Origin of the sequence: Microcoleus sp. SVA1B4 (genome assembly GCF_036700545.1) — a bacterium.
Taxonomy (GTDB): Bacteria; Cyanobacteriota; Cyanobacteriia; order Cyanobacteriales; family Microcoleaceae; genus Microcoleus.
Window position 1 is genome coordinate 4,993 of record NZ_JAUBPB010000011.1, and the last position, 115,343, is coordinate 120,335.

General features: G+C 46.0%; 104 protein-coding genes and 2 pseudogenes (1 of these 106 running past the window's edge). 55 read left to right on the top strand and 51 right to left on the bottom strand.

The features are described 5' to 3' along the window. From QT987_RS07625 to QT987_RS07640, 4 genes are all read left to right on the top strand, one after another. Window positions 1-3,069 (top strand): S8 family serine peptidase (locus tag QT987_RS07625; RefSeq protein WP_333238700.1); only part of this gene is annotated, 3,069 nt, incomplete at its 5' end. 70 nt (window positions 3,070-3,139) lie between these two features. Continuing rightward, window positions 3,140-3,334 carry a hypothetical protein gene (locus tag QT987_RS07630; protein WP_333238702.1) on the top strand — a complete coding sequence of 65 codons (195 nt, stop codon included), beginning with the start codon at window positions 3,140-3,142 and terminating at the stop codon, window positions 3,332-3,334. A gap of 143 nt (window positions 3,335-3,477) precedes the next feature. Next, window positions 3,478-3,729, top strand: coding sequence for a DUF433 domain-containing protein (locus tag QT987_RS07635; RefSeq protein ID WP_333238704.1), 252 nt, complete (start codon window positions 3,478-3,480; stop codon window positions 3,727-3,729). After that, window positions 3,713-4,072, top strand: coding sequence for a DUF5615 family PIN-like protein (locus QT987_RS07640; protein ID WP_333238706.1), 360 nt, complete (start codon window positions 3,713-3,715; stop codon window positions 4,070-4,072). Before QT987_RS07635 ends, QT987_RS07640 begins: the two co-directional genes overlap by 17 nt. A 159-nt stretch (window positions 4,073-4,231) precedes the next feature. Here the strand turns inward: QT987_RS07640 and QT987_RS07645 are convergent, their stop codons facing one another. The 4 genes from QT987_RS07645 to QT987_RS07660 all read right to left on the bottom strand — a co-directional run bounded on the left by QT987_RS07645 (window position 4,232) and on the right by QT987_RS07660 (window position 5,519). Continuing rightward, a complete protein-coding gene (locus tag QT987_RS07645; RefSeq protein WP_333238708.1) occupies window positions 4,232-4,594 on the bottom strand; it encodes a type II toxin-antitoxin system PemK/MazF family toxin in 363 nt (120 codons plus the stop codon). Next, window positions 4,579-4,818 carry a hypothetical protein gene (locus QT987_RS07650; RefSeq protein WP_333238710.1) on the bottom strand — a complete coding sequence of 80 codons (240 nt, stop codon included), beginning with the start codon at window positions 4,816-4,818 and terminating at the stop codon, window positions 4,579-4,581. The genes QT987_RS07645 and QT987_RS07650 overlap by 16 nt, the downstream gene beginning before the upstream one ends. Window positions 4,819-4,932: 114 nt before the next feature. Next, window positions 4,933-5,199, bottom strand: a complete 267-nt coding sequence (locus tag QT987_RS07655) for a type II toxin-antitoxin system RelE/ParE family toxin (RefSeq protein ID WP_333238861.1) — start codon at window positions 5,197-5,199, stop codon at window positions 4,933-4,935. 56 nt (window positions 5,200-5,255) lie between these two features. Then, complete coding sequence (locus QT987_RS07660; RefSeq protein WP_333106311.1) at window positions 5,256-5,519, bottom strand: type II toxin-antitoxin system ParD family antitoxin; 264 nt, start codon at window positions 5,517-5,519, stop codon at window positions 5,256-5,258. Between the two features lie 233 nt (window positions 5,520-5,752). On the opposite strand from QT987_RS07660, the gene QT987_RS07665 reads away from it, so the two are divergent. The 5 genes from QT987_RS07665 to rodA all read left to right on the top strand — a co-directional run bounded on the left by QT987_RS07665 (window position 5,753) and on the right by rodA (window position 8,901). Continuing rightward, window positions 5,753-6,055 carry a PASTA domain-containing protein gene (locus tag QT987_RS07665; RefSeq protein ID WP_333238712.1) on the top strand — a complete coding sequence of 101 codons (303 nt, stop codon included), beginning with the start codon at window positions 5,753-5,755 and terminating at the stop codon, window positions 6,053-6,055. Then, a complete protein-coding gene (locus QT987_RS07670; RefSeq protein ID WP_333055264.1) occupies window positions 6,052-6,453 on the top strand; it encodes a hypothetical protein in 402 nt (133 codons plus the stop codon). Before QT987_RS07665 ends, QT987_RS07670 begins: the two co-directional genes overlap by 4 nt. Window positions 6,454-6,698: 245 nt before the next feature. After that, window positions 6,699-6,902, top strand: a complete 204-nt coding sequence (locus tag QT987_RS07675) for a tetratricopeptide repeat protein (RefSeq protein WP_333238863.1) — start codon at window positions 6,699-6,701, stop codon at window positions 6,900-6,902. A 61-nt stretch (window positions 6,903-6,963) separates the two neighbouring features. After that, window positions 6,964-7,311: a VOC family protein gene (locus QT987_RS07680; RefSeq protein WP_190661613.1), complete on the top strand. Its 348-nt coding sequence runs from the start codon at window positions 6,964-6,966 to the stop codon at window positions 7,309-7,311. A gap of 330 nt (window positions 7,312-7,641) precedes the next feature. Continuing rightward, window positions 7,642-8,901 carry a rod shape-determining protein RodA gene (gene rodA, locus QT987_RS07685; protein ID WP_333055266.1) on the top strand — a complete coding sequence of 420 codons (1,260 nt, stop codon included), beginning with the start codon at window positions 7,642-7,644 and terminating at the stop codon, window positions 8,899-8,901. Window positions 8,902-9,350: 449 nt separating this feature from the next. On the opposite strand, the gene QT987_RS07690 is transcribed toward rodA, so the two are convergent. Next, the gene (locus tag QT987_RS07690) at window positions 9,351-10,715 is read right to left on the bottom strand and encodes a proton extrusion protein PcxA (RefSeq protein ID WP_333238714.1); all 1,365 of its coding nucleotides are present in this window, start codon (window positions 10,713-10,715) and stop codon (window positions 9,351-9,353) included. A 52-nt stretch (window positions 10,716-10,767) separates the two neighbouring features. On the opposite strand from QT987_RS07690, the gene QT987_RS07695 reads away from it, so the two are divergent. The 3 genes from QT987_RS07695 to QT987_RS07705 all read left to right on the top strand — a co-directional run bounded on the left by QT987_RS07695 (window position 10,768) and on the right by QT987_RS07705 (window position 19,702). Further along, the gene (locus tag QT987_RS07695; protein ID WP_333238716.1) at window positions 10,768-12,978 is read left to right on the top strand and encodes a recombinase family protein; all 2,211 of its coding nucleotides are present in this window, start codon (window positions 10,768-10,770) and stop codon (window positions 12,976-12,978) included. Between the two features lie 379 nt (window positions 12,979-13,357). Beyond that, the gene (locus QT987_RS07700; protein WP_333238718.1) at window positions 13,358-16,645 is read left to right on the top strand and encodes an Ig-like domain-containing protein; all 3,288 of its coding nucleotides are present in this window, start codon (window positions 13,358-13,360) and stop codon (window positions 16,643-16,645) included. Between the two features lie 33 nt (window positions 16,646-16,678). Beyond that, complete coding sequence (locus tag QT987_RS07705) at window positions 16,679-19,702, top strand: Ig-like domain-containing protein (protein WP_333238720.1); 3,024 nt, start codon at window positions 16,679-16,681, stop codon at window positions 19,700-19,702. Window positions 19,703-19,798: 96 nt separating this feature from the next. Here QT987_RS07705 and QT987_RS07710 read toward each other — a convergent pair whose 3' ends face one another. The 4 genes from QT987_RS07710 to QT987_RS07725 all read right to left on the bottom strand — a co-directional run bounded on the left by QT987_RS07710 (window position 19,799) and on the right by QT987_RS07725 (window position 27,308). Beyond that, window positions 19,799-20,503, bottom strand: coding sequence for a rhomboid family intramembrane serine protease (locus QT987_RS07710; protein ID WP_333238721.1), 705 nt, complete (start codon window positions 20,501-20,503; stop codon window positions 19,799-19,801). A 693-nt stretch (window positions 20,504-21,196) separates the two neighbouring features. Beyond that, on the bottom strand, window positions 21,197-22,294 hold the full coding sequence (locus tag QT987_RS07715; RefSeq protein ID WP_333238724.1) for a DJ-1/PfpI/YhbO family deglycase/protease: 1,098 nt from the start codon (window positions 22,292-22,294) through the stop codon (window positions 21,197-21,199). A gap of 136 nt (window positions 22,295-22,430) precedes the next feature. Continuing rightward, window positions 22,431-23,189, bottom strand: coding sequence for an SDR family oxidoreductase (locus QT987_RS07720; protein WP_333238726.1), 759 nt, complete (start codon window positions 23,187-23,189; stop codon window positions 22,431-22,433). Window positions 23,190-23,447: 258 nt separating this feature from the next. Continuing rightward, a complete protein-coding gene (locus QT987_RS07725) occupies window positions 23,448-27,308 on the bottom strand; it encodes a PAS domain S-box protein (protein WP_333238728.1) in 3,861 nt (1,286 codons plus the stop codon). A 245-nt stretch (window positions 27,309-27,553) separates the two neighbouring features. Between QT987_RS07725 and QT987_RS07730 the strand changes: the two genes are divergently transcribed. The 3 genes from QT987_RS07730 to tatC all read left to right on the top strand — a co-directional run bounded on the left by QT987_RS07730 (window position 27,554) and on the right by tatC (window position 32,404). Then, window positions 27,554-29,728 carry an EAL domain-containing protein gene (locus tag QT987_RS07730; protein ID WP_333238730.1) on the top strand — a complete coding sequence of 725 codons (2,175 nt, stop codon included), beginning with the start codon at window positions 27,554-27,556 and terminating at the stop codon, window positions 29,726-29,728. A gap of 178 nt (window positions 29,729-29,906) precedes the next feature. After that, window positions 29,907-30,851, top strand: coding sequence for an NAD(P)-dependent alcohol dehydrogenase (locus tag QT987_RS07735; protein WP_333238732.1), 945 nt, complete (start codon window positions 29,907-29,909; stop codon window positions 30,849-30,851). Window positions 30,852-31,636: 785 nt separating this feature from the next. After that, a complete protein-coding gene (gene tatC / locus QT987_RS07740) occupies window positions 31,637-32,404 on the top strand; it encodes a twin-arginine translocase subunit TatC (protein WP_333238865.1) in 768 nt (255 codons plus the stop codon). A 249-nt stretch (window positions 32,405-32,653) separates the two neighbouring features. Here tatC and QT987_RS07745 read toward each other — a convergent pair whose 3' ends face one another. Continuing rightward, window positions 32,654-32,962, bottom strand: a complete 309-nt coding sequence (locus QT987_RS07745; RefSeq protein WP_333044070.1) for a carbon dioxide-concentrating mechanism protein CcmK — start codon at window positions 32,960-32,962, stop codon at window positions 32,654-32,656. 52 nt (window positions 32,963-33,014) lie between these two features. Here QT987_RS07745 and QT987_RS07750 point away from each other — a divergent pair, with 52 nt between their 5' ends. Next, entirely contained in the window at window positions 33,015-33,317 is a 303-nt protein-coding gene (locus tag QT987_RS07750) for a hypothetical protein (protein ID WP_333238734.1), read from the top strand. A gap of 66 nt (window positions 33,318-33,383) precedes the next feature. Here the strand turns inward: QT987_RS07750 and QT987_RS07755 are convergent, their stop codons facing one another. Then, a complete protein-coding gene (locus QT987_RS07755) occupies window positions 33,384-33,701 on the bottom strand; it encodes a DUF3067 family protein (protein ID WP_333036983.1) in 318 nt (105 codons plus the stop codon). Window positions 33,702-33,915: 214 nt separating this feature from the next. Between QT987_RS07755 and petC the strand changes: the two genes are divergently transcribed. The 6 genes from petC (at window position 33,916) to QT987_RS07785 (ending at window position 39,162) form a co-directional block, all read left to right on the top strand. Further along, complete coding sequence (gene petC, locus QT987_RS07760) at window positions 33,916-34,458, top strand: cytochrome b6-f complex iron-sulfur subunit (RefSeq protein WP_333238736.1); 543 nt, start codon at window positions 33,916-33,918, stop codon at window positions 34,456-34,458. Between the two features lie 158 nt (window positions 34,459-34,616). Beyond that, entirely contained in the window at window positions 34,617-35,606 is a 990-nt protein-coding gene (gene petA, locus QT987_RS07765; RefSeq protein WP_333238738.1) for a cytochrome f, read from the top strand. A 105-nt stretch (window positions 35,607-35,711) separates the two neighbouring features. Continuing rightward, window positions 35,712-36,563 carry an alpha/beta fold hydrolase gene (locus QT987_RS07770; RefSeq protein WP_333238740.1) on the top strand — a complete coding sequence of 284 codons (852 nt, stop codon included), beginning with the start codon at window positions 35,712-35,714 and terminating at the stop codon, window positions 36,561-36,563. A 159-nt stretch (window positions 36,564-36,722) separates the two neighbouring features. Then, window positions 36,723-37,166, top strand: a complete 444-nt coding sequence (psbQ, locus tag QT987_RS07775) for a photosystem II protein PsbQ (RefSeq protein ID WP_333238742.1) — start codon at window positions 36,723-36,725, stop codon at window positions 37,164-37,166. A 334-nt stretch (window positions 37,167-37,500) separates the two neighbouring features. Then, entirely contained in the window at window positions 37,501-38,628 is a 1,128-nt protein-coding gene (locus QT987_RS07780; RefSeq protein WP_333238744.1) for an FAD-dependent oxidoreductase, read from the top strand. A gap of 51 nt (window positions 38,629-38,679) precedes the next feature. Then, window positions 38,680-39,162 carry a hypothetical protein gene (locus QT987_RS07785; protein WP_333124045.1) on the top strand — a complete coding sequence of 161 codons (483 nt, stop codon included), beginning with the start codon at window positions 38,680-38,682 and terminating at the stop codon, window positions 39,160-39,162. Between the two features lie 75 nt (window positions 39,163-39,237). On the opposite strand, the gene QT987_RS07790 is transcribed toward QT987_RS07785, so the two are convergent. The 5 genes from QT987_RS07790 to QT987_RS07810 all read right to left on the bottom strand — a co-directional run bounded on the left by QT987_RS07790 (window position 39,238) and on the right by QT987_RS07810 (window position 43,989). Further along, entirely contained in the window at window positions 39,238-39,474 is a 237-nt protein-coding gene (locus QT987_RS07790) for a MafI family immunity protein (protein WP_333238746.1), read from the bottom strand. A gap of 252 nt (window positions 39,475-39,726) precedes the next feature. Then, complete coding sequence (locus tag QT987_RS07795; RefSeq protein WP_333144455.1) at window positions 39,727-39,927, bottom strand: hypothetical protein; 201 nt, start codon at window positions 39,925-39,927, stop codon at window positions 39,727-39,729. After that, the gene (locus QT987_RS07800) at window positions 39,924-40,178 is read right to left on the bottom strand and encodes a BrnT family toxin (RefSeq protein ID WP_333238868.1); all 255 of its coding nucleotides are present in this window, start codon (window positions 40,176-40,178) and stop codon (window positions 39,924-39,926) included. Before QT987_RS07800 ends, QT987_RS07795 begins: the two co-directional genes overlap by 4 nt. 373 nt (window positions 40,179-40,551) lie before the next feature. Further along, entirely contained in the window at window positions 40,552-40,968 is a 417-nt protein-coding gene (locus QT987_RS07805; RefSeq protein ID WP_333055295.1) for an NUDIX hydrolase, read from the bottom strand. A 390-nt stretch (window positions 40,969-41,358) separates the two neighbouring features. After that, window positions 41,359-43,989 (bottom strand): M1 family metallopeptidase, encoded by a 2,631-nt coding sequence (locus tag QT987_RS07810; protein ID WP_333238870.1) that lies wholly within the window; start codon window positions 43,987-43,989, stop codon window positions 41,359-41,361. A gap of 225 nt (window positions 43,990-44,214) precedes the next feature. Here QT987_RS07810 and QT987_RS07815 point away from each other — a divergent pair, with 225 nt between their 5' ends. Together QT987_RS07815 and cas6 are read left to right on the top strand one after the other, a co-directional pair. Further along, a complete protein-coding gene (locus QT987_RS07815; RefSeq protein WP_333238748.1) occupies window positions 44,215-45,297 on the top strand; it encodes a class I fructose-bisphosphate aldolase in 1,083 nt (360 codons plus the stop codon). 308 nt (window positions 45,298-45,605) lie between these two features. Next, window positions 45,606-46,487, top strand: a complete 882-nt coding sequence (cas6, locus tag QT987_RS07820) for a CRISPR-associated endoribonuclease Cas6 (protein ID WP_333238750.1) — start codon at window positions 45,606-45,608, stop codon at window positions 46,485-46,487. Here the strand turns inward: cas6 and QT987_RS07825 are convergent, their stop codons facing one another. After that, entirely contained in the window at window positions 46,488-46,814 is a 327-nt protein-coding gene (locus tag QT987_RS07825) for an antibiotic biosynthesis monooxygenase (RefSeq protein WP_333055299.1), read from the bottom strand. Window positions 46,815-46,937: 123 nt separating this feature from the next. Next, a complete protein-coding gene (locus tag QT987_RS07830) occupies window positions 46,938-47,945 on the bottom strand; it encodes an Rpn family recombination-promoting nuclease/putative transposase (protein ID WP_333238752.1) in 1,008 nt (335 codons plus the stop codon). A gap of 170 nt (window positions 47,946-48,115) precedes the next feature. On the opposite strand from QT987_RS07830, the gene QT987_RS07835 reads away from it, so the two are divergent. Both QT987_RS07835 and QT987_RS07840 read left to right on the top strand, forming a co-directional pair. Further along, a complete protein-coding gene (locus QT987_RS07835) occupies window positions 48,116-48,583 on the top strand; it encodes a response regulator (protein ID WP_333238755.1) in 468 nt (155 codons plus the stop codon). Between the two features lie 100 nt (window positions 48,584-48,683). Then, a complete protein-coding gene (locus QT987_RS07840; protein WP_333055302.1) occupies window positions 48,684-48,977 on the top strand; it encodes a DUF2103 domain-containing protein in 294 nt (97 codons plus the stop codon). Here QT987_RS07840 and QT987_RS07845 read toward each other — a convergent pair. The 8 genes from QT987_RS07845 to QT987_RS07880 form a co-directional block, all read right to left on the bottom strand. Next, window positions 48,966-49,592 (bottom strand): HEAT repeat domain-containing protein, encoded by a 627-nt coding sequence (locus QT987_RS07845; protein ID WP_333238757.1) that lies wholly within the window; start codon window positions 49,590-49,592, stop codon window positions 48,966-48,968. The genes QT987_RS07840 and QT987_RS07845 overlap by 12 nt on opposite strands. A gap of 198 nt (window positions 49,593-49,790) precedes the next feature. Next, window positions 49,791-51,728: a hypothetical protein gene (locus QT987_RS07850; RefSeq protein WP_333238759.1), complete on the bottom strand. Its 1,938-nt coding sequence runs from the start codon at window positions 51,726-51,728 to the stop codon at window positions 49,791-49,793. Between the two features lie 426 nt (window positions 51,729-52,154). After that, complete coding sequence (locus tag QT987_RS07855; protein WP_333238761.1) at window positions 52,155-52,994, bottom strand: HEAT repeat domain-containing protein; 840 nt, start codon at window positions 52,992-52,994, stop codon at window positions 52,155-52,157. A 332-nt stretch (window positions 52,995-53,326) separates the two neighbouring features. After that, window positions 53,327-53,611, bottom strand: a complete 285-nt coding sequence (locus QT987_RS07860) for a phycobilisome linker polypeptide (RefSeq protein WP_333206152.1) — start codon at window positions 53,609-53,611, stop codon at window positions 53,327-53,329. Between the two features lie 136 nt (window positions 53,612-53,747). Then, on the bottom strand, window positions 53,748-54,617 hold the full coding sequence (locus QT987_RS07865; RefSeq protein ID WP_333157465.1) for a phycobilisome linker polypeptide: 870 nt from the start codon (window positions 54,615-54,617) through the stop codon (window positions 53,748-53,750). A 193-nt stretch (window positions 54,618-54,810) separates the two neighbouring features. Then, complete coding sequence (locus QT987_RS07870; protein WP_333238766.1) at window positions 54,811-55,626, bottom strand: phycobilisome linker polypeptide; 816 nt, start codon at window positions 55,624-55,626, stop codon at window positions 54,811-54,813. Window positions 55,627-55,774: 148 nt separating this feature from the next. Beyond that, window positions 55,775-56,263, bottom strand: coding sequence for a phycocyanin subunit alpha (gene cpcA / locus QT987_RS07875; RefSeq protein WP_006631256.1), 489 nt, complete (start codon window positions 56,261-56,263; stop codon window positions 55,775-55,777). Between the two features lie 102 nt (window positions 56,264-56,365). Further along, window positions 56,366-56,884 carry a phycocyanin subunit beta gene (locus QT987_RS07880; RefSeq protein ID WP_333037001.1) on the bottom strand — a complete coding sequence of 173 codons (519 nt, stop codon included), beginning with the start codon at window positions 56,882-56,884 and terminating at the stop codon, window positions 56,366-56,368. Between the two features lie 1,248 nt (window positions 56,885-58,132). On the opposite strand from QT987_RS07880, the gene QT987_RS07885 reads away from it, so the two are divergent. The 7 genes and pseudogenes from QT987_RS07885 (at window position 58,133) to QT987_RS07915 (ending at window position 68,788) form a co-directional block, all read left to right on the top strand. Then, window positions 58,133-60,958, top strand: a complete 2,826-nt coding sequence (locus QT987_RS07885; RefSeq protein ID WP_333238768.1) for a cation-translocating P-type ATPase — start codon at window positions 58,133-58,135, stop codon at window positions 60,956-60,958. Between the two features lie 373 nt (window positions 60,959-61,331). After that, window positions 61,332-62,564: an AAA family ATPase gene (locus QT987_RS07890; RefSeq protein WP_333055313.1), complete on the top strand. Its 1,233-nt coding sequence runs from the start codon at window positions 61,332-61,334 to the stop codon at window positions 62,562-62,564. Between the two features lie 148 nt (window positions 62,565-62,712). Continuing rightward, the gene (gene psb27 / locus QT987_RS07895) at window positions 62,713-63,111 is read left to right on the top strand and encodes a photosystem II protein Psb27 (protein ID WP_333238771.1); all 399 of its coding nucleotides are present in this window, start codon (window positions 62,713-62,715) and stop codon (window positions 63,109-63,111) included. Between the two features lie 448 nt (window positions 63,112-63,559). Next, entirely contained in the window at window positions 63,560-65,203 is a 1,644-nt protein-coding gene (locus QT987_RS07900; RefSeq protein ID WP_333238773.1) for a family 10 glycosylhydrolase, read from the top strand. Window positions 65,204-65,702: 499 nt separating this feature from the next. Beyond that, window positions 65,703-66,722: pseudogene (locus QT987_RS07905) on the top strand (IS4 family transposase). 91 nt (window positions 66,723-66,813) lie between these two features. Further along, window positions 66,814-67,437, top strand: coding sequence for a restriction endonuclease subunit R (locus QT987_RS07910; protein ID WP_333238775.1), 624 nt, complete (start codon window positions 66,814-66,816; stop codon window positions 67,435-67,437). A gap of 73 nt (window positions 67,438-67,510) precedes the next feature. After that, window positions 67,511-68,788 carry a bifunctional sterol desaturase/short chain dehydrogenase gene (locus QT987_RS07915; protein WP_333238777.1) on the top strand — a complete coding sequence of 426 codons (1,278 nt, stop codon included), beginning with the start codon at window positions 67,511-67,513 and terminating at the stop codon, window positions 68,786-68,788. A gap of 148 nt (window positions 68,789-68,936) precedes the next feature. On the opposite strand, the gene QT987_RS07920 is transcribed toward QT987_RS07915, so the two are convergent. Then, entirely contained in the window at window positions 68,937-69,536 is a 600-nt protein-coding gene (locus tag QT987_RS07920; RefSeq protein WP_333238779.1) for a glyoxalase-like domain protein, read from the bottom strand. Between the two features lie 120 nt (window positions 69,537-69,656). On the opposite strand from QT987_RS07920, the gene QT987_RS07925 reads away from it, so the two are divergent. After that, window positions 69,657-70,061 carry a gamma-glutamylcyclotransferase gene (locus tag QT987_RS07925; protein WP_333238781.1) on the top strand — a complete coding sequence of 135 codons (405 nt, stop codon included), beginning with the start codon at window positions 69,657-69,659 and terminating at the stop codon, window positions 70,059-70,061. Between the two features lie 20 nt (window positions 70,062-70,081). Here the strand turns inward: QT987_RS07925 and QT987_RS07930 are convergent, their stop codons facing one another. From QT987_RS07930 to QT987_RS07940, 3 genes are read right to left on the bottom strand one after another with little or no spacing between them, the layout of a single operon-like run. After that, window positions 70,082-70,801: a response regulator transcription factor gene (locus tag QT987_RS07930; RefSeq protein ID WP_333238783.1), complete on the bottom strand. Its 720-nt coding sequence runs from the start codon at window positions 70,799-70,801 to the stop codon at window positions 70,082-70,084. A gap of 59 nt (window positions 70,802-70,860) precedes the next feature. Further along, window positions 70,861-71,133, bottom strand: coding sequence for an ATP-binding protein (locus tag QT987_RS07935; protein ID WP_333238785.1), 273 nt, complete (start codon window positions 71,131-71,133; stop codon window positions 70,861-70,863). Continuing rightward, the gene (locus QT987_RS07940) at window positions 71,109-71,453 is read right to left on the bottom strand and encodes a hypothetical protein (RefSeq protein WP_333238787.1); all 345 of its coding nucleotides are present in this window, start codon (window positions 71,451-71,453) and stop codon (window positions 71,109-71,111) included. The genes QT987_RS07935 and QT987_RS07940 overlap by 25 nt, the downstream gene beginning before the upstream one ends. Window positions 71,454-71,675: 222 nt before the next feature. Here QT987_RS07940 and QT987_RS07945 point away from each other — a divergent pair, with 222 nt between their 5' ends. The 4 genes from QT987_RS07945 to QT987_RS07960 all read left to right on the top strand — a co-directional run bounded on the left by QT987_RS07945 (window position 71,676) and on the right by QT987_RS07960 (window position 75,025). Then, a complete protein-coding gene (locus QT987_RS07945) occupies window positions 71,676-74,201 on the top strand; it encodes an NACHT domain-containing NTPase (RefSeq protein WP_333238789.1) in 2,526 nt (841 codons plus the stop codon). Between the two features lie 88 nt (window positions 74,202-74,289). After that, a complete protein-coding gene (locus QT987_RS07950) occupies window positions 74,290-74,571 on the top strand; it encodes a type II toxin-antitoxin system ParD family antitoxin (RefSeq protein WP_333055324.1) in 282 nt (93 codons plus the stop codon). Continuing rightward, window positions 74,568-74,870 (top strand): type II toxin-antitoxin system RelE/ParE family toxin, encoded by a 303-nt coding sequence (locus QT987_RS07955; protein WP_333238791.1) that lies wholly within the window; start codon window positions 74,568-74,570, stop codon window positions 74,868-74,870. The genes QT987_RS07950 and QT987_RS07955 overlap by 4 nt, the downstream gene beginning before the upstream one ends. Next, window positions 74,867-75,025: an NACHT C-terminal helical domain 2-containing protein gene (locus QT987_RS07960; protein WP_333238793.1), complete on the top strand. Its 159-nt coding sequence runs from the start codon at window positions 74,867-74,869 to the stop codon at window positions 75,023-75,025. Before QT987_RS07955 ends, QT987_RS07960 begins: the two co-directional genes overlap by 4 nt. 186 nt (window positions 75,026-75,211) lie before the next feature. On the opposite strand, the gene QT987_RS07965 is transcribed toward QT987_RS07960, so the two are convergent. The 3 genes from QT987_RS07965 to QT987_RS07975 all read right to left on the bottom strand — a co-directional run bounded on the left by QT987_RS07965 (window position 75,212) and on the right by QT987_RS07975 (window position 77,183). After that, window positions 75,212-75,799, bottom strand: a complete 588-nt coding sequence (locus tag QT987_RS07965; protein WP_333238795.1) for a zf-HC2 domain-containing protein — start codon at window positions 75,797-75,799, stop codon at window positions 75,212-75,214. 139 nt (window positions 75,800-75,938) lie between these two features. Then, entirely contained in the window at window positions 75,939-76,598 is a 660-nt protein-coding gene (locus QT987_RS07970) for a sigma-70 family RNA polymerase sigma factor (protein ID WP_041622468.1), read from the bottom strand. A 93-nt stretch (window positions 76,599-76,691) separates the two neighbouring features. Further along, window positions 76,692-77,183, bottom strand: a complete 492-nt coding sequence (locus tag QT987_RS07975) for a molybdenum cofactor biosynthesis protein MoaE (protein WP_333228440.1) — start codon at window positions 77,181-77,183, stop codon at window positions 76,692-76,694. 636 nt (window positions 77,184-77,819) lie between these two features. Here QT987_RS07975 and QT987_RS07980 point away from each other — a divergent pair. Beyond that, window positions 77,820-78,224: an SH3 domain-containing protein gene (locus QT987_RS07980; protein ID WP_333055329.1), complete on the top strand. Its 405-nt coding sequence runs from the start codon at window positions 77,820-77,822 to the stop codon at window positions 78,222-78,224. A 280-nt stretch (window positions 78,225-78,504) separates the two neighbouring features. Here QT987_RS07980 and QT987_RS07985 read toward each other — a convergent pair whose 3' ends face one another. Then, window positions 78,505-79,485: an aspartate carbamoyltransferase catalytic subunit gene (locus tag QT987_RS07985; RefSeq protein WP_333238798.1), complete on the bottom strand. Its 981-nt coding sequence runs from the start codon at window positions 79,483-79,485 to the stop codon at window positions 78,505-78,507. 639 nt (window positions 79,486-80,124) lie between these two features. On the opposite strand from QT987_RS07985, the gene QT987_RS07990 reads away from it, so the two are divergent. Beyond that, the gene (locus tag QT987_RS07990) at window positions 80,125-80,343 is read left to right on the top strand and encodes a DUF4327 family protein (protein ID WP_193973492.1); all 219 of its coding nucleotides are present in this window, start codon (window positions 80,125-80,127) and stop codon (window positions 80,341-80,343) included. A 193-nt stretch (window positions 80,344-80,536) separates the two neighbouring features. On the opposite strand, the gene QT987_RS07995 is transcribed toward QT987_RS07990, so the two are convergent. From QT987_RS07995 to QT987_RS08015, 5 genes are all read right to left on the bottom strand, one after another. Then, window positions 80,537-81,778 (bottom strand): protein kinase domain-containing protein, encoded by a 1,242-nt coding sequence (locus QT987_RS07995; protein WP_333238800.1) that lies wholly within the window; start codon window positions 81,776-81,778, stop codon window positions 80,537-80,539. Window positions 81,779-82,734: 956 nt separating this feature from the next. Then, window positions 82,735-85,038 (bottom strand): serine/threonine phosphatase, encoded by a 2,304-nt coding sequence (locus QT987_RS08000; protein ID WP_333238802.1) that lies wholly within the window; start codon window positions 85,036-85,038, stop codon window positions 82,735-82,737. A 351-nt stretch (window positions 85,039-85,389) separates the two neighbouring features. Continuing rightward, window positions 85,390-85,533 (bottom strand): hypothetical protein, encoded by a 144-nt coding sequence (locus QT987_RS08005; protein ID WP_333238804.1) that lies wholly within the window; start codon window positions 85,531-85,533, stop codon window positions 85,390-85,392. A gap of 34 nt (window positions 85,534-85,567) precedes the next feature. Then, window positions 85,568-88,123 (bottom strand): DHH family phosphoesterase, encoded by a 2,556-nt coding sequence (locus QT987_RS08010; protein ID WP_333238806.1) that lies wholly within the window; start codon window positions 88,121-88,123, stop codon window positions 85,568-85,570. A gap of 118 nt (window positions 88,124-88,241) precedes the next feature. Further along, window positions 88,242-89,057, bottom strand: coding sequence for a PD-(D/E)XK nuclease family protein (locus QT987_RS08015; RefSeq protein ID WP_333238808.1), 816 nt, complete (start codon window positions 89,055-89,057; stop codon window positions 88,242-88,244). A 186-nt stretch (window positions 89,058-89,243) separates the two neighbouring features. Between QT987_RS08015 and QT987_RS08020 the strand changes: the two genes are divergently transcribed. After that, window positions 89,244-92,321: a type ISP restriction/modification enzyme gene (locus QT987_RS08020; RefSeq protein ID WP_333238810.1), complete on the top strand. Its 3,078-nt coding sequence runs from the start codon at window positions 89,244-89,246 to the stop codon at window positions 92,319-92,321. A 100-nt stretch (window positions 92,322-92,421) separates the two neighbouring features. Here the strand turns inward: QT987_RS08020 and QT987_RS08025 are convergent, their stop codons facing one another. The 6 genes from QT987_RS08025 to QT987_RS08050 all read right to left on the bottom strand — a co-directional run bounded on the left by QT987_RS08025 (window position 92,422) and on the right by QT987_RS08050 (window position 97,165). Beyond that, window positions 92,422-92,766 (bottom strand): DUF5615 family PIN-like protein, encoded by a 345-nt coding sequence (locus QT987_RS08025; protein WP_333238812.1) that lies wholly within the window; start codon window positions 92,764-92,766, stop codon window positions 92,422-92,424. Further along, entirely contained in the window at window positions 92,763-93,056 is a 294-nt protein-coding gene (locus QT987_RS08030; RefSeq protein ID WP_333140545.1) for a DUF433 domain-containing protein, read from the bottom strand. Before QT987_RS08030 ends, QT987_RS08025 begins: the two co-directional genes overlap by 4 nt. A 122-nt stretch (window positions 93,057-93,178) precedes the next feature. Then, window positions 93,179-93,847, bottom strand: coding sequence for a Uma2 family endonuclease (locus QT987_RS08035; RefSeq protein WP_333238814.1), 669 nt, complete (start codon window positions 93,845-93,847; stop codon window positions 93,179-93,181). Between the two features lie 219 nt (window positions 93,848-94,066). Further along, window positions 94,067-94,327 carry a hypothetical protein gene (locus tag QT987_RS08040; protein WP_333238816.1) on the bottom strand — a complete coding sequence of 87 codons (261 nt, stop codon included), beginning with the start codon at window positions 94,325-94,327 and terminating at the stop codon, window positions 94,067-94,069. A 321-nt stretch (window positions 94,328-94,648) separates the two neighbouring features. Beyond that, window positions 94,649-95,233, bottom strand: coding sequence for a PAP/fibrillin family protein (locus QT987_RS08045; RefSeq protein WP_333238818.1), 585 nt, complete (start codon window positions 95,231-95,233; stop codon window positions 94,649-94,651). Window positions 95,234-95,488: 255 nt separating this feature from the next. After that, complete coding sequence (locus tag QT987_RS08050; RefSeq protein ID WP_333238820.1) at window positions 95,489-97,165, bottom strand: glycosyltransferase family 4 protein; 1,677 nt, start codon at window positions 97,163-97,165, stop codon at window positions 95,489-95,491. Between the two features lie 412 nt (window positions 97,166-97,577). On the opposite strand from QT987_RS08050, the gene QT987_RS08055 reads away from it, so the two are divergent. From QT987_RS08055 to QT987_RS08100, 10 genes are all read left to right on the top strand, one after another. Continuing rightward, the gene (locus QT987_RS08055; RefSeq protein ID WP_006631296.1) at window positions 97,578-97,817 is read left to right on the top strand and encodes a DUF3134 domain-containing protein; all 240 of its coding nucleotides are present in this window, start codon (window positions 97,578-97,580) and stop codon (window positions 97,815-97,817) included. A gap of 130 nt (window positions 97,818-97,947) precedes the next feature. After that, window positions 97,948-99,063 (top strand): phospho-N-acetylmuramoyl-pentapeptide-transferase, encoded by a 1,116-nt coding sequence (gene mraY / locus QT987_RS08060; protein ID WP_333238822.1) that lies wholly within the window; start codon window positions 97,948-97,950, stop codon window positions 99,061-99,063. A gap of 11 nt (window positions 99,064-99,074) precedes the next feature. Then, window positions 99,075-99,206, top strand: a complete 132-nt coding sequence (locus QT987_RS08065) for a hypothetical protein (protein ID WP_333238824.1) — start codon at window positions 99,075-99,077, stop codon at window positions 99,204-99,206. Window positions 99,207-99,403: 197 nt separating this feature from the next. After that, window positions 99,404-100,387 carry a glycosyltransferase gene (locus QT987_RS08070; protein WP_333238825.1) on the top strand — a complete coding sequence of 328 codons (984 nt, stop codon included), beginning with the start codon at window positions 99,404-99,406 and terminating at the stop codon, window positions 100,385-100,387. A 497-nt stretch (window positions 100,388-100,884) separates the two neighbouring features. Further along, the gene (locus QT987_RS08075) at window positions 100,885-102,744 is read left to right on the top strand and encodes an NAD(P)H-quinone oxidoreductase subunit F (protein ID WP_333238827.1); all 1,860 of its coding nucleotides are present in this window, start codon (window positions 100,885-100,887) and stop codon (window positions 102,742-102,744) included. A gap of 104 nt (window positions 102,745-102,848) precedes the next feature. Beyond that, a complete protein-coding gene (locus QT987_RS08080) occupies window positions 102,849-103,568 on the top strand; it encodes a carbonic anhydrase (RefSeq protein ID WP_333238829.1) in 720 nt (239 codons plus the stop codon). Between the two features lie 230 nt (window positions 103,569-103,798). Further along, on the top strand, window positions 103,799-105,352 hold the full coding sequence (locus tag QT987_RS08085; RefSeq protein WP_333238831.1) for an NADH-quinone oxidoreductase subunit M: 1,554 nt from the start codon (window positions 103,799-103,801) through the stop codon (window positions 105,350-105,352). A gap of 151 nt (window positions 105,353-105,503) precedes the next feature. Continuing rightward, window positions 105,504-105,890, top strand: a complete 387-nt coding sequence (locus tag QT987_RS08090) for a NirD/YgiW/YdeI family stress tolerance protein (protein WP_333238833.1) — start codon at window positions 105,504-105,506, stop codon at window positions 105,888-105,890. A 109-nt stretch (window positions 105,891-105,999) separates the two neighbouring features. After that, a complete protein-coding gene (locus tag QT987_RS08095; protein ID WP_333238836.1) occupies window positions 106,000-107,322 on the top strand; it encodes a CO2 hydration protein in 1,323 nt (440 codons plus the stop codon). 251 nt (window positions 107,323-107,573) lie between these two features. Continuing rightward, on the top strand, window positions 107,574-107,780 hold the full coding sequence (locus QT987_RS08100; protein ID WP_333140518.1) for a hypothetical protein: 207 nt from the start codon (window positions 107,574-107,576) through the stop codon (window positions 107,778-107,780). Here the strand turns inward: QT987_RS08100 and QT987_RS08105 are convergent. From QT987_RS08105 to QT987_RS08115, 3 genes and pseudogenes are all read right to left on the bottom strand, one after another. Then, window positions 107,777-107,995: a type II toxin-antitoxin system HicB family antitoxin gene (locus QT987_RS08105; RefSeq protein ID WP_333155302.1), complete on the bottom strand. Its 219-nt coding sequence runs from the start codon at window positions 107,993-107,995 to the stop codon at window positions 107,777-107,779. The genes QT987_RS08100 and QT987_RS08105 overlap by 4 nt on opposite strands. A gap of 120 nt (window positions 107,996-108,115) precedes the next feature. Continuing rightward, a pseudogene (locus tag QT987_RS08110) lies at window positions 108,116-108,214 on the bottom strand (type II toxin-antitoxin system HicA family toxin); the annotation flags it as partial. Window positions 108,215-108,312: 98 nt separating this feature from the next. Then, on the bottom strand, window positions 108,313-108,783 hold the full coding sequence (locus QT987_RS08115) for a hypothetical protein (protein ID WP_333238838.1): 471 nt from the start codon (window positions 108,781-108,783) through the stop codon (window positions 108,313-108,315). Window positions 108,784-108,964: 181 nt separating this feature from the next. Between QT987_RS08115 and QT987_RS08120 the strand changes: the two genes are divergently transcribed. The 4 genes from QT987_RS08120 to QT987_RS08135 all read left to right on the top strand — a co-directional run bounded on the left by QT987_RS08120 (window position 108,965) and on the right by QT987_RS08135 (window position 110,176). Beyond that, window positions 108,965-109,177: a helix-turn-helix domain-containing protein gene (locus QT987_RS08120; protein ID WP_006631307.1), complete on the top strand. Its 213-nt coding sequence runs from the start codon at window positions 108,965-108,967 to the stop codon at window positions 109,175-109,177. 87 nt (window positions 109,178-109,264) lie between these two features. Then, window positions 109,265-109,477 (top strand): helix-turn-helix domain-containing protein, encoded by a 213-nt coding sequence (locus QT987_RS08125; protein WP_006631308.1) that lies wholly within the window; start codon window positions 109,265-109,267, stop codon window positions 109,475-109,477. Window positions 109,478-109,635: 158 nt separating this feature from the next. After that, window positions 109,636-109,830, top strand: a complete 195-nt coding sequence (locus tag QT987_RS08130; protein WP_236506337.1) for a hypothetical protein — start codon at window positions 109,636-109,638, stop codon at window positions 109,828-109,830. Between the two features lie 151 nt (window positions 109,831-109,981). Continuing rightward, on the top strand, window positions 109,982-110,176 hold the full coding sequence (locus QT987_RS08135; protein WP_333027259.1) for a hypothetical protein: 195 nt from the start codon (window positions 109,982-109,984) through the stop codon (window positions 110,174-110,176). A gap of 163 nt (window positions 110,177-110,339) precedes the next feature. On the opposite strand, the gene QT987_RS08140 is transcribed toward QT987_RS08135, so the two are convergent. The 3 genes from QT987_RS08140 to psaA all read right to left on the bottom strand — a co-directional run. Continuing rightward, complete coding sequence (locus QT987_RS08140; protein WP_333238840.1) at window positions 110,340-111,125, bottom strand: hypothetical protein; 786 nt, start codon at window positions 111,123-111,125, stop codon at window positions 110,340-110,342. Window positions 111,126-111,376: 251 nt separating this feature from the next. Further along, entirely contained in the window at window positions 111,377-113,605 is a 2,229-nt protein-coding gene (psaB, locus tag QT987_RS08145) for a photosystem I core protein PsaB (RefSeq protein ID WP_333238841.1), read from the bottom strand. A 110-nt stretch (window positions 113,606-113,715) separates the two neighbouring features. Next, window positions 113,716-115,343 carry the 3' portion of a photosystem I core protein PsaA gene (psaA, locus tag QT987_RS08150; RefSeq protein WP_333057330.1) on the bottom strand. 667 nt of this gene lie beyond the right edge of the window, so only the last 1,628 of its 2,295 coding nucleotides appear in the window; its start codon lies beyond the right edge, outside the window; its stop codon occupies window positions 113,716-113,718.

Genomic DNA, 115,343 nt, shown 5'->3' on the forward strand with positions numbered 1-115,343 from the left:
CCTCCTGTGGAAACGCCACCGATTGATCCAAAACCGCCTGTGGCTGTCGCGCCACCTGTGGAAACGCCACCGATTGAGACAACGCCGCCGGTTGCTGTCGCGCCACCTGTGGAAACGCCACCGATTGATCCAAAACCACCTGTGGCTGTGGCGTCTCCTGTGGAAACGCCACCGATTGATCCAAAACCGCCGGTAGCTGTCACGCCTCCTGTGGAAACGCCACCGATTGATCCAAAACCGCCGGTTGCTGTAGCGCCTCCTGTGGAAACGCCACCTGTGGAGACAACGCCACCTGTGGAAACAAAACCACCTGTGGCTGTAGCGCCACCGATTGAGACAACGCCGCCTGTGGAAACGCTGCCTGTGGCAACGCCGCCTGTTGCGACAACGCCACCTGTAGCAACGCTGCCGACCCCTCCAACACCACCGGTGCAACCGCCTACGATCGCCCCGGAAGCGCCTCTGGTTGGACTTGAGCCGATCGATGATATGTCGCAGCCGATCGACCCCGAACCGCCTATTGAAACCGTATTACCGATTAGTTCGCCGCCAGAAAATCGCGCCTTTATCGGCATCATCGATACTGGATTTGCGACGAAAAATCCCGATTTGGATTACTCTAAAGTGACATTGGGGCGCGATCGCATTGACAAAGACAGCAATCCTTTGTTTACTGCTGGCAGTGGTAACGAACACGGCACATTTAGCTGGGGTTTAGTGAGTGCAATTCAAGGCAACGACAAAGGCATTGATGGTTACAACGATAAAGCGAATGTTTACCTAAGTCGGGCAATTGGTTCTGGGGAATGGGATTTAGGATTGACAGATTTTGTGGGTGAAGCGAAGGCACAAAAGAAAAAGAATGCGATCGCACTTTTGCCCCTCGATTTAACTCAAAAGAATGCTGACGGAACCATTACCACTCGTTACGAATTTACCAACCGAGAACGTGCTGCATTAGAAAATGCGCGTCAGAATGGAGTGCTGTTAGTTGTTGCTGCTGGGAATGACGGCGGTGTGATGTCAGTTTTGGGTCAATCTTCCCAGGAGTTTGAGAATATTCTCACGGTTGGTTCATCTGATGGATTTGGGCGATCGGATTATTCCAGCTACGGCTATGGTTTGGATATTTTAGTGCCCGGAGGTGCGATCGAAAATCCGACTTTATCGACTGTTGGCGATGATTTAGGCACGATGGCGGGAACTTCGGCATCCGCGGCTAAGGCGGCGGGGATGGCGTCTAAGGTTTGGGAGAGTAATCCTGATTTGAATCCTACCCAAGTGATTGACATTTTGACTGGAAGTGCGATCGATGTGAAGGAGCCCGGATGGGATAAGGAGACGGGTTTTGGGGTGGTGAATTTCAATAAGGCTGTGCAAGTGGCGAAGGATACAAAGCCGCAAAGTTACACACCTAGTCCTTTCTTGAGTCCGACAACTTGGGGTTTGGAAGGACAAGTTACCCCCTGGGAACGAGCGACTTATGACCTGAAAACAGGAGATTTTACCTCTATTATTTGGTCAACTAATGGTGTGAACCTCCGCCATAGCCCGAGTTTGAGCGATCGTAGCGATGTGAGTATTGGATACAAAGGTGAGACTTTCAATTTCGATGCTTGGACTTACGGCGAAGCAGTCCCGGATCTGACGACAGGTGAGCAGGATGCTTTGTGGTATCGGATAAATCAAAATGGCAAATCCTACTGGGTACCGAGCGCATACACGAAGGGCTACCCGCCTGGAAACCCCCCATTACTGCCACCCACAGACAATCCCGTTGTGCAGCCGCCCACCGACAATCCCGTTGTGCAGCCGCCCACAGACAATCCAGTCGTACAGCCACCTACAGACAATCCTGTTGTGCAGCAACCTACTTCAATTAATCTCAACGGATACAACGTTGGTGGCAATTTCTATCCTGTTTTCCAGAATTCTCAAAGTACGCTGGGAAATCCGATTTCAGGTGTCATCAACTATAATGGTGCCAGCTATCAGCTATTTGATAAAGGATCGATCGTCAGCAGCCAGTATGGAACTTTTCCACTTTACGGTGCTATCCGTCAGACATTCTTGAAAAACGGTGGATTGGAGGGCTGGTTAGGTGTTCCCAAGACTGGGGAAAAGGATCTGGGGAATGGGAATAAGGTTCAATACTTTGAAGGCGGTTACGTTTACTGGAATGGTGGTAAGGCGACGGCTTACAAAGAAGGTACTGCTTTGCCATCTGTATCTGTTCCGTCTAATCAGCCGATCTCTGGCAAAGGTAATACAATTCGGACAGGTGAAGGAGGAAATTTCTTTCCCGATATAGTTTCAAGCATTGACAAATACTACGATGATTCTTTCCAAGTATCAGGTAAAGGCAAGACATTTGGTGGATATCGTACCCGTGAGAATGATGATCGTTGGTGGGATTTGCAAACTGGAGATGCTTGGCTGTACTATAACCAATCCGATGTCACTAACATGAACGTGAATCCAATCTTAAAAAGCGTAAAAGCCGACAATAATGTTCATGCAGTTTACAAAAAATTATCAGAAGCTATTTTTGGAGCAGTTCATAAATCGGAAGCTGGATATGCTTATGACTTGGGTTATAAGCAGGGAGTTGGCATGGCTCATTCGGGAATTGATATTAGCACAACGCAAACAAAGAAAGCTGTGCATCCTGCAACTGATGGTAATATATTTTATGTTTCATCGTATAATGAGTTTGATACAATGAAACTAAAAGATGGCACGACTTTCAATTCAGGAGTTGCTGTAGCAGTTAAGGAGACAGTTAATAAAAAAGAAACTGGTCGAATATGGTGGTATTTACATTTGGATACACCTCAGACAACTGGTTTGTCAATCGGTTCTCAGGTAACAGCAAATACCACAAATTTTGGTAGCCCAATCATTAACAGTGGTAATAATCAACATTTGCATATAACTGTAACAACTGTTCAGTCTTTACCTGAAGCAAAAAAAGCACTTTTCAATGATGCCTCTGAAGGTACTATTTTAGGTCGAACAATGAGTCCTTTACAAGCTTACTGGGAATACAATAATGGGATTTCTCGTTAGGTAAGCGATCATTTTACCCAAGTATCACCGCTCTGGGAAATCTGTTTTTGGGGGAGAAAGAGTAGTGATCATGTTTGTGGAATTAGAGAGTACGATCGTCTTCTATAATCAAAGTGCAATCGCCCTTCCCCTCAAGAAGTGCGATCGCCCTCCGCTAACTCTCACCAACAATAAAAGCGATCGCCCTTTTGGAACTATCCGAAAGGGCGATCTTCTTTTGTTTGAGACGAAAGATCGATCGCCCTTCTTACAACATCCGCGTTAATCTGCGTCCATCTGCGGTAAAAAAGATCGATCGCCCTTTCTAATAATTCAGAAGGGCGATCGCTCCTGCTAAATTTATGATATAATTACTCATCAGTTACAGCTTGACTTGCCCACTTCTTTTGATATAAAGGAGTAAAGCCCGTGAAAATAGAAGAATTACTGCAAAGAAAAGGGATTATTCACCGCGATCCAGAAATTATGAGCGGTGTCCCCGTATTTGTTGGAACTCGCGTTCCCTTAAAGACTTTTTTCGACTACCTGGAAGGTGAAAGCGGTTTCGCAGAATTTATTAATGATTTTCCTTACCTAGAAAGTCAGGCAATTAAAGTGCTAGAAAATCTAACTAAGATGATGCTCTCGCTAGAAAGTGATTCAAATGCTTATATTGCTTGATGAAAATCTGTTGAGTCAAAAACTTAAGCAGCCTTTCTTAGACGAGGGTCATTCAATCAGCAATGTTTATGACATGGGGTGGAGAGGGCTAAAAGACCGGGAAATTCTGGATCGATCGGAGAATCATCCTTTTGATGTTTTTATCACCGCCGATAAAAATCTTCCCTATCAACAAAATCTAGCAAGTCGTGTTATTACAATTGTGGTGTTAGATTCTAGCAGTACGAGGCCAGACCATCTGGTACCTTTGATGAGACAAGTTAGCACTATGATATTGTCGCTACCAACGGGTTCCGCAGTTCGCATTAATGATACTGGGGATGTGGTTTCCATTAGTCCTTGATCGATCGCCCTTCTTACATCCGCGTTAATCTGCGTGCATCTGCGGTTAAAAAAAAGTGATCGCCCTTTCTAATAATTCAAAAAGGCGATCGCCCGTTTATAATCAAAATGGCGATCGCCTCGTAACCTATTGATTATTTCTTCTTTAAAAGCTTGAAAATTACAAAGCAAACACGATTCTGAGAGCTAGATCGATTTTTACGATCACCTCTGGTTCAAGTTCACCTCGGATATCTACCCCACGAGAACCATAATCAATAGGGCGCGTTTGCAAACAATCAGCAATAGATTTTTTTGTTAATCCATTTCTTTGAGACGGTTCAATCTCTACATTACTTTTAATCTTGGCTTTTTTTTCACTCCAAGCAGTAATTGGAACAACCTGGATTACAGGAACTCGCTCATTATAAGTATTGTTGGTCACAACAACACAAGGTCTAATTTTCCCCGTTTCAGAACCCTTTGTTGGATCGAGATTAACTTCAATAATTAAACCGCGTTTCAATTTTATAGCTTCAGCCATTCTTCTAAACCTAATTCCGTCAATTCTTGCAAGTCTGTATCTTCCTTATAGATTTCTGCATAGAGAGCAGCGGATTCTTCCAATCGCTCCGCTTCTAATGCTAATTCCAGGCGTTTAATTGCGATTCTTACTACTTCATTTGCGTCTTTAAATCCATACTTTTGACAACTTTGGAGAAATTTTATCTGAGATTCATCCAGTTCAAATGTTTGCTCTTTCATCATAGTAAAAATTCTGGAAAGCTTTGGTGTATTACTCTTGAAAACTAGGATAAAATAAACTGCCAATTTAATGATAACATACATTTCCCAAAATTCCTAAATACCAGTCGATCGCTCTTAATCTGTCTCATCAACATTATCCAAGATATCTTCGATGTCCCGTGCCCCGTGAATCACGCGCAAAATTTCTACCTCTGAGTCTATCAGACGGGAGAAAATCAGATATCTTCTAAAACCTTTAATAGCTTGTTGTCGCACATCGATTAAATTAGGATGAGAAAATTGACAGCGTTTTCCCATTTTTGGCGTTTGTGCTAATTGTTTAAATGTTTCTTCGGCCGCGACAAGAAAGGGATCGGAAGCATCCATGTTATCTTCGGCAATGTAAGTGGCTTATTCTATCAAGTCACGGATAACTTGCGGACGTTTTTGGATCGAGGTCATTTTTCTCCCTGCAACCCCTGATTTTGGGAAATACGCGATCGCACAGCTTGACGAATCTCCATCCAATCTTCCTCCGTCATCGCGGTAGGATTTCCCGATTCCAAACCCTCTAATAACATCGCTTCCAAACGTTCTGAAGCTTTGCGTTTTTGGTCTTGGCGAATTAATTCACGGAAATATTCGCTAGCTGTACTATAACCACCTTGAGCTACCTGTGCTTCTATATAAGTTCGCATTGAGTCAGGTAGAGAAATATTCATGCTTGTCACGGGTATTACTTACCTCATTTAACTCGTTATCTTATTATGGCAAATTTTGCCATTTTTTGTCAAGCCTCACACAACCTGTAATTTTGTAATAAGAAATTGGGAAGATAGATCGCCCTTTCTCATCCTGATTCAGAAAGGATCTCGCCCATCATTCATCAATCATGGCGATCGCCCGTTTTATAATCAAAATGGCGATCGCTCAAAATCTTTCCCATTCACAACCAATGAATCCAGCCGCACAAAAACTTCCAGATTTGACAGGACAAACCTTATCAGAAGCGATCGCCATACTGGAGAGTTACGGCTTCCAATTTCAAACCAGCACAAAAGGTGGCTATCAAACCTTTGAACATCCAGACGGCAGTATCATTCATATTAGACCAAATGGTGAAATAGTCCGTACAGGGCCTCATATACGCGGGACGGAGGGCAAAACTTACCGTCGTAGATACAATAGAGATGGAAATCAAATAAAATTTGAACCAGGGGCTAAGACACATAATACCGGAGAAAAAGTGATTCTATGACAACCGATCTCGCACTCAACCTCAAAACCTTTTTAGAAGACTTAAAAAGTGCCGATTTAGTAGGAGTTTCACTCCGCCCTCAAAATCTTGGCTTGCGTTTAGACTTCACCTTTGGGCCCGAAGTGGGAGATGTAGCGATCGAGTTCGATCGCATTCTTCACCTAGTGATTTCTCGTCCCCTCAATTCCGATGATGAAAATTACTGTTTTTGGGTAGGAGAAGTCGAACTCAGAAAGCTTGAAGAAAAGGCTGAAACTTTCTTATCTTCCCTGTCCTATCCTTTCACTTTTCCGGCTAATTTAGATTTATCTGCTTTGAGTCATTTTCGGTTGGAAGGGGATATTTTTATTGAAATAATTTGCGAACACTATAAGATTTTTCAGGAAGTTAAAAATTAACTCCTATTTTTTAAGCTTTATGAATCACAAGAGCGAGATCCCTTCTTGCATCCGCGTCAATCAGCGTCCATCTGCGGTTAAAAAAGAGCGAGATCCCTTTCTAATAATTCGGAAGGGCGATCGCCCAGGCCGACCAAAACCAGTACACTACCATCAAAGCCAAATCTCTCAGCGGTATAGCAGCGCTGTACCGAGAACCGGGAGAATTTGACCAAGCCCTGCAGCACCATGCAGAAGCAATCGAAATACTCGATCGAGCCAGCGCTAAATTAGACCGAGCCGAAGCTTGCTATCAACTAGCACTAACAGAACAAAAACTTGGTAACATCGAGAAAACTCAAGAAAATTTTGAGCGCGCCATTCAACTGTTCAGCGAAATGGACGCCAGCAAACAAGTAGAAAAAGTACAGTTAGCTGCGACCCAAAAAACTGAAAAAATACCTAATTAATTCAGAAATAAATCCGAAAATAGATACAATAAACGAAAGAACAACCATAAACTTTGTAGATATGAAACTAAAACGATTGGGACACGTAGCCGTCTGCGTGCAAGACATAGAGAAGTCTGCTGAATTCTACCGCAACTTGGGTATGGAGTTAGTCTGGAAAGATGCAGACTGGGCTTATTTGAAAGCAGGAGAGGACGGATTGGCGCTGTTGAGTCCGAGTTACGACCAAGCAGGGCCGCATTTTGGGTTTGTATTTGACGATCGCACCGAAATGGAATCCGCCTACGAACAACTCAAAGCCGATGGTGTTTCCGTCACCCACATCCACGAACACCGCGACGGTACTGCATCCTTTTACGGCAGAGATCCAGATGGGAACGGCTTCGAGTACCTTTACGAACCGGCCTGACGATTCTAGGGCTTACGAATCAACACCCAAGAAACCGGGTTTTTAGCGGTTTCTGCGAGTTGCAGTGCGTCTTCTCGACAAAAACCCGGTTTCTGACCACGTGCGCGAACTAAATTAAGTAAGCGCACAGAAAAAAATAGAATACCCAGATACCGGGCGCAGGCGTTCCTTCTTCCGTTCCCGGAACCTCCCTAAAACTCGCCGAATAAAGTTACATACTTACACCGAGGCTTCTCAAGTAAGGTGCAGGCTGTGAATCCAAAATATATCCACAACTTCCGAAAATCGGCTCGATAATCTAAAATCTAAAATCTAAAATCTAAAATCCTCATGTTGCAGAGAATACAAGTCAGAAACCGCTGGAAATCAATCTTCAAACCCTGGGAAGAAGCAGACCCTTGGCTGTTTGGCGCTTGCATCGCCCTCACCATCTTCGGGGGAGTCATGATCCGCAGCGTCGAAATCAACCAGGGGATGATCGACTGGTGGCGGCACTGGGTAACTGGGGCAGTGGGTTTGATCCTCGCCATCATCATTTCCCGCTGCCGTTACCAAACACTGATTGAGTGGAAATGGCCGATTTACATATTAATCAATTTGTCCCTGATCGCAGTGCGGTTTATCGGTACTACAGGGCTCGGTGCCCAGCGGTGGATCAACATCGGCGGCTTTTACCTGCAACCGTCAGAATTTGCCAAAGTAGGCATGATTATCACTTTAGCAGCTCTCCTGCACGACAAGACTGTCCCCACGGTGGGTCATATGTTGAGGATGCTGGCGATTATGGCTGTACCTTGGGGATTGATCTTTGCCGAACCAAATTTAGGTACTTCCTTAGTCTTCGGCGCGATCACAATGGGGATGTTTTACTGGGGAAATGTCAATCCCGGCTGGCTAATATTGCTATTCTCTCCTCTCATCTCAGTTCTCCTCAATAACCTGTATACACCGATTTGGGTAGCCTGGGTAGTTGTTGCAGGTATTATCGCTTGGCGAACCCTGCCTTGGCCCTGGTTGGGGACTTTCGGTGCTGTGTTGGTGAACGTTGTTTCTGGACAAGTCGGACAGCTTTTTTGGAATGTACTCAAGGATTATCAAAAAATGCGTCTGACAGGGTTTTTAAACCCGGAGAAAGACCCTTTAGGTAGCGGATATCACTTGATTCAATCTCGGATTGCTATTGGGGCCGGGGAACTGAAAGGCAGGGGTTTGTTTCAGGGAACGCAAACTCAGCTTAACTTTATTCCCGAACAGCATACAGACTTTATCTTTTCAGCCATTGGCGAAGAATTGGGGTTTATTGGCTGCATTTGCGTGCTGTTTGTCTTTTGGGTAATTTGTTTCAGGTTGGTGACGATCGCTCAAACTGCTAACGATAATTTTGGTTCTTTGCTGGCGATCGGCGTACTGTCAATGTTGATTTTTCAGGTATTCGTAAATATTGGGATGAACATTGGCTTGGCGCCGGTTACGGGCATTCCCCTGCCTTTCCTAAGTTACGGGAATGCGTCGCTGCTGAGTAATTTTCTCGGCCTGGGACTGGTGGAGGCTGTGGCCAGCCAGCGACAGCGCAAGAAGCGTTGGAATTAGGTCATTGGTAATGGGTAATGAGTTTTGGGAATGCGATCGCCCTTTTGATTTCTTTCGAGAGATTCTGCGGGCGATCGTATTTTTTGTCGATCGGCCAAGGCGCATCTAAATTTTACGCTTCCTGAGCCGAGCCTTTAGGACAGTTAAGTTTGATAAAATTCTTGGGGGCGCACGAGAACCCGCCCAAAAATAAAATTTAGAGGCCCAACACCTGAAGTACACCGACTTAATTAAACCACTATTGACGCAAACAATAAATGCTTTTGTGCGCTATGGGTAAGCCACTCTCTGTGCAGTGGAGACCCTACTGAGGAAGTTATTAATGCCTGAAACCCTTGCTAGTATTACATCTTTTTTTTCTTCCTTTCTTCTTTCTTTCTCCTTTTTCCTTCTTCCTTTTTCCTTCTTCCTTCTTCCTTCTTCCTTCTTCCTTCTTCCTTCGCCTCTGATTACTCGTTCATATTCTTGTACGTAGCAACAGCAGAAGGCGAACTCCGGTTTAAATAACGGAATATCCAATACTTAAATACCGTATCCAAGATAACTGGAAACGTCGCAATGAACAAAAATATGAACTGCCTATTTTCTGGTAGTCCCAAATGCCTCGATAAACCTTCGAGAATTACTTCCCAACCGTGAGGCGAGTGGAATCCCACAAACACATCTGTAAACAAAATAATTACGAAAGCTTTCGCACTGTCGCTGAGGCCGTAAATCACATCGTCCATAAAAGACTTTAAAATCTCAATCTCTTTCTTGTTAGTGACGATAATCGCGGCAAAAGCCATGCAGGAAATCAAATCAGCAAAAATATTTTTAATGGCTCCACCACTTTCAGCGCGGTATTCCTCCGCTAGTTCAACTGCTTTCGCGGCAATCATCTTTTCCGTTTCCTCTAAAGAAAGCGAGGGAGCAGTGCCTATTAACCTTTGAAAATTGAGGTGCTGCTCAAATCTCTCCAGTTCTTGAAATGCTTCTTCTTCCAGGTTAACATTTATGAAAACGGGAGCATTTTCTTGACCTCTAAAATGGTCAACTATCGGGCCGACTAGAAAGTTTTTGGAAATTTGATTCGTCAACAGCGGAACTAAAATCAAAAGCAAAATAAATCTGAGAGAAATAATTGTTTTTACTTTGGAATTGCGAAAATTCTTGACTACTTCTTTTTCAGCTCCAGGGTCTAAATCTTTAGTGATGCGATTCAAAGTCCCCAAAAGCGATCGCGGTAATAAATTTACTTCTTCATAGTTAGTGTCAACCTCACCATCGTGAATTTGAACAGAATTAGCTGAACCTTTATTTTTTGGATCGGGTGGAGAGCTGCTATTTGTAGATTTTGCCGACAAATTTACTGAACTGACAACCGGAACAATTGCCGTCGATCTACTATTATTAATATACTTGTCGATAACTCCATCAATAAACTCTAGCTTCTCAAATATAAGGGATTCTCTATCTTTCTTGTTGAGATGTAATCCGTGCTGGTGATAATCAGCGCTGTCCCCCGTTTTGGGTTTAGCCCCCACTCGCTCCGGCAGTTCCAAAAAAGAACGGCTAGCATTAAACTCAACCATTCGGGTTTGGATGACCTTGAGGTATTTTTGCAGTTCGGATTTAAAGTAAGACAGGGTGCTTTGTCCGTAATCTCCCGATCGCTCAGAGATTCCTTGGCCACCAAAATGCTCGTCTTCGATCGCCTTAATTGCTAAGGCAGCATCGTAGGCTTGTTCTAGAGCTCTCTCAGGCGTTTCTCGATACCATTGGTGAAGGCTGTAGAGATATTTTACAATCCTGTTCCAGGGAGAAGTATTCATAGCTAAAGCTGGTTAGTTGGCTGTAGACATTAGTGATTAAAGTATTCACGGTATGGTAACAAATTTACATAAATTGAGAACTGCCACGGAGGATTCAATTTGGATTATCGGATCTGCCCGCAGCGGCAAAACCACTCGTTTAGTCGAGCAGTTCTGCATTTGGAGCAAAACTGTCAAGCCTCTGCCTGCAACAGTTTCAGGGCGATCGAGTTCCGGGCGGAGGCGGGCGGGACAAACTGCCCCAGCAATTTTAGTCTTAGCAGCTAACGGAGACAACCGGCTAGAATTAGCCGATCGCATCGCCGTCGCTACCGAAGGAAAATATACCTTTCACTCCACAACACCCTTCGGTTTTTTTGAGCAGGAAGTATTGTTATTTTGGCCCCTGCTAGTTCAGTCGCTGGATTTGAGATCTCAATTTCCCCTACGGCTGCAACCTGAAACAGAACTGGAACTTGCCGCGAGACTCTGGCGTCGCGAACTAGACGAAGGCATTTTGCAAAAAACAGGGGTCAGCCCAAATCGAATGGTGCGTCGAACACTAGACTTATTACAACTTGCTGCTGTCAGCGGTACACCGAGAGAAGAGATTCCCAGCATTCTGGAACAGGGATTTGCTATCTCAGGCGGCTCGACCAACCTGTGGACTAGCATGGGAGAGTTGCTGGAAAGGTGGCGGGAATGGTGCTTGACGCGGGGGCTCCTGACTTACGGGATTGTTTGCGAACTCTACTGGCGCTATTTGTTGCCGGATGTCAGTTACCAGCAGCATTTGGCCTCTAGATACCAAGCTGTGATCGCAGACGATGTTGACGATTATCCGGCGATAAGTCGCCATTTGTTCGATCGAATGCTCGACCAAGGTGCGGCGGGGGCTTTCTCCTACAATCCAGATGGAGGAGTGCGTTTGGGCTTGGGGGCGGACACGGAATACCTAGCCCAACTCGAAAGCCGCTGTCAAAGTGTGGAAAATTTGGACGCAAAAGCGGGTTTAGCCGCAGAGATTGGAGAGTTAGCGGTAAGTTTAGCAGTTAATACGGAGGGTTTTTATCCTTTAGGCTTGAGTTTGCCCGGTAAAGTTCGATCGCTCCAAACCACTTCCCGGGCTCAACTGCTGCGAGAAACCGCCGAAATCATCGTCGATGCGGTGAAGTCACAAGCCGTGGAACCGCAGGAAATCGCCGTAATTGCCCCTGGGATGGATGCGATCGCCCGTTACAGTTTAACGGAAATTCTCGCGCGAGATGGTATCGCCGCCGTATCTCTCAACGATCAGCGGCCGCTCTCGACTACCCCAGAGATTCGAGCTTTACTCACTTTGTTAGCCTTAGTTTATCCGGGACTCGGCCGTTTAGTCGATCGAGACGGCACAGCCGAAATGCTGGTAGTGTTGGGCAGCCAGAAACACCGTTCATTGGAAACAGAAGATTCTAACTCGACTTTCAATCTAACATCTCAAATTCACCATCAAAAATCGATCGACCAAGTGAGAGCAGGTTTAATCGCCGATCACTGTTTTTGTCCAGATATCGATCGACCTCAATTGCTGCCAATTACAGCCTTTCCCCGGTGGGACAGAGTGGGACACCGAGCAGCCAGGGCCTACGAGCACATTGTCGAGTGGATCGAACAACAGCGATCGCAACAGCAGGAGCGCCTGTTGCCGAGCCCAATTGCCCTACTCGATCGAGCCATCCAGAAATTTCTCATGAACGACAGATACCTGCCCTACGATCGGCTAGCAGCCCTGCGCGAGTTAATGGAAACCGCCACCCACTACTGGGAAATCAACGGGCGAATGCAGCGCGTAGAACCAACAAATGGCGGCGACTCAGAAACGATCGCCCGGTTCATCCAGTTGTTGCGCCAAGGAACCGTCACCGCCAATCCCTTTCCAGTGCGTCCCGAAGGCCCAGCAGCCAGAGCCGTCACCCTCGCCAACATCTTCCAGTACCGTAGCAGCCGCCGCGCCCACAAATGGCACTTTTGGCTGGATGCCGGCTCGCCCCTGTGGCTGAGTGGCGGTGCGGCGACATTGTTTGGCGCTCCCTTATTTTTGCGATCGCAACTGGGGCATCCCTGGGAAACCGAAGAGGAAACGGCGGCCGACCAACAGCGACTGCGGCGAATTCTGCTAGATTTGTTAAGTCGCTGTTCCCTGCTTTACCTGTGCCACAGCGAACTATCCGTCAGTGGACAAGAACAAACCGGGCCGCTTCTGCCCCTAATTAACAGCTCTGTTTCTTGTCAGCAGTCAGCATGAGGCATTCACTTCTGCAGGCAAAAGGCAAATCTGTATTCAGCATTCAACATTCGGAAAGAAAAAATTATGACGGCGAAGATTTTTATTTTTTCTGATTCTGGATAAATAAACCGGGCTGACTCCAAGCCCGACTTCTAGGTTCTCTCGATCTGGCGCGATATTAAAGTATACCCAACATAGGCCTCAAAACGTGCAATCATTAATATTTTGAGATCAAAAGATGCCCCGCTTAAAAAATATCTATAGCCGTGGCAGTTTTGATTTAGTATGTTAGAAATGATGGGGTTATTAATCAATTTTAAGCCAGATTGGTGGCAACAAACTGATACTAATCAGTTCTTAAAGTAAATCGGGATAGTCGTTTAAAGGAGCCAAAATAATGCCAAGTGCAGTGCCATTAGTAATTATACCACCTCCAACACCAGAACCAGAGACGCCAGAACCAGAGACGCCAGAACCAGAGACGCCAGAACCAGAGACGCCAACACCTCCGACGCCGCCAACACCTCCGACGCCGCCAACACCTCCAACACCTCCATCCGGGGACGACACAATTGGCGACATAGACGACACAGGGGGCGGAGGCCAAGGTACCTCGCCCGGAATCATCGGCGGCGTAGTCCGCGGCACAGAAAGCAACGACTCCTTAGCTGGCAGTCCCGGCCCCGACGTGATTTCCGGGCTGCAAGGCAACGACACCTTGCAAGGAGTCGGAGGCGACGATTTACTATTTGGCAACGACGATGACGACGTGCTGTTCGGCAATGAGGGCAACGACGTTCTTGATGGCGGTTCAGGACTCGATACCCTGTACGGAGGCAAAGATAACGACTCCCTCGATGGGGGAAATAACCCTGACCTGCTTTATGGCAATGACGGCAACGACACGGTAATCGGAGGCGAAGGCAGAGACACGGCTTACGGCGGCAAAGGCAGCGACAGCTTGCGTGGCGGTTCTGGCGACGATAGCTTTTTGGGCGATCGAGGTGACGACATTCTGTGGGGCGACCAAGGCAACGACTCGCTCTTCGGTGGCGACGGCGAAGACTTGCTATTTGGCAACGAAGGAGGCGACTGGCTATACGGAAACGCCGGCGGGGACACAATTTTTGCCGGCGACGGCGACGACATCGTATTCGGCGGTGACGGCGACGACATCATAGACGCCGGTGCAGGCAACGACGTTATTTGGGGCGAAGCAGGCAAAGACGTAGTGGCAGGAGGCGAAGGCAGAGATGTCTTCGTCATCGGTGCATTCAGTTCCCCCAGCGGCAGCAGCGACGGCACTAACGCGGCATTTATCACCACAGGCGGCCCCGATCTCGCCGATGCCGACATTTTCACAGACTTTCGCCAAGGCGAAGATTTAATCGGGTTAAGTGGCGACCTCAAGTTTGAAGATTTGGTAATCTTCCAAAGCACTGAGACGAAAGCCGGCAGTACAATTATTCGCAACGGCGTCAGCGGCGACTTTTTAGCAGTATTGCCGGGAGTAGACAGCAGAACCCTAGGGCGAAGCTCATTTGTAATTGCGCCCACAGTTCCCGGCAGCGCAACTCCACTTCCCCTACCGACGCCGACAGACAGTCCGACACCGACAGGAAGTCCGACGCCGACAGGAAGTCCGACGCCGCCGACACCGCCGACGCCGCCGACACCGCCGACGCCGCCGACGCCGCCGACACCGCCGACACCGCCGACACCGGACGAGCCGCTGCCGACGTTCCCGACGCCGAATTTGCCGACGCCGACAGGAAGTCCGACGCCGACAGGAAGTCCGCCGCCCATCTTTAACCAACCTCCAAGAGCAGTTAACGATAACTTCACCACGGTTTCGGGTCAAGAGCTCAGTTTCAACGTTCTGTTGAACGACACTGACCAGGAACAAAGCGCTCTGACTGTCACGACTTTTGCTCCAGCAAGCAAAGGGAGCCTGGTTCCCGTGGGCGGCGGCGTATTCAAATACACCCCGAATCCGGGCTTCTCGGGAACTGACAGCTTCAGCTACTCGATCTCCGACGGCAGCGGTGGCACAAGTAAGGCGGTAGTAACCATCAACGTCAGTAGCCCGCCCCAGCTAATAATTAACGACGGTGTAGTTGTTGCCAAAAGTAATCCTATCCAGACAATCACTGCCGCCGATTTGTTAATCACAGATCCCGACAACAGCCCCTTGGAAATCGTTTACACGATTACTAAAGCCCCCGATGCTACCAGAGGTTTTGTCCAAAGGGGTAGCACGTTTCTCAACGTCGGCGGCAAATTCAGCCAAGACGATATCAACAACAACATCGTCAAATACAACTTGCTGGCAGAAGGTGGCAGCGACAGTTTCACGTTTACAGCCTCCGATGGGTCTGCAACTATCGGGCCGGCATCCTTCAGCATCACGGTGGTAGATAATATTGTCGATCGCAGCGCACTCCCGGCCAGCAGCTTTACAGGCAGCAACCTCAGCGACTTCATCGTCGGCGGGCCCGGCGACGATACCCTCGCTGGGGGCGAGGGCAACGACATCATGGACGGCAGTGGCGGCAACGACCTCCTATTCGGTGAAGCAGGCAACGACTCGCTGGTGGGTGCGATCGGCAACGACACCGTTGACGGCGGACTGGGCAACGACACCCTCGACGGCCAAGACGGCATAGACTCGCTGATCGGCGGACTGGGCAACGACCTGATGTTCGGCGGCAATGACAATGACAACCTAGCCGGCGGTGACAACAACGACACCATTGACGGCGGAACAGGCAATGACTCGATATTGGGAGAATCCGGCGAGGACTCGATACTTGGTGGCGCCGGGATTGACACCTTACTTGGTGGCATTGGCGACGACTCCCTCGACGGCGGTGCAGGCGACGACATCCTCGACGGTGGACTGGGCAGAGACTTGCTCGACGGCGGTATCAATAACGATTCCATCTTGGGCGGGGACAACGATGACACGATTTTGGGTGGAGAAGGCAACGACACGGGACTCGGAGGTTCGGGCAATGACTACCTGTTGGGCGAGGCCGGCAGCGACTCTCTGTTAGGCGAAGCAGGCGACGACACTCTCGACGGCGGTGCCGGCAGCGACTGTCTCAGCGGCGCCTTCGGCAATGACTTGATATTGGGTGGCGATGACAACGACTCGCTTTCGGGCGGTGAAGGCAATGACATTTTGGGCGGTGGCAACGGTTCTGACTTGCTCACGGGCGATGCTGGCAATGATTTCTTCTACTATGAAACTCCCAGCGAAGGCGTGGACGTGATTGCTGACTTTAACGCTAACGGCAGCGAGACCGACAGATTTTTGTTCAGGTCGTCAAATTTCGGAGGTTTAACCAACTCAGGAACTACTCTCGATTTCACCAGTTTTATCGTCAGGAATATCGGGTCTAGCGGCGACGACATTAGCAAGCAATCAGTCATTTTGTTTGAATCTAAATTTGACAACGCTCAAGCAATAAATGCAGTGTTGAAGAATCAAAACGGTTCGAGCAAAACGGGAGCTTTCTTCGTGTACCTGAACAATACTTTTAACAAGTACGTTCTCGGCTTCGACCCGAATGTGGCAGATGACAGTCTCCCAGCTTTCGATTTGGCAGTGTTGAATTCTATTCCTACAGTGCCCGGAGCGCTCAGCACCGTCATTACTGCATCTGACTTTAAGTTTATTTAGTAGTTTTGAGTAGCGTCGCAAGGAGTCGGAACAATGCCAAGTGCAGTACCACTAATTTTTCTCGAAGGGCGGCTACCCGATGAAAACGCGGATAGTTTGGATAGCGGCACGGTGCCGCAGCCTACGCCGTCGCCGGGAACGGAGCCGATGATGACGGGGACGGAGCCGCCGATGATGACGGGGACGGAGCCGCCGATGATGACGGGGACGGAGCCGCCGATGGTGACGGGGACGGGCCCGGACATTTCGGTCACGCCTGTGCCGCGGCCAACTCTGACAGTTCCCACGCCTCCCCCAGAGCCACTTTTTGTCGATGGCTTAGTTGTCGCAAATGACGGCAGTAACTATTTAATCGGCAGCTTGTTCAATGACACGATTGCCGGGGGTGCCGGCGACGACACACTTTTGAGTCGGGACGGAGACGATCTACTCAGGGGCGAAGACGGTAACGATTCTCTCAACGGTGGCGCTGGTAAAGATATTGTTGAGGGCGGGCGCGGTAATGACACGGCGCGGGGCGGCAAAGACGATGACTTGGTTTCTGGCGACGAGGGCGATGACTTAGCTTTTGGCGACCTGGGCAATGATATTGTCTTGGGTTCTGAAGGTAACGACACGCTGTACGGCGGTAAAGGCAATGACTGTCTGCGCGGTGGTGGGGAAGACGACCTGATTTTTGGCGACAGGGGCAGTGACACTGTTTTTGGCGACACGGGTAACGACTGCCTGATTGGCGGCGCTGGCAATGATATTTTGTTGGGACAGCAGGGCGGGGATGTTATCACCGGCGGTGTTGGTAACGATACTGGTGATGGCGGCGAGGGTGATGACCTGCTCTTCGGGGGCGATGGCAATGATTCTTTGTCTGGAGATGCTGGGGATGATATTCTTTCGGGCGATCGCGGGTCTGATACTCTGACAGGAGGCGACGGATCGGATATCTTTGTTCTCGGTAGGGTGGGCACGTCGCCCGGTGGCAACGGGTTTCTTACTACTGGCGGTCGCGAAATCGGCGATGCTGATGTAATTAGAGATTTTAATCCGGGAGATTCGATCGGTCTGGCTGGAGGTTTGAATTTTACAGAGTTAGAAATTTTCCAGGGCCAAGGCTCGAATTCTAGCAACACGATTATTAGGGACAGGCAAACTGGGGAATTTTTGGCGGTGTTGATTGATGTTCGATCGAACTCGCTAGATGAATCTAGGTTCACTACAGCTCAAATACCCCGCGTAGACGACAATCCCTTCACCATTGAGGGGACAACAACGAGTCCCACAACCGGGACAACAACGAGCCCCACAACCGGGACAACAACGAGCCCCACAACGGGGACAACAACGAATCCCACAACGGGGACAACAACGAATCCCACAACGGGGACAACAACGAATCCCACAACGGGGACAACAACGAACCCCACAACGGGGACAACAACGAACCCCACAACGGGGACAACAACTAACCCCACAACGGGGACAACAACTAACCCCACAACGGGGACAACAACTAACCCCACAACTCCAACACCAGCGACCACAACTCCAACACCAGCGACCACAACTCCAACACCAGCGACCACAACTCCAACACCAGCAGGCACAACAACGAACCCCACAACGGGTACAACAACTAACCCCATAACAGGCACAACAACGAACCCCACAACGGATCCATTGCCGGTACAGGTTCCGGGTACGAGTCCGAGTCCGAGTCCGAGTCCGACTCCGACTGCGGGCGGGACAAATCCAAGTCCGAGTCCTTCGATCGTCCCCACTCCCACTGCTGCGCCCCCAACTCCTCCGCCTTTGGGCGGCGGGCCGACTCCGCCGAGTTTTACATCTCCGACTCCTAACCAGCCGCCGATCGTGGAAGCGGGCAAGACGGTGACTGGTTTGCAGAATTTGCCTCTGTCTCTGAGCATTTCGGCGCCCAGCGACCCCGAGGGCGATCCACTGTCGATCGCGGTAGTCGGACTTCCCAATCCTACTTTTGGTCAGGTAATTACGGGTACGAACCCAGTCACCGTGAACCAAAAGTTAACCGTTCAGGATTTACTTGGGCTGACATTTCAACCGGGAACAAACGTGATCGGGCAAGCCGGTTCTTTCAGCTACAGCGTAGCTGACGACCAAGGTGGCACCGCAGCAGCGTCAGTGGCAATTAACATCAATTCTTTCGATACCTCCGTAACTGTTCCAACTATTCTGTCGCCGATTGCTGTCGATGACGGCATCGTCTTTACCAATACGAATAATTTGCTGCCCACTTTCATCGACGTGCTGGCGAACGATTCCAGCCCGCAAAAAGGGACACTCAGCATTATCAATGTCAGCACACCACAACTGGGCGTAGCTGTAAATCTTGTCTCTCAAGTGCAATTCATCCCCGGCAACGTAGCGGGTACAACTGCTTTCACCTACAGCGTCAGCGACGGATTCGGGACAATTCCGGGCGTAGGTACTGTCACCGTTCAAATCTTGCCGGCTGATAGCGGGCCTAACAATTTAGTTGGGGGTTCTTTGCCGGACAATTTGGACGGTTTGGCGGGCAGCGATACTATTGATGGTCAAGGTGGCAACGATACGATTAACGGCGGTTTAGATAACGATGTGCTCGTAGGGGGCCTCGGCGCAGATACCATGACAGGGGGTGGCGGCAACAATCAATACCGCTATACCAGCCCTGAACAAGGTGGGCCGGCTTTTGATGCGTCTTCTTCGGCGGCGATCGAGGCTGCGATCGCGGCGGGCGGATACGATGTGATTACTGATTTTAGCGGTCTCGGTGTGCCGATCGCCGATCAGTTTAATTTTGCCCCCGGATTTGCGAATCTTAGCGGTAACACCCAAGTTCTGCTGAATGTGCAGACAACTGTTTCTGCAAATATTCTGGGAGGAACTGCTTTCTTGTTTGCCTACGATTCCGGCGGCAATACTTACATCATTTATGACGGTAATGGCAATAACCTCACCGGCAGCGATTCTCGCATTTTGGCGAAGTTAAATGGTGTAACTGGGGTTTCTGCTCTTTCGGAATTTGACTTGACGTTTATCTAGGAAGATAAGAGGTTTTAAACCGCAGATTAACGCAGATTAACGCCGATTTCCTTGGCAGTTTATCTGCGTTAATTTGCGTTCATGTGCGGTGAAAAATTAAATCCGATTTTCCTCCGAAAACAATCCCAACAAAGGGCCGAGAATAGCACCGAAAACAAAGCCGCCAGCGTGGGCCCAATAGGCAACTCCCCCGGATTCCATGCCGACACTTGCCGGGGCATTCAAGGAAGCCAAGCCGCTCAATGCTTGCTGTGCAAACCAAAATCCTAGAAAGAAGAAAGCGGGGACTCTGACAGTGGTAATAAAAATTCCCAAGGGAAGCAGTGTCAGAACTTTGGCTTGGGGATATCTGAGAATGTAAGCTCCCATCACGCCTGCGATCGCGCCGCTAGCACCCAGGGACGGAATAGCCGATGCGGAGGAAAAAAACCACTGAGTTAGTGATGCTAAAACGCCGCAAGTAAGGTAAAATATTATAAATTTGACGTGTCCTAAACGCTCTTCTACGTTGTTGCCAAAAATCCACAAAAATAACATATTTCCGGCAATGTGCAGAAAGCCTGCGTGCAGGAATTGGGAGCTAATTAGTGTCGTCCATTCGGGAAATGGCGAAACTGGCAGAGCAACCCGACACATATTGCTTAACTGGCAAGGAATTACGGCCCAAGAGTAGAAAAATTCGGTTAATTGTCGATCGCCCAAACTGAGTTCGTACAAAAATACTAATATGTTTGCGGCAATCAGCCCGTAGGTGACGTAGGGAGTGATAGTAATGGGATTTTCATCGCGTAAGGGAACCACAGCCTTTTTTTCCTCATCAAAATATTGGCAACACAGTAGCGCATTTATAGCCCAAGTGTCTCCTGTCTAAAGGAAGAGGGGACAAGCCAATCGATTTTAGATTTTAGATTTTAGATTTTAGATTTAAAGAATTGAAGATTTAAAGAATTGAAGAAAGCGACCTCATATCATTTCCGGTCGAGGGATCGCGATTGTTGTAGGGGCGGGTTCACCAACAATACCTGCCAATAATTGACAATCTCAAAAACCCGCCCCGACCGGGATATTATGGTTAATCCATCGGACATGATATTACGGATATATCCGAGGGCTGGTTAATCGATTTGAGATTTGAGATTTGAGATTTGAGATTTGAGATTTGAAGCATTGAAGAAAGCGACTTTACGGATATATCTGGGGGCTGCTTATCGGATACCATATTTTTTATTTATGCAGGGATGAATCCGAGGGCTTGTACCGCCATCGGATGCCGCAAGCTTCCTTCAAACTCGCCGTGTCCAGCTAAAACAAAAATAAAACCCATTTAATAAAACCCTCCACCTTGCAGTTAGTTGAATATCTGCTTTTTAGTGTTGGGTTTTATTTTACCGCAAAGGCGTATATTGTAGGATTCCAGAGAAAGTTTGTAGTTGCAATATTGGTGGGGTTTTTAACAAGTCCACACAACTACAAACTTATTGATACTCTTGCTGATTACATTTTTACAGCAGGGCTAGTCGAAGGTTTAGGCGACTTAATTTCCTGGGAAACTGCACGGGCGCGGAAGAGTTTAGCAACCACTTGTTCACACTTAGACAAATCCGATTCTATCTCTGTAAAAATGGCCGTTGATACAGGATCTGTGAACTTCACCCGCAGGTTGTTAATATCGACAACACCGGTTTGCAAATCACCGAGAGTGCTCCGCATTAAGAACGTTTCATCGCTTCCTTGCATCGAAGCTTTTAATTTAGCGTACTTGTCAGCAATTTGGGCAGGAATTGAGGGTTTTTCACCAAAATCGTTGAGGCGACTTTCGAGAGCGATGATGTGGTGCTGTTTGTTTTTAATCATTTCTCTCAAGAGCGATCGCAAATCGCTATCTTGGGTTTTTTCCGCATAATGTTCAAAGGCTTCGCAAGCATAGCGTTCCCCTGCGAGGGCGGTATTCAAACCTTTAACAATGTCGCCTTGTGTAGAACCTCCCCAACCATTAGCTAATTTCCACCATTCTGCATTTGTATCAGTTTCTTCTGGCAAACCGACTGCTTTTCCGCCGTAACCGAGGCGAGCCATAATGGCGGTAGTAAATATTGCTAAATCTCCCGGTTGGCGGGAAGTGATCAAGTTGCCGTCAACTACTAAAGCTTCGTTAATGTAGTTAGCTCCGGCATTGATCATGTCTGTTTTAATTGCCAAGAAACCAGTCGCATTTTTGCCTTTCAGCAAGTCGGCTTCAATCAAAACTTGCGGGCCGTGGCAAACAGCAGCGACGATTTTTCCTTGCTCAAATGCTTCTCGTACAAACCTGACTGTGTTGGGATTAGTCCGCATTGTATCTGGAGCCATGCCGCCGGGAATTATCACTGCATCGAATTCTGCGGGCACTGCTTCAGTGGTAGTTCCGTCAGCTTGCTGAGCAACTTTTCCTTGTTTTCCTGCATACTTTTCGTTTGTCCGCGAACCGAGGACAACTACATCAAAATTTGCTTGTTTTAAGGCGTTGTAAGGAACTAGAAATTCGGAATCTTCAACTCCATTTTCAATGAGTATGGCAACTCGTTTTGTGTTGCTACCGTTATGGGTTGTCATAATCAAATTTCCTCAGACTATCTTTGTTCTAAGCATAAATGATTTATGATGTTGTTAGCGTCTTGCTAAAGTGATAAATTAGTTAGTTTTAAAAGATGTCAGCGTGAGCCTTGAGAGGTATTTTACAGGAATTGTCTCAATGCACATAAGAGGCTCCGTTAATATCGATCGTAGTCCCGGTAGCGTGCGTAGCCAAACCCGACGCTAAAAACGCGATAACATTGGCAACATCTTGAGGAGGTGCGATTTTGCCGATCGGGATATCGCGAATAATATCAGCTTCACCGAACTCCTGAATAAACTGATTAGACATTTCTGTACTAACAAATCCCGGTGCAACTGTAAAAGCCAAAATATTATCAGCCGCAAACCCTCTAGCAATGCTGCGAGTTAAAGCAACAATAGCACCTTTAGAAGCGGCGTAGTGCAGATAATTCGGGTCATCGCCGCGAAAAGCAGCGCGACTTGCTATATTAATAATTGTACCGACCCGGCGAGTTTGAAAATGCAGAATAGATTCCCGGCACAAATCGGCAACAGCAACTAAATTAACTTGTAGAGTTTGCTGCCAAGCTGAAGACCAAATATCGAACTCGTCCTCGATACCCGCTGACTGCATAATCCCGGCATTATTAACTAAAATATCAATATGGCCCCGCCATTTTAAAGCATCTCGCCACAAAGTCGAGGCCGCGTTTGCCACCATCAAATCGGCTGCCAATAAATAACAGCGATCGCGCGCAACACTCGCTGCTACCGCTTCAGCTTCTTTCTGACTGCGAAAGTAATGCAAAATCACCTCAGCCCCAGCATTAACCAGAGTCCGCACCGTCACTGCACCAATCCCTTTCGATCCACCAGTTACTAAAATTACCTTTCCGGTTAAATCAATCATTTATGTCTCTCTTTTCTCTTTCTCTGTGACCTCTGCGCCCTCTGCGGTTAATAAAAAAAATAAATCCCCTTCACACACGAAATAGAATTGCTATATGATACAGCACATTCCATCCAATGTGTATGCCATTTTCTCATGCTGATGGATATCTGCAATAGACATTTCCAAAAACTTCCAAATCCTTTCCCCGGTTTGTTTCTATTGGAAATATAGCCACTGCTGAAAGCACTCTAGCTTCTTTGTCCTTAAACTCGATAACTACAGTGGATTAGGCAGCAAAGGTCGAATGAGCTCCATAATTCGATCGGAATTAAAATTATTGATATAATCAGTTAGTGCTTGGGACAAACTTGCTTTTGATTCGGGAATTTGTACGATCAATTCGTTCATAACTTCGGTATCGAGATAGTAAGCTGCTTGATACATTTGTTCTAACCACTGAGGGGACATCACGGATATATCTTCTACAGACAGCGTTTCAACTAATTGTTTTTGTGGAGTTGGTTCTACCACTTCGTAGATATATTGCACTCCCAAATATTTAGCGATTTTGTCAAAAAGTTCTCTCTGCTGAAATGGCTTGCTTATAAAGTCGTTACAGCCAGCCATAATAACTTTCTCTCGATCTTCTTCCAAAACACTCGCAGTTAAAGCAATAATGACAGTTTCTTGGCTCTGAGGGCGTTCTCGAATATATTTAGTAGCTGTGTAGCCATCCACGATCGGCATTCGTAGATCCATCAGAATCAGGTGCGGCCGCCAACTCTCCCACAGTGAGAGTGCCTCCACTCCCTGTTTTGCTTCTCTCACCTCAAAACCAACCGAGGTAAGGATCTCGACTAACAACCGACGATTTTCTTCTAAATCTTCAACAATAAGAATGCGGTAACTCGGTTGTCCAGGAGCTAAACTAATTACTTTTTGATTAATTGATTCTGGGGGTAAGGATTCTGCTTGAGGTAACTGTACGCCAATCTCAAAGGAAAAAGTGCTACCTCGGTTCAAAGTGCTTTTAACCCGAATCTGACCGCCCATAAGTTTGACGAGTTTTTGACTAATGGCTAAACCTAGCCCCGTGCCTTGACTCAAATTATTTCCAGCTTGGGCTTGCACAAAAACCTTAAATAATTTCTCAATTTCTGTGGGCGCAATTCCGACGCCTGTATCCTCAACTTCAAAACATAGGTGACAGGAGGTTGGGTCTCTTTGTGTTGTTCTTACCCGTAGGGTGATGCTTCCTTGATTGGTAAACTTAATCGCATTACCAAGCAGATTGACCAAGACTTGATAGAGTTTTTTCTCGTCACTATGCACAAATTGAGGAATGTCGGGATCTCGATCGACAATTAGCTGCACTTCTTTAGATTGGACTTTAACTTGGAACATTTCTTCAATAGAAGTCAGCAAACTTGTCAAATCAAACTCAGAAAGATTGAGGGTCATCCGTCCGCTTTCTATTTTGGATAAATCTAAAATATCGTTAATCAAGTCCAATAAATGTCTACCGCTACGATTGACAATCTGTAAACGTTCTTGGAGAGAAGGAGTCAGATTTCTCTCATAGCTCATCAATTGCGTGAATCCCAAAATTGAGTTGAGGGGGGTGCGGAGTTCGTGGCTCATATTGGCAAGGAAGACAGTCTTGGCTTGGTTTGCTTCATTTGCCTGCTGAAATTCCAACTCAGCTTGTTTGCGATCGCCAATGTCAATTAAATATCCCAAGATTTCTACTGGTGTACCTGAATTATCTCGAATTAGCCTAAGCTGACCCAGCATCCAGCGATAAACCCCATCGGAGCGACGCAAACGGTATTCGTGGAAGTAAAAATCATTAACGAATAGATTTGCTAAACCATTAAGCACTGGTTCTAAATCATCTGGGTGTAAGTGATTCACCCAAAATTTAGAATCTTCTAAAAACTCGCGGCTTTCGTAGCCCAATATATCTTTGATATTTTCGCTGATGAACGTTGCGCTATAATCGCCAGCAGGTTTACTGCTAAAAATGACAACAGGGCTGTAGTTTAGAAGAAAGTTGAGGCGATTTGTGGTAGCTTGCAAGGCTTGCTCAGCCAGTTTTAGCTCTGTTGCGTCTTCCTGAACGGCAACATATACAGTTCCGTATTCAGGATGCTCAAACCTGGATGTATGAACTCTGCACCAAAAGAGAGTTCCATCTTTCTTTCTATTGTGGACTTCATATTTCGCTTCCCCGCTCTGTTCAATTTGAGTGACCATATCTAGAACGGTTACATCTGGTGTAAAATTTGTATCGACATAATTCAAGACACCAAGGGGTTGACCTGCTAGTTCGCCCTCTGGGTAGCCAAACATAGCGTCAAAGGTAGGATTGGTGTAGACGATCGTGAGGTCTGAGGCTTTGATTAAACAGACTCCTCCTGCCATGTTATTCAGGATAACGCTTTGAATTTCTAGCGTTTTTTGAGCTTCTTTTCGAGCGGTAATTTCTTGAATTTGAGAAATAAAATGCAGTGGCTTTTTTTGTCCATCTTGTACTAGCGAGCCATTAAGAATAATCCAAATAATATGTCCTTGTTTATGGAAATACCGTTTTTCTAGTTGGTAAGTTGAAATTATTCCAGCTAATAGTTGATGTGCATAACTAAGATCCCGGTCTAAATCGTCAGGATGAGTGATGTCTTGGAAAGTTAACGCTAACAACTCTTCTGAGGAGTAGCCAAGAATCTGACATAAGGCAGGATTGACTTTAATCCAGTGCCCATCAAGTGAAACGATCGCCATCCCGATAGAGGCATCTTCAAACGCATGGCGAAACTGCTCTTCACTGTTTCGTAAAGCCATCTCAATTTGTTTGCGATCGCTAATATCGCGTAGAATCACAGTAAATACCGTTTCGTCTCCCATTTCCAGCTTAGAAATAGAGGCTTCAGCCGCAAACTGCGTTCCATCTTGACGACGACCCAAAATCTCGCCTCGTTCTCCCATCCTTCGCGCTCTGCTAGAAGACTGTGCAAAGTGTTTGATATGCTGCGGGTGTGCATCTCTAAACTGTTCTGGTAGCAGTAAATTCAGTGGCTTCCCTAAAATCTCCTCAATTTTATAGCCAAACATCATTTCTGCCCCATGATTAAACAGGGTAATGCGTTGAGTGCGATCGACTGAAATAATTGCATCATTGGCGATTTCTAGAATTCCTGCAAAACGAGCCTGCGATTTTTGTAAAGCATCTGTTCGTTCAGCCACAAGAGTTTCTAAAGTTTCGTTAAGTTTTTTAATTTCTTTTTCGGCTTGTTGGCGCTGGTAATCTATCTGGTTCAAAAAGCGAGCCGTCCCCAAAATGAGAATTGAAAACGTGACAACCATAATAGTTGAACGCAATGTATAGCCAAAATTAGCGTTATACCAGCCTAAATTTTGTCCCTGAAGAGTGAACCAGTTCAGTGTCACTGGAAAGATCATCGCCCAAGGCAGCAACCACCGAACCATGACTCCGCCAACTAGGGGACTGGTTACTACTTGCATTAATCCTTCCTTGGGGCGGAGCCATAAAATTCCTCCATAGAGGATGAAAAAGGTGACGATCGTGTTTAGGGATTGAGTCGTCGTAATTGTGACCAACCGTTCAAGAATATCGACATTGAATAGGTGTGCAAATAAAGCTAGTAGAGAAATTAAAGCTGCAACACTACTAAAAATCTGAGCCAACCAAGTATCCCGTTGGGAATTTTGCCCTAACAGTAACAGTGCTAGTCCCATCAGCACAAAATTTAGGGCGGTATTTATTCCCATTCTTCCCGGATAAGGAGTCGCGGAAGACACAAAATCTCGGAAAAGCCACTGATCGATACCCAGCTTCCAACCAAAAATATACTCGCTCAGCGTCAGCATACCGACGATCATTATCAATCCTGCCATCCCTTGAGCGATGCGATCGTGCAGTCTGGTTTTTTGGTACTGCAACAATCTCAAAGAAACTCCAGCCAGCAAAAAGCAAATTGCCGTGTTTGCTTTCATTGTCGAAGTCATACCGGGAAAACCGGTTTTGAGTAGGGAGATGTCAAATTGCCAACCCAACAGCACGAGACACCCGATCGCAATGACGAGTAGACTTGCCATTTGAGAACTCCGCTTGTTCATAAATCGGCTGCTTGGCTTGAAACAATGTTCTTCTAATGTTACGCGAAGCGAAGAAGGGCTACCACGGGGGGACTGCCCCTAGCTGAATAATTCATATTTTTTATGGTTGCGCCCCCTTGCCAGCCCAATATCTCCGGGCTCGCAGGACTTCTTTGTGGGTAAAATGACTCTTTTAACCGAATAATTAAACTATACTATTTGTGCATATGTTTATATTCCTCTAGCAGGAAACTAGGGAAATCAGTATGATTGTCGATAGAACTAGCGATAGAATTAGCGATCGAGCTACCAACTACCGAGGCAATATTTTAATTGTTGACGATCTGCCTGATAACCTGCGTCTGCTCAGGGATACTTTGAGGGCAGAGGGTTATAAAGTTCGTAGTGCCACGACAGGTGCAATGGCGCTCAGAGCCGCCCAATCGCCATCGACGGAGTTAATCTTACTAGATATTAAGTTGCCCGATCAAGATGGCTATGAAGTTTGCAGACAATTAAAATCTGACGAGCGCACCGCAGAGATTCCAATAATTTTTTTGAGTGCGCTCAATGAAACTTTTAATAAGGTGCAAGGGCTGGCTGCAGGAGGGGTAGATTATATTGCTAAGCCATTTCAAGTCGAAGAAGTATTAGCTCGTGTCGAAACCCACCTAACTATCGGAAGGCTGCAACAAAAACTCCAAAAGCAGAATTTACGTCTCTTGATAGAAATTGAAGAACGGCAACGTCTCGAAGAGTCTCTCTTTGCCGAAAAGGAATTGGCTCAAGTGACACTGCAATCCATTGGCGATGGGGTTATTACTACTGATGCCCAAGGTAATGTGAGATATTTCAACCCTATAGCTGAGCGACTGACAGGCTGGAAAAATCATGAGGTTCAAGGAGTTCATTTCTCGACAGTCTTTCTAATTGTCGATCAAGTAACGCGAGAGCCAGTAGAGAATCCTATAAACAAGGCTCTATTAGAAGAGCGAATTGTGACCTTAGCTAACAATACTATTCTGATTGCCCATGATGGAACCGAGTATCCAATTGCTGACTCGGCAGCACCGATTCGAGACCGCCAAGGTCAAATTATCGGGGCAGTCATGGTCTTTCATGATGTTACGGAATCGCGCTATCTCACCCGTCAACTCTCTTGGGAAGAGAATCACGATGCCCTGACGGGGTTAATCAACCGTCGAAGATTTGAGCAGCACCTAGTTGATGCGATCGCCTCTGTTAAACATAGCAATCACCAGCACGCTCTCTGTTATTTAGATTTAGATCAATTCAAAGTCGTTAACGATACCGTAGGTCATATTGCTGGCGATGAGCTACTGCGCCAAATCACCGCGCTTATTCAACAGGGAGTCCGTGCTCATGATATGCTGGCTCGCTTGGGAGGTGATGAATTTGGTATTTTGCTCACTCAATGTTCGCTCTCTCAAGCAACTCAAATTGCGGAAAACCTCAAAAACCTAGTGCATCAGTTTCGGTTTATTTGGAATGGCCAAACCTTTATCATCGGAGTCAGCATTGGAGTTGTTGCTATTGACCAAACCAGCCAAAATTTGATGGAGCTTCTGGGAGCGGCTGATGCAGCTTGTTATGCCGCCAAAGCCAGAGGCCGCAACTGTGTTCATATTTATAGTCTAGATGATAGCGAGCTAATTAAACAACGTGGTGAGAGACAGTTGATTTCCAAAATTACCCAGGCGCTGGAAACAAATCGTTTTTGTCTCTACTACCAAAAGATTGTCTCTATTACTTCTAAACCATTAGTAGAGCATTATGAGATTTTGCTCAGAATGCTGGACGAAAATGGAAAAATAGTATCTCCTAATGAGTTTATTCCCGCCGCTGAGCGTTACGGCTTGATAACAGAGATCGATTGTTGGGTAATCGAAACTTTATTCTCTAATTATCACAAATTGCCGGAGAAAGATGTTCTTACTCAAGGCTTGTATACGATAAACCTCTCTGGGGCTAGCATTAGTAACAATCAGTTTATGAGGTTTTTAATAGAACAATTTTCTCGTTACAAAGTTCCCCCACAAACCATTGGTTTTGAAATCACGGAAACGGCAGCGATCGCAAACTTTGAGCAAGCCAGATATTTCATGGGCGAACTCAAAAAGATTGGCTGTTGCTTTGCTTTAGATGATTTTGGCAGTGGGTTGAGTTCCTTTGCTTATCTAATGAATTTACCAGTGGATTATCTAAAAATTGATGGTGCTTTTGTCAAAAATATTAGTCATAATTTGATTTCTCAAGCGCTCGTTGAAGGGTTTAATGGTATTGCCCATGCGATGAATCTCGAAACTATAGCTGAGTTTGTCGAAGATGAGACTATCTTAGAAAAATTGCGGGAGATTGGAGTAGATTATGCTCAAGGTTATGGGATCGCCCGCCCTGTCCCTATTAACTTTAATCTCTAGCGATCGCACGATCGCCAGCGGGCCCATTGCCTCACGCCTGCCCCTTGTCTGGAGACCTCCAAGAGTCGATCGCCCGCTGCTACAAGGCTAGCTCAATTTGCTGTGTCAGATTTAGATCGAATGTGCTGTAATTGTAAAGGATTGAATCTTCTATTGGAAATAAACCGGAAAATTTGCCATGAAAGCAGTTGCGTTCGATCGCTACGGTTCAGCCGAGGAATTGCAGTACCGAGAATTGTCCAAGCCGATCGCCAAATCCAACGAATTGTTAGTGCGAGTTCGCGCTAGCAGCGTCAATCCCGTAGACTGGAAAATCCGCAAAGGACACCTGCAACTATTAACAGGATTTAACTTTCCTCGAATAGTCGGTTCTGACATATCGGGAGTTGTCGTGGAAGTCGGCGGGGAAGTCACCAAATTTCAACCCGGAGATGAAGTTTATACTTTCTTAAATCCCATCAATGGGGGTGCTTGCGCCGAATACGCTGTCGTGCCAGAATCCGATGCAGCAATTAAACCGAAAAACATCACTCATGCAGAAGCAGCAGGAGTACCGATCGCAGGTTTAACTGCTTTGCAATCGCTCAGGGATTTGGGTGGAATTCAATCAGGAAACAAAGTATTGATTAACGGCGCTTCCGGCGGAGTTGGCACTTTTGCCGTGCAAGTTGCGAAAGCAATGAACGCGGAAGTAACGGGAGTTTGCAGTGCTAAAAATAGAGAATTTGTCAAGAGTTTGGGAGCGGATTTTGTTGTCGATTACGCGGAAGTTGACTTTACTCAACAGCCAGAAAAATATGATATAATTTTAGATGCGGTGGGGACAAGAACCTTTGCTGAATGCGAAAAAGTGCTGCAACCAGAGGGAGTTTATATCTCGACTTTGCCGATTTTAGACAATTTCGCACCGATGTTAACAAGCTGGTTTATATCGGGTAAAAAAGCTAAATTAATTGTCGCCAATGCCAACACCAGCGATTTAGGGGCTTTGCGGGAGTTAATAGAATCCGATAAAGTGGAGCCGATTGTCGATCGCACTTACAGCTTACAAGAAGTAGCAGCAGCCCACGCTTACAGCGAAACGGGCCGCGCGATCGGCAAAATTGCGATCGTGATTGAATAAAGAAGGCACGACACGGATTTTGACATGGATACACGGATTAATTATCGATCGTTCCTTCTACTGCTGATGTCAGAATAAAGAATGAAGAAGGAAGTCGGAGCAATTATGAAATAACTATTCTCAATTTCCAATTTCCAATTAATTACCACTTTCCAATTACCCCTTTCCTCTTCCCAATACCCCTTACCAATTACCAATTTCCTATGACTGTGCCCTCAGACTTGGAGACATCCGAACAAGGTTCCGACAACAACCTAGAACAAGTTAGCGAGGGAAATAGCATTGCACCCATCGCCGATGATTTAGAGGCTGTCAGTAACTTAGAAGACGAAGAAGTTAGCGAAGGAAATAGCATTGCACCCATCGCCGATGATTTAGAGGCTGTCAGTAACTTAGAAGACGAAGCAGTTAGCGAGGAAAATAGCATTGCACCCATCGCCGATGATTTAGAGGCTGTCAGTAACTTAGAAGACGAAGCAGTTAGCGAAGAAAATAGCATTGCACCCATCGCCGATGATTTAGTGGATGTCAGTAACTTAGAAGATAAAAAAGTTAGAGCTAAAAATAGCATTGCACCAATCGCCGATGATTTAGTGGATGTCAGTAACTTAGAAGACGAAGCAGTTAGCGAGGAAAATAGCATTGCCCCAATCGCCGATGATTTAGTGGATGTCAGTAACTTAGAAGATAAAAAAGTTAGAGCTAAAAATAGCATTGCACCAATCGCCGATGATTTCGAGGGTGTCAGTAACTTAGAAGACAAAGCAGTTATCCCGGAAAATAACATTGCACTAATCGCCGACAGTTTTCTGGGTTCCCGCAACCTAGAAAATGAATATCTCGATGAACTTCCCGACGAAGTTGAAATGTCTTTGTTCGACCATTTAGAAGAATTGCGACAGCGACTTTTTTACTCGCTAATTGCAGTAGTAATCGCTGTAATCGGTTGCTTTTTCACAGTTAAACCTATCGTACAATTGCTAGAAGTACCCGCCGGGCCCGTCAAGTTTCTGCAACTAGCTCCCGGCGAGTATTTCTTTGTTTCTATCGAAGTAGCCGGATACAGCGGTTTGCTCATCGCCAGTCCGTTTATTTTTTACCAGATAGCGCTGTTTGTTCTCCCCGGCTTGACTCGCAAAGAACGCAGGTTGCTGGGGCCTGTGTTTTTCGGTTCGAGTTTCCTATTTTTGGGCGGTTTAGTCTTTGCTTACATTGCTCTGATTCCGGCGGCGCTCAACTTCTTTGTTAGCTATGGGGCTGATGTTGTAGAGCAGTTGTGGTCGATCGACAAATACTTTAAATTTGTGCTGCTGTTAATGTTCAGCACCGGCTTAGCTTTTCAAATCCCGATTCTCCAAGTATTGCTCGGTGTTTTGGGCATAGTTTCTTCCAACCAAATGCTTTCCGGCTGGCGGTATGTAGTCTTGGGAGCGGCAGTTTTGGGAGCGGTTTTAACGCCTTCTACCGATCCTTTAACGCAAAGTCTTTTAGGAGGTGCGGTGCTGAGCTTGTATTTTGGCGGGGTTGGTTTGGTAAAGCTTTTAGGGCGGTAAAAACTCCACCGAAAGATCGATCGACTCTCAGCAAAAAAATATAGAGACGCGATCGCCCGCGCCTCTATAATTACTAAAAGTTAAAATTCCACACCAAAGTTTTGTCAAAACTTTGATCCCGCGTAAAAGCAGGTAAAATCCCGCGACTTAAGGAGTGGAACACCCAAAATTTTAGACTAAGTTTCAAGCTCTCAGATTCAATACAAAAGTAAATCTAAAATCTAAAATCTAAAATCTAAAATCGACTGACTACATTCGGAACTGTTCGACTTCAGGAGTGTAGCCGATCGGCAAAATGTAATCCAGATTCTCGTGGGGACGAGCAATTATGTGATACGATAGCAACTTTCCGCCATCGACCTTTTTAACTGATTCAATTCCAGCAGCAACGGCTGCTTGCACTTCAGAGACATCTCCTCGCACTATAATTGTCCAGTAGGCGCGGGTTATTTTCTCATAGCGAACTAAAGTAACACGGGCTGCTTTCACCATTGAGTCCGCAACTTCTACTGCAGCGGGAAATCCTAAGACTTCAACCATTCCCAGTGCAACACCCATTACAACATTCTCCTAAATTTCACAAGATATCTGACACTCATTGTAGGTGAAATTGTTGACAGAAATTGGTTCGGATGATTTTGGTAAGCATGAAGGACGATCGCCCAAAATTAAAAAAGCCCCTAAAAAGCCCCACAAGCTGTTGCGGCATTTAAATCCCACAGCCCATAGCGCGCGCCGGAAATCCCGCCACACAAGAGCTGGTGCGAGCACAGATCGCGATCGCTCTAGTTTCTCAAAGCGGGGGGGGACGCTCGCACTCCGGTATCAAAAGGATGTAGCGCTTTGGTTTCCCCCGGCGCAGCCAAGCGGGGAGGCTCGCACTCCGGTATCATTCGGATCTAACTGGATTTGATATGACTGAGGGCTAATGACTGAGGACTGATGACTGAGGACTAATGACTGAGGACTAATGACTGATTCAAAACTCGTCTAGCAACCACTCCGAGGCTCTTTCACCCAAATCTAGAGGAACGCTGACAGCTTTACCCAAGCGCGGGCGATCGCGAGTAGTTACGATATATTCTCTCACCTGTTCTGTACTCCCCCAGCCGTTGAGGTAATTGGCCACCGCATCCAAATGCTCAAAATAATCAGCCTCCGTCATCGGAAAAGATGCCTGTTCTAGATATTTCCACATAACTTGCACAAAAATCTTGCCCCGCGTTCGCCGCAATCTGATATCGTAAGACTTTCCCCATTTTTCTAGCAGTAGCTGGTGTAAATCCTGGCCCGTCATGGTTGCTCCTGAGTTAATCCATTAAACAATAAAAGACAAAGTTCAAAAAATGTAATAATACTCTAATAAAGGCTGGAAGGCGCATTCTTAAAAGGAATTTTCGCGGCCTAAAATTTGTGCGAGCAGATTAACGGCAATTATCCTCCTTCCTCTGCACGTACAAGTTCGCTAACAGCTAACAAACAAACGTAACTTAAAACCGTAAAGGCAGGTCATGGCTCAATCTTCTGCTGGAAATCCCGATGTCCCCGATATGGGGCGTCGCCAATTTATGAATTTGCTGACGTTCGGTACAGTCACAGGTGTGGCACTGGGCGCACTCTATCCCGTTGTCCAATATTTTGTTCCTCCAGCGAGTGGGGCAGTTGGTGGCGGAGTGACAGCTAAAGATGCTTTGGGTAACGACATCATCGTTAGCGAATATTTGGCTTCGCACCCTGCGGGCGATCGCAGCTTAGCCCAAGGTCTCAAAGGCGACCCCACCTATGTTGTGGTGAAAGAAGACTTATCTCTCGCTGACTACGGCATCAATGCAGTCTGCACTCACTTGGGCTGCGTCGTGCCTTGGAATGTTAGCGAAAACAAGTTTATCTGTCCTTGCCACGGTTCTCAATACAACAATGAGGGCAAAGTGGTGCGCGGCCCCGCGCCTTTGTCTCTGGCCCTGGCCCACGCCACTGTCGCAGATGACAAAATCGCTTTTACAACTTGGAAGGAAACTGATTTCCGCACCGGCGAAGCACCTTGGTGGTCTTAAACAATTTTGGATTTTAGATTTTAGATTTTAGATTGGGGTCAGCGGTGAAAATCCAAGATAATTGCATCCCTAAAACAGTCTAATAATCCGAAATCCAAAATCCAAAATTCAAAATCTAAAATTCACGCATTGTCTGACCTTTGAGATTGAATACTCTAATGCCACAAACTAATTTATCTGCGATATTTCGCCGCAGTGCCAGGACGATCGCGAAAACAGCCTTAATTGCGATCGTAGCCGCAGGATTTTTCCTAACCAGCGACATCGCACTTCCCCAAGCAGCATTTGCTTACCCTTTCTGGGCACAGCAAACAGCACCCGCTACTCCCCGCGAAGCAACAGGTCGCATTGTTTGCGCTAACTGTCACCTCGGTGCAAAACCGACTGAAGTTGAAGTACCGCAATCTGTTTTGCCTGACACAGTTTTTGAAGCTATTGTCAAGATTCCCTACGATACTAGCGTGCAACAAGTTGTCGGCGACGGCAGCAAAGGTGGCTTGAATGTCGGCGCAGTTGTGATGTTGCCCGAAGGTTTCAAGATTGCTCCCGCTGACAGAATTCCCGAAGAAATGAAGGAAAAAGTCGGCGATCTTTACTTCCAACCTTACAGCGAAACCCAAGAAAATATTGTTTTAGTCGGCCCAGTACCGGGAGAACAGTACAAAGAATTGGTATTCCCAGTTTTGTCGCCGAATCCGGCAACTGACAAGTCCGTTCACTACGGCAAATACCAAATTTATGTGGGTGGCAACCGCGGCCGCGGTCAGGTTTATCCTACTGGCGAAAAGAGCAATAATACTGTTTACAATGCTTCGGTAGCTGGCAGCATTTCTAAGATTGCTCAACCGGAAGCTGGCGGTTATGAAGTGACCATTCAACCTGCAGAAGGTGCAGCAGTTGTTGATACGATTCCCGCAGGCCCAGAACTGATTGTTACCGAAGGACAAACAGTTGCAGCAGGCGAACTTTTGACCAATAATCCTAATGTGGGCGGCTTTGGTCAAAAAGACGTGGAGATTGTGCTGCAAAGTGCCGATCGCGTTAAAGGATTGATGGCTTTCGTAGCTTTGACCATGCTGGCTCAAATTATGCTGGTTCTCAAGAAGAAACAGGTCGAAAAAGTTCAAGCTGCTGAAATGAATTTCTAAACGCGGCTGTAATTAGTTGGGTAAGGTACTATGTGCACACCCAACTATTAGGTAAGTAGGGCGGGGAATCCCCGCCTTATTGTTTGATAAATAACCAGTAAAATAATGTCAATTGATGAGAAAATAGTTGAAGTAGGCCCGCTGCAATGGTTTTATCGGGAAACAAATCCGGTTAACGAAACTGGTAAACCCCCCGTACTGCTGCTGCACGGTTTGCCGTCCCAGAGTTTTACCTGGACTGTAATGATGCCGGATTTGGCGGCAAGCGGATTTAGATCGATCGCCCCAGATTGGGTGGGTTACGGGCGATCGACAAAACCAGACAAGCGCGACTTTGCCTACACTCCCGATGCTTTTGTTGACGCCCTCGCTGGCTTTATTCAAGCTATAGAATTAGACCGATTTTACCTCGTTGTCCAAGGATTTTTAGCTTCAGCCGGCATTCAATACGCTTTACGCAATCCCGATAAAATTGAGCGTCTAGCCGTTATCAATACACCAGTTTCAGGAAATATAAAATTGCCTTGGAAAATGCAGCAGTTGGGGCTGCCTTTTATTGGCGACATGATGACGCAAGACCCGCTTTTGGTTGACAGAACTCTCGAAGGTGGCAGCGGCCAGACAATATCAGACAAGGATTTAGATGTTTACCGCCGCCCGTTTTTGAAGAGTTCGGATGCAGGTCGATCGCTAATGAATACAGTCCGCAATATTCAATTGCCGCAGTCAATGGCCGAAATTGAATCCGGCTTGAAAGGATGGACTAGACCAACTTTATTTGTCTGGGGTTTGACAGATCCTTGGCTGAGTGTTGAACCTGTTCAAAAGCTAGTAGGTTCCCTGCAAAATGCAGAGTTAGTCACACTGGAACAAGCGGGGCATTATCCTCAAGAACATTGGTCAGAAAAAGTTGGCGATGCTGTGATAACTTTTCTGCGCCGCCAGGAGGTAAAATAATATTTTGTACATAACTCTCGGTGCTGGGTCAGCGAAGCAGAGCCAAAGCATCTGCGTTTTCAGGCAGAGCCTTGGAACGAACACGAGCAACCCCGTACCCGCCCTGTGCCCGCTCGCAACGAGCAATCTAAAATCTAAAATCTAAAATCTAAAATCGACATGACTCGTCCCCGTTCAATTTTTGCCTTGATGATGGCGTTTTTGATGGCATTTCTGGTTAGTTGCAGCAGTGTCGAAGCAAAAGTTCCAACGACTTACACAACAGCCCAAATCCAGCAAATTCAGCGCTATGTTCCTACTCTGACAGAGTTCCGATCGCGCATGGACAAATTGGGCACCCTAATTCAAAAACGGAATTGGGTTGATACCAGAACTTACATTCACGGGCCTCTAGGCGACTTGCGGAACACCATGAAAACCGTCTCTGCGAGTTTGTTGCCTAGTTCTCAACAACAAGCTGTTGATTTGACCAAGAGTTTGTTTGCCGATTTGGTTAACATCGATCTTGCTGCTAAAGACCTTGACTATGCAAAAGTCACGGCCAGCTATCAAAAAGCTGTCAGTGATTTCGATGCCTTCTTGCAGCTAATTCCTAAAGCTTAATAACTTTTGGGCTTGGCGTAGAGTGCCTACGGATAACCGAGAAGATTATTAGTGTCAACTTAAGCTTTGAGTCCGCCATTCCTCCCACTGACCCGACAGTCCGCCAGGGAATGAATTCCCTGTCTCATAGCGAAAGTCCTCTCAAAGAGGACTGAAGAACTCATTAGTCCTCATAGCTAGGACTTTCGCTTTGAGGCTCTTGTTTCAACCCCTGTCGGACTATGAGTTATACCTTAAGTTGACACCAATGCGAGAAGATAATCTGCTTCGTATGCACCCTAGGAAAAACTACAAGAAACTTCTATAAAATCTAAAATCTAAAATCTAAAATTGAATGGTTCGTGTTGCAATTATTGGTTGCGGTATTGTTGGGGCTTCGATCGCCTTTGAACTAAGTCAATTTCCCGAACTGAAAGTTACTGTGTTAGACAAACAGCCGCCGGCACAAGGTTCTACTGGCGCTGCACTCGGTGTTTTGATGGGAGTTATCAGCCACAAAACTAAGGGCAGAAATTGGCAGTTGAGGGAAACTAGCCTTCAGCGCTACGAAACTTTGATTCCAGAATTGGAAGCAGTTACGGGGCGAAAAATTCCTTTTAACAAACAAGGAATTTTAATGCTTTGTTCGGAGGGAGAGGATTTAAGTAAGTGGGAAAAGTTGATAGCAACTCGTGAGTCTCAAGGTTGGAAATTGGAACTTTGGGATCGGGAACGAGTGCGAGCTCGCTGCCCTCATCTATCTTTAAACGATCGGATTATTGCTGCGATTTATTCCCCTCAAGACCGGCAAGTCGATCCGACGGCGCTAACTTTGGCTTTGGTTGATGCTGCTAAACTCAAAGGAGTTAATTTTGAGTTTGGAGTGGAAGTTCAAGGCATTACTGAGTTGGATTCTCAGGTGTCTGAGATTCAACTCGCATCTTCCATTGCTGTCAATAAGTCTTGTGGAACAGGCATCTTGCCTGTTGCTGAAAATTTCGATCGACTAATTGTGGCGGCTGGTTTGGGTTCTGCTGCTGTGACTGCATCGTTAAATCAGTTGGTTGACATTCGCCCGGTGTTGGGACAAGCGCTGCATTTGCTGACGCCCCATCCTGTAGGAAACCCAGATTTTAGCCCGGTAATTACTTGCGATGACGTTCACATTGTGCCTGTGGGAAATCAGGAATTTTGGGTGGGGGCGACGGTGGAGTTTTCCGAAAATGGCGGGGAAATTCAGGCGAATGCTGATATGTTGGCGCAAGTGATGGCGAGGGCGAGATCCCTTTGTCCGGCCTTAGCATTCGCCTCAATCATCAGGAAATGGTCAGGATTGCGCCCGCGGCCGGAAGGGCGGCCGGCCCCAATTATCGAGACGCTTCCCGGTAACGATCGCATTCTCATCGCCAGTGGCCACTATCGCAACGGTGTTCTGCTGGCCCCTGCAACAGCGCGATCGATTCGAGAAATGATTTTGCAATAATTAACAAATGTTAATACAATCAAGATAGCCATTCATATCTTACATCTAAATATGTCCGACAAACCTTTAGGTAAACCGCGCTCTTTGTGGCGAGTAATTTTGCTGTCTGGAGTCAGCTTGCTGCTATATTACGGATGGTACAAATGGATTATTCAAGAAGAATTGCGTCGCTATAACGGCAGCGGTTGGTCGGGAACTCTTTGCTTGCTTCCCTTTGTTTTAGGAGTAGCCGTCCCCCAAGCTTTGCGGATATTCGATCCTGACGTTCCCGGATGGTTTGGTTGGTTTTCCTTGCTGGGTATTGCTTGGATTTACATCGTGCAGTTCAAACTTTACAAGACAGTTAATGAATTGTACCGCCAAGAAGGAATCAAAGAACCGCTAACAGTTTGGTGGCTTTTTGTACCCGGTTTAAATTTAGTTGTGGGCTTGCGGCAAATTCACTTTTTGAGCCAGTTTTGGGCGAGAAAACAGGGAATTGAAGTTAAGGATAACTTAGCCGAAAGTATTCCTTTTCTGTCAGCTAACGCTTAATCTGTATTAAGGCATCTGGACTTGTTGCTGCAATTTCTCTGGGATTTGCAGCGATCGCATCTACATATTCTATTCTCAAAGAGTTACGTGGACTTTTAACATCTCCCAAGTTTCCCGTTCCATGTTCAAGATATTGCCCACTTCTTGCCAAAGTTCATAAACCTTTAAATTTATGGGAATTTCTTCTTCAATGAGAATATCGCACAAAGTCTCTAACGCCAGATTCCACTCGCCCGCCTGAATATTTGAAACCATAAATTCTATTTGAGTGTCTGACAGTTGTGGTTTCACGATGTTAATGACCGAAAGCATCCAGGATACAAGCCCCCGGATTCATCCGTCCAGAAATAAAAAACCTGTATCCGATGAAACTTGCGCCCCGCATTTATCCGTGGGGTCAAGGCTTCAATCTAAAATCTAAAATCTAAAATCTAAAATCGATTGACTTCATGGAGTTTACTTTCTACAAGTTTATAGTCAAACATGATCCTATCTCCTTCTGGGAGCGATCGCGATCGGGCATTATGAGCCAAGCCACTTGAGAAAAGGAACCGGGTTTCTCACCTACTCAATACTTTGAATTAGTTTAATGTTATTTCTCAGCCATTCATTGACCAAAACTTGAACCTCAATCTTTTTATGCTCAGCAATCTTAGTCACAAATTCCTCGACATCTGGTTCGAGATAAATGGGATAATGAAACGTAGCATCAGGATGGTAAAACTTGCCTTGCTCTGATGAAGAAAAGTCATACTCTGATTTCATAATTTCCTCTCTTGATAAGCTTGGGTTTCAGTGAAATTAGCTTTGCGGGCTGAAATTATCCGAATTATACAGGAGGTGCGATCGGTTTGTTCAAAGGTGTGGATGACAACCCTTAAAGTTCCTGTTTCATCTAAGCCTATGGTAATCCATCTATCTTCATCTTGACTGTGTTCTTCATCATATATTGTTAATTGAGAACGATCGCGGAAAACAGTTGATGCCAAACGAAAATTTAATTGATGCTTGCGAATATTTTGCTTTTATTTGGCGGGATTCCAATCAAAGTTATAATCCAAGGCAATTTATTATGGTAAACGAAGCTGCAATTAAATTATAACATAAATTATGAGTTAATGACTTTATGGAGTTTACTGCCAACAAGTTTGTAGTCAAACATGAGTTTATCTCCTTTTGAATTCGATCGCGATCGGGCCTTATGAGCCAAGCCACTTGAGAAACGTATAGCGGAATCTTGTCTGGCGACTTAAATCCTGGTAAGTGACTCCTGGAATCGCGCACATTTTAATCTTAATATTGCTGAACTTAGACTGCACTTCCGATTCCAGCTTGTCGAGAAGTCTTAGATACCCGACTTTGTGAATAAGTCGGATATCTGGGTATTATTCACCAGAACCGATTTGGCAAATCCGCCAAAATGAGTTTTAGTTCCGGTTCATTAACCCGCTTAATTGCTTTAGGAATACTTACCCACTGCCGCTTTCTCTTGCTAGCTTCCGGCCAAATTTCTAGAACTGCTTGCACTTGCATTAAAAATACTTCTACCTGACAAGTATAGCCGGACTTTTGATACTCGTAAGTTCCCAGCAAATCCGGGAAGACTTTACCCAACAAACCTGCTTCTTCCCAAGCTTCCTTGGCAGCAGAATCTTGGGGAGTCATGTCAGGTTCAATTAATCCTTTGGGAATCACCCAGCGCTTGCTAGCCGAAGAAGTAATCAGCATTACTTCAATTTGTCCGTCTTGAATGCGATAGGGAATTACCCCTGATTGATCGACCAGTAAAGCGATTTTTATACTCATGATTTCTGCAATATTTCTGGCTGCAAAATCTGCTGCAACTTGATTGACATAGGACTAAAGAAACCGGGTTTTTTGCCGACTCTCCGGGCTACAGCGCAGGATTTTCGTAAAAAACCCGGTTTCTCGCCACCCGTGCATAACTCCGATTAATAGCTGCCAACTAAACAATAAAAACTGCACGCCTGATTTTCTACACTTCCCAAGTTGAGACAGCAATAAATTGGATAATAAACATATTTGGCTTTTCCTGTCTGTCGAAAATAGGAAATTCCCCTGCACTCCCACTGAACAATAATATTATTATAATAAATTCGCCAAATCCTCTACCGACAAGCAGATAAAAGCCGATCGCCAATATCTGCCTTTATCTGCGTCGGTAGGATTTTACACCTAATCTTTCTTCGCCTTAGCCTCCAAATTTTCCATCCGACTCCTCAAATCTTGATTCTCCTTTTTCACCTGGTCTAATTCCTCCCGCAACTGCTTTACCGCTGCATCAGAACCAGCATTTTTCTGCACTCTTTGCACAGCTTCATCAGCCATGCGGCGGACGCGGCCATCGGGAGTTTGGTCAGCTAAAGAACGCAAAATGCGAATGGCTTTGCGAGTTTGCATTTGTCCTAATCCCACTACTACAGAGACTTGAGTCAAGAAAAACGTCTCTTTAGATAATTCTGCCAATCGCTGCAAAATCCGTTCTAAATTGACCTTCGTTTGACCAGTCGAAATTGTGCCCAAAGAGCGAATTGCAGCCAAGCGCAAAGCTTGCGGAGTACCGGCGGCTGTGTATTTCAAAATTAAATTCAGCGCATCTTCAGAAGTTTTCATCTGCGCCAAACCGGATATCGCACCCGATCGCACTACCTCATTCCACCCCTGACGCTCTTTGAGCACCAATTTTAACTCTTTGAGTACCTGTTCGTCGGTCGGTTTTTCGTCGGGGTTAGCTGCTGAGATTCCGCCAATAGCAGTCGCTGCTGCTGCTTCTACATAATAGCTGTCGTCGCCTTTTTCGACGATCGATCTCAGCGCTTTATAAGTTTCGTGAGTTTGGATTTTACCCAGCGCATTCACCACAGCGCGACGAACACGAGCATCTTTATCTTTTAAACCACTTACTAAACCTTCAAAAACTTGGTCGAGTTTAATTTCAACTAACTGACCGGCAACTTCGGCCCGTACTGCCCAGAACGGCTCTTTCTTGAGAACTTCTGACAGCGTTTTCACCGCTTCCAGTCCTCCCTTTTTCGCCAAAGCTTGGGCAGCGTAAATCCGGGAAACCGGGTCTGGATCGAACTGCAACTGAGCTTTTAGTTCCGCAACTCCATACTCTAACGCTACAGTTTTTAAGTATTTGTTGCCGACATCAAAACTGATAAATGCAGGCTTCTCTTCGAGAGGGAAATAGAAGCTTTGCTCGCGCTCATGCACTCGGACTGTGAAAGTTTTTAGGTTAGCAGTAGAACGTACATAACTGTCATCGTCTGCTTCTTTTTCTGGCTTGTAACCGAAGCCGATCGGGATTTTCAAATCGAATACATCTTTGCTGTTGCTGTTGCCATTCTTGCTATCTTTTACCTGAGTTTGGGTAACAGTAACTTTTGCTAACTTGCTGTCGCCATCCCAGGAATAAGCAACTTTATAATCGGGATGACCGCCGCGATAAACGTACTGGTCAAACAAAAACATGAGATTGCGACCAGTAGCCTTTTCTATCGCCCTGAGCAAATCGATCGTTTCTACAGTTTTGTGAGCGTTATCCCGCACAAAAGTGTGAATTGCTTTGTAAAATAATTCGTCGCCCAACTCGGCGCGAATCATGTGATAGACGCAAGCGCCTTTTTCGTACAAATGGCGATCGTACAATTCAATGGCTTCGCGATAAACGTGAGTGACTATGGGGCGGCGGTAGCGGGAACTATCTTCAGCTAAATAATTGCGGGCTTCATTTAACATATAGTAAGCCGCGTCTTCTTTGCCGTATTCTTTGTCAGTCCACAGCACCTCGGAATAAGAAGCCATGCCTTCTTTTAGCCAAGCATGAGACCAATGTTTAATTACTACTAAATCACCGAACCACTGGTGAGCCAATTCGTGGGCGACTAAGCTTTCAGTACCTCGATTGTCGAGGCTGGCGCGTTCGTCTAACAAGCACCTATCTGTTAGCAAAGTTGTCGAAGTATTTTCCATGCCTCCGAAGATGAAATCATCGACGCAGACTTGAGCATATTTGGGAAAAGGGTAAGGATAGCCAAATGCTTGAGAGAAGAATTCAATCATTTGAGGCGTTTTGCCCATGCTGCGCTTAGCGTCTGCTTCGCGGCTTCTTTCCACGTAATAATTAACTGGTTTGCCGTTCCATTCGTCTTTGATTTCGGCAAAATCTCCGACGGCTAAGGTCATTAAGTACGTCGGGTGTACCTGGGTTTGGGACCAGTGATAAATTTTATCGTCGCCTTCGTTTTTTGTACTAATTAATTCGCCGTTGGAAATAGCAAAAAGTTGTCTCGGAACTTGCACTCGAATTTCTGAAGTAGCCAACTGTCCGGGATAGTCGAAACAGGGAAACCAGAAACGGGAATCTTCGTCTTCGCCTTGAGTCCAAACTTGAGTGGGTTTGTCTGGATAGTGTTTGTCCGGGCCGACGAAATAAAGGCCACGTTGGGGTTTTTCGACCCAGTAGTCGATCGCAATTGTAATTGGTTGGTAAGCTTCTGTTGGTTCGTGTAGTTGAATTTGCAGCACTTCGCCATCGCTGTCGAAATTTTGCTCAATTTCGCCGACTTTTACTGATTTAATATTCAGGTTGACAGCATCTAAGGTTAATTTGTCAATACCGCTGCGGACTGGATTGATGCGGATGCTGCAAGTGCCACGAAAGCTTTGTTTGGGAATATTCAGCACTAAGTCGAGGAAAATATGCTCTACTTGACCAGGGCGATCCGGATTGTAATGCGGCCGAGCACCGGGCATCTCAAAGGATTTGTGAGCGTTTTCAGAATCGAAGTAAGTATTTGACATTGTGATGGCAAAGTTGTGAGTCGAGCGGCGATCGCTGGCAGCGCCGATCCGGCTGAACTGCCAGCTTATTATAGAGTAGCGCGTCCTAGCTGCTGTTGTCGCTAATTTGTTAAAAACTGGGTCTATCGTTGAGGGGATGGAAAATATGATTTTTTCGTTACAATAGTCAGCAAGGTTAATGTCTGCAATCATCAGCCTGTAATTGAAATTGAGAGGGAAATCTGTATGACAGCTACACTATCAGTTCCCAATTCCATCGAATCTTGGCTTGGCGACGAAGCCGAAGACTTGCTCACCCATCAAGCAAAAGTTTCTAAAGATTTTTTGCACCTGCCTGGCCCGGATTGGGTCGATCGCATTTTTGCTCAAACCGATCGATCTCCTCAAGTTTTGCGATCGCTTCAGCAACTCTATTCTAGCGGACGCTTGGCAAATACCGGCTATTTATCCATCCTGCCCGTAGACCAAGGAATCGAACACTCGGCGGCCGCTTCTTTTGCACCGAATCCCATCTATTTTGACAGCGAAAACATCATTAAATTAGCAATTTCGGCTGGCTGCAATGCTGTCGCGACAACCCTGGGAGTTTTGGGAAGCGTATCTCGCAAGTACGCGCATAAAATCCCTTTTATTGTCAAACTCAATCACAACGAGTTGCTGACTTATCCCAATCAATACGACCAAATAATGTTTGCTTCCGTCGAGCAAGCGTGGAATTTGGGAGCAGTTGCAGTCGGAGCAACAATTTATTTTGGTTCCCCGGAATCGACGCGACAAATCCAAGAAGTCAGTCAAGCTTTTGCACAGGCTCACGAATACGGAATGGCGACTATTCTGTGGTGCTACCTCCGCAACGATATCTTTAAACAAGACAAAGATTATCACGTTGCAGCCGATTTAACCGGGCAAGCAAATCACTTGGGAGTGACAATTCAAGCTGACATTATCAAGCAGAAATTGCCCGAATGCAACAACGGCTATGCAGCAGTTGCTAAAGCAAGCGACAAGAGTTACGGCAAAACCGACAAGCGCGTTTATTCCGATTTGACAACGGATCACCCGATCGATCTAACTCGCTATCAAGTGCTCAACTGTTATGCGGGAAGGATGGGTTTAATTAACTCCGGCGGTGCTTCCGGTAAAAGCGATTTTGCAGAAGCAATTCGCACGGCGGTAATTAACAAGCGCGCTGGCGGCTGCGGCTTAATTTCCGGCCGCAAAACTTTTCAGCGTCCCTTTGAAGAAGGCGTAAAATTGTTCCACGCCATTCAAGATGTTTATTTGTCGCCTGAAATCTCGATCGCCTAAAAATTTCCCGCACTCAATATCACCACCTAAACCTAGGGTGCACTAGGCGCACAAATCCCCCTCAACGTAAGGTGCAGAGTGTGCACCTTACGTGATTAAAATTCTTTAATCTAAGGATCGCGAATTAAATAACTTACAATTTTAATTGTTATTGTGGGATGGGCGTCCCGCCCGTCCAAAAAGGACGGGCGGGACGCCCATCCCACTTTCAAGAGTGGAAGTTATTTAATTCTCATTCCTAAGTGCCAACTTAGCTGTAATATTAATACGAGCTGAAAATATATAGAGACACAGTATAGAATTTAAAAATGCCGCACAGCCTTGTTTTAAACCTGCTGCCAGTTGCACCAATTCCATCCCAGTTTTTAACGGGGCGACATCTCCACGCTTTGTTTTTGAACCTTGTGAGTGCTGTAGATAGCGATTTGAGCGCCTACCTGCACGATCAATCTCATGAAAAAGCTTTCACTTTAAGCCCGTTTCAAGTAAGCAGAAAAGAGGCTTACAAAAGCAGTACGCCCCAGCGACAAAAGAGAGTTTTGCCTCCGGCTTCCCGCACAATATCTCCGGCCCTACAGTGGGAACACAAGCAAGCAATTGACGAAAATACGCCGATTTGGTGGCGCATTTCTCTGCTGGATGACGGTTTGTTCGATCGCCTAACTCAACTTTGGCAGCAACTCAATTTCGATCGCCCCTGGCATCTGGGCCCGACAAATATATACATTACTAATATTTTGAGGGAACCGCAATCCAACCAGCCTTGGGTCAACTTTTGTACTTACGCCGAATTGTTCGAGAGAGCTTCGGAAACTGAGCGCCAAATAGCTTTTAGTTTTTGCACTCCTACTAATTTTCGGCAAGGTGTCTACGATAGTGCTATGCCCACTCGTGAGAGTATTTTTGGCAGTTTAGCTAATCGCTGGAACAAGTACAGCCGGATGGCGATCGAACCTACTTTCACAGAAGCTATTTTTCCCAGTTTCTTCGATATCAGAACAGAAGTTAGTACGGATTCTCGCAGTAAATTTATTGGCTGCGTCGGCGATATTAGTTACCGAATTATGGGAGATATAGCTCCTGCTACTATCAAGCAAATTAACACTTTAGCAGATTTTGCGATTTACAGCGGAGTCGGGCGAAAGACGCCTATGGGCATGGGAATGACGCGCCGATTGCAGGATTTTTAATTATTCACTTTTGGGCTGAATTTCACTGACGATTTCATAAACATCAGTGTCTGGTATTTTCGCAAACAAAGGCGCCATCTGCTTCAATATTTCCTGATAAGCTTCGCTTTGATTGGCTGCCATATCTTCTACGCTTTCCCAAAAAATGATGGCAATACCTTTGTCTGTATTGGGCAATTGCAGCAGGTATGCTCCCTTAAAACCTGTGGCATAAGTTGCAACGGCTTTTTCAAAAAGTTGTTCTGCAGCTTCAAATTTTCCTGGTTTAAATTCGCCAATGGCAACGTAGGCAAACTGATGTCTGAGAAAGTCTAGAAATTCTGACATATCCTTTTCCTCACTTAATAGCGATACAGCAAGTTATATTTTACCCGATCGCCCGAAATTTGTGAATATGGCTGTTTATAAGTCGATCGACCTAAAAAAACCTCACAGCGATCGCTCTCTCTCTTATTCTGCTCTATCCAACCAAACCATTAAATCGGATAAACTAGAAAATCCTACTACCTCCTCCACCAAACTCTCTAATTGCTCAACCGATAATTCCCCAATCCGCGAAACTACATCGGGATTTACGGCTCCTACACGTCGCTCCAGCAGACGCAGAATTAATACTCTTTGACCTGCTTGAATCCCTTCTTGACGGCCTGCTTGAATCCCTTCTTGCATCGCTTGAATCCTAGCTGGCTCCAAAGCTCGCTCCAAAGCTGGCTCCAAAGCTTGCTCCAAAGCTCGCTCCAGACCTTCTTCTACGCCCCTAGTAATTATTCCCCGCTGTTCTTCGATCGCCATTTCCTGGGCTTCCATATCCTCGAACTCTTTCAAGCTTAAGTTAGCCTCATTGGCAATTTGAAAAGCTTTTTCTAGTTCTGGAACTGTTTCCATTGTGGCTGGTATTGTTTCTAGATCGGGAGTATTTTTCAGAAAATAAATCCATTTATCTGTCAAAGTTGTGAGTTCATCTAACTGTTTTTTAAATTTCGGCAATTCCACAAAAAACATTTCAACTTGGAGATGGGGATAATCAAATAGTTTCTCTTTTTCCTTGAACACAAAATGAGAAATAACATCAGGTTGTTCTTTAAACATTTCAAAATCAGTAATTGTCAAAGCTATTACTGGTTGTAATCTAGGATAACCTTCTCTAATTTTGAGTTGGTTGGCATAGGTTTTGGCTAAGTTGTAGATGACTCGTTTTTCAAAAGCGGCTACATTCAGAACTTGCATTTCAATAATTACCGTCTTGTTGCCCGTAATTCGAGCTTTGACATCCAAATAACTATCTTTGAGTCCGCTAACGGTAGCAGCCGAGTAAGGGTCAATAATTTGCAAGTCTTGGATGACTGGCTCACCGGCGTAAATTAGAGCATTTAAGAAGCTGATGAGGATGTCTTGGCTGTCGGTGGAACCAAAGATTTTTTTGAAGGCAAAGTCTGTTTTAGGGCTGATAAATTTCATGATATTTTTCCCGAACTCTTTTATTGATTTATGAAAGATTTTGAGCTAGTGCGATCGCTTCGGGGCTGCGAAAACTGGGTAGCTGCAATAGCCCACTTGAATTTATGAAAATACGGGTGATATAAATTTAACATACAAGTAAAAATAAAACCAACATAAAAGTAACAAAAATGACCAAAATATTAGTAATTGAAGACAACAACTTAATTCGAGAAACGGTATTAGAACTTCTGGCATCGCGCGGTTTTGAAGTTGTCGGCGCCGAAAATGGAAAAGTTGGTATCCAGTTAGCGGCCCAAATTCCCGATTTAATTTTGTCTGATGTCATGATGCCAGAACTAGACGGTTTTGAAGTATTCGCGGTTTTGCGATCGCACCCTGCAACCGCCAGCATTCCGTTTATTTTTATGACAGCCTCCGAAATGGAAAAAGCCCTGGAACTCAAAGCAGACGGCTATCTCAAGAAACCTTGCAGCCTCGCAGAAATGCTTGCGGCGATCGCCACTCAACTAGAAAAACCGCCAGTTAGCAACCCACAACATCAAAAAGTACAGGACAATTCTGCGCCCTCAAATCTTAGCTTGCGCCCCCGGAATCAAAAATCTCGGTTTGAGATTGTCTCCGTTTGCTGGCAATGACGCTCACAGTAACGTTATTGATAAATAAGTTGAGGGAAATTCAAATTGGTTCCCCCCAGGGGTGGCTTAGACTGGGTATGTTGAATTTGGTTAAATATTTATGAACGCACAACCCAAAGGCCGCCTAGTTTGGAATCACTCTACCCACCTTCCCGGTTTGATACCAATTTTAGAGCGCCTCACCCTAAAAATGGGCATTCAAACAGTCACGCCAGGGGTCATCAACAAAGTTAAAGGACACATCCCCCGCATGACATTAAGAGTGTCAGTACCCATCCGCGGGGGATTTAAAATCATCGCCAGACAGGGCAAAACCGTACAAGAAGTCTTTATATTAACGACTCTCACTCAAGGGGACTTGGAAGAGACGATCGCCCAAACCCTACCCAAGTGACAATTTTTCCTTAGCAAGCAAAGCCCGAGCCCTAACTGAAGTAGTTTCATCGCTTTGGGTGATTTCCTCAAGCCGGGCCGAAACTTCCGCTAACCAATCCGGTTTAACAGTCGCAGCACCCGCCAAAGCTTGCAAACCCCCCGCTGCTGCGTAGCGAACCACCCATTCTGGATCTCGGGACGCTTGCAGTAGCGTTTTCACAGCGCGAAGTTGAGCATCTGCAATTTGTTCTGCCGGCATCAATTCCCAGCAAATCGTCCCCAAACCCCTAACCGCCGCCCGTCGCACGCTCAAAGCAAAGTCATTCGCCGCCGCATCGAGCAAAATCTCCAAACCCCTGGGGTCGCCAATTCCCGCCAAAGCCCGAACAGCCCAAGCTCTCGCCCCGTAATTGTAGCCGTCAAGCTGTTCTAGAAGCGGCAGCACCGCAGCTTCTCCGAGCTGAATCAGCCCATCCACGGCGGCAACAGCGGCGCCTGGGTTGTTGTAACCGAGCACTGTAATTAAGGTAGGAATTGCTTGTGTTGAGGGAGTCGCCGCCAGTGCTTTGACGGAGTTTAACAAGCCTTCGGCAGAATCTGCTTGTTCGACAGCCTGAATTAGTTCTAATGCCATTTATTTGTAAGCTTTACCGTGACCATTTTAATTGTAGGTTGGGTCGATCGCGCGATCGAACTTTTTGCAGCGTGGGTGAGGCGCGGCGATTAACTTGAAAAGCTTACCTTGCTCGAAGTAGGACAGTCTTGGTTAAAGAGTCGAATCGGCAAAAAACTCGACTCCATACCCGCCCTAGGATGTCTTGTGCTGTGCATCCTAACCGTCTTGGCGGTTCCGATAAAACTTAGCCCAAGCATACCGCTGCGGATCTTTTTTCAGCAGATATTCCACAACTTCCCGACGCTTCCCATTTTTAGCATTTTTGACAACCCGCTTCATTTCCGCATCCTGATCTCTGGGTGAAGCACCGCGTTTAATTGCCTCGTTAAACCAACGCTCACCCTCTAAAAATTGACCCCGCTCAAAACAAATAGCTCCCATCAAAGTGTAAGGATGATGACTCTGAGGCTGATACTCAATAGCTTTTAGCGCACATCTTTCAGCATCATCTAATTTATCAATATCTCGAAAAGCACCGCCCCTAGTTGTAAGCAAAGCTGACTTTAGCTTATTTTCTTTTATTTTGTCGAAGTCCAGATTTTCTGTCAGCTTCAATGCACTTCTCGGCTGCCCTGCCTTGCGCCAATGACTGCTGGCGTTGGGCAAGTTCCATTTATTTCCAGTATTCTTGTACTCCTGTTCATAAAAAAGTGCTTCGATTTTGTGGTAAGCTGTAAAAATCTTGCCAGAGAACAGTCTCTGCCCTTGATATCGGCGTTCTTCCTGCCACCCATAATAGCTATTGCTCGGTTGAGATGCTTCAAGTTTATTCTCCTCAAGCCAAGCAACATCTGTTGGTTCCAGTCGCTCTCCTTTATCCAGTTTTTGCAGAATTGCGTACAATGGACTAGAAGGTGCCCGATCTTTATAGTTCGACACATCATACTTAGACTTCAGAGCAGCAAATTCCTTTTCTTGGGCAAAAGTAATTACATCCTCACGTCCATTCTGTTTCAGCCAATCAATATCAGCCTCACTTAAATGCTCTCCCAATTGGATTTTTATTTTCAGATCAACAACATAGTTTTCAATAGCAAAGGTAATTACATCATCACGTCCATTCTGTTTTACCCAATCAAAATCAGCCTCACTCAACGGCTCTCCAGATTGAATTTGGGACTTGAGACTAGCAGCAAATTTGTCAAGCGCAACAGTAATTGTCTCAGTCAGTTTACGCTTTTTCAGAAAGTTAATATCCTGCTCACCTAGAGGATGGTCTAAATCAATTTTCTTGAGAACTTTATAAAGATGGCTAGAGGGTGATGAATCCTCAGATTGATTAGCTTTATACTTAACTTTCAGTTCAGCAAAGTGCCGTGTCTGTTCAATCTCCAAAACAATGTTAAGCGTTTCGCTAAGTTGATGCTCTTCCAGCCAGTTAAGTTCTGACTCGCTCAACTGCTTATCTGCCTCAAGATTTTTCAGGATGGGATACAACGGACTAGAGACAGATGTTTCTGGGTATTCACTAGCTTTGTACTTATCCTTGAGTTGGGCAAATTCAGATTCCCGTACAGCTTTTTGTTGCCAAAAAATTTCTAGAGTATCAACCAGTTGGTTATTGAACAGCCAGTTAGCCTCTACATCACTTAATATTGCTCGTGCATCCAGTTGCTTGAGAATCTGATACAAGGGGCTATCAAGCGAACAATTTGGATATTCAGTTGCTCGGTACTGAGCCTTTAGCAAAGCAAATCGCGCCATCTCTTGAACGATAGCAACTGTTTGAGTAAGCCCCTGTTCTTTCAGATATTTAACTTCTAAGTCAGTTAGGTGATTTTCTGATTCAAGTTTCCAAAGGATAGGATACAAATGACTGGATATGAGTAGCCCTCTGGTTGCTTTAAACTTAGACTTGAGTTGAGAAAATTTAGCATCTAGTTTTATTCGTTCTTCAGCTTTACGTTGTGGCTCTTGCTCGATAGCTTCTATTGTTTCCAAAAGCTTATGCTCTTGTAACCACTTCCACTCAAATTTACTAATTTCAATTTCTAAATCAGCTTTTCGCAGAATGAGATACAGAAGACTAGAGGGAGATGAATCTTCATATTTTGTTGCTTGATACTTGGACTTCAGCGCTGCAAAATGTTGCACCTGGACTTCAAAAGGATCGTTGCTCATGGTGAATCCCCCGATTTATACTTCTAGTCGCTACACAACCATCTCCCAGCATTCCGCGATCGCCCGCAGTCAAAACCCAAACTTTTTTAACTGAAAACTCATCCAGAGGGTAATATTATTTTAACAGGTTCGGTTTCACCAACTACAGCTACAAACCTCAGTATTTTCACTGAAATTTATAATAATTAGTACCTAAAGCCCCCTCCCTCATTCCATCAAATAATCGGTCATAGATTCACCCGGATCAAACCGATAAAATAGTTCTCAACTCCATGAAATACAGATATGCGGTAGGGAAACAGCACGGCGCTGTGTCCTGAAATGTGCTGTCTCCTGAATGTACGGCAGACAATTGATAATCGCTACAGCAATCCTATTTCAGTTGGAAACTAATTTTTTTCACAGTAAACTATCCATTAAGTTCATAACTTGGATAGCTTCATCTGACAAAGATAGTGATTCTTGTTGATTGAGGTGATGCTCCAAAACTCCTTTGAGCGCAATCAATTTCAGGCTATTTTCTGCTAAAGTTTCAGAAATAGCTTGCGCTCCCGGCAAATAGCCGATCGCCCCCAAGTCCATCAAAGCCGATCGCCTCAACTGCAAATTAGCCCCATTCAAAGCACTTACCAACCGCTCTCCGTAAACCCGCTCACCAGTTAACTGATACATCGCCCGCGCCGCAGCGTACTGCACCCGCTCCACAGAATGTTCCAAAAAAGGTGAAATTAGCGGTATTGCTTCTGTCGCTTGTAGTGTTCCCAAAGCTTCAATTACCGAGTCGTAAGGTTGCACGAGGTGCGATTTTCCCGGCACTCGCACAGCCACAGCTACGCCCCCATCCAATAGCTTCATTAGTGGCACAATAGAATCGATATCGCCCAGCATTTCTAGAGCTTGAGCCGCCGCTTCTCGGACGTAATAATCAGCGCATTCCAAACAATGAATCAAAGCAGGTAAGGCTTGCTTGTCGCCCAATTTACCCAGAGCCCGCGCCGCATTTCGTAATAGGGAATAGTCGCCGATTTTCGTTTGTTCTGACTCTTCTTCCAATGCGGCAATTAAAGCTGCAATGGCTGCCGGTTCCTTGACTCGAAATCTGCCCACCCACCAAGCAGCATAATACCGGAGACTGTAATCTTGGGAGTGCAAATTTGCGATCGCCTGTTCAACAGTTAAAGACTCGCCCTCAGCTACACCCGCCGGCGGTGAGTCGGATTCGTAATAATTCATAGTCATTAGTTATTAGTTATTATAGCAATCCTTGCAGGAGTCGTAAACTTTTTACCCCACCCCAACCCTCCCCTTATCAAGGGGAGGGAGTAAGAAATTCACAAATGATGCGAGGATTGCTATAGTTGTTAGTTATTCGGCTATTGAAATCGCTGCTACCCAGACAAAACCTGCAAGGAAACTTGGCGATTAAAATCGCTACTAAACAGACAAAACCCGCCGGGGCGGGTTACATTAACTCTTAGTCCGCTTGGAGTGGACGAAAGTTTGTCTAGGAGCGATTTTCATCGCCCCTTCTAGCTTGTGTCGGAGCGATTTTCATCGCCCCTGCAACCAAACTATTGGTGATCGTGGGATGATTCATGGGATGAGTCATGGGATGATTCTGCACCCGCGTTTAAAGGATGAATGCTGACAATTTTCCCGCCCATGCGAGTAATCCGCTGCATTTCTTGATTCATCCGATTGTAAGGCACAGTGATAAATGTACTCGCGCTCGATCGAATCGAATAATCCACATTATCTGTTTCATCGCTTTGGCGCAAGCCCACAACTTCATACCGAAAGCAGCGACTAGCCGAAGCTGTATTGCCACTTTTTCCAGCTACAATTTGACCCAACATAAGCTTCTTGGTAATTGGTAATTCTGACTGTTGACTGTTGACTGTTGACTGTTGACTGTTGACTGTTGACTGTTGACTGTTGACTAAAAGCTAGTAACTGCCAACTGCCAACTGCCAACTGCCAACTGCCAACTGACTAAATTGGAGTAATGCTGGCGATTTTCGCGCCCATGCGTTGAAATTTCTGCATTTGCGAGGACAACTCCTCAACAGGTACGATGAAAGCCTTGCTGCTGCGGCGCACGCTGGGATAGCCGCCCGTGCGAATGCCCGAAACTTCCACGCGCACCAGCCGCCCTTCTTTGCCGTAAGCTGCCGCGCCGCCGAAAGTGCTGCTGGGAGTTACGTTTCTGGCAGAAGGCCGATATGCCCAACCTTCGTTACCGCCAGAAGGCCCAACTACAGCCGTAGCGCTGTTAGTGCCGAGTTCGACAGCTAAGCGAGAGTTATTGCCTTCTAGTTGAGATGTATCGCTGTTTGCATAGCCGCGATACAACCGGAACATCCGGGTAAAACCAACGGTTTTTTGACCACGCTGGGTGTTAAAGCCGCGGTAGTAAGGGACGATACTTTCGCCGAAGTTTTCTTGATACTCTACTGAATCGATGTAAGAATCAATATCAGCGTCGTAGCCTTGTGTTTGGTACAAATCTAAGTGCTCAACTACTTCAGATTCGTCGTAGGGAGCGCGACCGAGCAAGTGTTTGTAGTTTAGTTCGATCGTCCGAGTTTGGAAGCTGTTGTAGAAAAACTTGGTTTTGTACAGTTCTGACTTAGCTACAGCGCGTACAAATTCTCGTACCGTCAAACTTCCGTCCCGCAGCAAAGACTCGGAACTTGTAAGTCGCTCGGATTTCATTAAATAGTCGTTGCCCAGCACCTGACGGTAAACCGCACGAATCACAGTTTCAACGTCGTCTTTGCTATAGTTCGGGCGCAGTTCTACCTTCGGCGCATCGCTCAATGCGGATGTTCCTAGTCTGGACGCTGCTGTTGTAATCGCCACCAGATTTTCTCCTAAATTATTAATGACAAAAGTTTAATGCTTGGTTGCACTTGAAATTTTTAGGACTAAGGATAATATGCCTCAAAGTAGGGTGTGCACTGCACACCTTACATATCCACATAAAATTGAAGAATTTTTTATCCTTAGTCCTACTTTGCTAAAGACGTTTCCAAAAAACGTCAATACACAAACTTTAAGCTGTGGTAATACTTACCACTTTGCCGCCACGTTTGTTGATTTGCTGCAAGCGGCTCGAAAGTTGCTCGTAAGGCACGAGATATTCGGTAGTAGTCCGTCGCACTTGAGGCGAAAACTTAGCCGCACCTTGCATTGCGGTGACTCGGTAGAGTTGGTCGCGAGAACCGCCGGATGTGCCGCCAAGGGCTTTTCCGGTGGAGGCTGTGTGTATCGGCGAAGCCATATTTCTCGCTACTTCCCAAGTCAGGCGGGCTTGGGTTTGGTTTTGCGAGCGATCGCTCGAAGCAAAACCCCGGTACAATTGAAACATCCGGTTAAAACCGACGGTTTTTTGACCTCTTTGAGTCGCGAAACCGCGATAGTAAGGCACTACACTGTCGCCAAAATTTTCTTGATACTCAACTGAGTCAATGTAAGAATTGATTTCAGCTTCGTAGCCTTCTGCATTGTACAAATCAACGTGGAAAGCAATTTCCGACTCGTCGTAAGGAGCGCGACCCAACAAATGCTTGTAATTAAGCTCGATTAAGCGCGTTTGCGAGTTCGGATAAAAAAACTTTTTCCGATAAGTTTCGGAATGTGCAATTGACCGCACAAAATCTTTCACTGAAATCTGCCCTTGCATCAGCAGAGATTCAGCACTGGTAAGTCGTTCGCTCGACATTAAATACTCGTTGCCGAAAACTTGGCTGTAAGCAGCGCGAATAACTGCTTTTGCATCGTCTTGCGTCCAGTGGGGGCGCAGTTCTACTCGTCCCGCTTCTTCAAATGCTTTTATTCCCAACCGTTCTGCTGCACCTAATCCCGCCATCTTCGCTTCTCCCTTTTTTGCTTTAAAAACTGAAAACTGCTTAAAAAAGTATTTGCAAAACTAGGCTTAGATCGCAGATGCCCGGAATTCTAAACAACCGCTAACACTTAAGCTAACAGCAGCTTACAATTCCGGGCATCACGCAAATCTAGCTAAGAGCGTTGATTGCGTAGTCGATGTAGGAATTCGCTTCAGTTGCAGCGTCGCCACTCAGACCGTGGTTGCCTTTGATGTACTTGAGAGCTTCAACGTACCAGCTAGGAGACAATTCAAATGTCCGGTTGATTTCGTCAACACCTGCAATCAGGTACTCGTCCATTGGACCGGTGCCGCCTGCAACTAAGCAGTAGGTTACCATCCGCAGGTAGTAGCCGATGTCGCGAGAGCACTTGGCTTTACCGGTTGGGGTAGAAGCGTAGTTAGGGCCTTGCATTTGTTGTGTGTACGGGAATTTGTTGTACACAGCTTGAGCTGCACCGTCGATCAAGCGCTGAGAGTTGGCGGTCAAAGCTTTGGCTGCTTCCAAACCTGCTGCTGCTTGGCGGAAACGGCCGAAGGCGACTTGCAGTTCAGTGCTGCTGAGGAAACGGCCTTGAGAATCGGCTGCGGTTACTGCTTCAGTCAAAGGGGTTTTCATTGTTCTGGTTTCTCCCTAATGTTGTGTTGTTTTTGTACAAAAATGATTGTTTGCAAAAATGCGATGCTCGCTTCTTTACAAGAAAGGTTCGCTGGGCTATTTTTAGCCGACTGCATTGGCAGCGCGGTCGAAGTAGCTGCCGATTTCAGACATCAGCGAGCTGCAATCACCACGGGTAACGCCGTTGGGGTCGTTAGCGATCGCGATCGCTGCTTCCTTCATTTTTTGCACGCCGGCTGCAACTGAGCCACCGGGAACTCCCAGAGCTTGGTATGTTTCACGCAGACCGTTCAAGCAGCGGTCGTCCAAAACGCTGGCGTCGCCTGCAAATGTTGCATAGGTGACGTAGCGCAAGATGATTTCCATATCGCGCAAGCAAGCTGCCATGCGGCGGTTGGTGTAAGCATTGCCACCAGGAGCGATCAGTTGAGGCTGTTCAGCGAACAGGGTGCGAGCTGCATTGGCTACGATGCTGGATGCGTTGCCGGTGATGCGGTTTACTGCATCAATCCGCTTGTTGGCGTCGGAAACCATGCTGCTGAGAGCATCTAGTTGACCCTGAGCTAGAAATTCGCCCCGAGCGTCAGATTGGGAAACCACTTTTGTAAATGCGTCAAACATGAAAGAACTCTCCTATTTGAGTTAATTGAGTTTGGTTGCGGTATAAAACCGTTAAGTTAAATTTGTTCAGGCTACGAGTGCCTGCAAGGGTTGAAATTTGATGCCAGCTAATCTGCTGGTCCCATCGATCTCTCCCTTTCCGCTACCTGCACTATTGTTACATTGCAACGGAGGTTTAAGAAACCTTAGAAAATTTTACACCTTTTATGAGATGCGACAAACCTTGTCAATCAGGGTTTTTGTTAACTTTGGCCTGTCGTTTCAACCCTCTGATAATCTTTATACAATGCTCGCCTGCGTTTGTTTATTACAAATTATTACAGAAACTTATCTCTCTAAGAAGGTAAATATCGGGGGGGAAAGTACGGGCAAATCTCCTTCTGAGGGTAGATGCGAGAGGGCAACAATAAACGCAGAGTTTGCTTCGATCGCCCTGCTGTGGGGGTGCAACTGCCAGGAACCGTCCCGTGGGCCGATCGCCTTTGTTGGCTTTCTCTGGAAAAGCGGGATTGTTAAGAAGTATTAAGTAAATTAAAGTTTTGGTAATAGAAGGCTGGGGGAATAGGGAAAAAAGCAAAAATTCTGCCCAATGTCAGGAGGCCTGCAAAATTCGGTGTGGGAAAAATCCCAACGATTGTGAACCCCCTCGCCACAGCCTCAGCTTTTGCCGGAACTATAAGCATTTACTGACAAAACTCAGCCGTTGGAAGTTCAAAGACTGGGCCCGGTATTTCATCGCAGCGCCCTTTTTCTTTTAACACCGGGAATAGATGAGTTCGGATACGAGCGCTTTATGACGTTTTTTTTAAGGTAGGTTTTAACCTGCCGCGCACGCTTGCATCCCCGGACTAAAGTCATTCTTGCTTTCAGCTCCTTTTGTGTGTAATAGCCGAAAGAATTGCTAATTTTTAGTATTGACATTTTTCCGGGCGTGAACGCGCGGGGATTCCAAGCATCACTGCTTGGGCTTTTGTCCTAGAAGGACGGGGCTTTAAACCCATTATTTTTGGTAAGGTGGATAGGTGCTATCAGCCGTAGGCGTACAAAGGGCGCGATCGAGCCGCCAGACGCAGTGAAGTTAAAAGCTTTTTGCTTCCCCGGCATCGAACCGCCCAAAACCAGTCCCAAGTTAAACAGTTTTTGATTCAGAACTCAAAACTTAAAAGTCTCTGACTGTAATCAGCCACATCCATCGGCTGTCGCTGTCCGGCCTCCTTCGCCTAATTTCCCCATGCTCGATCGTAATTTATGTCTTCAAATTCTCCCTCTTCTTGGCACACCGTAGCAATTGACAAAACTCTCAAGCAGCTAAGCAGCAACAAAGACGCTGGCTTGAGCAGCCCACAGGTGTCAGAACGCTTGCAGCAATACGGCCCCAACGAACTCGAAGAAACAGCAGGCCGCAGCCCGTGGTCGATTTTTGTCGATCAGTTCACCAACATCATGTTGTTGATGCTGATGGGTGTGGCCGTGATTTCGGGTTTTTTGGACATCAGGTCGAATACTTTTCCCAAAGATGCGATCGCCATTTTTGCGATCGTCATACTCAACGGCATTCTCGGCTATTTCCAAGAAAGCAGCGCCGAAAAAGCCCTCGCAGCCCTCAAAAACCTCGCTTCTCCCCTAGTCAGAGTCCTGCGGGACGGCAAAACTTCGGAAATAGCAGCCAAAGAACTCGTACCCGGAGACGTGATGCTGTTGGAGGCTGGGGTAAAAATAGCAGCAGACGCACGCTTGATCGAAACATCAAATCTGCAAGTCAGAGAATCTGCTTTGACAGGAGAAGCTCTAGCAGTAACCAAGCAAGCCGATCTAGAACTTCCAGAAGATGCTTCCTTGGGCGATCGACTCAACCTGATTTTTCAGGGCACAGAAGTTGTTCAGGGACGAGCAAAGGCGATCGTCACCAACACCGGAATGAAAACTGAACTGGGCAAAATTGCAACCATGCTTCAGTCAGTAGAAACCGAACCGACTCCCCTGCAACAGCGGATGAGCCAGTTGGGAAATGTTCTAGTCTCCGGTGCCCTAACCTTAGTCGCAATAGTCGTCATCGGCGGCATGATTACCTTCCAAAACGGCGGCATCGGGTTCGATACCAGCAGGTTTGAAGATTTGTTAGAAGTTTCTCTAAGCATGGCTGTGGCTGTGGTTCCCGAAGGACTCGCAGCAGTCGTGACAGTCACTCTAGCACTCGGAACTAGGCGGATGGTGAAGCGAAACGCCCTGATTCGCAAACTGCCTGCAGTAGAAACTTTGGGATCGGTTACTACCATTTGTTCTGACAAAACAGGTACTCTGACTCAAAATAAAATGGTAGTTCAGCTAGTGTCTACGGGCGATTGCACAGTCGCCGTCGCAGGGGATGGCTATGCCCCGATCGGAGATTTTACCGATCGCCTGACAGCGGCCAAAATTAATAATTTAGAGGAATATCCAGAACTCGAATCTTTATTAATTGCCTGTGCAGTGTGCAACGACGCAGTATTGCAACAAGAAAAACAAGAATGGCAGATTTTAGGCGACCCCACAGAAGGAGCTCTGCTTTGTGTAGCGGGAAAAGCAGGCATTTATAAGGAAAAACAGTCTCAATTGCTGCCGCGGACGGCGGAATTTCCTTTTTCTTCCGAACGCAAACGGATGAGCGTGATTTGCGAAGTGCCCGGCCGATCAGGACATTCGGGATTTCCTGCAGCAGAAGGACAGCAGGCGAATTATTTGATGCTGACCAAAGGTTCTCCAGAGTTGACCTTGGAGCGCTGCAAAGGCATTATAGTCGGCGATCGAGTACAACCTTTAACCCAGGAAATGCGCGATCGCATCCTCGTCGAAAACAACAACATGGCAAGCGGCGGTTTGCGAGTCCTCGGGTTTGCGTACAAACTCTGGGAAAACCTGCCGCCCGAAGGTTCTGAGGAAACCAGCGAACAAGACATGATTTGGCTGGGACTCGTCAGTATGCTGGACGCGCCCCGCCCGGAAGTGCGGGAAGCAGTGGTGAAGTGCCGCGATGCAGGCATTCGGGTGGTGATGATTACAGGAGACCACCAGTTGACTGCAAAAGCCATCGCCTACGATTTAGGTATTGCAACAGAGGGCGATCGAGTTCTCACCGGTCAAGAATTAGAAAAGCTCAGCCAAGAAGAACTCAAACAGCAAGTCGAACAGGTTAGCGTTTACGCCCGCGTTTCCCCCGAACACAAATTGCGGATTGTCCAAGCTTTGCAAAGTTGGGGCAAATTTGTCGCCATGACCGGCGACGGCGTTAACGACGCCCCCGCCTTGAAACAAGCCGATATCGGCATCGCCATGGGGATTACCGGCACCGATGTCAGCAAAGAAGCTAGCGATATGGTGCTCCTCGACGACAACTTCGCCACTATTGTCGCCGCCGCTGAAGAAGGGCGAGTGGTTTATAGCAATATTCGCCGCTTTATTAAATACATTTTGGGCAGCAACATCGGCGAAGTTTTGACAATTGCGGCCGCACCTTTAATCGGTTTGGGAGGAGTGCCGCTGACGCCTCTGCAAATTTTGTGGATGAACTTAGTAACAGACGGCGTTCCCGCTTTGGCCTTGGCTGTGGAACCGGGGGAACCGAACGTGATGAAAAAGCCTCCTTTCAGTCCGCGAGAAAGTATTTTTGCGCGGGGTTTGGGTTCTTACATAATTCGCATCGGGATTATTTTTGCAATTTTGACGATCGCGATGATGTCGTGGGCTTATGGATATACCACCAACCCTAACCATGTTGGAGATCCCGAAGCTTGGAAAACAATGGTGTTTACAACTCTTTGTTTGGCACAAATGGGTCACGCGATCGCAATTCGGTCTAACACTCAGCTAACTATCGAGTTAAATCCCTTGACTAATATTTTTGTTTGGGGAGCTGTGATTGTTACTACTGCTTTGCAATTAATGCTGATTTACGTTCCGCCACTGAGAGCATTTTTCGGCACTCACTATTTGTCGCCTTTTGAATTGCTAGTTTGCTTCGGTTTCAGCGCTCTGATGTTTGTCTGGATTGAAATGGAAAAACTGTTTGTGCGCTTTTACAACAAATCTAGGAAATAGTGTTAACGGCTGACGGATAGTGAGCTAAGTTTGATTATTAGCTAGAGCGCTCGATTGGGTACTATTTTCAAGAAGATCCGCCAGGGTTGAAACCCCTGGCTCACAGCGAAACTCATTCCTCCGCAGACTAAATAGATTGTGTCACGATTAAGCATTTATTAGTTCGTTATAATGTCATTGCGAGCGCAACGGTCGGCGAAAATCGCAATCGTAAATGCTCGTTCGTGGCTACCAACCCGTAAGGTGCGCCCTACGATGAGTGTATTACGAATTACCAATTACCAATTACCAATTACCAATTAGGAATTACGAATTACGAATTACGAATTACGAATTACGAATTACCAATTACCAATTACCAATTACTAATATTATGTATTTGAAAACGCTGCACCTACGGCAGTTTCGGAACTACTTCGATCAAAAGGTAGCGTTTGACGCTCCCAAAACCATTTTAGTAGGAAATAACGCTCAAGGAAAATCTAACTTATTAGAAGCGGTAGAGTTGCTTTCTACATTAAAAAGCCACCGGGTAGGGCGCGATCGCGATTTAATACTCGACTCAAAGCCGATCGGGCAAATTGATGCTACACTCGAACGTCAAACCGGAGCGATCGACTTAGCTTTAACTCTTCGCTCAGGGGCGCGTCGGACACTGAAGCTCAACGGTGAACCGCTGCGCCGCCATTTAGACTTTTTGAGCGTCTTAAATGTAGTGCAATTTTCTTGTTTGGATTTGGACTTAGTGCGGGGCGGGCCCGAAGGAAGGCGTAATTGGATCGATCGCCTAGTCATCCAGTTAGAACCGATTTACGCTCACATTTTGCAGCAGTACAACCAAATTTTGCGCCAGCGAAACGCTCTGTTGAAACGTTCTAAAGAAATCAGGAAAGCGGAATTTTCCGACAGTTTTGACAAGATGCGATTTATTGCACCCGAAAGTCCCGAACCAGAAAATACAGAAGACTTACCAATTCCCAATTCCCAATTCCCAATTCCCAGTTCAGAATTAGCTTTGTGGGACGCGCAGTTGGCGACAGCGGGCGCTCGCGTTATCCGCAGGCGCGATCGAATTTTGGAGCGTTTGATGCCTTTAGCTCGAAATTGGCACCGTTCAATTAGCGGTTCAGCAGAAGTTTTAGATGTAAAATACGATGCTAATATTGAAGTAAGTTCAGAATTTATCGCTAAAGACAATCTCGAAGGAGTGCGGCAAGCATTTTTAGAGAAAATTCAAAAAAGGGCGATCGCAGAACAGTTTCAAGGAACCACTTTAGTCGGCCCTCACCGCGACGACATTACATTTACCATTAACAATACCCCAGCTCGTCAATACGCATCCCAAGGTCAGCAGCGAACTCTGGTATTAGCATTAAAATTAGCCGAATTGCAGCTTATTGAAGAAGTCGTCGGCGAAGCGCCTTTACTGTTGCTAGACGACGTACTTGCAGAACTCGATCTGAGCCGCCAAAATCAACTTTTAGAAACAATTCAAGAACGATTTCAAACTCTGATTACTACAACTCACTTAGGCGCTTTTGATGCTCAGTGGCTGCGACAAACCCAAATTCTCTCCGTCGTTGCTGGACAAATCAATCGATTTTAGATTTTAGATTTTAGATTTTAGATTGACAAATTTTATGTTTCATGGTATCGATGCAAAGATTTTGAAAAATTGGCATTATTACCTCCATTCGAGATAGGATAAAGGTTAATTTTGATTGCAGCTTTCGCTTCCATTTTTCTTAACCCTTATGAAGCATTACATTTCCCGTCTGTTAGCCCTGGTATTAGTTCTTGTCATCGGCGTAGCGGGCTGTACCAATGTTCCGGCCACTCTGAGTGGAGATTATGGCCAAGACACATTAGCATTAGTGAACAGCTTGAGAACAGCGCTCACTTTGCCAGAGGGCACGCCGGAAAAAGCAGCCGCTCAAGCCAAGGCTCGCACAAGTATCAACGATTTTTTTGCTGAATACCGCCGCGATCCCGCTCTTACCAAGCTGGCCTCTTTCACGACAATGCGGACGGCATTAAACTCTTTGGCCGGACATTACAGTTCCTATCCAAACCGTCCCGTTCCTGAAAAATTGAAAAAGCGCCTTGAGTCAGAATTTCAGCAGATTGAAGCTGCTCTTAACAGAGGAGCTTAATCTCAAAATTTAGGATCAAGGATAAATTTTAATAATTCATCTTTCATCCTTGATATTTGAGTGTTAACAATTTTTAGTAGAAATATCAACTGCTTTTAGCGCCCACTGTATGCAGGCGCTTTTTTATGCAGCATTTAGGGAAAAAACACTGAAACATTAAACTGGATATGATTTCAATTCCGGGATTTTTACCCATTTTATTCTTTAGTATGTTAGAGAGGGACTTCGTTTGTAGAATAGCGGTTTCAAGTGGCGAGTCTTATCTTGCCTGCCGTTATTCGAGCACATAATATAAATAGCCGCCAGATAGAATTTGCATTGTGCGATCGACTTGTGCCATAACTAAGTCAACGGAAAAAAGTAGAAAATTTGTAGCTGCTTGTTGAGCGCGATCGCAAAAATGCGATCGTCACCCAATTAAAACCAAAAAACCCCATTCAATTCTCCCATGAAAATTGCACCAACTCGCATCGCGAATTTGCAACACCAGCGACGCTTTTTAAGTGCGGTAACTGCTGTTTTAACCAGTAGCTTCATCAGCCAGCTTGTTTGGCCATTTATCGGAAATCAAGCAGCTTTTGCCCAAACATCAGCCTATTGCCAATTATCCCAAGAACAGGTCAATCAAAAAGAAGACTTGCGCCGCGCCGCCCTGTCAGGAAAACGGGAATCTCAGCAAGCATATTTTGCTGTTTTGAACAAACACGCGCGGGAAATAGCAGAATGCCGTAAAAAAACTTGGCCCGAAACCCAAGCAGTTTGGCTGCGTTTGTATCCCTGCGATGTCAGACCCGGAGAACTCGATCGAGTATTAGACAAAGTTGTGAATAAAGGCTACAACCAAGTCTATGTCGAAGTGTTTTACGATGGTCAAGTGCTTCTCCCAGTTGCAGACAATCCTACGGCTTGGCCTTCTGTTGTGAGAAATCGCGGTTACGAGAAATACGACTTGTTAGAAAAGGCGATCGCCAAAGGCAAACAACGAGGTTTAAAAGTATACGCCTGGTTATTTACCATGAACTTTGGCTATAGCTATGCTCAGCGTCCAGACAGACAGCAAACCCTCGCTATCAACGGTAAAAATCAGACAAGTTTAATAGTAAGCGAAGACGCAGCAATTAACCAGGACTTCGGAGAAGTTCCGGGCAATCAAGCCTTTATCGATCCGTACAACCCACAAGCACGGCAAGACTATACTTTGTTAGTAAATCAAATAGTCAAGCGCAAGCCCCAAGGAATGTTATTCGACTACATTCGCTATCTAAGGGGCATCGGGCCCGCTTCAGTTGCTACCAAAGTTCAAGACTTGTGGATTTACGGCCCAGCATCGCAGCAAGTTCTTTTGCAGCGGGCTAGCAATCAGCAAGGGCGAGATTTAATTCAGCGATATTTGACTAAGGGATTTATCAATCCTAATGACGTTCAAGCAGTAGTCAAACAGTATCCAACTGAGCGAGAACCTCTTTGGCAGGGTCGAATTCCGCAGGCGATGTCAGTAGCAACTCCACCTTCTAGAAGCCAGAATGCCGCATCAAGATCGGCCTCAACAAATCCCGCCCCTAACAAGCCAAACCCTGCAACTCCCACACCAAAACCGACACCGCGACTTCCCGATACCGGCACTCTGCAAAAAGACCTGTGGAAACTGAGTGTTGCTCACGCAGTCCAAGGGATTTTAGATTTTTTGGGAATAGCAATTCAACCCGCTCAAAGGATGGGAATTCCTGTAGGAGCAGTGTTTTTTCCCACTGCAAATCAAGCGATAAATCAAGGGGGATATGATTCGAGATTGCAGCCTTGGGACACCTTTCCGGCTGCAATGGAATTCCACGCCATGTCTTACGGAAATTGCGGGGATGTAAGCTGCATTGTCCCACAAGTGCAGCGGACTGTAAGTTTAGCGCCTCCGGGAGCAAAAATCATTCCTGCCATTGCTGGAGATTGGGGAAAACCTCTGAAAAATCGGCCGTCTTTGGAGATTCAAATGCAGGCAATTCGCTCGGCGACGCCGCAAATTAATGCGGTAAGTCATTTTGCTTTTGGGTGGCAAGAACCGGAGGATGAAAGGGCACGGCAAACTTGCCGATTGTAGATATATTCCTGGACGCACAGGGTGTCATCACCTTGTTTTATGGTTGCGGAGCCTAAAAGCGTAGATTTTGGATCAATAAACCGGGTTTTTCTATCGGAATCGGCTGCGAACCACGATTGATTTGCCTAAAAAAACCCGGTTTTTGCCTCAGTATTGATTGAGTGCGATCGACCTTTTGCAAAAAAAATAATTTACCCAACTTTTAAGCTAGCTGAACAATCAGGCATAATGAGATTGTTCAAAAATTGTTGCAAATGCAAGCTGGACAAAAACAGCGAATTGCCGATCGCAAATCCCAATGAACAGACATCTGGGCCAAATTAACTTACTCAGAATTTCATCGGCGTTCATTTGCGTTCATCTGCGGTTAAAAACCCCAATTTTGCTAAACTTATTAATAACCATAAACCCCAGAAGTGTTGAATGATAGGAAAAAATTGCTAAAATTGGCCCAACAATGTATAATTGCAGAGTTATAAATTATTAATAATCAACTGAAATGCTATTTTCTAACTTCCCCAAAATTGTCAAACGGTATCTCGCCCATTTACCCAAAGATGATTATCCAGTTTTAGATAGCTTCACATTTGTCTCCTGCTGGCTAGGGTTTAGTTTTGACCAAAGTCTGGATACTATGCGTTCCCTATTTTCCCGTTTAAACAGTCGAGATATTTCCCTAGATATATCAACTTTTTCAAAGGCTAGTAAGCATAGAGATATTGATGTTTTTGTAAAAATCTTTGAAAGATTGCAAGGGGATCTAAAACGTCAATTAATCAGCAAAGATAGAATGAGTTTATTTCCTTTAGATTCAACGATAGTTACGTTAACAAGTAAATTACTATGGCAACAGGAATATCATCAAGTAAAATTATTTGCTGGAACGGACAATAAACGGGAAATAATTGATGGAGTACACATTCATTTTGGTCAAGGTCATGACAGTCAGTAGGTCGATGAAACCATAGCAGCCACACCTCAAAATGGAGTTGCTGTAATGGATAGAGGTTTTTCTAGTTCTGAACGTGTTCAAGCATTGATGAAAAAAGAAAATCAATATTTTGTACTACGAATTAAAAATAATTCTACTATCAACATGAAGGAAGATGGAACTTATGAAGTGTGGAGTGACGAACGAAAAGTTAAAGTAAGATTAGTGACTTTTTCAGATTTAGAAACACGGACTGAATTTAGGTTTGTGACTAATTTGCCTGAATCAGGAGAATTAGCATATACCAATGAAGAAATTGGAGAAATTTATCGAAGACGATGGCAGATTGAATTGCTGTGGAAATTCTTAAAAATGCATTTAAAATTGGCTCGTCTAATTACTAAAAATACTAATGGAATTAAGATCCAAATCTATGCCTGTTTGATTTGTTATTTGTTGCTTCAGTTAGTTGAAGTTCCTGATATTATTGGAAATAAACTCTTAGACAACTTACGATATTTACAGGCTTTTATGTGTGAGAAAATCAGCTATATTCACTGGTTTAAGGAACTTGTTTTTAATTGCTGAAATCAGCAGTTTATAGGATTCGTATGTCTATTTTCAGAATCCTATCAAATAAGCATTCAACACTTCTGCATAAACCCCTTTATTAATCATCATGCAAAAACTACAAGCAAGAGATATCAACCTCCGCTATCTAATCGATAACTTCGGCTTACAGCGAGTTCGCAACAGCGAATTTTTCCGAGAATGGCAAGAAAACTTACCCGAAGTAACCGACTCAGAAAAACAATTGCTCGATCGCGTCCAAGACATATACTTCAACTTGGTAGACAACCCGCCTGTATTGGAAAATGCAGTCAAGCTAACAATCATCAGCCCTATTTTGTTTATTGCGGGTCTTTATGAGTCTCCTTTTCAAGTCAAAGCCGAAAAGTCGAGATCCATTCAAGAGGAAGACGAAGGCAGAATCATCGAAGGCAGAATAGATATCCTAATTATGAAAGCAAACTTGTGGGTGACAGTAATTGAATCCAAACAACTTTCCTTTTCAACTGACGAAGCACTTGCCCAACTCCTGACATATATGCTCGCCGAGCCCGATCCAGAAACTCCTACTTTTGGGATGATTTCCACAGGTGCTAACTTCTCTTTTGTCAAGTTAGTTAGAGGCGAAACTCCCCAGTATGCCCGCTCTGCTGAATTTGTTATTTCCAATCCCGGCAATGAATTGTACCGGGTTTTGCAGATTTTAAAACGCCTGAGTCAACTGCCAGACTAGCAATAAAAGCCATTTTGAGTTATCTTTCAAAGCAGACAATCTCTAATATCTCAAATTTCAAACTAATGTGAGCATGGTAAATTACTGGATAGTCGGCGCTGTGGCAATAGCTTCTGTCTGCTGGGCAGAAATAATACGAGATTTTTATCACGTCGTGTCCCATTATTGGGCCCCCCTGCAAAAGCTGCACACTTGGCATCACCGCGTTTTCCGCCCGAATTTGACCCCCGTCAGCGAGACAATTTACAAGCAAGCACACTGGCGTCACGACGTGCCCGAAGGTGTGGCGATGATGGTTTTGGGCTTGTTGCTGTGGGTTGTAGCTTATTTTGGGCTACCGGAATATCACTGGGGCGCAGCAGCGGGTTGTATTTATACTTTAGGCTTTTTGTTGAGCGCGATCGCCCGCGCGTGCGGCATCAAAGGTGCAGACGAATTAACCGACATCACCCACCAACCGGGAGACTTCCTGACTCCCCCTGGCAAGTGGTTAGTTAATAAACCTTATCACTGGCGGCATCACTTCGACAATCAAAATGCTTACTATTGCGGTACTTTCACCTTAATAGATAAACTTATGGGTACAGCACTTTCTCTCAAAGGCAAAACTGTAGCCGTCACCGGTGCATCGGGAACTTTAGGACGTTTGCTTCTCAAACACCTGCACAAAGCTGGTGCAAAAGTTATCGCCCTCACATCTGGAAATCAAACAATTACTTTGAATATTGACGGCGAAAATTTGCCTGTAAAAACCATAAATTGGCAAATAGGTCAAGAGGCAGATTTAGCAGAATTATTAGAAAAAGTCGATATTCTCGTCATCAATCACGGAATTAACGTACAGGGAGAAAGAACAGGAGAGGCGATCGCCAACTCATACGAAATTAACACTTTTTCCGCGTGGCGGCTGATGGAACTCTTTTTCTTAACAGTCCGCACTAACGAAAACATCGCTTGCAAAGAAGTCTGGATCAACACTTCCGAAGCAGAAGTAATTCCCGCTGTCAGTCCCTTATACGAACTCAGCAAACGCGCCCTGGGAGATTTAGTCACCCTGCGCCGGCTAGACGCGCCCTGCATCGTTCGCAAACTGATTTTAGGGCCGTTTAAAAGCAATTTAAACCCGATCGGCATTATGTCTCCCGACTGGGTAGCGCAGCAAGTTGTCAAACAAGCTAAAGCTGATGCGCGGAATATCATCGTGACAATTAATCCTTTGACTTTTATCGTTTTTCCAGTCAAAGAGTTTTTTGTTTCTCTCTACTTCCAAATTTTCAGCCGGAAAGCGATTTCAGAGATAAAGGAAGCTGCGGCATCTGAAAAATCTAGCGCGGAAGCAAAGATTAATTAAGAGACAAGAAACCCGGTTTTTTCAGATAAACCGGGTTTCTAACTTGGGATGTAATACCAAATTCGGCTTTAATAGCCGTTTTATTCTTTGATTCCTCTCTGCGGGAACTAAAGTTTGTGTAGGATCGGTTTCAAGCGCCGAGTCTTATCTAATTACTAACCTCAGCCATTTCAATCACGCGGCCGTCGTAATCCTTGACCAAAAAATTTAGCGGCTTTTCCCGGCGAATTTTATAACTAATGCCGCGAGTTTGTACCCTCATCAATAGCTGATCCAAACAATCGCGATCGAAACAAACGTGACGCGGGCGATTTTTTTCCCCTACACCGGCGCCGCTAATAATGTGCAGTTGGGTATTTTTCATCAACTGATACCACAAACCATCGGGACTCCCCATCGTTTGAGAGCTCGCTGCCCTCCCGACATTCGGCGACAAATACAGCGGATCGATACCTGTTGTGCCCAAAGTTTGCTCGTAATTGTAGTAGTAGTGCAGCGGCACTTCTGCTACTGGCAGGTTTAGCATACCTTCATAGAACTCCCTCGCTTGTCCGAGATCCGATACCATCACCGTGTGTACCTTCGGAGCACTGGTGAGAAACATCCACATCGCCCCCGCATAGGCCGCCAGCAGCATCACCATAATCCCTTGAGTCGAAAACAAGCTGTCCAGGGGCAGGGACGGCAAAAAAGAGCTCAAGTACAAAGGCCCAAGTCCAAAAGCAATAAAACTAACTGCTAGAGTCATGAATTATAAGAAAGGGTAAACAACGAAATTTATCAAGATTGCAGTCGCGATCGCCCGCGAGACTTAAACTATTAGCTTAGCCATCTATGTTAGCAAAAACTAGCGGTTAGGCCCTACCCGATGAAAGTCTTTGTCTACGGCACTCTCAAACCGGGGGAGTGCAACTACCTCCGCTACTGCGAAGGAAAAGTTGTGAATGCTTACCCCGCGATCGCCCGCGGTCAACTTTTTGCCCTGCCGATCGGCTATCCTGCGATGATGGCCGGAGATGGCACAGTCTGCGGTTTTCTCCTCTGTTTCGCAAACTCGGCTATTTTGGCCGATTTAGATCGATTGGAAGACTATCATCCGCTGCGGGAACCGACACAAAACGAATATCAGCGGCAGGAAATCGAAATCTTCGATCGATACCTCAAACCTTTAGGCACGGCTTGGGCTTACTTCATGTTACCCGATCGCGTTCGTTCCCTAGGAGGCATCTGGCTGCCCCACGGCACGTGGGAAAATCGGTTTTTCACCAAATAAAGTGGTTAATGCCGATGAGCTTAGGAAATAGCCCTTGCAGTGCGATTCGGCGGCTCGAACCTGTAACCGTAACCCCGAATAGTTTTAATAAACTGCGACCCCGTAGCATCAACTTGAATCATTTTCTTGCGAATCTGACCGATATGCACGCTAACAAGTTGCTTTTCTCCTGTGTCGTCGCAGTTCCACCCCCAGATTTTTTCGATTAGCTGTTGGCGACTCCAAGATTGATTGGAATGACTAGCCAAAAAATACAAAATATTAAATTCCAAGGCTGTTAACTTGATAGTGCGATCGTTGAGTGTTGCTTCCCGACGCGCTGAATCGATCGCGAACCGATCGAATACAATACGTGATGAAGTGACAGGCCTCATCCGTCTCAACACAACTTCTATACGAATTGCCAACTCCGCCAGTCCAAAGGGTTTGCAGATATAGTCATCAGCACCTGCAGACAGGACTTTAAGTCGATCGGCTTCGTCTGTGCGGCTGCTTAGCATAATCACAAAAACATTAGTACGGCGCTGCATTTCCTGGCAGAGGTGATAGCCTGTAGTATCCGGCAAATTCCAATCAAGAACGACTAGCAGTGGCTTTAATTTCTCAAACAATGTTAAAGCCGTCTCGCCATCTGCTGCCGAATCTACTTGATATTTCTGATTTAAAAAGCGATGAACTAGAGTGCGGATGGATGGGTCATCATCCACCACAAGAATCTTGGGAGTAGTATCAGTAGTCATACCAAAAAAGTTTCTTTTTCTTGTCAATTGAAAGCTGGGAATTACAGAACAGCTTTACTTTAGTCAAGCATAAACCCCAGCTCGCTCCAAATAGCTGGTAATTCTTCAATCAACTTAGCTTGGAGGTCGAAAGGCTCTCCCATATCCCAAATTTTGACTTCTAGGCGTTCGCTAAATACGGTTATTTCAAGGTTGATCGGAGTTTCAAAGGGCAGATTTTTGTGGGCGTGGCGAACAGCATTTGTAAACCCTTCGATCGTAGCAAGTTTGCACTGCTGCAAAACTGCTTCGGGAATGGGTAGATACTCTAAAAAAACTGCTCGACCCACCATAAAACTTGCGTAACACTCTTGAGGTCAGTATTTAGTTGCAAATGGATTGTTTTAATTCGATGAGGATAAATCGGATAAAAGTCTCGATTTTGTCTTTTTTTTAATCCCAAATTAAAACTGTTTAACAAACCAACTGCCCGATTCAAATAACCAGATTGATTGGTCTGCTGGGCTGGTATTATACCTGGATGAAAACTTTTCACAATTAACAGACAGTTTCGCTGGTCACAAGTGCGTGTATAGCTTAGCTTATCGGCAATTTTGCTAATAAGTTTTATGCCGATACCACGGGAGGGAATTTCATTGAAATTATTGCTCATCTTGCTATCCTTCCTCATCATTTAATAGGTATTTTTTAGACACACAAGAGACTGGCATTCTGAAGGATTAATTTTGCATGATTTATGTCTGAATTTTCGCCTGTGCCGTGCAGTTGCTGTCAGGAACATTTTCTCTTGGTTGCTGGGGTCTTGACAAACTCAGTTTGCGATCGCTAAACTGATCTAAAATTGACATTGACAATTAAAGAAGTAAATTATATAATGACGACCCTCAAAGCCTCTGAGGAGGGATTAGTAAAAATTAAGCAAGCTAGAAGAGAAAGGGGCTCGACTATAGAAGACCCCAGATGGCTAGTAGAAGCTAGTCAAACATTAGAACCCGATCGAACTTGGACAGAAGCCGGGCCCTATGCCGATGGCCTGTCTCTACCAACTTGGAGGCGTTTTTTAGGAGGAAGAGAACCCATTAAAGCTAATGCTTTCAAGGCTTTCTGCACGGTTTTGCAGTTGAATTGGGAAGAAATTGTCGATCGTCCTCCTTTAGCCCTCCCTTACCAAGGGGGGGTTGGGGGGGTTAAAGATTTTTGCCAACAGCATATTGATTCGGTAGTGCAAGAAATACGGCAAAAATGCCACACCAAAATCCAACAGCTTTACAGCAAAATGCAACTGTTGGATATTGCACAGCCCGTTGATGTCAGCAACCTCTACGTTGAAGTCAACATTTTGGAGGAAATTACCAGTTGGCAGCCCGGAGAAATTCGCGATTTACTCAGAGACTTCAACCCAGATGCGGATAACTTTAACCGCTTGGGATTGGGTAAAGTACGCCAGAAACGAGTCCCTGGATTGGATGCGGTGAAATCTCACTCTAAACTGATGGTACTCGGCAAACCTGGTTCCGGTAAAACTACCTTTTTGAAACACATTGCCATTCAGTGCGATCACGCAAAATTTGAAGCCAACAAAATACCGATTTTTATCCCTCTGAAAACCTTTGCTGAAATACCTAATCTTGACTTATTAGAATATATCAGCAACGAACTTGCCAGTTGGGGAGTTGAGGCGCGACCGCAAACTGAATTCGTACTCAGTCAAGGCAGAGGCTTGATTTTATTGGACGGCTTAGATGAAGTGCGAGAATCTGATAGCGATGCAGTCGTCCGACATATTCGTCAGTTTGTCCAAAAGTATTACAACAATCAGTTTATTATTACCTGTCGAATTGCCGCTTCTAAGTACAGATTTCACGACGAAGCCTTTACCTGTGTTGAGGTAGCAGATTTTAATAATAAGCAAATCGCTGCCTTTGCTCGCAATTGGTTTGTGGCATTTTCCCAGAATATGGAGGCAGGGAAAGCTTTAGCATCTCAATTTGTAGAGAAGCTGAAACTGCAAAAAAATCAGCAAATCAAAGAACTGGCAGTAACGCCTATCTTGTTGAATCTGACTTGTTTAGTATTCCAAGCCCAAGCAGATTTCCCATCCAACCGAGCCAACTTGTATGAGGAAGGACTGGAAATTATGCTCAGAAAATGGGATGAAACTAGAGGCATTCAACGGGATGAAGTTTATCGAGATTTGAATTTGTGCCGCAAGAAACATTTACTTGCTTTTGTGGCAGCTATTACTTTTGATCGGGGCGATTACTTTATTGAAAAGAATCAAATCCAACAAGTGATTGCCGACTATCTGGCTAACTTGCCCGATGGCAGAACTGACCCCGTTCAGTTGGAGAACCATAGTGAGGTTGTGCTGAAGGCAATCGAGGCACAACATGGCTTATTAGTGGAGAGGGCAAGAGGGATTTATTCGTTTTCTCATCTAACATTCCAAGAGTATTTTAAGGCTAGAGAAATAGTTAACAATTCCGATCCACAAGCTTTGGAGAAACTGGTCAGCCACCTGACCGAGAAGCGTTGGCGAGAAGTATTGTTATTAGCAGTTGGGATGTTGCAAAAAGCTGATGAGTTGTTGATGTTAATCAAACAGCAAGTTGATGAGCTGGTCGCTGAGGATGAGCAGTTGCAGCAGTTCCTAATGTGGGTAAAAAATAAATCTTTTTCCATTAAGGCTCCTTATAAACCATCAGCTATCCGCGCTTTTTATCTGGGTCGAGAGGTAGAGCGCGTTAGTAACCCTCGTTCTAACTTAAATTTTGACTTAAATTTGATCCGTATTCTTGGTTATGCCATTGACCCTACCTTTAAACCACCCCTTGAACTTTTTTTCTTGGACTTTACTTCTTATTATGACAATGAACGTGACTCTGGCTTGGCTACTGAACGCCACTCTGACTTGGCTACTGATATGGTTCTTGATGTTGCAATGGTCTATGCAATTGACCTTAATATTCCCTATACTTATGCTGCAGGCTCAGGTCGCAATCTTCTCTCTATCCTCGCCTTTACTCTCAATTTAAATCTGGAACCAGAATTGAAGCAATCTCTGCAACAACTCAGAGACCAACTATATGATTCAGCATATACAAACAGAGTACAGGAGTGGTGGAGAAGCGAGCGCGAGTGGTGGAATGCTAAAGGTAAAGATTGGACTCAGCAATTAAGAACTGTGATGATTAAATATCGCAATATAGGTCACGATTGGCAATTTAGCGAACAACAAAATTCATTGCTAAGGAAGTATTACGATGCTAATAAATTGCTGGTAGATTGCCTCAATAGTGGTTGTAATGTATCTCCTGCTGTGCGGCAGGAAATTGAGGAGACATTGCTGTTGCCGATCGCAAATATCCAAAAAATCGGTGACAAGTGCGATCGAGTTTAATTGATCGCCCTCGCCCTCCCCTTCGCCTTTACACGGAGAGAGCCACTGGAAATGATATAATGGCTAAAAGTTATTAGAAGTAAAGCGTATGAACATTACTCTAAAACCTGACCATAATAAATTCATTGAAGCCCAAGTCAAAAGTGGCAAGTATTCTTCGGTGGATGAGGTAATTGCTGCGGCCTTGGAACTACTCGCAGACAGAAGCGATCGGCAACAGAGCGATCGTTATCAAGAATGGGTCGATGAAACTCGTCCAAAAGTAGCGGCCGGACTAGCTCAGCTTGAACGCGGCGAAGGAATTGATGGGGAGATAGTTATAGCTAGATTGCGGGAAAAATTTCGCAAAATGCGGGAAAATCAACAATGAGCCGCTACATTATTTCCCCTGAAGCCAGTCGCGATCTCAATGAAATTACCGATTACTTTGCAACTAGGAATATAGATGCAGGTGAACAATTTGTTGAAGACTTTGATAAAAAGTGTCGTAATTTAGTTAAGTTCCCCAATATAGGGCGCAGTTACGAAGAACTAGCTCCTTCTGTGCGGGGAATTCCTATCAGGGGTTACATAATTCTTTATCGGGCACTGGACAACTTAATTGAAATTGTTCGGATCGTGAGGGGAGAACGGGATTTACCTTCTCTATTTTCTGATGATGACGAGTGAAATTGCTGGTATATTGCCTCAATAGCGCTTCTAATGTATCTCCTGCTGTGCGGCAGGAAATTGAGGAGGCATTGCTGTTGCCGATCGCACATCTGCAAAAAACCGATGACAAGTGCGTGAAGCGAAGCTATCCCGTAGGGAATCGCCCGCTCTAATTCCACTCGCTACCTACTCGCATATTAAGATGCGATCGCCCCACAATTCGTCATTCAAAGGCGGGAAAATGTCAACGGATATATCACCTTAAAAAACTGGGAAAAACAGCAAAAAGCCCCCTTTTTTAGGGAGCTTAGCAACTTTCGTTATTGCTCAAAACAGAAATCCTACTGCGCCTTTAGCAATTACTTTTGAGGGGTTGCTACACCAACTTTGGGAATATCCACGATCGGTGCATTCACCCCAAGCATCAAATCATTGGGATTAACCATCTCCACCAGAGGCTCGTTTAAAGCCATCATCAAACCGTCAGATTCAGCAGGAACGGGCGATCGAGCAAACTGAGGAGCAAACAATTGGCGGCCGCCACCGACACCGGACACCACCGCAACCAACAAAGCTGCGATCGCACCTCCACCCAAAATCCAAGTTTGTTTCGGCTTGCGTTCCACCCGCTGCAAAACCTTCGTCGCCAACTCCTGTGCAGATTGTTGTGCAGCAGGCACCGGCATTGCCTGAAAGCTCTGCTGCATCATCAGCAGTCGCGAGTACAAACGCTTCGTAGTGGGGTCATTTGTCAGCCACTCCTCAACTTGCCGGCGTTCTGTCGCCGTCACTTCACCGTCGAGGTAGGCACTTAGCAATTCAAAGCGATCGCGCATCATAGTAGTTACATTGCCCTGGGCATAATTGTTGTTAACTTGATTTTGGGCGAGTGAATCCCCGACGCCTTGCTGATTTTGATTTTTATCGGATTCAAAGTTACCCTTCATATTTCACACTTGCTCTAATTGGGGAATCACGCACTCGCTATTAGAATGATTTACTGCTTATTTATATTTTAAAATAGAAGTTTTGATGTCACAGCAAACTTCATCAAATCTTCTTAACCCGCCTCTGAAATTACTCTTGCTAATTACCATCAAGATATTTTTGCAATTCCAACTGCAATCTTTGGCGAGCTCTAGCAATTCTCGACTTGACAGTTCCCAGAGAAACTCCGGTCATTTCGGCTATTTCCTCATAGGCTAAACCTTCTATTTCTCTCAAAACAATGGTAGTGCGGAAGACTTCCGGCAAATCTGCGATCGCCACCCGCAACTGGTCGTAAAATTCTCTCGTCGTCAAATCTTCATCAGGCCCCGGACTGTCTGCCGGAATTTCCCAATCAACCTCGCCATCTTCCAGAGTACGAGGTACGTCGAGCGACAGCGGAGTTCGCACCCGTTTGCGCTTCCGCAACTCATCGTAAAACAAATTAGTGGCGATGCGGCTCAGCCAGCCCCGAAATTTAACAGGCTCTTGCAAGCGGTTAATATTGCGGTAGACCCGAATCCACACTTCCTGAGCCAAGTCTGCTCTGTCTTGCCAGTCAGGGGCCAAGTGATAGAGAACCCTGTCTACGTGGGACTGATACCGCTTCAACAGTTCTGAAAAGGCCGTGGTCTCAGGTCGATTTCCTTCCTGACACCGCAACACCAAGTCATAATTAGAGAGTTTTTCGGCTGGCAATTGCACTCTTTGAACGGTCGCCACAACCGCAGACCAGGACACGGAAATAAAGTCGCTCATCGGTGGAATTGGCTCATCGAACATTCCACACTTTTTGACGTTAGGAGATCGTAACAAGTTCCCCTCTTCTATCTCAAATCTCAAATCGATTGACTAATGCCCGACAACCTCGCACGCTCCAATACTAACCCAACTGCTAGAACCGTCGGCCCAATGTTCCTTTTTCCAAATCGGTACATTGTGTTTGAGCGTATCTATGGCGTACTGGCAAGCTGCAAAGGCCGAGTCCCGGTGGGGACAGCCAACAGCCACCAGTACGCTGATTTCGCCCACCTGCAAGTGTCCGACGCGGTGGTGAATGGCGACCCGATTGACATCGGCCCACTGGCGGCGGATTTCAGTAGCAATTTGCTGGAATACTCTCACGGCCATCGGTTCGTAGGCTTGATATTCTAGGGAAACTACAGCTTGACCGTCAGTTTGGTTGCGGACTGTACCGCTCATCATTACCACCGCTCCGTTCGCGGGGTCATCTGCCAAAGCGTATATTTCCTCTACAGACAACGGCGCTAAGGTAATGGCGAAGCTGTCTGATTCATGGCGTTGAGGAATTGTGCCGATCGAAAGTGCAGCGAAGGAGTTCATTGCGAAAGAATTGGTGCTGGAGAAGTTAATTGATCTTGACACAAATCAAGTCGCGATGGATTTGTCTTGCATTCTTGTCGGGGACATAGGGCGACTAATCTTGAGACCCATCTTGTAGCACGGGCGAGGGCCCGACGCCATCGCCCCGAACTTCTGCACCAGTGCGATCGGCTACACTATGACTGGCCCGAAACAAATTAATATCGTGATTGAAGACGAGCCGGATGCTTGTTCGATCGAATTAACTGCCGATATTGCTGTAGCAATTCAATAAATCAGCACCAAAATAAGTAGTGTCATTCGCAACTCAGTACAAGCAATTTCCAACCCCAATCGATAACTTCGTTCCCTTTTGAATGAAACAGTTAAGTTTAATTGAGCCCGGAGTTCCGATCCGCGTCTGCAAAATTTTGAGCAGTCGATGTAAACTTTATTTATTTTTTTGTTCCGGAAAGCTACATCAATGACATGATATACCTGTGCAGGGTTCAGGAAAATTAGCCAATACTCGGCAACAGCAAGACCTTAACGCCCTTTTGTGGCTTTTATGAAACATAAGTTAATAATTTGGGCTGTTAATTGAGGTTTTGACCTGAGTCTGCACCAATAAAGGTTAACAACAATCACGAGGAAACTATGGAAGCACTAGCATTGAGCCACTCTTTTGTTGCTTATGAATCTCCAGAGTCCGAACTCCAAGTCAAGTCGTTAGACCAACTGGGCTTGAAAATTCCTAATTCTGCATGGATAGGCGTTGCAGGTATGGCAGTAGCCCTATCTGTTCTGAGTGTCGGTGGCGAAGCCCAGGCAGCAGGTTGCTACCGCAAACACTGTGGCCATCGCGCCCATCACGGTCATCACAACTACGCCAAAGTTGTCACCAATGGGGGCCGACTGAATATCCGCAACCGCCCCAGTAGCTGTTCTCATGTAATCGGCAAGTTATATCGTGGAGACCACGTAAAATTAACCGGTCGTTACAAAAACGGCTGGGCACAAGTCAAAGGTGGCGGCTGGGTATCTGCGTCCTGGCTTTCCTAACTCTTAACTAGAGCACTTGACATTTCTAGAAAGAGTTTTAATCGTTACCCGGCCATACTGGGTAACGATTATTGTAAAGAGGCGATCGATCCTGAAAATCATGGAATATCCGAAATTCATGACCACGAATTTCAAAGGTGGTATCAAGCCCCCGGATTTATCCGTGGAATCAATCCAAAATCGAAAATCGAAAATCCTCAAGAAAGAGCATTTATCTCGCGCAAGTCAATCGAAAATCCAAAATCCAAAATCTAAAATCGATTGACTAACAACTAATAGCCTAAACTTTACCGCCACCGATTAGATAAAGTAATGCCATCCGCACCGCCACGCCACTGGTAACTTGCTGAGAAATCAGGCTAAACTGGGCATCGTCCATCAAATCCGAACTAATTTCTACGCCACGGTTAACCGGGCCTGGGTGCAACACTTTCACATCCGGCTTGCAGAGTTTCAGTCGATCGCGCGTAATCCCGTACAAAGAATGGTACTCTCGTAAACTCGGCAGCAAATGGTCGCTCATCCGTTCCTTTTGCAGCCGCAAAGTCATCACAAAATCAGCATCAGCCAAAGCAGGTTCAAGCTGCCAGTGCAAAAATAACTTGCCTTTCCTACCATCGCCACACTCAGCAAACAACAGCGGCAGCAAAGTCGGCGGCCCGGCCAAATGAACCTCTGCCCCAGAAGCCGTTAAACTCCAAATATTAGACCTAGCCACCCGCGAATGCAAGATATCGCCCACCACAGCAATTTTTTTGCCCGCTAAAAGTTCCAGCCGCGGATTTTCGTTATCTAACAGAACACAAATAGTAAATAAGTCTAGCAAACCTTGCGATGGGTGTTCGTGCTGGCCGTCTCCAGCATTGAGAACGCTGACTCTTGACCCCAAGCGATCCATTTCCGAAGCAATCGTGCTGGGAACTCCAGCTTGTTCGTGCCGGATTACCATCAAATCCGTTCCCATCGCCAGATAAGTCTTAGCCGTATCCAGAATAGTCTCCCCCTTCGTTAGAGAAGAACTTCCAGGGGTAAAATTCAGCGTATCCGCTGACAGCCGTTTCGCCGCCAACTCAAAACTATTGCGAGTCCGGGTAGAAGGTTCAAAAAACAAATTCGCGACCACTTGACCCTGCAGGGCCGGCACTTTCTTCGTGCGGCGGCCGAGCACATCCCGAAAACTGGCTGCTGTTTGCAGCACCGTATCGTATTCGTCCGAGGTAAAATCAGCCAGAGTGAGAATGTGTCGCCTTGTCCAAGTCATACAATTTTAGATTTGAGATTTGAGATTTTAGATGGACTCAATCAGGACGGACGATGGGTTTGGAACTTGCTGGTACGCCCGCTGTGCTGTCGCCTTTGAATGTTCGATCGACATTTAGGGGTGGCGATCAACAGTATCCAACAATTTTCGATCGCTTTTGCGGTCAGTAGAGTTATAATCGGTTTATGTAGTTCACATCCCACTCTCACAGCGAACCCAGCGTCGAAGGTGAAACAGGTGTGGTTTACCCGCAGGAAAGCGGAAATTACGCTGTAGCAGCGAAAGCGCAGTAGTTGCAGTTTCTCCTACGCAAACTCAGCCTTTTCCAGAACAAGCCGAGCGCAGCCCTTGCATCTACTACTATGTGGAAACAATTGAGGCGGCAAACCTTCCACTGCCGATCGACAGCATACAGTGCGACATTTCACAGATGATTAATTCTTTGAAGTCGGTCTTGACTATTCAGTCTTGCTTATAGGGCCTTGTCAAAACGAACAGTGTTGAGATACAAGTTGAATATGTAGCTTCCCGACTAAAATCTACACGTATCTTGGCTAGACTGTTCTTGGCGAAACTGCGATAAAGAGTGTGCGCTGGGAAGTGGTAATTACACAAGATTTAAACAATTCAAGAGGTATTATGAGCCAGAAGGTGATACAGCCGATGGTTAAGTTCCAGCGTCAGGTGCATTCTCTCGTCACGTCTGACATTATCAAGCCCACAGACAGTATTTGGAAAATTGCTCTGCTTTACGGCGACGAATGGCCGTACTGGAAACAGCAATTGCTAGAGTTTGATTTTTCTATGCAAGACCCCGTGAGCGAATTGATAGCTGTAGAAGCTTGGGACGAAGAATAACAGAGGAGACGGAGGACTGGGGTGTCGGAGAGAAATTTTGAGGCGATCGGGTAAATTTTCTTTCATAAATTTCCGTTGCTAAATTCTTCCCTCTTCCCTCTTCCCTTTGCTCTGTTCCTAATGACTAATGACTAATGACTAATGACTAATGACTAATGACTAATGACCAATGACTAATGACTTCTGACTTCTATTAAAGGGAAGCTGCTAAAGCTCGAGCTAATTGTTGAGCAGTTTGAAAGCGATCCCCAGGCTTAGCTGCCGTGGTTCGCAAAATGGTGTCCCGCAGCTTGGGAGCGATCGTCGGAATATTTTCGAGCTTAAAGCCGTAACCTCCAGCTATTTTCCCGTAAAAGTTTTGAGGGCTTTGGGCCGTTAGCAAAAAAATTAAAGTAGGCCCAATAGCATATAAATCCGACTGAGGGAGAGGCTGTCCCCGGTCTTGTTCTGGTGCGGTGTAGCCTTCAACGCCGATGCGAGTGCCCGGAGGAGTGCCGATTTCTTTAACGGCGCCAAAATCCAGCACTGTAATGCAATTGTCGCGGTGGCGCACCAGCAAATTAGCAGGTTTAATATCCCGATGGACGATCGGGGGTTTTTGAGAGTGAATGTAGTCCAAAACCTCACAGGTTTGGATCATCCACTCTATTGCTTGTTGGGGAGCAACAGGGCCGCGGTTGTAGATGCGTTTTTCTAAATCCTCGCCGTGGAGCATTTCCATCACCAAGTATTTTTTACCCCCTTCCACAAAAAAGTCAAAAAACTGAGGAATTCCCCGATGGTGGAGGGCCTTGAGAGTTTTAGCTTCACGTTCAAACAGTTCTTGAGCTTTGGCGATTTGAGCCATATCAGCATTCATTTCCTTGAGGACTACCAGAGAAGCGGCGGGGGAACTTCCGGGTTGTTGAGCTTTCGCTTTCTCTCGATCCCAGGCTAAAGTCGTTGTCCCCATACCGCCTTGGCCCAAAGTTCTTAGCACTTGGTAGTGACGCACCGTGCGATCGACTTTAATCGGTTCGCCGCAGTGGATGCAGAATAAATTCCCCGGCGGGTTTCCCACGTGGGTACACCTTGGTGGCACAAGATTGACGTTGGGGTTCGCCTCAATCTTGCCCCCGAGTTCAATAGTAATCACTTGGAAATGCAGAATTGGGCCGCCCCGCGCCAACTGGATCAGGGCACCGTCGGATATCCAACCCTGAGACATGAGAATACCGTTAACCAAAGTGCCATTTGTCCCCGAATTGACTAAGTACCACTGACTGGATCTCCCGTTATTAACTCTTTGCAATTCCAGATGCTGCCGCGACACTAGAGCATTGGGGATCACAACGTGATTGTCTGGAGAGCGGCCAATGCGAATAATGGATTCGCTCTGGAAACTCCACTGTTGCAGGGGGGTTTGTTTTTCTGGATCTAAAAGAGTCAGCAGCATTTTCGATTGATGTGGTTGAACTCCCTGATGTGGCAGTGAGAGTGGGCGGGAATTTACAGATTTGGGGCGTAGGGCTTTGAAAAATTAGAAATTAAAAATTAATTATGAGCTTCACAGGTTAGTTTCAGGAAAACTTTATAATATCCTGATTATGATTAAAGATTTCATAAACAATTAAGTTATAAATACTTTTTTGGGAACAATTATCCGTAAAATTTCTGAGGGGTCGATCGCTCCTTAAAACACAGTCGATCGATTTAAAAATTGAAACTATAAAAAGTAGGTAAACAATCGCTAAACTTTTACGTAAATTTGCTGGAGCAGCAGGTTGTGATTTACCCCCACATCTATAGGTAGCGCGGGCACTTCCTGCCTAGACCCAAATTGCCCCAAGAGCGATCGAGTATAAAACAGATTTCGCATCAGCCCGCCTGCTGACCGAAAGAATTCAGGATACCCGCCACGTGATTCATCCGTCCAGAAATAAAAAACCTGTATCAGATGAAACTTGCCGAACGTATTTATGCGTGGGGTCAATGCTTCAATTCTAAAATCTAAAATCTAAAATCTAAAATCGATTGACTCACTTCATTGTAGTTGATTTTTTTTCATTAAACTAACTATTTTTGTAAGTTAAAGCTCTTTCAACTATGATGAATCCACTTACTATCAAGCAACTTTATTCGGTAGATTTCCTGAACATAGTCTCCCAATTAAAGCTACTGATAAATGGTTAGTCCTCCACAGCTTTTTGGAGATTGTATGAGTCTGTAATCATTTTTTGATAACTCAAACCGAAGCTATTTTAACACCGGATACCTCAGAACAGAGCGAGAAGTAAAGCTTTGCCCGGAAACGACAGAAGCTGTTTTTTTTCTATGCAACAATTGGAGGTTTAACCCAGGCCGTCACGGGGGAAAGACGCCACCTTTGAAAAAGTTGGCACCATCCAAATTCTAAAATCGAAATGCGCCTACCTGCGCCCGAATGATAATTGCCGTGATATTGTCGTGACCGTTGCGTTTATTACCCAGTTCAATCAACTGGGCAACTCCCTCGTCGAGATTGGCTTGGGGATTGAAAAGGGGTTCGAGAGTGTTTTGCCAGTGAGTTTCCAACAAATCATTATCTGTCAGGCCGTCGGAAGCCAAAATCAACAAAGTATCTTCGCACAAGTCTAAAAACTGCACCTCTGGCTTGAGAAAATTACTGTCTCGCGGGCCGATGGCTTGAGTTAGTTGATAGGCGTCGGGACGGGCATAAGCAGTTTCCGGGTCAACTCCGCGCTTAATTTCGCGCTGGCCGACTTCGTGGTCTGAGGTGATTTTTTCTAGGGTTTGTCCCTTTCTCAGTCGGTAGAGGCGGCTGTCGCCGACGTGGGCAACGGCGAATTGGGTGTCTTGAACTAAGACTGCGACTAGAGTTGTACCCATGCGGGCGCTGCCGGAGCGTCCGTCTTTTTGATTGATTTCAAAGATGGCTTTGTTGGCTAGCAGGACTCCCTCGCGGATGGTGTCTGCCGGAGGTAGTTGATTTTCCCAACGGGTTTGAAAGAATTCTCTGAGGGTTTCAGCCGCTAGTTGACTGGCTACTTCTCCGCTGTCGTGTCCGCCCATGCCGTCGCAGAGAATGTAAAGCCCTTTGGTTTGAAAGATGCGACCGAAGCAGCTTTCGAGTTTGTTGAGCTGAGTCCAGATGCTGAAGAAGTCTTCGTTGTGGTCGCGCGTGCGGCCCACATCGGTGAGGCCTGCGTCTTCTAAGCTGTAAATCTGGAGTGGCATGGGCTGGGTTAAGACCTCGCCAACGTCGGCGGGCGACTCGTCGGGGCTGCGGTAAGGCCTGCGTGTCGGGGTTGAGCTTGGTGAAGGTGCGGGTTGGAGTTCGAGGGGAACTGTTTCTAGGCGCGATCGCAATTCTTCTATTGTGTTAATCTCGCCTCTGTACATTTGTTGCAGGAGTTCGAGCAATGCGCCAAACTGAGTGCGATGATCGGACTGGCTAAATATCACCTGCCACAGTTGCCCCAAATCTACCAGTTGCAGGTTTGAGCCGGCGGGTTCGGGATAGAGGTATTGCAGCCGTAAAGAAGCCAAGGAAAAGGAAGAGTCGGGGTTGACTCGCAAATTTGTCAGTTCCAACAAGCTTTGCCGACAGCGCCAGGGTTCTAGGGCAGCCCACAGTTCTGTCATTTCGTGCAGCCAGTATAAAATTTGCTGGGTGGAAGTTTCGGGTTGACTCCAGCGTTCTACCAGCAGCGGCCATTGGGAGCAGTCTTCTAGCAGCAGCACTGCCTGTTCGTTGTCTGACCAGCTATCGTGAATGACTGGCAGGTTTTGAGAGAATTGCCACCGGAGTGCCAGATAAGGTTCAGCTATGCCTTGGCAAAGCTCTGCTAAGGCGGGATTGGTTGAATTTTCTCCGCCTTTGATTGCTGCGGTGTAGGGGGAGGTTCGTCTGGCGACGCTGGCAGAGTTGGCTGCTAGCATGGCTTTGAGGGGTGACATTTCCAGCGGCTGACAGTCCAAGACTGTTACTGCTACTGTGTCTGAGCGTTTTCTCGGCGGCACGGTTTCTAGGAGTTGGTAGCGCTGCTGAGTGTCTAAATAAGCTCCTGCTGGCTGGGAAGGGATTAAATATTCTGAATTGGGGACGGGGAATTCTGGAGATGGGGGGGAGATGTCAGCGATGTTTGGGCTGTCGGAGTTCTCTGTTGCTTCCTGGATTTGTTTAGGCTGTGGTGCGGTTGTAAAATTCGGCTCAGATGCGGTTATTTCGCGCTCTGGTGCTGTAGTAGAGCTTTTTTCTGTTGTTTGAAAGGATGCTGGTACGATCGCCCCCACGGCTACCACAGCGTCTATTTCTGGGCTGCTGAATTCGGCGACTTCGGTCAGTGGAGAAGTTGATTCGACTGCTGTTGGGGGTTCGGTTGGGGTGGTTATTTCTGTTTGAATGCTGTCTGTGATTGGTTCAGCAGAGTTTTGGGGCGATGCGGTTTGTGGAACGATGTCTGATTTTTGGGGAAATTCGGCTGGGGGTATGGTTGACTCGTCTGGTTCGACTGCTGGAAAATTCGATCGACCGCAGATAATCGCCCGCCACACTTGACCTGTTGCGACGCCGCAATTCTGACATAATGCGGCGCTAAAAGCGACTTGGGCACCGCATTCGTGGCAAGGTTTGTAAATTAGGGAATTTCCGCATTGTTGACAAAACTTGTTTGGATTGGGATTTTCAAATTGGCAGCGGGGACAGAGAAGCATAGGGGTTTTAAATTGGAGATGGGCGATCGAGTTTGGCGGTGGGGAGTTTTGGGTTTTGGGCTGTGAGTTAGGAGTTATGAGTTTTGGGCCTGACTCGCAACGGATAACTCGCATTGCCCTATGCCTTATTTTATCGGGATGAATTCAGAACTAAGATATTTCTTAGAACTGAGATGTTGCCGCCGTGTCAGGAATAGGCTTCTTCAGCCACATCCATAAAAATTTCTCTCGCTTTAGGGGCCCAAAAGCCAGCCCCACCGGCGGTAACAGCGTGCGGGCCCGACAATAAAAGTTATCTCATGAGTGGAACGGGCCGAAGAGCCCGTTCTTAACAACGGTGCAATATCTCAGTTAGAACTGATATGTTGCACCATTGTCAGCAACAGGCAAGATGCCTGTTCCACAAAGAGTGAATTTTCTTGTGGAACAGGCCGGAAAGCGCAACAGGCAAGATGCCTGTTCCACAAAGAGTGAATTTTCTTGTGGAACAGGCATCTTGCCTGTTCTTAAGAATGGTGCAATATCTCAGTTAGAAGAGAATTGCTGTAGAATCTTCTTGGAAAACGGTCTCTCGGGCGATCGACACAATGGTGGAAAGGGGTACTTCACAGAAATATTTCCGCCGGAATTGTTCTTCGGATACTGCTGCTAGGAATTGCGCTGCAAAACGGGCGGCGATGGGGGAATTTGGCACTGAGGATTGGATGGATTGGCTATGTAATAACTGTGGGGGGATTTGCTTTGGCGCGTCTTCCTGCTGTGCGGTTTCGGGTTGTCTGGTGATGTGGAAAGCTCGATCGCGATAATTGATTTTAAAACCGAGATATGTTAGGGTTTTGAACCCCAGTTGCAGGGATGTGTCGCTGATGCCGAGTTTCTGGCGGAGTTGCTGTCTGGTGACGGGTTTTTTGGTGCGGCTGAGGTATTTGGCGATGCCGATTAGCTGTTGGCAGATTTGCTGTGGGGGTACGAGTGGGGGTAATGTGTAGGCGATCGCGAGTTTTTTCTGAGTGTGCTGTGCTTGCCGAAACCAGATCCGCAGTTCGTCCCAGCTTGCGGGGCATTCTTTGAGGACGATCGAGTTTTCGCGATCGACCATTTCGGAATTGTAAACTAGATTGTCGATCGGCATTGGAGATTCTAAGTTTGTGCTGGCTGCTAACAACTCTTCATCATTATTTCTCTTGCGCCAGTCTACGATCCAATCTATTTTAGTGGGCGAATTTATTTGGTTGTCTTCCGTGCGTTCTTGCACGGATACGAGGCGCACTTCATACCGCGATTTGTAAGTATTAAAATCGAGTTCTACGGTGACATCGCAGCGGCCTTGCGGAACTTCGTTTTGATTGTGTCCCCACCAAATGCCGGGAAATCCCATATCGGTAGATTCATCCCTAATTGTAAATTCTGTTTTAAGATATTCTACTTTTTGCCCTTTCAAATCCTTAATTTTTTGATTCCAGAGATTTTCAAACCAGCAGTTTTCAATCAGCAATTTGGGTGCGGGGTTTCCCATACCGCAGGGTTCGAGCAATTTTAGTTCTTGAAATAAGTCCTTGCCTAATTCGGAGACGGTAATTTTTAGGTCGGCTTGAACGGGGGCGGCTGTTAAACTATCGGTGCTGTATTGTTGTCGCAGTTGCTGATTTACCGCATCTGTAAATAGGGGGATATTTTCAACGGGGAGACTCAATCCGGCGGCGAAGGGATGACCGCCAAATCTGTGCAATAAATGCGCTTGGTCTTTGACTAATTGGTAAAGGTCGATTTGATTGGCGGAACGCGCCGAACCCCTGGCAATTTTGGATGGGGAAAGTGTTGGTGATTCTGAATCTAAGAAAGAGGTAAATTGCGTTTCCGGGGAATTTTCGTTAATTTCTTCGCTTCCTTCTGTGCTGAATAAAATCACGGGGCGGCCGTATTCTTGGGCGATTTGTCCTGCTACTAATCCTAATACTCCTACCGGCCATTGGGGGTCGCTGAGGACGATGACGCTAGTAGTTGAGAGGTCGAGTTTGGCTAATTTGTTGGCGGCATCTTTGGCAACATCTTTTTGTAAAGATTTACGTCGGGAGTTGGCAATTTCGGTTAAATTTGCTAGTTCTTCGCAGCGTTTTTTGTCGCGGCTGGTGAGGAGTTCTACGCAGAAGCTGGCGTCGCCTTGAATGCGGCTGACGGCGTTGATTCGGGGGCCGAGTCCGAAGGAAATGTCGGTTGGGCGATCGCCCGATCTTTTGCACAGTTCGAGCAATTTTGCAACTCCTGGGCGGGTGGGATTTGTGAGTTGTTTTTGCAGTTGTTCGATTCCGAGTTGTGCTAGGTAGCGGCAGTCTCCTGTGAGTTGGACTAAATCGGCAATTAAGCCGATCGCTACTAATTCTAATAAATCTGCGATCGGGCGCTGTGGAATATCTGGTAATGTGTGATATAATGCTTCAACTAATTTGTAAGCTACTCCCACTCCTGAAAGGTTAAATAGTTGGTGGTTTGGGGGAAAGTAGCGGGGATTGATAATGGCTGTAGCTGGCGGGCGATCGTCTGGTAATGTATGATGGTCGGTAATAATTGTATCGATGTTTAAGCTAGTCGCATATTCGATTTCAGCGATGTTTGTACTGCCGGTATCGCAGGTAATAATTAAGCTAATTCCCGATTTTGCTAAGGCATCTATTCCTGTGATATTGAGTCCGTGAGATTCGGTTAAGCGGTTGGGAATGTAATAAGTTAGTTGGTCGTTTTGAGTAAAAAATTCTCCCAGTCCATCCCAAAGTACCGAGGTTGAGGTAATGCCGTCGGCGTCGAAGTCTCCCCAAATTGCGACTTTTTCTGCGCTGTTTCGTGCTTGCTGGATTCTTTCTATCGCCCAGTTCATTTCTAGTCCGAACTCAAAGGGACTTGCGGGTTGATAAAGTTGGGGATTTAAGAAACCGGGTATTTGTTCGGGGTTGTGAATTCCTCTATACCAGAGAAGTGCGGCGGCATAGTTTCCGGGGAGTTCGGGTGCGTGGTTCCTGACAGCTTGGATCAGCCAATCTGGGGGCTGGGATAGGAGTTGAGTTTGCAAATTTTGAAGTAGTTGTGTCATAAGTTATTTCATTAATTCCTGTAGGGGCGGGTTCACCAATAATCTTTCATTCACATCCACAATATCTATAAACCCGCCCCCACCGGGCGACTAATAGTTGCATAGTACAAGATTTGAATTAAATAAATATTTCATCGATTATAGCAAGATTTGGCAGCCAATCTGTGGGAGTTTCTGCGAGAATATCTGGTGAGGGAGTTTTTGTGTCAGGTGTGCGGTTGCACCGAGTGGCAAATTGACAGGAATCGCAAAGATTGGAACTAATTTCTACTTGGGGTAAAAATTCGCCACCTTCGGTATAGCGCTGTCGCCAGTCGGTTAGCTGCTGCAATAGGTGGGTTAAATCTTGTTTTGTGCGATCGTGTTCTGTTTGGTTGTAATAAAATGTGAGTTTTTGCGGCGGTTCTTCTCCTTGCAATTGTACAAACCAGTATGTCATGGAAACTTGTTCGGGGGAATAGTCGCTGGTTTCTACTAAGACGTATAAATAGAGGCGAGTTTGCCAACTTTCGGCTATCCATTTTGATTTTTGAGGGCGGGGATAGGTTTTCCAGTCGAGAATTTGGGCGGCGTTTGGTTCGGCTATTAGCAAGTCATAGATAACGGTGAATAGGTAGTCTTGGAAAATTAGGGTGCGGGGGTGTTCGGCTTGGCGGAAAATTCTATCGCTATTTTCTGAATTGGCGAAAAGTTCGGGTGCGGTGTTGATAAATGCTGCCACACAGCGTCCCAGTTCGGGGTCTTGTTGGATGATGAATTCAATGGGAAGTCCGAGTTCTCGCTGCTGCATTAATAGGTGAAAGTGGCTTCCCCAGGTGAGTTTTTCTTTGTGTTCTGGGGAGGCGGTGGTGGCGAGTAGTTCGAGGTAGCTGTGTTGGAATTTGCGGGGGCATTCTTCGAGGATTTTGAGTTGGGTTTGGGATAGTCGGAGCATTTTTTTATGATTTTATATTTTATATTTTTTAGGCTGGTAAGCGAGGCGATTAATCTTTTTTTTGACCGCAGATTGAGGCTGATGACGCAGATGGACGCAGATAATTTTGATCGCATTTTTGGGGGAGAGTGCGATCGCCCTACACTTACCATTATATAATGATTCATACCGTTAACGGCGAAGCCAATGCGTTTTGATACCTACATCCAGTCAATTCAGAGCAATCTCCAGCGGGGAAGCGAGCGCACCCATTACCCAAGTATCAAGAATTTACTCGATAATCCGGCTGCTAGTTTGGCAGCAATCATAGAAGAAAAAGGTAATAAAGCTGGTGTGCCAGATTTTACTGTCAGGCGCAGGGATTTACTCGTCGGTTATGTGGAAGCTAAGGATGTCGGGCTAGATTTGAATCCTGTTGAAAAAACCGAACAGTTGCAGCGATATCGAGAATCGTTAAACGGTAATTTAATTCTCACGAATTATCTAGAGTTTCGCTGGTATGTTGAGGGGAAAGTCAGATTGACCGCAGTTTTAGCCGAAAGAACAGGCAACGACATTACTCTATGCAATTCTGACAAAACTCTTGAATTAATTGAGGGATTTCTTAATTACGCCGGTGCAGCCATTAACAGCCCTGAAGATTTGGCAAGACAGATGGCGCGCTTAACTAAATCAATTTTACTCGCTACAGAATCAGCTTTGCAAATCGAAACTGAAACCGGAGAGTTACATCAACTCAAGCGTGGATTTAATGAGATATTGCTGCCGGATCTCAATGATGCGGCTTTTGCAGATATGTACGCTCAAACTATTTCATACGGTTTATTTGCGGCGCGAGTTGGTCACGCTCAGAATCCCGGAAATCAAGTTTTTGACCGCCGGACAGCGGGCACGTACATCCCAGCCACTAATCCGTTTTTGCGGCGATTATTTAACAGTATTATCGAGACAGATTTACTCAGTAAAATTAACTGGGCAATAGATGATTTAGTCGAGCTACTAGGGCGAGTTGACATGACTGCTATTCTGGAAAATTTTGGTAGTCGCACTCGCCAATCCGATCCAGTTGTTCATTTTTACGAAACTTTTCTTGCAGCTTATAATTCTGCTTTGCGGAAAAGTCGCGGCGTTTACTATACTCCTGAACCCGTTGTTTCCTATATTGTTCGCTCTGTCGATGCTATCCTGAAAAACCGTTTTAATCTACCTTTAGGATTGGCAGATAATAGCAAAAATCCAGATACGCAACAGCCGCGAGTTCAAATTCTAGATCCGGCAACTGGTACGGGTACTTTTCTTTACGGAGTTGTCGATCGCATTTATCAAAATTTGGCAGATATGGGAATATCTGGGAGTTGGAATCAGTATGTACAGGAGAATTTATTAAACCGATTATTTGGTTTTGAGTTGTTAATGGCTCCCTATGCCATAGCACATCTCAAACTCGGTTTGCAACTGCAAAATCTCGGCTATGAGTTTAGCAGCAAGCAGCGTTTAGGAGTTTATCTCACGAATACTTTAGATGAAGCTTTAAAAAAATCAGAGGTTCTCTTTGCTCAATTTGTGGCGCAAGAAGCTAATGAAGCTTCAGCAATTAAGCGGGATGTCCCGGTGATGGTTGTGTTGGGAAATCCGCCTTATTCTGGTCATTCTGCTAATAAGAGTGAATGGATAGCAGGATTGGTAAAAGATTACTATTATGTGGACGGTGTACCGCTGAAAGAGCGCAATTCTAAATGGCTGCAAGATGATTATGTAAAATTTATTCGTTTTGGACAGTGGCGAGTTAGTCAAACGGGGTTTGGTGTTTTGGCTTTTGTGACTAATCACGGTTATCTCGATAACCCGACTTTTCGGGGAATGCGTCAAAATTTGATGCAGACTTTCACTGATATCTATGTTTTAGATTTGCACGGTAATTCTAAAAAGAAAGAAGTTTCTCCAGATGGTTCGCCCGATCAAAATGTGTTTGATATTCAGCAGGGAGTCAGTATTGGCATTTTTATCAAAGAACCTGGTAAGTCTACTCCCGCAATAGTTCATCATGCGGAATTATGGGGAAGTCGAACTTCTAAATATGAAATTCTCAACCAGTTAGATATCGAGACAACTGAATGGGTGGCTGTTGAGCCTCGGCAACCCGAATATTTATTCATTATACAGAATATCGATTTAAGAACCGAGTATAACAGCGGTTGGAAGTTGACCGATATTTTTCCAGTTAATACGCTGGGATTTCAAAGTCATCGCGATAACTTTGCCATTGATTTTACAAGCAAACAAATGGAAAATAAAATTAAGGAGTGTATCAGCAATCAACTATCAGATGAACAAATAAAGGCTAAATATGAGCTGAAAGATACTGAAACTTGGAATGTACAAAGTGCAAGGATACACGTTCGCCGAGATGAAAACTGGCAACAGTGGCTTATAGAATGTCTTTACCGTCCCTTTGACTGGCGTCCTTGCTATTTTAGCACTGTGGCTATGGATCGCCCAAGAACTGTTTTGCAACAGCACATGATGAAAGAAAACCTCTCTCTAAATGTAGTCAGACAAACCAAAGCTGCTGAATGGGGACACGCACTGGTTGCTGATAAACCAACTCCTGCATTATACGTTGAGATCAAAGATGGTTGTAATGCTTTCCCCCTTTACCTCTATCCTGATACTAAAAACGAACAAGGTAATTTATTCACCGATCGCACTCCCAATTTATCCCAAAACTTTCTCAGTGCCATTCGTGAAAAATTAGGCTATATACCAACTCCCGAAGCAATCTTTTATTACACCTATGCTGTCTTTCACAGTCCTACCTACCGCCAGCGTTATGCAGAATTCCTGAAAATAGACTTTCCCCGCTTACCCTTAACTTCCGACAATGAACTTTTCACAACACTCGCTAAAAAAGGTGAGGAATTGGTAGCACTGCACTTGATGAAATCGAAAAAATTAAATAAGGTAATTACTAAATATCCTGTCAGCGGCGATAATGCTGTTACTCAAGTTACTTACAATGAATCTGAGCGGCGGATTTATGTTAATAATCAACAATATTTTGAAGGTATTTTTCCAGAAGTTTGGGCGTTTAAAATAGGTGGATATCAAGTATTGGATAAATGGCTTAAAGACCGCAAAAAAGCAAATCGCAGTTTATCTTTTGATGAGGTGCTGCACTATCAGCGCGTCGTGGTTGCTTTGAAAGAGACAATGCAAATTATGGCTGAAATTGATGAGGTGATACCGGATTTTCCTTGGGAATAGCTACCCCCTTTATCATTCGGCGGTTGAAACCGCTACTACAAAAACGAAGTCCGCCTCCGCGGACTAAGAAATAAACGGGGTTTTTAACTCGGATTTGGTATTATACATATAAAAGCTGATTAGTAATTTCATCAGCCGTTAGGGTATTTAATAAAATGGCAACCCGTTGAGCAATCTCATAGGCGTTCTTTTGAGGAATCACAATAATCCCCGAATGTTGTTTTCCTTCTGTCATATAATCTAGATGCAGTCGCTCAAAGTCTACGCGATTATGGGTGAGCAAACATCGCTCAATAGATGCTGCGTAAGCTAATTGTTGGCTATCGGATTTACTCAGCATTCCCTGTTCGCTGGTTGTCGTCACATCGAACCCTCTAGCCAGCAGTAAAGTAGCTACAAGCCTTGAAACATCTTCATCTGTATAAATAGTTGCAAACAGTTTCACGGCTTTCTCATTGCAGCTTTAACAGCAGGATGAATCAATTCTTCAGGAATTCGATTGCGCTCAATATAAGTATTTATTTCTTCTTGGTTATCCAAATAAAAGCTCAGCGCGTCAAAAATTTGAGCTAATTTCAGGTGAGGTAAGTGCATGGGGATTTCTTCAGGAGTAATACCCAAACGCCACAATTCCACGATCGCCCGAACGGAAGTCCTGGTTCCTGCGATAATTGGTTCGCTTTGCAAAATTTCAGGGTGACGTGCGACATAACGCGAAACAGATTGTACATTCATGGCAGATTAACAGGGCAGATATATTTTTATTATATGTTATGATTGAGGCTATAAGTGTGTAAAAAATTAAGGGCGATTCTCTACGGGATAGCTATGCACGCGCGTACTTTTCACCAACCTCTCTACAAACTCCCAATTTGTTGAGCAAACCACATCGCCGCCGTCCCATTTCCCTCACCCAAAAGTTTTAAAGTATCCGATAGAAAAGCAATTGGCAATCCCTCAAGCGCACCGGAAATCTCGCATTCCTGATATTTCCCGTTTTCCTGCAAGCGAAATGCCAAAACTCTCTCGCCCTTAATATCTACTACCCAATACTCAGGAATTCCCAAAGCAGCATACAACCGCTTTTTTTCATCTAAATCGCTGGCCAAAGTCGTATCGGAAGTTTCTATCACTAAATCGGGAATTCGCGATTTATTTAGATTAAGTCGGCGCGGTTCCCCTTTTTGCCACTGGATGAATTCTCCGCCAATATATAAAATGCGATCGGGCGCACCTCCTCCTACCTTTGGCTTCTCAATTACACATCCACCCAAATCATCGAAAGCTTGTCCTCCTTTGCTGACAAACCAGGCGTAAAATACCAGAGTCAAGAGGTTGTTAAATCTGGCGTGCTGAGGCCCTTCATTACCCATGTCTATCCAAAGATATCCTTCATAAAAAAATATTCTGGCTTCCTCCAAAGATGGATCTTCGCAGGCTGCTACATAATCTTCCCATGTCGCGACTTGCCATTGAGGAATTTCACCCACTTGAGACACGATGAATTTTGCAGTTGTAGAAGTCATGATTTAAAAGCAAATTTAGGATATTTTTATCCTAACTTAAGTCGCTATTTATAGCCGAAGGAAGAAGGAAGGCACTACACTGATACACGAATGAATTATCGAGTCTGAGTCATTCTTAAAAAGGAAGAAGGAAAATACAAGAAAGATCGACTTGCAGTCAGACGAAGGGGGCGGGCACGGGGGCACCGCCCCTACAAATGGCGATCGCAATCCTTGTGCTTATCGCATTGCTGTGGGCGCAGCAATTGGTACTTCTAAGTCTGGTTGCAAGTCAAAGACTACGACAAGTGTTGCTTGAGGCATGAGTTGACGCAGACACAGCAAGTGCCCGTCAGCATCCGATCGACTGCGAAATCGCCCCACAATCGCCCGCTGCATACTGGGCATGAGTTTGGCGATCGCCCAAGGGTAAAGGCGTTTTTGGTACGCGATCGCCCCAGGATTCGCTGTGAATCCCTGTTGATAACCGTTTTGTGGCATAATCGTGTTGTATTCGTAAGGAGTACACAAAAGGCGTTAGTAAGTTTCTTGGCGGGAATGTACTAACGCCTTTTCCATTAAAATTCAAGCACATATCACAAGAATTGTCAATTGTCAATTCTTAACGCTAAGTTTTAACGGTTATCCTATCTGAAGCTTTTATCGGCTATGGATTTGAGGGTTTTAGTAAGTGTTGAATTGTTTGCAAAAGTGATATATTTTTGATTTTTAACCGCAAATGAACGCGGATAAACGCGGATGAAGGAAAGATAAATTTAGTATGAGTTAAGGGGCGATCGCACTTAATCACACATCACAAAATCACTCTTTTGTCAATACAAAAACACTGTCTTTATTCCCCCGTCCAATCCGCAAATCTTTATCCAAATAAGTGACATCCAGCCATCCCTGCTGTTCGCGAGTATCCAGCCCGAAATCTACAGCAGCGAACTTTTTACCCGACTCAATCTCATTGATAAACTTCCCCGGATATTCATAGCCAATCAACCTGCTTAAACCTACTATAGACCGCTCAAACTTCACCTGCACTCGCCGTTCCGAAGTTGGCTCAAATCTTGCTGCTACACTGACAATTCCTTCCAAATAAGGCAAGCCGTAAAGTTCGCCAATGTTGTAAATTTTAGATTCTTTGACGCGGATAGATTGATAAATTTGACCCAATTTTACCAAGGGAAAACTGTCAAGATTCAGCAGTTCGCGGCTGGTGGTGTACAATAACCGCCAATCACCATTTAAAAGCTCTCCGGCTTCGACAGGCCGTGGTGTGGGGTTGTAATCTTCCAATTGGGCGATCGCGCTTAAAATCGCTTGCTTGTCGCTGGGAGTCGCCAGCAAACCGCGATTCTTACCAGCAATTATCTCTAAGAGTGCAGATTTTTTAAGCATGATTTTTTAAGCAGGAAGAACACGGATTTTGACACGAATACACGGATTAATTATCGAAGGTGAGGCAAAAGTCAGACCCCTCTTTTCTTCAGTCTCAAGAGAGAGGGACGAAATTTTGTGTACTAGCGATTAAAATCGCCGAGTCCGCAGAGTATTAAGCTGTTGTGCATTTAAATAGAATGTCAAAAAACAATCTAATTCTTGTGGGGTGGGCGTCTCGCCCGCCCTGAATATGCAATTTAAATGCGTGACAGCTTAACAACTAATAACTAAGATATCAAATTTCACCAAATAAAGCAAAGTCCGATACAGGTCGGCTAATTGTTGCTCGTTTTTAACGTAGCGTCGGATAAGTTCCCCCACGCCGATCGCACCTTCCTGCTTAATTGTCTCCAATATCTCCATCTGAATGCTAACAGATGTTCTCCTATCCTCACCAAAACTGGTAAACCTAATTGTCTGTACCTGCTTTAAAAGTTCTGGTGTGGCGATCGCACCCAGACTCAGCATCATCTCATTGCTTAAACTTCTAGTCGCATAATTAGCCAATACCCGAAACGGATCGTCGCCTAGGGGATAAGGCGGCTTCCCAGGTTTTAAAGGTGCTGACTCCGGTGCCCCCTGGCGAATTTCTGCTAATTCCCGCCACAATTGTTCGTAAGCAGCAATTACTACTTTCCAATCATAAATTTCCCTCGCCCTTTGTCGGGCATTTTCCCCCATCCGCTTTCTCAATTCGGGGTTTTCAATTAATTCACACAACGCCAGGGTGCAAGCATCAATGTCTACTGCTGTCGCGAGGGAAGTGTGACCCATGTAAGTCGGCCAATTTAAGCTGTCGTCAAGATAATTTAGGGCTAAATCTAAACAAGATTCCGGGGGCGGGATGAGTGTGGGAATGCGGAAGCCGTCTATTTCGTGGCGTACAGATTCTTTGTATCCGTTCCAATCGGAGACTATGGCCGGCAGTCCGTTCGCCATGGCTTCTATTGGTGTCAGTCCAAATGATTCTTGAATGTTGTCGGAAAGCGAAATGAAAATGTCGGCCGCCGACCAAATATTTATTCTAATTTCCGGCTGTCTCCCATCTAAAAAAATAGCATTCACCGACGGACAAAATATTTGTGCGCTCTTTTTAAAGTCGGGTTCTTCTCTCGGATCTTCGATCCAACCGGCTTGAATTAAGTGGATTTTGGCTTTTGTCTGTTGTGCCGCCCGTTCTAGGGAGATGTACATGGGTACCGGATGAGCTTTTGCAGAAAAAGTCAATCTACCGACAAATAACACAACAATATCTTCGGGAGAAATGCCGAGTTCTTGTCGCAGTTGGCGGCGACTATTAACGGCTTCCACACCCTGCGGAAACGCGCTGCAATCGACTCCGAGGGGAATAACGGGGAATTTGACCAAAATTTCCGGTTTACCGCCGTTGCGCTGGGCTAAATATTCAGACCACTCTCTCATAACTCCTTCTACTGCTGTTTTCACGGCGGCAGATGTGCAGATCAGGGCGTCCCAAGGCTGCATGGGTGCGGTGATCAAATCGCCGATCGCCTCCATGATGTATTTTGTACCGATCGTGTGAGTAACGCCGCAAACGCTGTAGGCCCGCTGATCGACAAATCTGCGCGCCCAAACCATCTGCGACAGAACCGGATCGGGTCGGTAAATTGTGCCCGGTTGAGATAGCAAATCCGGTCGTTCCATGGGAATCCAGCGGACTTTCCGAGGTGTTTGCAGCCAAGGTTGGATGTGCGAACAAAACTCCTTAAAGGTTGTTTCGCTATCGGCGCAACAGTAGAGAGAGTCGGCGGTTCCGTGTTGGACTAAGCTTTTGAGAAACCCTTCTCCGGCTGAATGACGCCCCAGAAGTTTTTTGCCTCCGGTGTGGTAGCCCTCTTTGTTGTATAAAACCGCTGCCGTTATATCCATTCTGAGATTTATTGCTTGAGAGTTGACTGAAGAAGCCAGAGGGCATTCGAGCTCAGGCTTTGATGAAAATCCAGGAGACTGTTGTGAATCAAACCCTTGCTGTTAGGGAGGCTTGCAGAACAGGATCGCCGCTTGTCCCGCGATATCTTAAAGACGATCGTCTTAGATTACAATGCTTACGGCTAAAGAAGGATTGGCAAGAGCGGATTTTAGTGCTATCCTCATGCCCATGCTTGGGGGCGATCGCCTTTTGGGTCTCCCATCTTATCCGATCCGGAACCAAACAGTGCCTGTGGTATAATGCTTTAGCCTTGCTAAATGCCCGATTTGCAAGTGCTTGATCAAAGCAGCAGTTCGTCGGCAAAACGTTACCTCTACTCGATCGCGTCTTTGTCTTTAAAAACCGATAATCATGTACAACCCATCTCTGCGTCAAATTCCTCGCCATTTACCTGCGGATGTAATTCCATTAAAACAGCAATCTTCTCTTTTAGACTGGTTGGAATCTAACAATCGCCTGTTAGCAAGGGATGTCCAAGAACCCGACTATCTGCACGAAGAAGAAATTTCTGAACTGATGGCAGTTGACGACAGTCCTTACGATGATTTAGAAGAAGAAGTAGAAGAGGATGTGAGTGTAGGCGAAGAATAACGGGTAGAAGGGTGAAGAAATCAACCGGAAACAGGGAAGAAAAACTAAGAGATTTCTCAATCTCCTGTATCGCACCCTATTCCCCCATTGTCAATTGCTTATTCTCAAATAGTGTGTGGTGAGGAGTGTTATGGATAACTTTTTGGATGAGAAAATCCCTTTTAGTCTGCCTTTCAAACTTACAGGCAAGAATTTATTCCTGCTGCTGGGTTTGGGGCTCGGCACTGTAGCGATCGGTTTAGATGTAGTAGCGGGTAGATTTTTGAATTTACCTGCATCGCTATTTATGCCGCTAGTTGTTTGTGCTGTAGTTGCGTCGGGGTTGGGCTATGCAGTGGTGCCCGTACTCCAGCAACTAAAAGCAGGACAAATAATTCGCGAAGACGGCCCCCAAGCCCATTTGAAAAAAGCGGGAACGCCGACAATGGGAGGCATCTTTTTTATACCTGCTGGGGTAGCAGTCGCTTTACTTTGGTCTAAGTTTAACTCAGATGTTGTTGCCGTATCGGCTTTAACTTTAGCTTACGGTTTCATTGGCTGGCTCGATGACTGGCAAATTCTGCGACGCAAGTCGAACAAAGGTATTTCACCTCGGATGAAATTGGCTTTGCAAATAAGTTTTGCTGCTCTATTTTGTCTGTGGCTGATGTTTCATCAACCTGCAATTTCTACGAATGTTGCTTTGCCTTTCGGTTGGGTATTGCCATTAGGTTTGCTGTTCTGGCCGCTGGCTGGTTTTGTGCTAGTTGCCGAAAGCAATGCTACTAATCTTACCGATGGTGTTGACGGGTTGATGGGAGGTTTGGGGGCGATCGCACTTTTGGGATTGGGCGCATCTGTAGCCTCAACTTCGCCAGAATTAATGATATTTTGCGCTTGCATCAGCGGCAGTTGTTTCGGTTTCTTAGCACACAACCGCAATCCAGCCAAGGTGTTTATGGGCGATACAGGTGCTTTAGCTTTGGGCGGTGCGTTGGGTGCGGTAGCTTTATTAACAAATAGCCTTTGGATATTATTAATTATCAGCGGGATTTTCTTTATTGAAACGCTGTCAGTAATTGCTCAAGTAGGTTATTACAAAGCTACAAAAGGGCCGGATGGAATCGGCAAGCGTCTGTTAAGAATGGCTCCACTGCACCATCATTTAGAGTTGTGCGGCTGGTTAGAAACTCAGGTTGTTGGCATTTTTTATATAACTAACGTGGCGTTAGTGTTAATGGTTTTGATGTTGACGGGGAACAGTTGAGAAGGGATTGCGTGACGGATTGTACAGGGGATGTAAGAGATATTTACTACTATTTCAAAGAAACAGGCAAGATGCCTGTTCCACAAGGACTGAATGCAGTTGTGGAACAGGCATCTTGCCTGTTTAAGGCTCCGAAGTTATAATTTTGAGAATTGATATCCCCAGTTAATGCAATGGAACTTAATAACGCTTTTTAATTATTTGAAGAACGGCGAAGACGCTTATAGGACAAAGTAAGAACTACATTTGCTTATTTATCTTCCTTAGCGTCCTTAGCGCCTGCGCGGTTCGTTTAATCTTACTCAATATTAGTTATGCTATCGTTTACGGTTGTTTGTGAATGACTAAAACGTTTTTACCGCAAGTTTCGGTGGTTGTGCCTGTTTACAACGGCGAGATGGATTTGCCGGAGTTGATCGAGTGCCTGCGATCGCAAACTTATCCACCACACAGTGTAGAATATTTGTTAGTAGACAATAACAGTCGCGATCGCACTTCAGCAATCCTCGAAACAGCAGCCTCTAACCCCCCCTCAGTCCCCCCCTTGGTAAGGGGAGGAAGCAATTTCAATCCAATAACCATTCGCCACCTCAGTGAAAATCAGATTCAAAGTTCCTACGCCGCCCGCAATCAAGGAATTCGCGCATCCACAGGCGAAATCATTGCATTTACCGATGCAGACTGTCGCCCGGAATCTGACTGGCTGGAAAATTTAGTTAAGCCATTTGTTGACTTAGAAGTAGGAATTAGCGCTGGGGAAATACTCGCATTGCCCGGTAAAACTATTTTAGAACAACACGCCGATCGCCAAAATACTTTATCTCAAAAACATACTCTCGCTCACCCTTTTTGTCCCTACGGTCAAACCGCCAACTTAGCTGTACGGAGGCTAGTTTTACAACAAATAGGATTATTTCGCCCTTACCTCACCAGCGGCGGCGATGCTGACTTGTGCTGGCGGATTTTGCGGCAAACATCCTATAAAATGTATTTTGCCGAAAATGCGATCGTCCGACACCGCCACCGTTCTACAATAAAACAGTTGCAAAGTCAATGGTATCGGTACGGCGAATCTAATAAATATTTGCACGAACTCCACGGTGTCGATTTGATGCGAGAATTCACCACAGGGGAATATTTTTACCGGCTGGCTAGGTGGCTGTTAAAAGAATTGCCTGTGGCTGCTGCCAAAAGTGCGATGGCCCAAGCCGATATGGTAGATTTGTTTAATACGCCGATCGGTCTAGTGAATGTTAGGGCAAGGGCGATGGGGCAGCGCCAAGCCAAACTTCCTTTAGCAGCTTGGCAGATTGAGCGATTTTAATATTTTAGACCATAAGCATTTCACGGGCGGGGAGGATGCCCAACTCCTACTCCCCACAAAAAAATTGAATTCTTTGTGGAACAGGCATCTTGCCTGTTCTAAATAAGCATTTCACGGGCAGGCAGGAAGCCCAACCCCTACTCCCCACAAAAAAATTGAATTCTTTGTGGAACAGGCATCTTGCCTGTTCCTCAAAATGGTGCAAGATGTGCGATCGACAAATATTCGTTTGTACACCATCCCCCCCCTATATACCTATAAGTAGAGGTTATCGGTATAGATAAGTATGCTGAATCAGAAATATGAAAATTTAACGCAATACTTAATATAAAATTAATAAGTCTATTCTTCCCGCCTAGTATCAAAACAACGAGTAACTCGAATACTGACGCCAAAATAGCCTCTAATTCTGCCTTCTGGGTTTTCAGTGCTGTCGTTTGCCCGATCGGAATTATTCTCAGAATTTTAAATTTTTGTAACCTTTACAGGTAATGCCAATGGCTCAAATCTTACTCCAGACGGTTTGGTTTATACCTTGCTATCCACTCATCGGCGGAGTTCTGTCGATGCTGTGGTTTCCGGCTGTTACCCGCCGCACCGGGCCAAGACCATCCGGTTATGTGAACGCCATATTAACCTTGTTCGCTTTCCTACACGGCGTCATCGCCCTCGCAGCTATCTGGAACCAACCGGCGCAACACCAGTTCATTCCCTGGCTGAATGTAGCAGGTTTAGACTTAACCATTCCCGTTGAAATCTCTGCTGTCACCGTCGGCGCGACAGTTTTGATTACCGGACTGAACTTGCTGGCGCAGATTTATGCTTTCGGTTACATGGAAATGGACTGGGGCTGGGCTCGGTTCTTTTCTCTGATGGGGCTGTTTGAAGCGGGGATGTGCGGCTTGGTACTGTGCAATTCCCTCTTCTTCAGCTACATGATTTTAGAAGTTCTGACTTTGGGCACTTACCTGCTAGTCGGGCTGTGGTTCAATCAGTCTTTGGTGGTGACAGGAGCCCGCGACGCTTTCTTAACAAAGCGGGTGGGTGACTTATTCTTGCTGATGGGAGTAGTCGCCATTCTGCCGCTGGCTGGAACTTGGAATTTTGACGAGTTGGCTGTTTGGGCTCAGACTGCAAAGCTTGACCCCACTGTAGCGACGCTGTTGAGCTTAGCCTTGATTGCCGGCCCGATGGGCAAATGCGCCCAGTTTCCCTTGCACCTGTGGCTGGATGAGGCGATGGAAGGCCCGCTGCCAGCGACGATTTTGCGGAACACCGTAGTTGTCGAAACTGGTGCTTGGATATTGATTAAGTTGCAGCCGGTGATTGCTTTGTCGCCGATCGGACTGAAGACAACTATTATTGTAGGCGCTGCGACGGCGGTTGGTGCTTCATTAATTGCGATCGCCCAAATTGACATCAAGCGCACGCTTTCCTATATAGTCAGCTCTTACATGGGCTTAGTATTTATCGCCGTCGGCACCGGACAAGCCCAGACAGCCCTGACATTAATATTTGCCTACAGCTTGGCAATGGGTTTGCTGGTGATGAGCATCGGTTCGGTAGTTTGGAACAGTATCACTCAGGATGTCCGCTCTCTCGGCGGTTTGTGGGGAAAGCGGCCGATATCGGCAATATCGTTTATTGTCGGTAGCGCTGGATTGGTGGGACTGCCGCCCTTGGGCTGCTTCTGGGCTTTAGAAGACTTCACATCCGGGCTTTGGCAAACTCATCCTTTCTTGTTAGGAATAGTGCTGTTTGTAAACGGCGTCACTGCTTTTGGCTTGGTGCGCGTCTTCGGTTTAGTTTTTGGCGGCAAACCAAAGCAAATGACCGAACGCTCGCCGGAAGTTCACTGGCCTTTTATCTTGCCGATGACTGTTTTAATGGGCTTTACTTTGCACGTTCCGCACTTGCTGGCAGCGTGGCATTTAGTGCCGGGGGCAAGTTTGAATTATACCGCAACTGGATTGCTAGTTTTGTCAACGGCGATCGGCATCGGTGCCGGAGCATTTGTTTACATGAACGACAAATGGGAAAAACCAGTACGAATTGGTTCTGAAGCTTTGCAAGACTTTTTTGCTTACGACTTTTACACTGCCAAACTTTACCGGGTGACTGTGATATTTGCAGTCGGTTTAGTTGCTCAAATCATCTCCTGGTTCGATCGCAATATTGTTGACGGATTCGCGAACTTAATCGGTTTTGCAACGGTTTTCGGCGGCCAAAGCCTCAAGTACAACGTTAACGGTCAAACTCAGTTTTACGCCCTGACAATTCTGTTCGGCGTGGCAGTTTTGGGACTACTCATAAGCTGGCCTTTGCTAGCTCGCTTGTCGCTGATTGTAGGCGGGTAAAGAGATATAAAATTGAAGATTTTAGGTGACTGTTTTAATCTAAAATCTTAAAAACCTGAAGTCTTGAACAATGATTTCCCACTCGTTCAAATAAGGCAGCCTAAATGAACTCAAACAACAGACAATTCAATCTTTCCCGGCGCAATTCACTCAAATTTGTCGCAGGAGCCATTGGTACAGGAATACTCGCAGCAGGAGCAGGCGCTGATTTGGCTGCACCCGAACCGGCAATTGCTCAAAATGACTTGACGCCCGATGCAGCTCTGCAAAAGTTAATGGACGGGAACAAACGGTTTGTTGACAAAAAACGCCAAAGTCCCAACCAAAACTTTGGGCGCCTCACCGAAGTTGCCAAATCTCAAAAACCTTTTGCTGCTATTCTCGGCTGTGCAGATTCCCGCTTTCCTTCGGAAATTATCTTCGATCAAGGGTTGGGAGATTTATTTGTCTGTCGCGTGGCCGGAAATGTTGCTACCCCAGAAGAAATTGGCAGCCTGGAATTTGGCACGCTGGTATTGGGAGCAAAAGTGCTTGTGGTAATCGGCCATGAAAGGTGCGGTGCGGTAGACGCAACCATCAAAGGAGCTCAAGTTCCCGGTCAAATTGCCAGTTTGCTAGACGCCATTAAGCCGGCTGCAGAAAGCTCGAAAGACCAAGCGGGCGACCGACTAGAAAATGCCTGCAAAGCGAATGTTAGGCTGCAAGCTAACAAATTGATAGCCTCTCCAGTTATCTCTAAATTAATTGAAGAGAATAAACTGAAAGTTGTTGGTGGATATTACGATTTAGACACGGGGACAGTCAGTCTTCTTTCTGAGTCGTGAGGGAATTTGGGATTGGTAATTTGAGAGTTTAACATCTAATATCAAGTCCAGCTTCAGTATCCCTCGAACTCTCGGCGATTGAAATCGCCTCTACACAAACAAAGTCCGGATGGTGCGCGGACTAAGAGTAAGGGGAATCTTGAAGCCGGATTTGCTATAAAGTCTCAAATTATCAAAGAAAATACAAGGACCTGCAAAATAGATTCTTTACTCTTCACTCTTCACACATTATGCTTAGTGCCTTGCTCTGGTTGCCCGCGTTGGGCGCTGCGGTCGTCGGTTTCCTGCCCGGAAATATCAATGGGATGCGGCTGCGTTCAATAGCCTCGGCTTTTGCAGCAGCTATTTTCCTTTTGAATATCTGGCTGTTGACTCAATTCGATCCAGCAAATTCTGGACTGCAATTTCAAGAATATTTGCCTTGGATTCCACAATTAGGTTTGAGCTACAATTTGGGCATTGACGGCTTGTCCTTGCCGCTGCTGGTTTTAAGTGCTTTGCTGACACTATTAGTCATTTACGGCACTGGCGAAAAGATGGAGCGCCCCCAGCTTTACTACGCTTTGATTTTGCTGATTAATGCTGGTATTGCTGGAGCTTTGATGTCTCAAAATTTGCTGCTGTTTGTACTGTTTTACGAAGTAGAATTAATTCCTTTTTATCTGTTGATTGCGATTTGGGGCGGAAAGCAGCGGGAATACGCTGCCATGAAGTTTTTGATCTACACGGCAGTTTCGGGACTTTTAGTGCTAGCAGCATTTTTGGGTGTGGCTTGGCTGAGCGGTTCTTTAAATTTCGATTACAGTGCGATTACCACTCAAGAATTGCCGATAAATGTGCAGTTAATCCTGCTAACAATTTTGCTAATTGGGTTGGGAATTAAAATTCCCTTGGTGCCGCTGCACACTTGGCTGCCGGATGCTTACGTGGAAGCTTCGCCAGCAACAGCAATTTTGCTGGGAGGGATTCTGGCGAAGTTGGGAACTTACGGTTTAGTGCGGTTTGGCTTGCAGATGTTTCCCGAAACTTGGTCGATTATAGCTCCCGGTTTAGCGATTATCGGGACTGTGAGCGTGATGTACGGTGCTTTGAGCGCGATCGCCCAAAAAGACATCAAGCGCATGGTAGCCTATAGTTCGATCGGGCATATGGGCTACATCCTCGTTGCCTGCGCTGCGGGTACGAAGCTGGCATTAATCGGTGCAGTCGGGCAAATGGTAAGCCACGGCTTAATTTTAGCTTTGCTATTTTATTTAGTAGGCATCATCGAAAGCAAAGTCGGCACGCGAGATTTGGACGTGCTCAACGGTTTGATGAATCCGATGCGGGGTTTACCCACGGCTAGTTCCCTGTTAGTTTTGGGCGGCATGGCAAGCGCCGGCATTCCCGGTTTGGTGGGTTTTATTGCCGAATTTTTAGTATTTCAAGGCAGTTTCTCTATCTTTCCAATTCCCACTTTAATCTGCATTTTAGCTTCGGGTTTAACAGCCGTTTACTTTGTGATTCTGCTCAACCGCACCTGTTTTGGGAAGTTGGACAATGCCACGGCTTACTACCCTCCAGTTACGTTTGCTGAAAATATGCCGGCGCTGGTTTTGGCGGGCATCATTTTCGTGTTGGGAATTCAACCTGCTTGGCTGCTCAAGTGGAGCGAATCGACTACAAATGCGATCGTTGCTACTCTGCCGGCTGACAGGAATACCCAAGTTGCTATTAGCTATCCTTGGAAAAAATCAGCGATTGAAATCGCCTTTACACAAACGAAGTCTGTCTCCGCAGACTGAGATAGCTCAGCGATTAAAATAGGGTCGGCACTTGCCTTGTGTCCGACTATGCTGCCTCACAAATATCTACTCGTTACTAGGCTCTGTATCCAATTTTAATGAAAGATTTTGGACGCAGAGCCTCCAGATAAATACCAGGATATGAGCGCTCATGAAACCGAAAAAACTTTTCAGTGTATCCGCAGTTACAACCCTTCTTTTAGTAGTGGCAACTTCTGCTTTTGCACAAGCTATAACTCGCATTCGCGATTTGCCAGCATCGAAAACAGGAATTACCATCTCTGGCCGAGTAGTTGGTTTTGGAGAAGCTGATGAAAATGAGTGGATTTTAAATGACGGCAGCGGTCAAGTTAAAGTCGATGCCGGCCCGCGCAGGTGGCGCAATATTAATCTATCAGAAGGGGAAACAATTACCGTTGTTGGCGAAATGGATGACGGCGAATTTGATGCTTTTTCGATAACTCTGTCGAACGGATCAATTATCAACATCCGCTCTCCACAAGGCCCGCCTCCTTGGGCTGGAAAAGAGGAAAAATAACTGTAAAAAGCAGCGCTATCTTTCCGAAAAGCATGAGATTTGGGATAACCTAATTCCCGAATAGAGCAATTTATAAATAGTAAAATTCAGTCAAACAAAGGAAGAAACAATGGTACAAACCCCTAATAAACCAGCAACTAAACTACCCCCTTCAAAACACGAATTTGCCGAAATAATTCACAGACTGGAAGCGGGGGGCGCTATGATTCCAGATACGCCGGAAAATCTGATGCAAATCATCGCTATCTGGAAAGCTTACGCGGTGCCGATGGACTTTTACTGGCGGGATTTGCTTTACATCGCCGAACGAGTATTTTTACACCCGCTTCCTTTCTTTAAATACTTTTTACCGCAAGAGTATTTAGATTTACAAAATCACTATGCAGGCGACGGTGCAGATTTGCGGATTTGGCGCGGTACTGGAAGTGTTCACCCAGAACTTTTGGAGTTCATGGAGAAGGGTGAAACTGGTAAACTCCCGCGGCTGTTCCATCATTTGTGGCACGATCGCATTAACATGGAATTTGCAGAAGAGTGCATGAGGTCAATGCTTTGGCACCGGGGCTTGTACGTCCCAACCAATCAATTCGATCCTTATTTGGACAGTGACGAATATAAAGCTAATGCCGATCGCGCAATTAAAGCTTACTTCAAAAAAGACCCGTTCATGCTGGGACTGCACAAAGCATTTCCAGAAATGTTTTTAGAACAGTGCCGCCAAATGTCTTATTACAGCAATCTCGGTTTATTCTGGGAAGTCATGGCGCCGGTGTTTTTTGAGGTTTCCGACTTGTACGACGAAGGGAAAATTACCACAGTCCCGCAGGCGATGGATTTCCTAGTAAATGGCATATTTGCGATCGCCGGTCGTCCGATTTACCACCACGTTCAAATCGACGGCGAAACCTACGAAATCATCCCGAAATCTAAGGGTTTCACTTGGCTTTACGAAGCAGCGTTACCTTACGTGGAAGCTGTATTTTATCGCACTTCGCCGTTCCGAGGCACCAAATCTTACAACGCTCAAGCTAAGGAAGTTCCTGACGATCAAAAAGACTTCCACTACGGAGTATTGTATGCAGACAAATTCCCGGTAGGTACGGCCGGGATTCCGCCGACTTTGCTAGCACAAGATATGCTGCATTTCCTGCCGCCTTATTTGATGGATTTCTACAAACAGCGCTGTCGTGGCGAAGATGATATCCTCAATCAAATTGGGGTGACATTTCAGCGATCGATGTACTGCGTAACTTCGGCGGTGATTCAAGCGTTACGGACTGCTCTTTTGTATCCTTTAGATGACCCGAATCCAAAGCATTTGAAGGCAAATCGGGCTTTCTTTGAGTCTCAGATCGATCGCTTCTGTCGCCCGGAATACGGCATGAAATATGCGGCGAAGCTCAAGAATATTCAGACTTCGGATTATAGGTAAAAGATGTTTGCGGGAGACATCTTAGCTTCCAAGTCCGCCAATCCGTTAGTCCGCCAGGGGTTGAAACCCCTGGCTCAAAGCTCAAGTCGGTTGAAACCGACTGGGAAAAATCAGAGCTTTTTAAGCCGTTTCAAAAGTCCTATAATATTAGATTAGTTGGTATCAGAATTATTCATCTCTATTTCTCTTCCTCTGCGTTCTCTGCGTTCTCTGCGGTTTAATCATTCCGATATAAAAAATAACCAATAACTATGGACAGCAAAGAGCTAGCCAAATATATCGAAGCAACCGATGGGATTTCCAAACCTTGGCTGTTGGTGCAACTGCGGCTGAAAAAATTGCAAGAAAGGCGATCGGAGATTTCTGCTGAAGAGTATATGACAGAACTTACCGACATTCACAAAGATTTAATGAATCTGGGGGAATGGTGGCTGGGAATCGAAGATGAAGTGTTCTAGGCGATTTGAAGAATGCTAGGTGCGGGGATGGCTTCACCTTCTTCCTGCCAAGCTTCTAGATACATTTCGAGCACTTCTTCGCCATGTCGGATGGCTTCTGAGCGGGTTTTGCCGTGGGTACAGGGCATGACAACGCGCTCGGCAAACTCTGGAATCGTCACGAGGAAAAGTTGATCCTCATCAGACCATTGGACGATCATACTGTATCGATTCATGAATCTTCCTCCTTTAACTCGTCGAGTTCGGCTAACAATATTGCCAACTGCTTCTCTCTCATAGCGTGGCACATCATCTCCGTCTTTGCCTGGAATTGTTAATGTCTTCCCAATCCAAGGATGCTGCCATCTCTCATGGCTGCCTTTTCCGCGTTTTGGCAAATAAATAAAGCCCTCACGGGTAATCTGAGCTTTTAACTCGCGAATTTTTCTAGGCATGGTGATTGTCCATTTTCTACCTCCATTTTCTCACTTAGCCATTTATTTTAATTTTTCCTTGGCCCATTCTCGCAGTTGGTTGCCGGGGCGATCGCACTTTAAAATTTCTCCATCAAATGTTTTTCTTGGGCATAGACATCTCGTAGCTGTTGCAGCGCGGCCCCAGAAATGACCGATTTAACAGTAGCTACCAATTGGCCCCACTCTAGCAAGCTGTCAACGGAAACAGCTTTTTTGAACTTGTGGGTGTAGAATTTCGTCCAAAATGCTGGTGCTAGCTTGCTTTTCCAGCGTTTGTACCATCTGCCAAAATCTTGAGGTGCGATCGGCTTTACTGCTAAAATCGGGGGAAAATCGGCGTAGCTGACAAAGCGGCTGATGCCTTTGGCGTGCACGTAAACCATGTAGCGACAGCATTCAATGCGGTAAATGTCGTTTGTTGAGATATTGAACAGGAGTGCGACTGTTTCTTCGGTAACGAATCTCGCCAGCGGATGCAGGATGGGAGATTTGTGAATTATTTTGGATTCTGTGATCGTCCGCGATTTTGCCGGAGTTTCTGATATCATGGCTAGTACACCTCTGGATATGGTTAGTAGACTTCTGGATAAGGCAAATGCACTTTTTGATAGAAAGAAATAATCTGTCCAGATTAGGTTTTACAGACGATCGCCCTTTAGTTTTCCAGGCCGGAGGGCGATCGCTCTTTACATATAAAATTGTACGACGCAATTGCATCAACTGTCAAGCATGGGTTTAGTCAGGCTAAAAATTCGGGAACTAGCGGCGGAGAAGGGCTGGACGCTTAAGGAAGTATCCGATCGTTCCGGGGTAATTTATAGCACTGTCAGAAGCTATGCTCGTCGTCCTGAAATGGCAATGGTTGACTTTACTTGCCTGCGGAAGTTAGCTCGGACTTTTGATGTGATGATTGAGGATTTGGTTGAGGTTTTGGAGGAGTAGGTCGATCGGCCTTAAGTTGTCTAGACCGGGGGCGATCGCTTTTTCAGATGCAATTATCTTAAAACGCAACTGCATTATTTGTCAAGCATGGGTTTAGTCAGAGTTAAAGTGCGAGAGTTAGCGGCCGAGAGGGGCTGGACATTCAAGGAGGTGGCTGAGCGATCGGGCGTGATCTACAGCACCATAACCAGCTATGCTCGTCGTTCAGAAATATCAATGGTTGACTTTACCGCCCTGTACAAGTTAGCGCGGGCATTTGATGTGATGATTGAGGACTTGGTGGAGATTATTGAGGAATAGGTCGATCGGCCTTAAGTTGTCTACACCGGGGGCGATCGCTTTTTTTTATTTTTTCCACTATAGCATGATTAACTGTACTTACTCAAACATTATTGTACTTAATCGGACTGAGGATGGTAACATCAAGGAAAGTTGTTATTAATAGTTGATTATTCTTCGTGGCTAAAACTAATACTGCGATCGCGGTCAGTTCCGTGATCAAGGAAGTCATTCAAAAACAAGCCCAAGCGACCCGACTAACTCAGAAGGAAGTCGTGTACTTGGGAATGCTGGCAATTGATGCACTCGATAAGGAAAGCCGCCAAGAATTGGCTGACAAGGTGCATCAGATGCAGGTCAATGGCGAGATTTGAGGGGAAAAGGTCGATCGGCCTTTCCACATTTCCACTATAAACCCGTGTGTTTCGTCTTGTCAAGACGCGCTTAAGCAGTTTGCATCGCAGCTAAAAGCTCAGCTTAAAGGTGCTAAGATTTAGTCAAAGTTGTTAATCTCCGGTTAGTTTTGTGACTAGAGCCAGTACCGCCATTGGAGTCAGCCCCATAATTAAGGAACTTGTGCAGAAAAAGGCGCTAGCAACCAGGCTAACGCTGAAGGAAATCATCTATGTCGGGATGCTGGCGATCGATGAGTTGGACGAAAAGCGCTTGCAAGAGTTGGCTGATCAGGTGCATCAAATGCAGGTTAATGGCGAGATTTGAGGGGATGAGGGCGATCGGGCTTTTGGTGAAGTGAGGTTCGGGGCGATCGCTCTTACAGCTACTATAGTTGTAAGAACCATGTCATAAGCTTTCGCTTTACCCACCACAGATACCTTCTTGCTTCCAATAGACAATCTTAATGCGGTTGGGTACAAGCGGGTGGTTAGGTTCCCTGTACCTCTCGGTTATTACGAACCGAGTAACTCCAACCCCTATTGACATATCCTTTACTTTCCTTACTTTTTCTACTTTCAGTTGTCTCCTCGGAAAAATCGATTATCAATTCATCTTCGTTTTGGTGAGCTGGCGCCTCATAATACTCAGCAGCAAAACGATTTAGCACATTATCATATGTTATAAATTTATTTTTTCTGTCCACAGCAGTAGCCAGTATTAAGATGTCATTGATAGTGTTACGAATATTGCTTTTGCAGTTATGTTGAGCAGCAAACTCTGAAAACAGAGTCAACCCATTTTCTATTGTCGCTCTAGTTAGAGAGTAACAACGATAATTATTATCCAAAATGTATTTCAACCGTTTTTTTAGGTACTTCTGCTTTTGTTTAGATAAATGAGAAACACTGAGTTCATATACGCCATACTTTTTTTTGTTAATAACCTCAGCAATTGCTTCGTTTCCAAACTCACGATATGCAGAGAACTGACTGCCAAAGTCGATAATCACTTGGTCTGTCCGACAAGCACCTCCCTTGGCCCATTTAGGATTTCCAAAATGCTCGGAAATACCAAAATCACGTTCTCCTGAATTTAGTACCGAGTATCTAGCTGGATGAAGAATGTAGTAGTCAGGTTGCTTTGAGTCTCGGGGCTGAGCCAGTAAAAATTCATTAGCTGTAATTGATGAAATAGCTCGGCTTCCGTCGTGGACATCGTTCTCAATCTCCTTAAAACGATATGAAAGCACTTGTGTGTCAATAATTGTATTCACAACCCAGTCCTCTCGATAAACCACTTATCCCCGAAACTTGGGAACCTAACTACTCATTTTACTAGGCTCGCACTATACATTTCTCTGTAGGCTTCAATTATCGCAAACAGCTTTGACATAAAGGGTTTTGGAAAAACTCGATCGCCCTCAGATTCCTGATTAACAGCTTCAGTTAAGCAAAATATACAAAAAAATCCCCCGCCAGAAGGCAGGGGATTTGATTTAATTACCTACAAAACCAGAGTTCAGAGTTACCCGAATTTCCCGGCCGTCGAGGCAATTACAAAGGCCGCGTAAGTGAGGACGTTGCCCACAGTAAAGTGAACTAAGCCAACCAAACGACCTTGGACGATCGACAAAGCAACAGGCTTGTCTTTCCAGCGAACCAAGTTAGCCAAAGGAGTGCGCTCGTGAGCCCAAACCAAAGTCTCGATCAACTCTTGCCAGTAACCTCTCCAAGAGATCAGGAACATGAAACCAGTTGCCCAAACAAGGTGTCCGAATAAGAACATCCAAGCCCAGACTGACAAGTTGTTAGTACCATACGGGTTGTAACCGTTGATCAACTGAGAAGAATACAGCCAGAGGTAATCGCGGAACCAGCCCATCAGGTAGGTAGAAGACTCATTGAACTGAGCCACGTTACCTTGCCAGATGCCCAGGTGCTTCCAGTGCCAGTAGAACGTTACCCAAGCTAGGGTGTTCAACATCCAGAATACAGACAGGTACATCGCGTCCCAAGCAGAGATGTCGCAAGTACCGCCACGGCCGGGGCCGTCGCAAGGGAAAGCATAACCGAAGTCTTTTTTGTCCGGCATCAGCTTAGAACCGCGTGCATCCAGAGCGCCCTTGACCAAGATCAAGGTGGTGGTGTGCAAGCCTAGTGCGATCGCGTGGTGAACCAAGAAATCGCCAGGTCCGATCGCCAAGAACAGAGAATTAGTACCGCTGTTAATCGCATCCAACCAGCCTGGGAGCCATACGTTGCCGTAGTTGGGCCAAGCGGTAGAAGCAATGCTGTCAGGGTTAGACAACAGCACGTCCATGCCGTAGAGAGCTTTGCCGTGAGCAGCTTGGATGAACTGTGCGAACACTGGTTCAATCAAGATTTGCTTTTCAGGAGTTCCGAAAGCAACTACAACGTCATTGTGAACGTACAAGCCGAGAGTGTGGAAGCCCAAGAACAGCGACACCCAGCTCAAGTGAGAGATAATCGCTTCTTTGTGCTGCAACACGCGATCGAGCACGTTGCCTTTGTTTGCTTCAGGATCGTAGTCCCGCACCAAGAAGATAGCTCCGTGGGCGAAAGCGCCGACCATGATGAATCCAGCAATGTACTGGTGGTGGGTGTAAAGCGCAGCCTGAGTCGTGAAGTCCTTACCTATAAAAGCGTAGGGAGGCATCGCGTACATATGCTGTGCTACCAAGGAGGTAATTACGCCCAAAGCAGCGAGGTGAAATGCCAGTTGGAAGTGCAGCGAGTTGTTGTAGGTTTCATACAAGCCTTGGTGAGGCAAGTTGAACTGCCCTTCACTCTTGCCGCCGACCAAACCAGCCTTAGAATCCAACATCTCTTTGATGCTGTGACCGATACCGAAGTTAGTCCGGTACATATGACCGGCAACGATAAACAGAACTGCGATCGCCAAGTGGTGGTGAGCGATGTCTGTCAGCCACAGGGATTCTGTTTGAGGGTGGAAGCCACCCAAGAAAGTCAGAATTGCGGTTCCCGCGCCTTCGGAAGTACCGAAGACATGGTTCGCTGCATCTGGATTCTCGGCGTATACGCCCCAGTTACCACTGAAGAACGGAGCCAAACCAGCCGGGTGAGGCGGGGTGGACAAGAAGTTTTCCCAACCTACGTGCTGTCCGCGAGATTCGGGGATAGCAACGTGAACCATGTGACCAGTCCAAGCCAAAGAGCTGACACCGAACAAACCAGCCAAGTGGTGGTTGAGGCGAGATTCAGCATTTTTGAACCAAGACAAGCTGGGGCGGTACTTGGGTTGGAGGTGCAACCAACCTGCGAACAGGAATACAGCGGCCAGCAGTAACAAGAAGATAGCTCCTTGATACAGGTCGGCGTTTGTCCGAATCCCTTGGGTGAACCACCAATGGTAGACACCGGAGTAAGAGATATCCACCGGGTTAGAAGCGCCCCCTTGAGTGAAAGCTTCTACTGCAGGAGCGCCGAATTGCGGGTCCCAAATCGCGTGAGCGATCGGGCGGACGTTTAGAGGGTCTTTAATCCACTGTTCAAAGTTACCTTGCCATGCTACGTGGAACAGGCTGCCCGATGTCCACAAGAAAATGATTGCTACGTGGCCGAAGTGAGAAGCAAAAATCTTTTGGTAAAGATTTTCTTCGGTCATGCCATCGTGGCTTTCAAAGTCGTGTGCTGTGGCAATCCCGTACCAGATCCGCCGTGTGGTCGGGTCTTGGGCAAGGTCTTGGCTAAATTTTGGAAATTTCGTTGCCATAAGCCTTGATTAATCCTGAATCCTGAACAAAATTGAAGGGATTCGGTTCGGAGTTTGGATTCTCGATTTGAGATTCCTCCCAAATCGAGAATCCAAAACCTAGGGGTAGTTTACCCTACCGAAATGATTCGCGCTAGGAAAAATGCCCACGTAGTGACAATTCCTCCTAGGAGGTAGTGAGCTACACCCACAGCCCGACCCTGAATAATGCTCAGAGCGCGAGGCTGAATCGACGGAGCTACCTTGAGCTTGTTGTGAGCCCAAACAATCGACTCAATCAGTTCTTGCCAGTAGCCGCGGCCGCTGAACAGGAACATCAAGCTGAAGGCAAAGACGAAGTGTCCAGCTAGGAACATCAGACCGTAGGCCGACAGTGCCGAACCGTAGGACTGAATCACCTGAGAAGCTTGCGCCCAAAGGAAGTCCCGCAGCCAGCCGTTAATCGTGATCGCACTTTGTGCGAAGTTGCCACCGGTAATGTGAGAAATTGTGCCGTCTGGCGATACTGTTCCCCATACGTCCGACTGCATTTTCCAGCTAAAGTGGAAAATCACGATCGAGATGCAGTTGTACATCCAGAACAAGCCTAGGAACACGTGATCCCAACCAGAAACTTGGCAGGTGCCGCCACGGCCGGGGCCGTCGCAAGGGAACCGGAAGCCCAAGTTGCCTTTGTCAGGAACCAAGCGAGAACTGCGTGCAAACAACACGCCTTTCAAAAGAATCAGGACTGTAACGTGAATGGTGAAAGCGTGGATGTGGTGGATCATGAAATCCGCCGTACCCAACTCGATCGGCATCATCGCTACTTTGCCGGCGACTACTACTGCACCGCCGCCAAAAGCGTGGCTAACGATTTCCGTAGCATTAGGCGCTGTTGTGCCCGGAGCCAAGGCGTGGATGTTTTGCACCCACTGGGCAAATATCGGACGCAACTGAATCCCGGTATCCGAGAACAAATCTTGAGGACGACCGAAAGCCCGCATTGTGTCGTTGTGAACGTACAAACCGAAGCTGTGGAAGCCCAAGAATATACAAACCCAGTTCAGGTGGGAAATAATCGCATCTCTATGACGGATCACGCGATCCAACAAGTTGTTGACATTTCCAGCGGGATCGTAATCCCGAACCATGAAGATTGCTCCGTGAGCGGCTGCTCCAACAATCAGGAATCCGCCAATCCACATGTGGTGGGTGAACAGGGATAGCTGAGTCGGGTAGTCGGTCGCGATGTACGGATACGGAGGCATCGCGTACATATGTTGGGCGACGATGATGCTCAAAGAGCCCATCAGTGCCAAGTTAATCGACAGTTGCGCGTGCCAAGAATTAGTCAGGATTTCGTAGAGACCTTTGTGACCTTCACCAGTGAAGGGGCCTTTGTGGTTCTCTAGGATTTCTTTCATGCTGTGGCCGATGCCCCAGTTCGTCCGGTACATATGACCAGCGACGATGAATAGCACTGCCAAAGCTAAGTGGTGGTGTGCTGTATCAGTCAGCCACAAACCGCCTGTGGTGGGGTTCAGACCGCCTTTGAAGGTCAGGAAGTCTGTATATGCGCCCCAGTTGAGGGTGAAGAAGGGGGTTAAACCTTTAGCGAAACTCGGGTAGATGTCAGCCATCAAGCCCGGTGTCAAAATCCACTCGTGCGGCAGGGGGATGTCGGCAACTGTTTTGATCAGCTTACCGCCGACTGTCAGCGGTGCACCTGCATCGATCGCGTCCATGCAAGCATTGA

Bases quoted from the DNA above. Each gene is read 5' to 3' on its own strand.
- QT987_RS08055 (WP_006631296.1), top strand. From the start codon at position 97,578: ATGTACAACCCATCTCTGCGTCAAATTCCTCGCCATTTACCTGCGGAT.
- petA (WP_333238738.1), top strand. From the start codon at position 34,617: ATGCCACAAACTAATTTATCTGCGATATTTCGCCGCAGTGCCAGGACG.
- QT987_RS07790 (WP_333238746.1), bottom strand. From the start codon at position 39,474: ATGCTTTCGGTCATTAACATCGTGAAACCACAACTGTCAGACACTCAA.
- QT987_RS07995 (WP_333238800.1), bottom strand. From the start codon at position 81,778: ATGCTGCTGACTCTTTTAGATCCAGAAAAACAAACCCCCCTGCAACAG.
- QT987_RS07880 (WP_333037001.1), bottom strand. From the start codon at position 56,884: ATGTTTGACGCATTTACAAAAGTGGTTTCCCAATCTGACGCTCGGGGC.
- QT987_RS07985 (WP_333238798.1), bottom strand. From the start codon at position 79,485: ATGACTTGGACAAGGCGACACATTCTCACTCTGGCTGATTTTACCTCG.
- QT987_RS07990 (WP_193973492.1), top strand. From the start codon at position 80,125: ATGAGCCAGAAGGTGATACAGCCGATGGTTAAGTTCCAGCGTCAGGTG.
- QT987_RS08120 (WP_006631307.1), top strand. From the start codon at position 108,965: ATGGGTTTAGTCAGGCTAAAAATTCGGGAACTAGCGGCGGAGAAGGGC.
- QT987_RS07830 (WP_333238752.1), bottom strand. From the start codon at position 47,945: ATGAAATTTATCAGCCCTAAAACAGACTTTGCCTTCAAAAAAATCTTT.
- QT987_RS07785 (WP_333124045.1), top strand. From the start codon at position 38,680: ATGTCCGACAAACCTTTAGGTAAACCGCGCTCTTTGTGGCGAGTAATT.
- QT987_RS08125 (WP_006631308.1), top strand. From the start codon at position 109,265: ATGGGTTTAGTCAGAGTTAAAGTGCGAGAGTTAGCGGCCGAGAGGGGC.
- cpcA (WP_006631256.1), bottom strand. From the start codon at position 56,263: ATGAAAACCCCTTTGACTGAAGCAGTAACCGCAGCCGATTCTCAAGGC.
- QT987_RS07815 (WP_333238748.1), top strand. From the start codon at position 44,215: ATGACAGCTACACTATCAGTTCCCAATTCCATCGAATCTTGGCTTGGC.
- QT987_RS08015 (WP_333238808.1), bottom strand. From the start codon at position 89,057: ATGCTCCGACTATCCCAAACCCAACTCAAAATCCTCGAAGAATGCCCC.
- QT987_RS07870 (WP_333238766.1), bottom strand. From the start codon at position 55,626: ATGGCGGGATTAGGTGCAGCAGAACGGTTGGGAATAAAAGCATTTGAA.
- QT987_RS07975 (WP_333228440.1), bottom strand. From the start codon at position 77,183: ATGAACTCCTTCGCTGCACTTTCGATCGGCACAATTCCTCAACGCCAT.
- QT987_RS07810 (WP_333238870.1), bottom strand. From the start codon at position 43,989: ATGTCAAATACTTACTTCGATTCTGAAAACGCTCACAAATCCTTTGAG.
- QT987_RS08115 (WP_333238838.1), bottom strand. From the start codon at position 108,783: ATGATATCAGAAACTCCGGCAAAATCGCGGACGATCACAGAATCCAAA.
- QT987_RS07940 (WP_333238787.1), bottom strand. From the start codon at position 71,453: ATGAGCAATAATTTCAATGAAATTCCCTCCCGTGGTATCGGCATAAAA.
- QT987_RS07630 (WP_333238702.1), top strand. From the start codon at position 3,140: ATGTTTGTGGAATTAGAGAGTACGATCGTCTTCTATAATCAAAGTGCA.
- QT987_RS07705 (WP_333238720.1), top strand. From the start codon at position 16,679: ATGCCAAGTGCAGTACCACTAATTTTTCTCGAAGGGCGGCTACCCGAT.
- QT987_RS07970 (WP_041622468.1), bottom strand. From the start codon at position 76,598: ATGAGCGACTTTATTTCCGTGTCCTGGTCTGCGGTTGTGGCGACCGTT.
- QT987_RS07780 (WP_333238744.1), top strand. From the start codon at position 37,501: ATGGTTCGTGTTGCAATTATTGGTTGCGGTATTGTTGGGGCTTCGATC.
- petC (WP_333238736.1), top strand. From the start codon at position 33,916: ATGGCTCAATCTTCTGCTGGAAATCCCGATGTCCCCGATATGGGGCGT.
- QT987_RS07930 (WP_333238783.1), bottom strand. From the start codon at position 70,801: ATGACTACTGATACTACTCCCAAGATTCTTGTGGTGGATGATGACCCA.
- QT987_RS08010 (WP_333238806.1), bottom strand. From the start codon at position 88,123: ATGACACAACTACTTCAAAATTTGCAAACTCAACTCCTATCCCAGCCC.
- QT987_RS08070 (WP_333238825.1), top strand. From the start codon at position 99,404: ATGACTAAAACGTTTTTACCGCAAGTTTCGGTGGTTGTGCCTGTTTAC.
- QT987_RS07845 (WP_333238757.1), bottom strand. From the start codon at position 49,592: ATGGCATTAGAACTAATTCAGGCTGTCGAACAAGCAGATTCTGCCGAA.
- QT987_RS08005 (WP_333238804.1), bottom strand. From the start codon at position 85,533: ATGCCTGTTCCACAAGAAAATTCACTCTTTGTGGAACAGGCATCTTGC.
- QT987_RS08080 (WP_333238829.1), top strand. From the start codon at position 102,849: ATGAACTCAAACAACAGACAATTCAATCTTTCCCGGCGCAATTCACTC.
- QT987_RS07670 (WP_333055264.1), top strand. From the start codon at position 6,052: ATGACAACCGATCTCGCACTCAACCTCAAAACCTTTTTAGAAGACTTA.
- QT987_RS07860 (WP_333206152.1), bottom strand. From the start codon at position 53,611: ATGTTGGGTCAAATTGTAGCTGGAAAAAGTGGCAATACAGCTTCGGCT.
- QT987_RS08090 (WP_333238833.1), top strand. From the start codon at position 105,504: ATGAAACCGAAAAAACTTTTCAGTGTATCCGCAGTTACAACCCTTCTT.
- QT987_RS08050 (WP_333238820.1), bottom strand. From the start codon at position 97,165: ATGGATATAACGGCAGCGGTTTTATACAACAAAGAGGGCTACCACACC.
- QT987_RS07735 (WP_333238732.1), top strand. From the start codon at position 29,907: ATGAAAGCAGTTGCGTTCGATCGCTACGGTTCAGCCGAGGAATTGCAG.
- QT987_RS08030 (WP_333140545.1), bottom strand. From the start codon at position 93,056: ATGAATGTACAATCTGTTTCGCGTTATGTCGCACGTCACCCTGAAATT.
- QT987_RS07690 (WP_333238714.1), bottom strand. From the start codon at position 10,715: ATGAATACTTCTCCCTGGAACAGGATTGTAAAATATCTCTACAGCCTT.
- QT987_RS07935 (WP_333238785.1), bottom strand. From the start codon at position 71,133: ATGGTGGGTCGAGCAGTTTTTTTAGAGTATCTACCCATTCCCGAAGCA.
- QT987_RS07835 (WP_333238755.1), top strand. From the start codon at position 48,116: ATGACCAAAATATTAGTAATTGAAGACAACAACTTAATTCGAGAAACG.
- QT987_RS08035 (WP_333238814.1), bottom strand. From the start codon at position 93,847: ATGACTTCTACAACTGCAAAATTCATCGTGTCTCAAGTGGGTGAAATT.
- QT987_RS07720 (WP_333238726.1), bottom strand. From the start codon at position 23,189: ATGATTGATTTAACCGGAAAGGTAATTTTAGTAACTGGTGGATCGAAA.
- QT987_RS07920 (WP_333238779.1), bottom strand. From the start codon at position 69,536: ATGACTCTAGCAGTTAGTTTTATTGCTTTTGGACTTGGGCCTTTGTAC.
- QT987_RS07955 (WP_333238791.1), top strand. From the start codon at position 74,568: ATGAGCCGCTACATTATTTCCCCTGAAGCCAGTCGCGATCTCAATGAA.
- psaB (WP_333238841.1), bottom strand. From the start codon at position 113,605: ATGGCAACGAAATTTCCAAAATTTAGCCAAGACCTTGCCCAAGACCCG.
- QT987_RS07980 (WP_333055329.1), top strand. From the start codon at position 77,820: ATGGAAGCACTAGCATTGAGCCACTCTTTTGTTGCTTATGAATCTCCA.
- QT987_RS07665 (WP_333238712.1), top strand. From the start codon at position 5,753: ATGAATCCAGCCGCACAAAAACTTCCAGATTTGACAGGACAAACCTTA.
- QT987_RS07730 (WP_333238730.1), top strand. From the start codon at position 27,554: ATGATTGTCGATAGAACTAGCGATAGAATTAGCGATCGAGCTACCAAC.
- QT987_RS08020 (WP_333238810.1), top strand. From the start codon at position 89,244: ATGCGTTTTGATACCTACATCCAGTCAATTCAGAGCAATCTCCAGCGG.
- QT987_RS08045 (WP_333238818.1), bottom strand. From the start codon at position 95,233: ATGCTTAAAAAATCTGCACTCTTAGAGATAATTGCTGGTAAGAATCGC.
- QT987_RS07900 (WP_333238773.1), top strand. From the start codon at position 63,560: ATGAAAATTGCACCAACTCGCATCGCGAATTTGCAACACCAGCGACGC.
- QT987_RS08100 (WP_333140518.1), top strand. From the start codon at position 107,574: ATGGACAGCAAAGAGCTAGCCAAATATATCGAAGCAACCGATGGGATT.
- QT987_RS07755 (WP_333036983.1), bottom strand. From the start codon at position 33,701: ATGACGGGCCAGGATTTACACCAGCTACTGCTAGAAAAATGGGGAAAG.
- QT987_RS07885 (WP_333238768.1), top strand. From the start codon at position 58,133: ATGTCTTCAAATTCTCCCTCTTCTTGGCACACCGTAGCAATTGACAAA.
- rodA (WP_333055266.1), top strand. From the start codon at position 7,642: ATGTTGCAGAGAATACAAGTCAGAAACCGCTGGAAATCAATCTTCAAA.
- QT987_RS07925 (WP_333238781.1), top strand. From the start codon at position 69,657: ATGAAAGTCTTTGTCTACGGCACTCTCAAACCGGGGGAGTGCAACTAC.
- QT987_RS07945 (WP_333238789.1), top strand. From the start codon at position 71,676: ATGACGACCCTCAAAGCCTCTGAGGAGGGATTAGTAAAAATTAAGCAA.
- QT987_RS07855 (WP_333238761.1), bottom strand. From the start codon at position 52,994: ATGACTATGAATTATTACGAATCCGACTCACCGCCGGCGGGTGTAGCT.
- cas6 (WP_333238750.1), top strand. From the start codon at position 45,606: ATGCCGCACAGCCTTGTTTTAAACCTGCTGCCAGTTGCACCAATTCCA.
- QT987_RS07640 (WP_333238706.1), top strand. From the start codon at position 3,713: ATGCTTATATTGCTTGATGAAAATCTGTTGAGTCAAAAACTTAAGCAG.
- QT987_RS07805 (WP_333055295.1), bottom strand. From the start codon at position 40,968: ATGAGTATAAAAATCGCTTTACTGGTCGATCAATCAGGGGTAATTCCC.
- mraY (WP_333238822.1), top strand. From the start codon at position 97,948: ATGGATAACTTTTTGGATGAGAAAATCCCTTTTAGTCTGCCTTTCAAA.
- psbQ (WP_333238742.1), top strand. From the start codon at position 36,723: ATGACTCGTCCCCGTTCAATTTTTGCCTTGATGATGGCGTTTTTGATG.
- QT987_RS07890 (WP_333055313.1), top strand. From the start codon at position 61,332: ATGTATTTGAAAACGCTGCACCTACGGCAGTTTCGGAACTACTTCGAT.
- QT987_RS08085 (WP_333238831.1), top strand. From the start codon at position 103,799: ATGCTTAGTGCCTTGCTCTGGTTGCCCGCGTTGGGCGCTGCGGTCGTC.
- QT987_RS07910 (WP_333238775.1), top strand. From the start codon at position 66,814: ATGCAAAAACTACAAGCAAGAGATATCAACCTCCGCTATCTAATCGAT.
- QT987_RS07650 (WP_333238710.1), bottom strand. From the start codon at position 4,818: ATGATGAAAGAGCAAACATTTGAACTGGATGAATCTCAGATAAAATTT.
- QT987_RS07660 (WP_333106311.1), bottom strand. From the start codon at position 5,519: ATGAATATTTCTCTACCTGACTCAATGCGAACTTATATAGAAGCACAG.
- QT987_RS08105 (WP_333155302.1), bottom strand. From the start codon at position 107,995: ATGAATCGATACAGTATGATCGTCCAATGGTCTGATGAGGATCAACTT.
- QT987_RS08040 (WP_333238816.1), bottom strand. From the start codon at position 94,327: ATGCCACAAAACGGTTATCAACAGGGATTCACAGCGAATCCTGGGGCG.
- psb27 (WP_333238771.1), top strand. From the start codon at position 62,713: ATGAAGCATTACATTTCCCGTCTGTTAGCCCTGGTATTAGTTCTTGTC.
- QT987_RS08095 (WP_333238836.1), top strand. From the start codon at position 106,000: ATGGTACAAACCCCTAATAAACCAGCAACTAAACTACCCCCTTCAAAA.
- QT987_RS07795 (WP_333144455.1), bottom strand. From the start codon at position 39,927: ATGAAATCAGAGTATGACTTTTCTTCATCAGAGCAAGGCAAGTTTTAC.
- QT987_RS07965 (WP_333238795.1), bottom strand. From the start codon at position 75,799: ATGAAGGGTAACTTTGAATCCGATAAAAATCAAAATCAGCAAGGCGTC.
- QT987_RS07770 (WP_333238740.1), top strand. From the start codon at position 35,712: ATGTCAATTGATGAGAAAATAGTTGAAGTAGGCCCGCTGCAATGGTTT.
- QT987_RS07645 (WP_333238708.1), bottom strand. From the start codon at position 4,594: ATGGCTGAAGCTATAAAATTGAAACGCGGTTTAATTATTGAAGTTAAT.
- QT987_RS08075 (WP_333238827.1), top strand. From the start codon at position 100,885: ATGGCTCAAATCTTACTCCAGACGGTTTGGTTTATACCTTGCTATCCA.
- QT987_RS07950 (WP_333055324.1), top strand. From the start codon at position 74,290: ATGAACATTACTCTAAAACCTGACCATAATAAATTCATTGAAGCCCAA.
- QT987_RS08000 (WP_333238802.1), bottom strand. From the start codon at position 85,038: ATGCTTCTCTGTCCCCGCTGCCAATTTGAAAATCCCAATCCAAACAAG.
- QT987_RS07825 (WP_333055299.1), bottom strand. From the start codon at position 46,814: ATGTCAGAATTTCTAGACTTTCTCAGACATCAGTTTGCCTACGTTGCC.
- QT987_RS07725 (WP_333238728.1), bottom strand. From the start codon at position 27,308: ATGAACAAGCGGAGTTCTCAAATGGCAAGTCTACTCGTCATTGCGATC.
- QT987_RS07695 (WP_333238716.1), top strand. From the start codon at position 10,768: ATGGTAACAAATTTACATAAATTGAGAACTGCCACGGAGGATTCAATT.
- QT987_RS07715 (WP_333238724.1), bottom strand. From the start codon at position 22,294: ATGACAACCCATAACGGTAGCAACACAAAACGAGTTGCCATACTCATT.
- QT987_RS07745 (WP_333044070.1), bottom strand. From the start codon at position 32,962: ATGGGTGTTGCACTGGGAATGGTTGAAGTCTTAGGATTTCCCGCTGCA.
- QT987_RS07840 (WP_333055302.1), top strand. From the start codon at position 48,684: ATGAACGCACAACCCAAAGGCCGCCTAGTTTGGAATCACTCTACCCAC.
- QT987_RS07680 (WP_190661613.1), top strand. From the start codon at position 6,964: ATGAAACTAAAACGATTGGGACACGTAGCCGTCTGCGTGCAAGACATA.
- QT987_RS07915 (WP_333238777.1), top strand. From the start codon at position 67,511: ATGGTAAATTACTGGATAGTCGGCGCTGTGGCAATAGCTTCTGTCTGC.
- QT987_RS07700 (WP_333238718.1), top strand. From the start codon at position 13,358: ATGCCAAGTGCAGTGCCATTAGTAATTATACCACCTCCAACACCAGAA.